Origin of the sequence: Aureibacillus halotolerans, assembly GCF_004363045.1 — a bacterium.
GTDB classification, from domain to species: domain Bacteria; phylum Bacillota; class Bacilli; order Bacillales; family DSM-28697; genus Aureibacillus; species Aureibacillus halotolerans.
In genome coordinates this window covers 1-115,343 of the sequence record NZ_SNYJ01000010.1, presented here as the reverse complement: position 1 = coordinate 115,343, position 115,343 = coordinate 1, and the positions used below count along the sequence as shown (strand labels likewise).

The 115,343-nt window shown below is 46.2% G+C and carries 102 protein-coding genes, 2 tRNA genes, 1 other RNA gene, 2 riboswitches and 1 other annotated feature (1 of these 108 running past the window's edge); of the genes, 66 read left to right on the top strand and 39 right to left on the bottom strand.

Annotation, left to right across the window (positions count from 1 at the left end; genetic code table 11):
* From rplI to EV213_RS12750, 9 genes are all read right to left on the bottom strand, one after another.
* Nucleotides 1-70, bottom strand: partial view of a 50S ribosomal protein L9 gene (rplI, locus tag EV213_RS12790; protein WP_133580935.1) — the start only. Its footprint begins 377 nt before the window's first position; 70 of the gene's 447 nt are visible here — the first part of the coding sequence; the start codon lies at nucleotides 68-70; its stop codon lies beyond the left edge, outside the window.
* A complete protein-coding gene (locus EV213_RS12785; RefSeq protein ID WP_133580934.1) occupies nucleotides 67-2,040 on the bottom strand; it encodes a DHH family phosphoesterase in 1,974 nt (657 codons plus the stop codon). The genes rplI and EV213_RS12785 overlap by 4 nt, the downstream gene beginning before the upstream one ends.
* 21 nt (nucleotides 2,041-2,061) lie before the next feature.
* The gene (locus EV213_RS12780) at nucleotides 2,062-2,997 is read right to left on the bottom strand and encodes a DUF2232 domain-containing protein (RefSeq protein WP_133580933.1); all 936 of its coding nucleotides are present in this window, start codon (nucleotides 2,995-2,997) and stop codon (nucleotides 2,062-2,064) included.
* Nucleotides 2,998-3,182: 185 nt separating this feature from the next.
* Nucleotides 3,183-3,410, bottom strand: coding sequence for a 30S ribosomal protein S18 (rpsR, locus tag EV213_RS12775; protein ID WP_133580932.1), 228 nt, complete (start codon nucleotides 3,408-3,410; stop codon nucleotides 3,183-3,185).
* A 26-nt stretch (nucleotides 3,411-3,436) separates the two neighbouring features.
* Complete coding sequence (gene ssb / locus EV213_RS12770; protein ID WP_133580931.1) at nucleotides 3,437-3,973, bottom strand: single-stranded DNA-binding protein; 537 nt, start codon at nucleotides 3,971-3,973, stop codon at nucleotides 3,437-3,439.
* A gap of 18 nt (nucleotides 3,974-3,991) precedes the next feature.
* Nucleotides 3,992-4,279, bottom strand: a complete 288-nt coding sequence (rpsF, locus tag EV213_RS12765) for a 30S ribosomal protein S6 (RefSeq protein WP_133580930.1) — start codon at nucleotides 4,277-4,279, stop codon at nucleotides 3,992-3,994.
* Between the two features lie 121 nt (nucleotides 4,280-4,400).
* A complete protein-coding gene (gene ychF / locus EV213_RS12760; protein WP_133580929.1) occupies nucleotides 4,401-5,501 on the bottom strand; it encodes a redox-regulated ATPase YchF in 1,101 nt (366 codons plus the stop codon).
* Between the two features lie 82 nt (nucleotides 5,502-5,583).
* Nucleotides 5,584-5,793: a DUF951 domain-containing protein gene (locus EV213_RS12755; protein ID WP_133580928.1), complete on the bottom strand. Its 210-nt coding sequence runs from the start codon at nucleotides 5,791-5,793 to the stop codon at nucleotides 5,584-5,586.
* Nucleotides 5,794-5,916: 123 nt separating this feature from the next.
* On the bottom strand, nucleotides 5,917-6,933 hold the full coding sequence (locus EV213_RS12750; RefSeq protein ID WP_133580927.1) for a YkvI family membrane protein: 1,017 nt from the start codon (nucleotides 6,931-6,933) through the stop codon (nucleotides 5,917-5,919).
* 102 nt (nucleotides 6,934-7,035) lie between these two features.
* On the opposite strand from EV213_RS12750, the gene yyaC reads away from it, so the two are divergent.
* Nucleotides 7,036-7,725, top strand: coding sequence for a spore protease YyaC (gene yyaC / locus EV213_RS12745; RefSeq protein ID WP_133580926.1), 690 nt, complete (start codon nucleotides 7,036-7,038; stop codon nucleotides 7,723-7,725).
* Here yyaC and EV213_RS12740 read toward each other — a convergent pair.
* The 11 genes from EV213_RS12740 to rpmH form a co-directional block, all read right to left on the bottom strand.
* Nucleotides 7,713-8,933, bottom strand: a complete 1,221-nt coding sequence (locus EV213_RS12740; RefSeq protein ID WP_166639301.1) for an aminotransferase class V-fold PLP-dependent enzyme — start codon at nucleotides 8,931-8,933, stop codon at nucleotides 7,713-7,715. The two genes, yyaC and EV213_RS12740, sit on opposite strands and share 13 nt — an antisense overlap.
* A 142-nt stretch (nucleotides 8,934-9,075) precedes the next feature.
* A complete protein-coding gene (locus EV213_RS12735) occupies nucleotides 9,076-9,921 on the bottom strand; it encodes a ParB/RepB/Spo0J family partition protein (protein WP_133580924.1) in 846 nt (281 codons plus the stop codon).
* Nucleotides 9,914-10,675: a ParA family protein gene (locus EV213_RS12730; RefSeq protein WP_133580923.1), complete on the bottom strand. Its 762-nt coding sequence runs from the start codon at nucleotides 10,673-10,675 to the stop codon at nucleotides 9,914-9,916. Before EV213_RS12730 ends, EV213_RS12735 begins: the two co-directional genes overlap by 8 nt.
* Before the next feature lie 195 nt (nucleotides 10,676-10,870).
* Nucleotides 10,871-11,728 carry a nucleoid occlusion protein gene (gene noc / locus EV213_RS12725; protein WP_133580922.1) on the bottom strand — a complete coding sequence of 286 codons (858 nt, stop codon included), beginning with the start codon at nucleotides 11,726-11,728 and terminating at the stop codon, nucleotides 10,871-10,873.
* A 63-nt stretch (nucleotides 11,729-11,791) separates the two neighbouring features.
* Nucleotides 11,792-12,508, bottom strand: coding sequence for a 16S rRNA (guanine(527)-N(7))-methyltransferase RsmG (rsmG, locus tag EV213_RS12720; RefSeq protein ID WP_133580921.1), 717 nt, complete (start codon nucleotides 12,506-12,508; stop codon nucleotides 11,792-11,794).
* Nucleotides 12,509-12,526: 18 nt separating this feature from the next.
* On the bottom strand, nucleotides 12,527-14,416 hold the full coding sequence (gene mnmG / locus EV213_RS12715; RefSeq protein ID WP_133580920.1) for a tRNA uridine-5-carboxymethylaminomethyl(34) synthesis enzyme MnmG: 1,890 nt from the start codon (nucleotides 14,414-14,416) through the stop codon (nucleotides 12,527-12,529).
* A 35-nt stretch (nucleotides 14,417-14,451) separates the two neighbouring features.
* Complete coding sequence (gene mnmE / locus EV213_RS12710; RefSeq protein ID WP_133580919.1) at nucleotides 14,452-15,831, bottom strand: tRNA uridine-5-carboxymethylaminomethyl(34) synthesis GTPase MnmE; 1,380 nt, start codon at nucleotides 15,829-15,831, stop codon at nucleotides 14,452-14,454.
* 188 nt (nucleotides 15,832-16,019) lie between these two features.
* Complete coding sequence (gene jag, locus EV213_RS12705) at nucleotides 16,020-16,739, bottom strand: RNA-binding cell elongation regulator Jag/EloR (protein ID WP_133580918.1); 720 nt, start codon at nucleotides 16,737-16,739, stop codon at nucleotides 16,020-16,022.
* Nucleotides 16,736-17,476, bottom strand: a complete 741-nt coding sequence (gene spoIIIJ, locus EV213_RS12700) for a YidC family membrane integrase SpoIIIJ (protein ID WP_133580972.1) — start codon at nucleotides 17,474-17,476, stop codon at nucleotides 16,736-16,738. Before spoIIIJ ends, jag begins: the two co-directional genes overlap by 4 nt.
* A 375-nt stretch (nucleotides 17,477-17,851) precedes the next feature.
* Nucleotides 17,852-18,196, bottom strand: coding sequence for a ribonuclease P protein component (gene rnpA / locus EV213_RS12695; protein ID WP_133580917.1), 345 nt, complete (start codon nucleotides 18,194-18,196; stop codon nucleotides 17,852-17,854).
* An 86-nt stretch (nucleotides 18,197-18,282) separates the two neighbouring features.
* Nucleotides 18,283-18,417 carry a 50S ribosomal protein L34 gene (rpmH, locus tag EV213_RS12690; protein WP_133580916.1) on the bottom strand — a complete coding sequence of 45 codons (135 nt, stop codon included), beginning with the start codon at nucleotides 18,415-18,417 and terminating at the stop codon, nucleotides 18,283-18,285.
* Between the two features lie 1,312 nt (nucleotides 18,418-19,729).
* Between rpmH and dnaA the strand changes: the two genes are divergently transcribed.
* The 9 genes from dnaA (at nucleotide 19,730) to EV213_RS12650 (ending at nucleotide 31,082) form a co-directional block, all read left to right on the top strand.
* On the top strand, nucleotides 19,730-21,076 hold the full coding sequence (gene dnaA, locus EV213_RS12685) for a chromosomal replication initiator protein DnaA (protein WP_133580915.1): 1,347 nt from the start codon (nucleotides 19,730-19,732) through the stop codon (nucleotides 21,074-21,076).
* 299 nt (nucleotides 21,077-21,375) lie between these two features.
* Nucleotides 21,376-22,515 carry a DNA polymerase III subunit beta gene (gene dnaN, locus EV213_RS12680; protein ID WP_133580914.1) on the top strand — a complete coding sequence of 380 codons (1,140 nt, stop codon included), beginning with the start codon at nucleotides 21,376-21,378 and terminating at the stop codon, nucleotides 22,513-22,515.
* Nucleotides 22,516-22,638: 123 nt separating this feature from the next.
* On the top strand, nucleotides 22,639-22,860 hold the full coding sequence (locus EV213_RS12675) for an RNA-binding S4 domain-containing protein (RefSeq protein WP_133580913.1): 222 nt from the start codon (nucleotides 22,639-22,641) through the stop codon (nucleotides 22,858-22,860).
* Between the two features lie 13 nt (nucleotides 22,861-22,873).
* Nucleotides 22,874-23,989: a DNA replication/repair protein RecF gene (gene recF, locus EV213_RS12670; RefSeq protein ID WP_133580912.1), complete on the top strand. Its 1,116-nt coding sequence runs from the start codon at nucleotides 22,874-22,876 to the stop codon at nucleotides 23,987-23,989.
* A 9-nt stretch (nucleotides 23,990-23,998) separates the two neighbouring features.
* A complete protein-coding gene (remB, locus tag EV213_RS12665) occupies nucleotides 23,999-24,280 on the top strand; it encodes an extracellular matrix regulator RemB (RefSeq protein ID WP_133580911.1) in 282 nt (93 codons plus the stop codon).
* Between the two features lie 59 nt (nucleotides 24,281-24,339).
* The gene (gene gyrB / locus EV213_RS12660; protein ID WP_133580910.1) at nucleotides 24,340-26,268 is read left to right on the top strand and encodes a DNA topoisomerase (ATP-hydrolyzing) subunit B; all 1,929 of its coding nucleotides are present in this window, start codon (nucleotides 24,340-24,342) and stop codon (nucleotides 26,266-26,268) included.
* A 56-nt stretch (nucleotides 26,269-26,324) separates the two neighbouring features.
* Nucleotides 26,325-28,925, top strand: coding sequence for a DNA gyrase subunit A (gyrA, locus tag EV213_RS12655; protein ID WP_133580909.1), 2,601 nt, complete (start codon nucleotides 26,325-26,327; stop codon nucleotides 28,923-28,925).
* Between the two features lie 77 nt (nucleotides 28,926-29,002).
* The gene (locus EV213_RS20790) at nucleotides 29,003-29,155 is read left to right on the top strand and encodes a hypothetical protein (RefSeq protein ID WP_166639300.1); all 153 of its coding nucleotides are present in this window, start codon (nucleotides 29,003-29,005) and stop codon (nucleotides 29,153-29,155) included.
* Nucleotides 29,156-30,011: 856 nt separating this feature from the next.
* Nucleotides 30,012-31,082: an HD-GYP domain-containing protein gene (locus EV213_RS12650; protein ID WP_133580908.1), complete on the top strand. Its 1,071-nt coding sequence runs from the start codon at nucleotides 30,012-30,014 to the stop codon at nucleotides 31,080-31,082.
* On the opposite strand, the gene EV213_RS12645 is transcribed toward EV213_RS12650, so the two are convergent.
* Nucleotides 31,071-32,045, bottom strand: coding sequence for a YaaC family protein (locus EV213_RS12645; protein WP_133580907.1), 975 nt, complete (start codon nucleotides 32,043-32,045; stop codon nucleotides 31,071-31,073). The genes EV213_RS12650 and EV213_RS12645 overlap by 12 nt on opposite strands.
* Nucleotides 32,046-32,186: 141 nt before the next feature.
* Between EV213_RS12645 and guaB the strand changes: the two genes are divergently transcribed.
* The 7 genes from guaB (at nucleotide 32,187) to EV213_RS12610 (ending at nucleotide 40,856) form a co-directional block, all read left to right on the top strand.
* Nucleotides 32,187-33,650, top strand: a complete 1,464-nt coding sequence (gene guaB / locus EV213_RS12640) for an IMP dehydrogenase (protein ID WP_133580906.1) — start codon at nucleotides 32,187-32,189, stop codon at nucleotides 33,648-33,650.
* Between the two features lie 1,154 nt (nucleotides 33,651-34,804).
* On the top strand, nucleotides 34,805-36,139 hold the full coding sequence (locus EV213_RS12635) for a serine hydrolase (RefSeq protein ID WP_133580905.1): 1,335 nt from the start codon (nucleotides 34,805-34,807) through the stop codon (nucleotides 36,137-36,139).
* 87 nt (nucleotides 36,140-36,226) lie between these two features.
* Nucleotides 36,227-37,111 carry a pyridoxal 5'-phosphate synthase lyase subunit PdxS gene (gene pdxS / locus EV213_RS12630; protein ID WP_208112754.1) on the top strand — a complete coding sequence of 295 codons (885 nt, stop codon included), beginning with the start codon at nucleotides 36,227-36,229 and terminating at the stop codon, nucleotides 37,109-37,111.
* A gap of 18 nt (nucleotides 37,112-37,129) precedes the next feature.
* The gene (pdxT, locus tag EV213_RS12625; protein ID WP_133580903.1) at nucleotides 37,130-37,705 is read left to right on the top strand and encodes a pyridoxal 5'-phosphate synthase glutaminase subunit PdxT; all 576 of its coding nucleotides are present in this window, start codon (nucleotides 37,130-37,132) and stop codon (nucleotides 37,703-37,705) included.
* 34 nt (nucleotides 37,706-37,739) lie between these two features.
* Nucleotides 37,740-37,958 (top strand) — a binding site (T-box leader).
* Nucleotides 37,959-38,038: 80 nt separating this feature from the next.
* Entirely contained in the window at nucleotides 38,039-39,316 is a 1,278-nt protein-coding gene (serS, locus tag EV213_RS12620) for a serine--tRNA ligase (protein ID WP_133580902.1), read from the top strand.
* 50 nt (nucleotides 39,317-39,366) lie between these two features.
* A tRNA-Ser gene (locus EV213_RS12615) sits at nucleotides 39,367-39,459 on the top strand.
* A gap of 164 nt (nucleotides 39,460-39,623) precedes the next feature.
* Nucleotides 39,624-40,856 (top strand): MFS transporter, encoded by a 1,233-nt coding sequence (locus EV213_RS12610; RefSeq protein WP_133580901.1) that lies wholly within the window; start codon nucleotides 39,624-39,626, stop codon nucleotides 40,854-40,856.
* 30 nt (nucleotides 40,857-40,886) lie between these two features.
* On the opposite strand, the gene EV213_RS12605 is transcribed toward EV213_RS12610, so the two are convergent.
* The gene (locus tag EV213_RS12605; protein WP_133580900.1) at nucleotides 40,887-41,273 is read right to left on the bottom strand and encodes a hypothetical protein; all 387 of its coding nucleotides are present in this window, start codon (nucleotides 41,271-41,273) and stop codon (nucleotides 40,887-40,889) included.
* Nucleotides 41,274-41,874: 601 nt separating this feature from the next.
* Between EV213_RS12605 and EV213_RS12600 the strand changes: the two genes are divergently transcribed.
* The 8 genes from EV213_RS12600 (at nucleotide 41,875) to EV213_RS12565 (ending at nucleotide 56,120) form a co-directional block, all read left to right on the top strand.
* Nucleotides 41,875-42,807, top strand: coding sequence for an ABC transporter permease (locus EV213_RS12600; RefSeq protein ID WP_133580971.1), 933 nt, complete (start codon nucleotides 41,875-41,877; stop codon nucleotides 42,805-42,807).
* Nucleotides 42,807-43,676, top strand: a complete 870-nt coding sequence (locus tag EV213_RS12595) for a carbohydrate ABC transporter permease (protein WP_133580899.1) — start codon at nucleotides 42,807-42,809, stop codon at nucleotides 43,674-43,676. Before EV213_RS12600 ends, EV213_RS12595 begins: the two co-directional genes overlap by 1 nt.
* Before the next feature lie 15 nt (nucleotides 43,677-43,691).
* Nucleotides 43,692-45,218: a type 2 periplasmic-binding domain-containing protein gene (locus EV213_RS12590; protein ID WP_424923050.1), complete on the top strand. Its 1,527-nt coding sequence runs from the start codon at nucleotides 43,692-43,694 to the stop codon at nucleotides 45,216-45,218.
* A 263-nt stretch (nucleotides 45,219-45,481) separates the two neighbouring features.
* Nucleotides 45,482-47,785 (top strand): AraC family transcriptional regulator, encoded by a 2,304-nt coding sequence (locus EV213_RS12585; RefSeq protein ID WP_133580898.1) that lies wholly within the window; start codon nucleotides 45,482-45,484, stop codon nucleotides 47,783-47,785.
* Nucleotides 47,761-49,800: a glycoside hydrolase family 65 gene (locus EV213_RS12580; RefSeq protein WP_133580897.1), complete on the top strand. Its 2,040-nt coding sequence runs from the start codon at nucleotides 47,761-47,763 to the stop codon at nucleotides 49,798-49,800. Before EV213_RS12585 ends, EV213_RS12580 begins: the two co-directional genes overlap by 25 nt.
* 36 nt (nucleotides 49,801-49,836) lie before the next feature.
* On the top strand, nucleotides 49,837-52,221 hold the full coding sequence (locus EV213_RS12575) for a glycosyl hydrolase family 95 catalytic domain-containing protein (protein WP_243740088.1): 2,385 nt from the start codon (nucleotides 49,837-49,839) through the stop codon (nucleotides 52,219-52,221).
* Between the two features lie 32 nt (nucleotides 52,222-52,253).
* Nucleotides 52,254-53,534 carry a Gfo/Idh/MocA family oxidoreductase gene (locus EV213_RS12570; RefSeq protein WP_133580896.1) on the top strand — a complete coding sequence of 427 codons (1,281 nt, stop codon included), beginning with the start codon at nucleotides 52,254-52,256 and terminating at the stop codon, nucleotides 53,532-53,534.
* A gap of 105 nt (nucleotides 53,535-53,639) precedes the next feature.
* Nucleotides 53,640-56,120, top strand: coding sequence for a glycosyl hydrolase (locus EV213_RS12565; RefSeq protein WP_133580895.1), 2,481 nt, complete (start codon nucleotides 53,640-53,642; stop codon nucleotides 56,118-56,120).
* A 103-nt stretch (nucleotides 56,121-56,223) separates the two neighbouring features.
* On the opposite strand, the gene EV213_RS12560 is transcribed toward EV213_RS12565, so the two are convergent.
* A complete protein-coding gene (locus tag EV213_RS12560; RefSeq protein ID WP_133580894.1) occupies nucleotides 56,224-57,408 on the bottom strand; it encodes a Gfo/Idh/MocA family protein in 1,185 nt (394 codons plus the stop codon).
* Between the two features lie 179 nt (nucleotides 57,409-57,587).
* On the opposite strand from EV213_RS12560, the gene EV213_RS12555 reads away from it, so the two are divergent.
* The 6 genes from EV213_RS12555 to EV213_RS12530 all read left to right on the top strand — a co-directional run bounded on the left by EV213_RS12555 (nucleotide 57,588) and on the right by EV213_RS12530 (nucleotide 63,840).
* The gene (locus tag EV213_RS12555; protein ID WP_243740087.1) at nucleotides 57,588-58,400 is read left to right on the top strand and encodes a helix-turn-helix transcriptional regulator; all 813 of its coding nucleotides are present in this window, start codon (nucleotides 57,588-57,590) and stop codon (nucleotides 58,398-58,400) included.
* Nucleotides 58,401-58,501: 101 nt separating this feature from the next.
* Nucleotides 58,502-59,650 carry a Gfo/Idh/MocA family protein gene (locus EV213_RS12550; protein WP_133580892.1) on the top strand — a complete coding sequence of 383 codons (1,149 nt, stop codon included), beginning with the start codon at nucleotides 58,502-58,504 and terminating at the stop codon, nucleotides 59,648-59,650.
* 19 nt (nucleotides 59,651-59,669) lie between these two features.
* Entirely contained in the window at nucleotides 59,670-60,836 is a 1,167-nt protein-coding gene (locus EV213_RS12545) for a dihydrodipicolinate synthase family protein (RefSeq protein WP_133580891.1), read from the top strand.
* A 12-nt stretch (nucleotides 60,837-60,848) separates the two neighbouring features.
* Complete coding sequence (locus EV213_RS12540; protein WP_133580890.1) at nucleotides 60,849-61,670, top strand: sugar phosphate isomerase/epimerase family protein; 822 nt, start codon at nucleotides 60,849-60,851, stop codon at nucleotides 61,668-61,670.
* Nucleotides 61,671-61,726: 56 nt separating this feature from the next.
* Complete coding sequence (locus EV213_RS12535) at nucleotides 61,727-62,803, top strand: Gfo/Idh/MocA family protein (protein ID WP_133580889.1); 1,077 nt, start codon at nucleotides 61,727-61,729, stop codon at nucleotides 62,801-62,803.
* A 263-nt stretch (nucleotides 62,804-63,066) separates the two neighbouring features.
* Entirely contained in the window at nucleotides 63,067-63,840 is a 774-nt protein-coding gene (locus EV213_RS12530) for a hypothetical protein (protein ID WP_133580888.1), read from the top strand.
* A 561-nt stretch (nucleotides 63,841-64,401) separates the two neighbouring features.
* Here EV213_RS12530 and EV213_RS12525 read toward each other — a convergent pair.
* Entirely contained in the window at nucleotides 64,402-66,468 is a 2,067-nt protein-coding gene (locus EV213_RS12525; protein ID WP_166639299.1) for a bifunctional metallophosphatase/5'-nucleotidase, read from the bottom strand.
* Between the two features lie 668 nt (nucleotides 66,469-67,136).
* Here EV213_RS12525 and EV213_RS12520 point away from each other — a divergent pair.
* The 3 genes from EV213_RS12520 (at nucleotide 67,137) to EV213_RS12510 (ending at nucleotide 67,885) form a co-directional block, all read left to right on the top strand.
* Nucleotides 67,137-67,412 carry a type II toxin-antitoxin system RelB/DinJ family antitoxin gene (locus EV213_RS12520; RefSeq protein WP_133580886.1) on the top strand — a complete coding sequence of 92 codons (276 nt, stop codon included), beginning with the start codon at nucleotides 67,137-67,139 and terminating at the stop codon, nucleotides 67,410-67,412.
* Complete coding sequence (locus EV213_RS12515) at nucleotides 67,405-67,671, top strand: Txe/YoeB family addiction module toxin (protein ID WP_133580968.1); 267 nt, start codon at nucleotides 67,405-67,407, stop codon at nucleotides 67,669-67,671. The genes EV213_RS12520 and EV213_RS12515 overlap by 8 nt, the downstream gene beginning before the upstream one ends.
* A gap of 141 nt (nucleotides 67,672-67,812) precedes the next feature.
* Nucleotides 67,813-67,885 (top strand) — tRNA-Arg (locus EV213_RS12510).
* A 503-nt stretch (nucleotides 67,886-68,388) separates the two neighbouring features.
* Here the strand turns inward: EV213_RS12510 and EV213_RS12505 are convergent.
* Together EV213_RS12505 and EV213_RS12500 are read right to left on the bottom strand one after the other, a co-directional pair.
* On the bottom strand, nucleotides 68,389-68,511 hold the full coding sequence (locus EV213_RS12505; protein WP_166639297.1) for a TraB/GumN family protein: 123 nt from the start codon (nucleotides 68,509-68,511) through the stop codon (nucleotides 68,389-68,391).
* A 120-nt stretch (nucleotides 68,512-68,631) separates the two neighbouring features.
* Complete coding sequence (locus EV213_RS12500) at nucleotides 68,632-68,928, bottom strand: TM2 domain-containing protein (protein WP_133580884.1); 297 nt, start codon at nucleotides 68,926-68,928, stop codon at nucleotides 68,632-68,634.
* A 218-nt stretch (nucleotides 68,929-69,146) separates the two neighbouring features.
* Between EV213_RS12500 and EV213_RS20785 the strand changes: the two genes are divergently transcribed.
* The 4 genes from EV213_RS20785 (at nucleotide 69,147) to EV213_RS21345 (ending at nucleotide 71,136) form a co-directional block, all read left to right on the top strand.
* The gene (locus EV213_RS20785) at nucleotides 69,147-69,290 is read left to right on the top strand and encodes a hypothetical protein (RefSeq protein WP_208112753.1); all 144 of its coding nucleotides are present in this window, start codon (nucleotides 69,147-69,149) and stop codon (nucleotides 69,288-69,290) included.
* Between the two features lie 257 nt (nucleotides 69,291-69,547).
* Nucleotides 69,548-70,087 (top strand): sigma-70 family RNA polymerase sigma factor, encoded by a 540-nt coding sequence (locus EV213_RS12495; RefSeq protein ID WP_133580883.1) that lies wholly within the window; start codon nucleotides 69,548-69,550, stop codon nucleotides 70,085-70,087.
* A gap of 1 nt (nucleotide 70,088) precedes the next feature.
* Complete coding sequence (locus tag EV213_RS12490; RefSeq protein ID WP_166639296.1) at nucleotides 70,089-71,069, top strand: DUF4179 domain-containing protein; 981 nt, start codon at nucleotides 70,089-70,091, stop codon at nucleotides 71,067-71,069.
* Nucleotides 71,047-71,136, top strand: coding sequence for a winged helix-turn-helix transcriptional regulator (locus tag EV213_RS21345; protein WP_166639295.1), 90 nt, complete (start codon nucleotides 71,047-71,049; stop codon nucleotides 71,134-71,136). Before EV213_RS12490 ends, EV213_RS21345 begins: the two co-directional genes overlap by 23 nt.
* A 341-nt stretch (nucleotides 71,137-71,477) precedes the next feature.
* Here EV213_RS21345 and EV213_RS12480 read toward each other — a convergent pair whose 3' ends face one another.
* The 8 genes from EV213_RS12480 to EV213_RS12445 all read right to left on the bottom strand — a co-directional run bounded on the left by EV213_RS12480 (nucleotide 71,478) and on the right by EV213_RS12445 (nucleotide 79,830).
* A complete protein-coding gene (locus tag EV213_RS12480) occupies nucleotides 71,478-72,326 on the bottom strand; it encodes an alpha/beta fold hydrolase (protein ID WP_133580880.1) in 849 nt (282 codons plus the stop codon).
* 46 nt (nucleotides 72,327-72,372) lie between these two features.
* Nucleotides 72,373-73,263, bottom strand: a complete 891-nt coding sequence (locus EV213_RS12475; RefSeq protein ID WP_133580879.1) for an ABC transporter permease — start codon at nucleotides 73,261-73,263, stop codon at nucleotides 72,373-72,375.
* A 16-nt stretch (nucleotides 73,264-73,279) separates the two neighbouring features.
* Entirely contained in the window at nucleotides 73,280-74,221 is a 942-nt protein-coding gene (locus tag EV213_RS12470; protein ID WP_133580878.1) for an ABC transporter permease, read from the bottom strand.
* Nucleotides 74,222-74,337: 116 nt separating this feature from the next.
* Nucleotides 74,338-75,972, bottom strand: a complete 1,635-nt coding sequence (locus EV213_RS12465) for an ABC transporter substrate-binding protein (protein WP_243740086.1) — start codon at nucleotides 75,970-75,972, stop codon at nucleotides 74,338-74,340.
* Between the two features lie 26 nt (nucleotides 75,973-75,998).
* Nucleotides 75,999-77,201: a dipeptidase gene (locus EV213_RS12460; protein ID WP_133580877.1), complete on the bottom strand. Its 1,203-nt coding sequence runs from the start codon at nucleotides 77,199-77,201 to the stop codon at nucleotides 75,999-76,001.
* Between the two features lie 16 nt (nucleotides 77,202-77,217).
* Nucleotides 77,218-78,201: an ABC transporter ATP-binding protein gene (locus EV213_RS12455; RefSeq protein ID WP_133580876.1), complete on the bottom strand. Its 984-nt coding sequence runs from the start codon at nucleotides 78,199-78,201 to the stop codon at nucleotides 77,218-77,220.
* On the bottom strand, nucleotides 78,194-79,222 hold the full coding sequence (locus EV213_RS12450; RefSeq protein ID WP_133580875.1) for an ABC transporter ATP-binding protein: 1,029 nt from the start codon (nucleotides 79,220-79,222) through the stop codon (nucleotides 78,194-78,196). The genes EV213_RS12455 and EV213_RS12450 overlap by 8 nt, the downstream gene beginning before the upstream one ends.
* A gap of 65 nt (nucleotides 79,223-79,287) precedes the next feature.
* Entirely contained in the window at nucleotides 79,288-79,830 is a 543-nt protein-coding gene (locus tag EV213_RS12445) for a helix-turn-helix domain-containing protein (protein WP_133580874.1), read from the bottom strand.
* Nucleotides 79,831-80,076: 246 nt separating this feature from the next.
* Between EV213_RS12445 and psiE the strand changes: the two genes are divergently transcribed.
* A complete protein-coding gene (gene psiE, locus EV213_RS12440; protein ID WP_279512764.1) occupies nucleotides 80,077-80,484 on the top strand; it encodes a phosphate-starvation-inducible protein PsiE in 408 nt (135 codons plus the stop codon).
* Nucleotides 80,485-80,694: 210 nt separating this feature from the next.
* On the opposite strand, the gene EV213_RS12435 is transcribed toward psiE, so the two are convergent.
* Complete coding sequence (locus EV213_RS12435; protein WP_133580873.1) at nucleotides 80,695-86,769, bottom strand: S-layer homology domain-containing protein; 6,075 nt, start codon at nucleotides 86,767-86,769, stop codon at nucleotides 80,695-80,697.
* Nucleotides 86,770-86,966: 197 nt separating this feature from the next.
* Between EV213_RS12435 and EV213_RS12430 the strand changes: the two genes are divergently transcribed.
* From EV213_RS12430 to EV213_RS12420, 3 genes are all read left to right on the top strand, one after another.
* The gene (locus tag EV213_RS12430) at nucleotides 86,967-87,188 is read left to right on the top strand and encodes a hypothetical protein (RefSeq protein WP_133580872.1); all 222 of its coding nucleotides are present in this window, start codon (nucleotides 86,967-86,969) and stop codon (nucleotides 87,186-87,188) included.
* Between the two features lie 65 nt (nucleotides 87,189-87,253).
* Complete coding sequence (locus tag EV213_RS12425) at nucleotides 87,254-88,087, top strand: undecaprenyl-diphosphate phosphatase (RefSeq protein ID WP_133580871.1); 834 nt, start codon at nucleotides 87,254-87,256, stop codon at nucleotides 88,085-88,087.
* Nucleotides 88,088-88,136: 49 nt separating this feature from the next.
* On the top strand, nucleotides 88,137-88,952 hold the full coding sequence (locus tag EV213_RS12420; protein ID WP_133580870.1) for a sugar phosphate isomerase/epimerase family protein: 816 nt from the start codon (nucleotides 88,137-88,139) through the stop codon (nucleotides 88,950-88,952).
* 54 nt (nucleotides 88,953-89,006) lie between these two features.
* Here EV213_RS12420 and EV213_RS12415 read toward each other — a convergent pair whose 3' ends face one another.
* The 3 genes from EV213_RS12415 to EV213_RS12405 are packed head-to-tail and all read right to left on the bottom strand — an operon-like array spanning nucleotide 89,007 to nucleotide 91,642.
* Nucleotides 89,007-90,800 carry a prepilin-type N-terminal cleavage/methylation domain-containing protein gene (locus EV213_RS12415; RefSeq protein WP_133580869.1) on the bottom strand — a complete coding sequence of 598 codons (1,794 nt, stop codon included), beginning with the start codon at nucleotides 90,798-90,800 and terminating at the stop codon, nucleotides 89,007-89,009.
* Entirely contained in the window at nucleotides 90,793-91,212 is a 420-nt protein-coding gene (locus EV213_RS12410; RefSeq protein WP_133580868.1) for a hypothetical protein, read from the bottom strand. Before EV213_RS12410 ends, EV213_RS12415 begins: the two co-directional genes overlap by 8 nt.
* On the bottom strand, nucleotides 91,202-91,642 hold the full coding sequence (locus EV213_RS12405) for a type IV pilus modification PilV family protein (RefSeq protein WP_133580867.1): 441 nt from the start codon (nucleotides 91,640-91,642) through the stop codon (nucleotides 91,202-91,204). Before EV213_RS12405 ends, EV213_RS12410 begins: the two co-directional genes overlap by 11 nt.
* Nucleotides 91,643-91,810: 168 nt before the next feature.
* Here EV213_RS12405 and EV213_RS12400 point away from each other — a divergent pair, with 168 nt between their 5' ends.
* The 9 genes from EV213_RS12400 (at nucleotide 91,811) to tenA (ending at nucleotide 100,067) form a co-directional block, all read left to right on the top strand.
* A complete protein-coding gene (locus tag EV213_RS12400; RefSeq protein WP_133580866.1) occupies nucleotides 91,811-93,466 on the top strand; it encodes a GspE/PulE family protein in 1,656 nt (551 codons plus the stop codon).
* 14 nt (nucleotides 93,467-93,480) lie between these two features.
* Nucleotides 93,481-94,521, top strand: a complete 1,041-nt coding sequence (locus EV213_RS12395; protein WP_133580865.1) for a type IV pilus twitching motility protein PilT — start codon at nucleotides 93,481-93,483, stop codon at nucleotides 94,519-94,521.
* Complete coding sequence (locus EV213_RS12390) at nucleotides 94,521-95,726, top strand: type II secretion system F family protein (protein ID WP_133580864.1); 1,206 nt, start codon at nucleotides 94,521-94,523, stop codon at nucleotides 95,724-95,726. Before EV213_RS12395 ends, EV213_RS12390 begins: the two co-directional genes overlap by 1 nt.
* A gap of 90 nt (nucleotides 95,727-95,816) precedes the next feature.
* Nucleotides 95,817-95,899: riboswitch (cyclic di-GMP riboswitch) on the top strand.
* Between the two features lie 87 nt (nucleotides 95,900-95,986).
* Nucleotides 95,987-96,511: a pilus assembly FimT family protein gene (locus tag EV213_RS12385; RefSeq protein ID WP_133580863.1), complete on the top strand. Its 525-nt coding sequence runs from the start codon at nucleotides 95,987-95,989 to the stop codon at nucleotides 96,509-96,511.
* Nucleotides 96,512-96,538: 27 nt separating this feature from the next.
* Complete coding sequence (pilM, locus tag EV213_RS12380; RefSeq protein WP_133580862.1) at nucleotides 96,539-97,447, top strand: type IV pilus biogenesis protein PilM; 909 nt, start codon at nucleotides 96,539-96,541, stop codon at nucleotides 97,445-97,447.
* Nucleotides 97,444-97,986 (top strand): hypothetical protein, encoded by a 543-nt coding sequence (locus EV213_RS12375; protein WP_133580861.1) that lies wholly within the window; start codon nucleotides 97,444-97,446, stop codon nucleotides 97,984-97,986. Before pilM ends, EV213_RS12375 begins: the two co-directional genes overlap by 4 nt.
* On the top strand, nucleotides 97,983-98,618 hold the full coding sequence (locus EV213_RS12370) for a hypothetical protein (protein WP_133580860.1): 636 nt from the start codon (nucleotides 97,983-97,985) through the stop codon (nucleotides 98,616-98,618). The genes EV213_RS12375 and EV213_RS12370 overlap by 4 nt, the downstream gene beginning before the upstream one ends.
* An 80-nt stretch (nucleotides 98,619-98,698) precedes the next feature.
* The gene (locus tag EV213_RS12365; RefSeq protein ID WP_133580859.1) at nucleotides 98,699-98,998 is read left to right on the top strand and encodes a hypothetical protein; all 300 of its coding nucleotides are present in this window, start codon (nucleotides 98,699-98,701) and stop codon (nucleotides 98,996-98,998) included.
* Nucleotides 98,999-99,142: 144 nt separating this feature from the next.
* Nucleotides 99,143-99,249, top strand: a riboswitch (TPP riboswitch).
* 125 nt (nucleotides 99,250-99,374) lie between these two features.
* Complete coding sequence (tenA, locus tag EV213_RS12360; protein ID WP_133580858.1) at nucleotides 99,375-100,067, top strand: thiaminase II; 693 nt, start codon at nucleotides 99,375-99,377, stop codon at nucleotides 100,065-100,067.
* 72 nt (nucleotides 100,068-100,139) lie between these two features.
* On the opposite strand, the gene EV213_RS12355 is transcribed toward tenA, so the two are convergent.
* Nucleotides 100,140-101,033, bottom strand: a complete 894-nt coding sequence (locus EV213_RS12355) for a LysR family transcriptional regulator (RefSeq protein ID WP_166639294.1) — start codon at nucleotides 101,031-101,033, stop codon at nucleotides 100,140-100,142.
* Between the two features lie 367 nt (nucleotides 101,034-101,400).
* Here EV213_RS12355 and EV213_RS20780 point away from each other — a divergent pair, with 367 nt between their 5' ends.
* From EV213_RS20780 to EV213_RS12295, 15 genes are all read left to right on the top strand, one after another.
* Nucleotides 101,401-101,568: a hypothetical protein gene (locus EV213_RS20780; RefSeq protein WP_166639293.1), complete on the top strand. Its 168-nt coding sequence runs from the start codon at nucleotides 101,401-101,403 to the stop codon at nucleotides 101,566-101,568.
* A 16-nt stretch (nucleotides 101,569-101,584) separates the two neighbouring features.
* On the top strand, nucleotides 101,585-101,710 hold the full coding sequence (locus tag EV213_RS21215; protein WP_279512763.1) for a hypothetical protein: 126 nt from the start codon (nucleotides 101,585-101,587) through the stop codon (nucleotides 101,708-101,710).
* Between the two features lie 79 nt (nucleotides 101,711-101,789).
* Nucleotides 101,790-102,047, top strand: coding sequence for a general stress protein (locus EV213_RS12350; RefSeq protein WP_133580856.1), 258 nt, complete (start codon nucleotides 101,790-101,792; stop codon nucleotides 102,045-102,047).
* 223 nt (nucleotides 102,048-102,270) lie between these two features.
* A complete protein-coding gene (locus tag EV213_RS12345) occupies nucleotides 102,271-104,334 on the top strand; it encodes a bifunctional aldolase/short-chain dehydrogenase (protein ID WP_133580855.1) in 2,064 nt (687 codons plus the stop codon).
* A gap of 87 nt (nucleotides 104,335-104,421) precedes the next feature.
* Nucleotides 104,422-105,660, top strand: a complete 1,239-nt coding sequence (gene rhaI, locus EV213_RS12340; RefSeq protein ID WP_133580854.1) for an L-rhamnose isomerase — start codon at nucleotides 104,422-104,424, stop codon at nucleotides 105,658-105,660.
* On the top strand, nucleotides 105,657-107,123 hold the full coding sequence (locus EV213_RS12335; RefSeq protein ID WP_133580853.1) for a rhamnulokinase: 1,467 nt from the start codon (nucleotides 105,657-105,659) through the stop codon (nucleotides 107,121-107,123). Before rhaI ends, EV213_RS12335 begins: the two co-directional genes overlap by 4 nt.
* A 13-nt stretch (nucleotides 107,124-107,136) precedes the next feature.
* Entirely contained in the window at nucleotides 107,137-107,898 is a 762-nt protein-coding gene (locus tag EV213_RS12330; protein WP_243740085.1) for a DeoR/GlpR family DNA-binding transcription regulator, read from the top strand.
* Between the two features lie 796 nt (nucleotides 107,899-108,694).
* Nucleotides 108,695-110,338, top strand: a complete 1,644-nt coding sequence (locus tag EV213_RS12325; RefSeq protein ID WP_133580852.1) for a LysM peptidoglycan-binding domain-containing protein — start codon at nucleotides 108,695-108,697, stop codon at nucleotides 110,336-110,338.
* Between the two features lie 72 nt (nucleotides 110,339-110,410).
* Nucleotides 110,411-110,878, top strand: a complete 468-nt coding sequence (gene tadA / locus EV213_RS12320; RefSeq protein ID WP_133580964.1) for a tRNA adenosine(34) deaminase TadA — start codon at nucleotides 110,411-110,413, stop codon at nucleotides 110,876-110,878.
* Between the two features lie 76 nt (nucleotides 110,879-110,954).
* An RNA gene (gene ffs / locus EV213_RS12315) (signal recognition particle sRNA large type) lies at nucleotides 110,955-111,219 on the top strand.
* Nucleotides 111,220-111,347: 128 nt separating this feature from the next.
* Nucleotides 111,348-113,069, top strand: a complete 1,722-nt coding sequence (gene dnaX / locus EV213_RS12310) for a DNA polymerase III subunit gamma/tau (RefSeq protein ID WP_208112752.1) — start codon at nucleotides 111,348-111,350, stop codon at nucleotides 113,067-113,069.
* 12 nt (nucleotides 113,070-113,081) lie between these two features.
* Nucleotides 113,082-113,405, top strand: coding sequence for a YbaB/EbfC family nucleoid-associated protein (locus tag EV213_RS20980; protein WP_208112751.1), 324 nt, complete (start codon nucleotides 113,082-113,084; stop codon nucleotides 113,403-113,405).
* A gap of 27 nt (nucleotides 113,406-113,432) precedes the next feature.
* Nucleotides 113,433-114,029 carry a recombination mediator RecR gene (recR, locus tag EV213_RS12305; protein WP_133580851.1) on the top strand — a complete coding sequence of 199 codons (597 nt, stop codon included), beginning with the start codon at nucleotides 113,433-113,435 and terminating at the stop codon, nucleotides 114,027-114,029.
* Nucleotides 114,026-114,241 (top strand): YaaL family protein, encoded by a 216-nt coding sequence (locus tag EV213_RS12300; protein ID WP_166639292.1) that lies wholly within the window; start codon nucleotides 114,026-114,028, stop codon nucleotides 114,239-114,241. Before recR ends, EV213_RS12300 begins: the two co-directional genes overlap by 4 nt.
* 339 nt (nucleotides 114,242-114,580) lie before the next feature.
* Nucleotides 114,581-114,844: a pro-sigmaK processing inhibitor BofA family protein gene (locus EV213_RS12295; protein ID WP_133580849.1), complete on the top strand. Its 264-nt coding sequence runs from the start codon at nucleotides 114,581-114,583 to the stop codon at nucleotides 114,842-114,844.
* The last annotated feature ends 499 nt before the right edge of the window (nucleotides 114,845-115,343 follow it).

Here is a 115,343-nt window from a genome sequence, read left to right as displayed (position 1 = left end):
CATCAGAAACGTTTTTTGTCTCGCCTTTCGTTCCTTTTCCTTTCACGTCCTGTGTAAAGATAACCTTCATTCTTCGTCTCCCCCTTCAAGATATTCATCAATGACCTTTCGGAGTCGGGCAATGGCTTCATCCACCGTGCCCCCCTCAAATTGAGCGGCTGCATTCGATAAATGACCGCCTCCCCCGAGCGATTCCATGATCAACTGCACATTGATGTCTCCGAGAGATCTTGCACTAACGCTTATTTTACCATCTTCTCGTCGGCAAATCACAAACGACGCCGTCACTTCATTCATCGCCAGCAATGTGTCTGCTGCTTGAGCGATGAGCACTTGATCAACGCCCTCTTCCATGTCGCCTCGCGCAATGGCGATGCCGTCACGGTAAATGTCCGCATTAGAGATCAGCTGTGCCCGTTGCACAAAGTGATCAATGTCTTCCTTGAGAAACTTTTGAACGAGCACAGTATCTGCCCCTTTGGAACGCAGGTAGGATGCCGCATCAAACGTCCGCGCACCGGTTCGTAGCGTAAAGCTTTTTGTATCTACGATAATGCCTGCAAGCAATGCCGTCGCCTCAAGCATACTGACCTCAAGTCCTTTTGGCTGATACTCAAGCAATTCGGTGACCAACTCTGCCGTCGAGGAGGCATAAGGCTCCATATACACGAGCACAGCATCATTAATAAAATCCTCACCGCGACGATGGTGATCAATAACAACCACATGATCGGTTTTGCTGATGAGCCTTTCATCAATGACCATGGACGGCTTATTTGTATCAACAATCACAAGCAACGTGTTACGTGTCACAGCTTCCATCGCCTGCTCCGGCGTGATGAAGTGCTGCCAAAGGCGATCATTTTCCTTCACCTCTGCCATGAGGCGGCGGACGCCGGTGTCCAATTCATTTGGATTTAGCACGATGCGCCCTTTTTTATCATTCGCTTGAGCGATTTTCAGCACACCGAGAGACGCGCCGACTGCATCCATATCGGGGTATCGATGCCCCATAATAAACACTTGGTCACTGGATAACACAAGCTCCCGTAACGCATGCGAAATGACGCGCGCACGTACCCTTGTACGTTTTTCGATCGGGTTGGTTTTGCCTCCGTAAAAACGTACTTTTCCGTTGGTTTGCTTAATAGCGACTTGATCGCCGCCACGCCCGAGTGCAAGATCAAGGCTCGATTGGGCCAGAAACCCAAGCTCAGGGTATGGGGCTTCACCACTCCCAACGGCAATCGATAGCGTGAGAGGGATGTTTTGCTTAGACGTCAAATGGCGTATGTCGTCGAGAATTGTAAACTTTTCTTTTTCCAAAGTTCTCAAGATGCGGCGATTCAAAACGGCAAAGAAACGATCAGCGGCCACCTTCTTCAAGTAAATGCCGTGATCAATGGCCCATTGATTCATCGCTGAGGTTACCTGGCTATTAATGTTGCTTTTTAATTGATCGTCCATGCCCTGAGTGACTTCCTCATAGTTGTCGAGGTAAATTAGCCCAAACGCAATTTGTTCATCCTTGAACTGCTTTTCTAGCTCGTGCTGCTCTGTAATATCAAAGAAATACAGGAGTCGTTCATCCGATTTAAAGTAGATGCGAAACGTACGACCGTGTAACGTGACCGTCTCAATCGACGCCTCCTCTTTAAGTAACGGAATCAACGCAGGAGAAATGTCATTTAAGGACAGGCCTGGCAAGCTTTCCTTTTTCAGAAACGAAGCCAGGTGCTGGTTTGCCCAATCAATTTCATAACGCTCATTAAACAAGAGAATTCCGAGTGGAAGCTCTTGCAACACCTCGCCTCCCACCTTTTTCACACGGTGAGAGAGATTGGACACGTATGTGGTTAATTGTTTTTGCTGACGATTCTCTGCAATAAACGCAAACACCGCCGCTCCCGCCCAAAGGAGTAAACACACGATGCCTGTGACCGGCTCATGCCATACAAGCAGGAGACCAGCAATGAGCCCTAAGGCAAGTAGTACAAGCATCTGCGGTGGATATTTCTTTCGGGCGTCAAAGTTCGGCATGCAAGGTCCTCCTTTTTTTAATTACTTTCCTGATTTCAATCGGCTGCGAAGCTGAAAAATCAAATCAAAAACGCCAATAAAACGAATCAGGAAAAGTGTGATAAACGAGAACAACAGCGACACGATCGTCACGATAATAGGAATGGCTTTCGAGTACCCTTTCACGCGGCAGAAATAAAAAATAAACGAAAATCCCTGTATCGCCATCAATACGAGCAATACAGCAAATATATTCAACAACATGACGGAAAAGGCGCTGTCGTCGTTAATAAACATCGTTAGCAGCGACACGATAATATAAAAGATCGCGTACCCTTTAGGAAACTGCCAGTTACGAAAGGGCTCCCAAGCTCTAGGCTTTTCAGGCGATGTGGTCTTGAGCACAGACAGCGTAAGGATTGTCGTCAACCAACCGAGCATGGCACACGAGCCTGCCACTAAGGTGGGCATCAATTGTCTCATCTCTTCAAATCCGGCTCGCAAAACGTCCGCTTGCTCCTGAGCAAAATCATCTCCAAGCGATTGGAACGTTTGCTGAGACATGGCAAGGGTTTGTTCCATATTGGCTTCATAGAGCGCATTGACATCCATTTGAAAAACAAATGTTAAGGTCAATACCGTTGCTATAGACATAGCGACATAAATCAGAGCACTGTAAGCCCAGATGAAAAACGGGCTCTTTTTGCTCATGACCCAATGGCCAATGCCAACGCCAAGAACCACGGCAGGGATGGCAAACAATCCGACATACACATACACAAGACTACTTGCGACAATCGCAATGAGACCTAGGGCACCGCCAGCTTTTACACCGTGCCTTGATGCGTGAACAGCAAATGGCAAGGGGAGAAGCATCCAGATGAGAGCAAAGAACGGGCTGTTGACGCCAATCAACAGTAGGGCAAAGTAAAGCAAAAACAGAAGAAATCCTTCTTTAACAACGTTTGATATCGTCAATTTTTCACCTCAATACCATTAAACAGCTCTCTTTATTTTATGGGCAAACTCAACAGGTTTCAACCACCATTGCTTCTTAGCATCTAACGTTTTTCCACCGAAGCATAGCCAACAGACAAAACCGTCCTACCTTTTTGAAAAAAAGACACAGCGTCTGCTGTGTCTTTTTATAACTGTTCTATAAGTTACTCACTGACATATGGCAATAATGCCATTTGTCTAGCTCGTTTAATAGCAGCTGTTAATTTACGCTGATATTTTGCAGAAGTTCCCGTTACACGACGTGGAAGAATTTTTCCACGTTCTGACACGAACCGTTTAAGAAGGTCTACTTCTTTATAATCAATGTGTTTAATACCGTTCGCTGTAAAATAACACACCTTTTTACGCTTTGCGCGTCCACGTCTAGCCATGATGTTCCCCACCTTTCCATATTGGATTAAAACGGCAAGTCATCGTCTGAAATGTCAATCGGCTGACCTTCATCGGCAAATGGATCGTCCTGCCGCTGATTTTGGTTCGACCGTCCCTGATTGTTGCCGCCACCATAGGATGAACCTTGGTTTTGCGGAGGTGCAGAGGATGCATAAGGATCATCTCCATATCCGCCACCATACTGATTCCCTTGCCCTTGGTTTTCACCGCCAGTTTTGGCGCTTTTCGGCTCCAAAAATTGGACGCTTTCCGCGACAACTTCAGTAATGTAGACGCGTCGTCCTTCTTGGTTATCATAGCTTCTTGACTGGATCCGGCCATCTACACCAGCAAGACTGCCTTTTTTCAGGAAGTTTGCTACATTTTCTGCCTGACGTCGCCACACGACACAGTTTAAGAAATCAGCTTCACGCGTTCCTTGCTGATTCGTAAATGGTCGGTCGACGGCCAATGTAAAATTGGCGACAGCTTGACCATTTGGTGTGTATCTGAGCTCAGGATCACGAGTCAATCGACCAACGAGTACGACACGATTCAACATCCAGACCACTCCTTGTTTTTATTCTTCTTCGCGAATCGCCATATGACGAAGGATGTTGTCGTTGATTTTTGAAAGGCGGTCGAACTCATTGATCGCTACTGTTTCACAGTTTGCCTTTACAATCATATAAACACCTTCACGATAGTCATCAATCTCATAAGCAAGGCGGCGTTTTCCCCAAACCTTGGTTTCATTGATTGTCGCACCGTTGTTTGTCAACACCTCTTGAAAGTAAGTGTTCACGCTTTTTTGAGCTTCTTCATCCAAGTCTGGACGAAGGATGTACATGATTTCGTAGTTACGCATTATCAGTCACCTCCCTTTGGACTAAGCGGCTCCTAGAACGATGCCAGGAGCAAGGAGCAAGTATATTCATTACTCACAGCTTATAATTATATCAATGGTCTTACTCTTTTTCAAGTGTTTTCTACACATTAAAACGGAAATGAATCACATCGCCGTCCTGAACAATGTATTCTTTTCCTTCTAGACGAACCTTTCCACGCTCACGAGCCACACCCATCGATTCTGCATCGACAAGGTCCTCATATGAAACGGTTTCTGCCCGGATAAAGCCTCGCTCAAAATCCGTATGGATAATACCAGCTGCTTGAGGTGCTTTAATCCCGCTTCGGAATGTCCATGCACGCACTTCTTGCTCACCGGCAGTAAAATACGTACCGAGCCCAAGCAAACCATACGCCGCACGAATGAGCTGATCTAGTCCTGACTCCTCAATGCCAAGCTCGTCTAAGAACATCGCCTTTTCCTCACCATCAAGCTCAGCGATTTCCGACTCGACTTTTGCACAGACAACAATGACTTCAGCTTGTTCCTGACTAGCAAAATCCTGCACTTTTTTCACAAGGGCATTGTTTGACGCATCAGCGACTTCTTCCTCGCTCACATTAGCAACATAAAGCACTGGCTTGCTCGTTAATAGATGGAGGCCTTTAACAATTGGCGCCTCCTCCTTTGAAAATTCAAGGGACCTTGCAGGTTGCTCAGCTTCAAAAGCTTCTTTCAAGCGAACGAGCACATCATGCTCAATGACAGCTGTTTTATCCTTTTGCTTTGCCAGCTTCGCTACACGGGTCAGACGCTTTTCCACACTTTCAAGGTCTGCCAAAATAAGCTCAAGATTAATCGTTTCGATGTCGTCAATTGGATCGACTTGCCCAGACACATGCGTAATATTATCATCCTCAAAGCAACGGACGACATGCGAAATCGCATCCACTTGGCGAATATGAGACAAAAATTGATTGCCAAGTCCTTCGCCTTTGCTCGCGCCTTTTACAATACCAGCGATGTCTGTAAATTCAAATGCGGTTGGCACAGTCTTTTTCGGTTTGACGAGCTCGGTTAATTTGTTCAATCGATGATCGGGTACTTCCACAATCCCCACATTGGGATCAATCGTACAAAATGGATAGTTGGCCGATTCCGCTCCAGCTTGTGTAATTGCATTAAAAAGAGTCGATTTGCCGACGTTCGGCAGACCGACGATACCTGTCGTTAATGCCATGTACTTCACTCCTCAATTCATAAACGCACACGTTGTCCCTTCCAATTATAGAGAGACTCCGCAGGAATGACAAGACGAATCGCTAGTCTTCTTCTGTCGGTTCATGGCGTTCGAGCATTTTTTTCATTTTTTTGGAAAATTCTTTCCGTGGAAACAGCACACTTTGTCCACATCCTTGACACTTGCAGCGAATATCCATCCCCATTCGAATAATCTGCCAACGATTTTCCCCACATGGATGGGGCTTTTTCATTTCAACTACATCATAGAGACCAAACGTTTTTTGTTCCATGCCCAGCCCTCCAGCGTCCTTTTGCAACCTTTTGAAACTCCTATTCGTATCATATGGCATACAAAGCGTTGCACGCAAGGCGTGTCCATCAAAAAACATTGCTCTTTCAAACAGAGAAACGATTCATTGCGCGAATTTGCGGGTAATAGGGTATAGGAGTAAGGCAGAAAACAAATACAAATTGATTAACCCATAAATAGGATAAAGAACGTCGATTAACGGGCCAAAACCAAAGCCTGTAAATGGGAGCATCAGCAGAACAAATAAGAGTGCAAGTTGCCACATCGACAAACGAATTCGCTTTTTCAGTCTCGACACTAACCCGAATATGCAAGCTAAGGCGGTCGTATAAATGGCGAACCAGAGCAAAAGCGACATCATAACAATCATGACCCACGGATAGTTTTTCAAAATCGCAAACAATGGGATTTCATAAAAAACGAGTTCATGAGCAACTTTGGACAATGACGTATTGTACAGCAAAGTTAACCCACCAAGAACCGCTGCACTACCTACACTGGCGATGGCCAACTCGCCCCTTGTTTTCATCTGATGACCGACCGCTGACAGGACAGCCGTGAGCGACAAGAGATTTAACGCCGTAAAGGTTAATGACGCTGGCCAATTGCTTTGATTGAGCACATCCATTTGCAAAGGTCCTTCTTGTTGGTACAAGAAAAGAAATAAAATGACCACGAGGCTTGTCACTAAAATCGGCAAAATAAAGGTATTGGCGGAGAGCATGCCTTCCGTCCCCCAAAAAAAGAGAACGACAACGGCAATGCAGATGATCGCTACACCAATCACGTATGGGATATCAAAGGATTCAAGCGTCGCGCCACCACCCGCCAACATTATAAATGTCGTCATAAACAGGTAAATGACAATGACAACGTCGTAGACCTTTGCCAAACGAAGACCAACCACTTCTTGAAGAACAAGCAAATAATGCTCCGTTTTCAGACGCCTGCTGATCGACATAATGACGTAACAGCAAATGGCAAACAACACTGTGAACAGTGCAATGGCGAGTGAACTGCCTTCACCAAAAAATTGCCAAATTTCCCTTCCAGACGCATATCCTGCCCCGATAATGGTACCTAAAATTAAATATATCCACTTAAAGCCAGCCCGCCACATATATGGTTCCTCCTCGGCAATTAACTATGGCGGCATGTCCATGCGTATAGAACCAACGAATCCGCCGTATACTGTTACTATTATTTTGCAGGAGGAATTTCTATGAATCTACGGACGAAATTTTTCACAAAACGAGGCAAAAGCAATTATGTGCATTACGAAGACGAGGAAGGCCCACAAAAGCTAGCTATGCTGCTTCAACGCCTCGCTCAGCCTTTACCTTCTCAGGATATTGTTATCGTGTTTATCGGTACAGATCGCTCCACTGGGGATTCCTTAGGACCATTGTCAGGTTCGTTGCTTCTAGACAAGGCCCCCGAAGTGCTTCATGTGTATGGGACGCTTGGCGATCCTGTTCATGCCGTCAATCTCGAAGAAAGGCTTACACAGATTCATGAAACCCATCACAAGCCTTTTGTCGTGGCGGTCGATGCGTGTCTTGGAAAAATACAATCTGTAGGTTTTGCGGCGGTTGGAGAAGGGGCATTAAAGCCTGGGGCAGGCGTGCAGAAGCAGCTTCCAGAGGTTGGGGACGTGCACATCAATGGCATTGTGAATGTCAGTGGTTTTATGGAGTTTTTTGTCCTGCAAAACACACGCCTTCATACCGTGATGTCCCTCGCCCAATTAATTTCAGCGGGCATGGCCATGTGGGATCAATGGCTGCTTGAACAAGCGCCTTCTGAGAACAATTCAAAGCTTTTAAGGGAAAGTATGAAGGCGGCGTATCGAGTGTCAAGTGCTGCTACTCTTGAGTCGTCGCAAGCGAAGGACCCCTATCAAGCACCATGATACGCTTGAATTATGTCAGACACAGCCTTCAATAGCGCCTCAATATCGTCTTTTGACGTGGACCATCCAAAACTCGCCCGTAGGCCACCGCCTGCGGGCGTCTTTGCCCACTTATGCGCATCTGGTGCACAATGGAGCCCTGCTCGAACAGCAATCTCATACGATTGGTCAAGAATCATTGCGGCTTCTTGCGCGTCAACATCAGCAATCGAAAACAAAACGACTGGTAAAGCGATTTGTTCTGATCGATGCCCGTACACCGTGACATGGTTCATCGCTCGTAAGCCTTCAACACATTGGGTCGTCAACGTTTGCTTCTCCCGTTGAAGTTCATCCAATCCGTGCTCTTGAAGCACCTTCAATCCCGCGTATAGCCCGGCAATACCTGCGACATTCATTGTCCCACTCTCAAAACGCCCCGGCCATTCCTGAGGTAATCCCATTGATTCAGAGGAATCCCCAGTTCCTCCATGCTGCTGGGGCAGAAGGTCATACGCATCACTTTTGGCGAGCAGAATACCTGTCCCCTGCGGACCGAGCAGTCCTTTGTGTCCTGGGGCGACAAGAAAATCCATCCCCGCCGTTTCCATGTTAATTGATAGAAACCCCGCCGTTTGTGAAGCATCGACGACAAAGCAGATGCCGTGTGCCTCCGCAAGCTCACCAAGGGCTTGAATCGGCCAAATATCCCCCGTCACATTGGAGCCGTGCGTAACGATGAGCATTTTTGTGTGCAAGCGCAATGCGTCTTCCACCTTTTCCAAAATAGCATCCGTTGTTTCCTGCCATGGCACTTTCGATACCGAAATCATGCCGTCTGCTTCCAGAAAACCAAGCGGTCGCCGCACCGCATTGTGTTCAAGAGACGTCGTAATGACATGGTCCCCTGGTTCGAAGGGGAAGCCTTTAATGACTTGGTTCAAAGCGCCGGTCGCATGCGGAAAAAAGAGCACATGCCCACTCGGCGGCATGGAAAAAAAGGTTTTCACGGCTTGGCGCGTGCGATCAACCACCGTATCCGCTTGACGCGCAAGTGCATAGCTCCCTCTGCCAGGATTGGCTGCCGTATTGGTCAATGCATCCGTCACAGCTTCAATGACAGCTGGGGGCTTCGGAAATGATGTTGCTGCGTGATCAAGATAAATCATAAAATCGACCTCTTTTCTTTCTAATGACTTTTCGGGCACTTGGTCCCTTATTTCGGACACTTTCGCCTCTTTTTCGGACACTTCTTCCCTTATTTCGGGCACTTCCACTTCATTTTCGGACACTTTTGTTATTTGCCCCGTACATAATGACGTCTTTCAGATGAAAAAAATCTCCCTGCTGTGGCTCCGGGAGATAAATAGATTAAGACTCTTCGTGTAACATCTCTAGAATACGCTGCAGATCCTCATTCGAGTAAAACTCAATTTCGATTTTGCCTTTTTTCTGATTTTGTGAGATGTGTACCGCCGTGCCAAACCTCTCGCGCAAATACCCTTCACGTTCCTTGATATACGCAGTTTGTGGCGCTGGTTTTTTTGCATCACGCTGTCCTTGCTGATTCATTTTTTGAATAAGCTGCTCTAGCTGACGCACATTGATCTGATCCTTTTCCACCTTTGTAATCAAAGGCTTTAGCTTTCGCTTGTTTTTCAAACCAAGCAACGCTCGACCGTGACCCATGCTTAGCTTTTTCTGTTCAATCAGCTCTCTTGCATAAGTTGGTAGCGTCAATAAGCGCAAGTGGTTCGCAATATGGGGCCTACTTTTGCCTAAACGGGCAGCTAGCTGCTCCTGAGTGAGCGACAGCTCCTCCATCAATTTTTGGTAGGCGCTTGCTTCCTCAATGGGCGAAAGGTCTTCCCGTTGCAAGTTCTCAAGCAATGCCAGCTCCATCATCTGCTGATCGGTCATCTCTCTGACGATCGCTGGAATGTCCGAAACGCCTGCCTCTTGGCTTGCTCTAAATCGACGCTCTCCCGCCACAATATCGTAGCCCTTGATGCTTTTACGAACAATGATGGGTTGTAGGACGCCGTGTGTTTTAATCGACTCAGCCAATTCGTGTAGTGCCTGTTTATCAAAATGCTTGCGGGGCTGGTAAGGATTAGGGCGTAAAGCTGTCATAGCTAGCTGTTGCACCGAATCCTCTTCACCAGGCTGTGCCTCTGGAAAAAAAGCACCGATTCCTTTGCCTAAACCTCTAGCCATTGGCCATCACTTCCTTCGCAAAATCTAAGTATACATCGGCTCCTCTTGATTTCGGATCATAAATAATGATGGGTTTCCCATGACTGGGCGCCTCGCCCAGGCGTACATTGCGTGGAATAATCGTTTGGTACACTTTTTCCTGAAAATATTTTTTGACTTCATCAATGACTTGAATACCTAAGTTCGTCCGAGCATCGAGCATTGTCAGCAATACGCCTTCAATCATTAAGGACTTATTCAGATGCTTTTGCACAAGTCGCACTGTATTGAGCAATTGGCTCAGCCCTTCAAGCGCGTAATATTCACATTGAACAGGAATAATGACGGACTCTGAAGCCGTCAAGGCATTAATAGTAAGAAGCCCTAATGAAGGTGGACAATCAATAATAATGTAATCATAACGGCTACTAATTTGATCCAATGCACGCTTCAAACGTACTTCTCGTGAAATCGTTGGAACAAGTTCAATTTCTGCACCAGCCAACTGAATCGTGGCAGGAATGACATCAAGATTTTCTACACTTGAGGACTGTATTACAAGATGCGTTTCAACGTCATCCGCTAATACATCGTAAATGCACTGATCAACATCCGCCTTGTCCACACCTGCGCCGCTCGTCGCATTGCCTTGTGGATCGATATCAACAAGAAGCACCTTTTTGCCAGCATAGGCTAAACAGGCACTCAAGTTAACAGAGGTGGTTGTCTTGCCAACGCCGCCTTTTTGATTGGCGACAGCCATAATTTTTGCCACAGCGTGTGGTCACCTACCTTCACTTGCTACAATCCTCGACAGCATCCGGCCTGTGTGTCTGTTTCGAGGCGTTTTTCAATCTCTTTCTTCTATTCTATCATGTTCTTACCCGAATCTAATATAACTTTCTCATGTCAATTTACGAAAGACGAGCACAAAACAAAAAACCCATCCGTAGAAATGGATGGGCACTAGTTACTTCTTTGGAATCTTGATAATAAACTGATAGTATTCCTCAAATTCTTCTTCGTCTGTATCAATGTCAAGCCCATTTTCAGTGACCATGTCCAATGATTGACGAATGGTGTTCATCGCCAAGCGCATATCACGGCTATAGGCTTTTCTTTTCGGCTTTGGCGCGGCTTTTTTCTCTGTCTGTTCGCGTAATCGTTGAATCCACTCTTCAGTCTGCTTGACGTTTAACTGCTTTTCGATGATCTCTTGGAGCAGCTTGAGCTGATTCTCTTCATTTTTCAAGCCAATCATTGCACGGGCGTGACGTTCTGTAATTTCTTTCGCCAATAGCGCCTCTTGAATGGATGAAGGCAACTTTAAAAGCCTTAACTTATTCGCAATGGTTGACTGCCCTTTTCCAAGGCGCTGAGCCAGTGCTTCCTGTGTTAATTCATGAAGCTCAAGAAGACGTTGATAGGCTCGTGCTTCCTCGATGACCGTCAATTCCTCTCGTTGGAGGTTCTCAATTAATGCCACAGAAGCCGTCTGCTTGTCATCAAACGTTTTCACAATAGCCGGGACCTCTGTCCAGCCGAGCTTTGAGACAGCTCTCCAACGACGTTCACCTGCAATGATTTCAAAGCGGTCATCGGCCATTGGACGAACGACAATCGGCTGAATGATGCCATGGGTATGAATCGTTTGCGCTAGCTCAATAATTTTCTCATCAATAAACACCGTTCGAGGCTGAAATTGATTAGGAACTATACTTTCGACAGGGATCTGCCTGACTTCTTCATTTGCCTGCTCTTCTTCCTGCGCTTCCTCATGGGGCGGCTTGTCCCCAATTCCAAACAAACGAGAAAACGGATGCTTCATTTCCTCACCACCTCGTAAAAACTCCCCCATCTTACTTCCTGTCCCATGTTTCACGTGAAACGCTTACGATAACGGAGATCTGTTGGGAAGGCCAGCTTTTCTGGGATATTTTTTTGGCGTCAGACGCTTTTTCTTGACGGTCACAATGGTTCGAACACTTTTCTCTATTGGCAGTTCAAGCGTGTGGATGTCCTCTAACTCACCACCAAGAAGGTGAATAGCCGCCTGGCCTTCAGTGAGCTCATCGTTCGCTCGAGATCCTTTTAAAGCCATAAACGTGCCTCCTTTTTTCACAAGAGGAAGACAAAACTCGGAAAGCACCGACATGCGAGCGACAGCTCGTGATGTGACGACATCAAACGACTCTCGAATGCCTTCTTTTCGTCCGAAAAACTCAGCTCTATCATGATAGAGCGCCACATTGTTCAACCCAAGCTGTACCGATAGATGGTTTAGAAATCCAATGCGTTTTTGCAATGAATCTACAATCGTTAATTGCAGATGCGGGAAACATATTTTTAATGGGATGCCAGGAAAACCTGCGCCTGAGCCGACATCACAAATGGAAGTCACCTTGGAGAAATCAATGAATTGAGTTGGCGTTAACGAATCATAGAAATGCTTCTCGTACACCTCACCCTCTTCAGTGATGGATGTCAAGTTCATGACCTCATTCCATTCAACAAGAATGGCATAATAGTGTTGGAATTGCTGCAGCTGTTCGGAGGTAAGGCGGATGCCCATCTCTCCGACCAGCCGTTCAAAAGTTTCGCCTGTCATGTGATGACCCTTTCTTTACTACTGATTGGACACCTTTGCGATACGACCTTGCTCGAGATAGACGAGCAAAATCGATACGTCTGCTGGGTTAACGCCTGAAATGCGGGATGCCTGACCAACAGACAACGGTCGTACCTCTTGGAGCTTTTGCTTTGCTTCATTCGCTAGCCCTTTAATGGCCGCATAGTCAATATCCAAAGGAACCTTTTTCAGGTCCATCTTTTTCATTTTTTCAACTTGTTGCATTGATTTCTCAATATAACCTTCATATTTAATTTGAATCTCAACCTGTTCCGCGACATCGGCTAGTACAGGCTCTTCAGCGGGTGCTACTGCTTCGATATGCGCGTAGTGAACTTCCGGACGCTTTAGAAAATCTGACGCCCGAACGCCATCCTTCAAAGGGCTGCCGCCCAATGTTTGAACGAGCTCCTGAAGCTCTTCGGTAGGCTTAAGGATACGTTGATACAATCGTTTTTTCTCGCGTTCGACCGCTTCTCTTTTTTGCGTAAATCCTTCATACCGCTCGTCAGAAATCATGCCGAGCTCATACCCTAACTCCGTTAAACGCAAATCGGCATTGTCATGACGAAGCAGCAAGCGATATTCAGCTCTTGATGTCAGCAAACGGTAAGGCTCATTCGTTCCTTTTGTGACAAGATCGTCAATCAAAACGCCAATGTAGGCCTGTGCACGATCGAGAATAACAGGGTCACGTCCTAAAGCCTTCCGACCCGCGTTAATTCCTGCCATAATGCCTTGTCCAGCGGCTTCCTCATAGCCTGATGTGCCATTGATTTGACCAGCTGTAAACAAACAGGCAATTTTTTTCGTTTCAAGCGTCGGCCACAATTGAGTAGGCACAATCGCATCGTACTCAATGGCATATCCTGGGCGCATCATTTCCACGTTTTCCAACCCGCCAATTGTCTTCAGCATGTCACGTTGGACATGCTCTGGCAAGCTTGTAGAAAGCCCCTGTACATAAACCTCGTTTGTATTACGTCCTTCAGGCTCAAGGAAAATTTGATGCCGTGGCTTGTCGTTAAACCGAACAATTTTGTCTTCAATTGACGGACAATACCTCGGACCTGTCCCTTTAATCATACCAGAATACATTGGCGAAAGATGTAAGTTTTCGTCAATGATTTGATGCGTTCTTTCCGACGTGTAGGTGAGCCAGCATGGAATCTGATTGGTAATGAAGTCTACCGTATCGTAAGAAAATGCTCGTAACTCTTCGTCCCCCGGCTGTTCTTCCGTTTTGGAATAATCAATGGTGTGCCCATTGACTCTTGGTGGCGTCCCTGTTTTAAATCTGACGAGATCAAACCCAAGACGCTCCAGATGCTCAGACAGCTTGATGGACGGTTGCTGATTGTTTGGTCCACTCGAATATTTTAGTGACCCAAGAATAATTTCACCGCGCAAAAACGTTCCAGTCGTAATCACGGTGGACGAAGCGGTGTAGGTGGCACCCGTTTGTGTCAGAACCCCTTTGCATTCCCCGTCCTCAATCAACAGCTCCTCAACCATGCCTTGCCGCAACGTTAAGTTTGGCTCATTTTCGAGTGTTTTTTTCATTTCATGCTGATAGCTAAACTTATCTGCTTGTGCACGCAACGCCCTTACAGCAGGTCCTTTACGTGTGTTGAGCATTCGCATTTGAATATACGTTTTATCAATCGTTTTCGCCATTTCTCCGCCAAGGGCATCAATTTCCCGAACAACAATCCCCTTTGCCGGTCCACCAATCGAAGGATTGCACGGCATAAATGCGACCATATCGAGATTTAAGGTTAGCATCAGTGTTTTGGCGCCCATTCTTGCAGCGGCTAGCCCTGCTTCCACGCCTGCGTGGCCAGCGCCTATCACAATGACATCATAATGTCCGCCTTCATATGACATGTCAACGTCCTCCTTTATTTATCGTCATTTCTCGTTTATTTTCCAAGGCAAAATTGAGAAAACAACTGATCAATAAGCGATTCACCGACTGTATCGCCTGTGATTTCTCCCAGTAGCTCCCATGCCTTTTGCATATCAATTTGCACGATGTCCACGGGCATTCCACTCTCTACGCCTTGAATGACATCCTCAACTGCTTGCCGAGCCTCATGAAGCAGTGCGATATGACGGGAATTCGACACATAAGTCGAATCACCGCTCTCTACCCCACTCTCAAAAAAGAGAGAGGCGATCGCCTGCTCCAATGCTTCCAAACCTTCCTCGTTTAAAAGTGAGGTTGCGACAATCGGGCGTCCTTTAGCCAGTAGCTCGATTCTCTCACGGTCCGCATTTATGGGCAAGTCCGTTTTATTTAAAATCACGATCACATTGAACTCTTTGGTTGCTTCAAACAATCGTTCTTCTTCATCAGTAAGCGGTTCGTTTTGATTAATCACAAGCAAAATGAGCTCTGCTTCCTGCAAAACCTTTCGAGACCGTTCGACACCAATACGTTCAACAATGTCCTCCGTTTCACGAATTCCCGCTGTATCAATGAGCTTGAGTGGAACCCCGCGTACATTGACATATTCCTCGATGACGTCACGTGTGGTGCCTGGAACTTCCGTGACAATGGCACGAGTATCATGGGCAAGGCTATTCAATAGCGAGGACTTGCCCACATTTGGACGACCAATGATTGCGGTGTGCAAACCTTCTCTTAAAATTTTGCCTTGTGAGGCTGTCGTTAACAGGGCATCAATGGACGTACGCACTTGAGACGCATAGGTCACAAGCGTTTGCTGTGTCATTTCCTCGACATCATCATACTCCGGATAGTCGATGTTCACCTCGACCTGCGCCAACGCTTCAAGCACTTGCTGACGCAATGTCTCAATCGCGTTGGCTAGTCGCCCTTCCACTTGATGCATCGCACTTGTCATCGCCTGATCGGTTTTCGCACGTATCAGATCCATGACCGCTTCAGCCTGAGATAAGTCGATTCGACCATTAAGAAAAGCTCGTTTTGTAAACTCACCAGGCTCTGCAAGTCGTGCTCCTTGTCTCAATAATAGCTGCAGGATTCGTTGAATGGAAACAACGCCACCATGGCAATTAACCTCGACAACATCCTCTTTCGTAAACGTTTTTGGTGCCTTCATTACGGACACCATGACTTCTTCCAGTCGCTGTTCTGTTTTGGCGTCAATGATTTTGCCGTAATGAATTGTATGACTAGCAACCGACGCTAGAGGGGTTGCACCTCGATACACAGTATCTGCAATCGAAATTGCTTTCGGTCCACTAAGTCTGACAATGCCAATGGCCCCTTCGCCCATTGGTGTGGATATGGCTGCAATTGTCTCATTCTCCACGTCTCCCACCTCCTTATACCGTTCAGAGTTATCCACTGTGGATAACGCACAATTTACAAGTATACCGTTAGTTTAACTTATCCACAAGCCCCATCGCAAGTGAAGGGCACGCAAAACGCTAGCTGCCCGTTGGCGGAAAACCACACAAAAAAACCGCCCATACGGTGGACGGTTTTGCATTTTATACGTTACTTGTTTGGCACGGATGCATTCGTTCTCGGTGTAATTCGAACATGACGGTGAGGTTCATTGCCACGCGACTCTGTATTAACACCCTTATAGCGCTGCAGGATATGATGGATGATTTTTCGTTCGAAGGACGGCATCGGTTCAAGCTGCACAGGCGTACCACTCGTTTTCGCTTTATACGCCATGCGAATGGCAAGTTGCTCCAATGTTTCCTTCCGCCTGCCTCGATAGCCTTCTGCATCAACCATGACGACGTAATATTTCTTTGTCACTTGATTAATGACAAGCTGTGCAAGCTGCTGGAGCGCATTTAGCGTTTGACCGCGCTTCCCAATCACCATCGCCAACTGCTCACCGTGGATATCAAACCATACATCACGATCTTTCTTGGATTCAACCCCTACCGTAGCTTCAATTCCCATCTCATCGATGATCGTTTGCAAGTATTCTTGCGTTGCCATAATAGGATCCACATGCTCGTCCTTATCGACTTCAAACTCGTTCGCTGGCTCTGCCTCTTGGATGAGATCCTCGGATGGCTGCTCGTCCTTAAGTGAAACGGCAACAATGGCCTGGCGTGAGAAAAAGCCTAGAAAACCTTTACGTTCTTCCTGAATGACGTCGATGTGCACTTGGTCTCGGGTGGCTTCAAGCTGTTTTAATGCAGATGCGACTGCAACATCAACGGTTTGATCTTTCACCGTGACCTTTTTGCTCACTTTTTCGCGCCTCCTGCCTTCGCAGGCTCTTCATCTTTATTCTTTTTGCTTGGTCCTTTAACGAAATACGTTTGGATGATCATGAAGATGTTCCCTGTTACCCAGTACAAAGCAAGTGCGGCCGGGAAATAAATAGCGAACACAACGATCATAATCGGCATAATCCACATGAGCATAACCATTTGCGGGTTTTGCTGTGCGGCGCCTGCCATCATTAGCTTCTGCTGAAGGAATGTGGTCACACCTGCGATAATCGGCAATATAAAATATGGATCAGAAGCGCCGAGATCAAACCAAAGGAAATTATGATTTTCAATCTCGCCTGTCCGCATAATCGCGTGATAAAACGCGAGCAAAATTGGCATCTGAATGACGACTGGTAAACACCCAGCTAACGGATTTACTTTCCGTTCTTGGAACAACTTCATCGTTTCCTGTTGAAGCTGCTGCTGTGTTTTTTGATCCTTTGATTTGTATTTCTCTCTCAATTCCTTCAGCTCAGGCTGAATCTCCTGCATTGCTTTGGAGCTTCTCGTTTGCTTAATAAACAATGGCAACAAAACAAGTCGAATCAGTAGTGTGACGAGGATAATCGCTAATCCATAGTTCTCACTAAAGAATACTGCTATTTCCGTGATAAGCCAGGATAGTGGATAAACGAAATACTCATTCCAAATTCCCTGACTATCAGCGTTTATGGGCTGGTTAATTTCGGTACAACCCGAAAGTACGAGCATGACGCCGATCAGAAGCGCTGATACGCCCCAGCGGTTGTGTTTCTTCAAAAATGCATCCTCCTAACCATTCATAGGTTGTCAAATCAGGCTTATGAGAAACGCTCGCTTTCTTCGTTGCTTTGCCTTGTCCGGTGCTCATTGCCCTTGTGGCAACTCCGCGCCTCCCAAGGCTGTGCGCCTCGAAAGACAAGCGTTTTCATTGCGCCTACGGCTTATGAGAAACGCTCGCTTTTTTCGTTGCTTTGCCTTGTCCGGTGCTCGTTAATTGATAATAGTAGACAAGTTCTTTTAAGAACCGATGATAACAATATTCTGAAGTTGTTTTTGTGGCTTTGTCTATTTTAGGCTCTTTATTCATATGATTGTAGGGATAGTTTAGCTTTTCTCCCGTGAAAATCCTGCTTTTTTTAGAACATGACGTAAACTCTTGTCAATTTCGGCACAATCCATGCTACAAACAGGCTTCCGTGCAATCACGATAAGGTCCTTTTCGCCGAGATCCTTATCGAGATGACGAATGGCTTCTTTTAAGCAGCGTTTAATGTAGTTCCGTTTGACAGCGGTTCCGATTTTTTTAGAAACGGAAAAGCCTACACGAAAATCGGCTTGTCCGGGTTTATCCTTCACATAGACGACGAGCTGGCGATTGGCGGTGGATCGACCATCCTTAAACACGCTCTGAAAATCTTTGTTTTTCTTTAATCGGTGTTTATTCTCCAACTTACATTCACCAACCCGTCCAATACTTGCTTCTGTGTTTTCCTATAGAAAACGTTGAAAAAAAGACCACTGACACCTTCAGTGGTCTAGGCAGACAAGACTTTTCTTCCTTTACGGCGACGTCTTGCCAAAATTTTACGACCATTGCTAGAGCTCATACGGCTACGAAAACCGTGTACTTTACTCCGCTTACGACGGTTTGGTTGATACGTGCGTTTCACTTGCTACACCTCCTGCTAAATACATAACTGTTCACAGACAGTCTTACCAATTATAAAGAATCACTGGACAGCAGTCAACAGAAGGTTTATTTAGGAGCACATGAAGACTTCATTTATAAAAGAAGGTTTAAAATGAGGACAGATCTAGCTTATGTAAGCAGCACTACACCCATTGGCAACAATTGTTCAAACGACTCGATGGTTTCACTTCATTTGTTTTTAGCATTCTCTCCCTTTGCAAAGACTCTTTATATTAACTTTCGCACCTTTTATTTGGCTGGAAAGCTTAAATATCACTGGGTAAAGCTACAATCCAATGTTGTCGTTGCTTTTGATACTAGCTGCCATACGCTCGCTTTTATCCTAAAGGGTATAAGGGCAACATCGATTCGAAAATACCTCATCCTATTTTCTTTACCGCTGGAGTATCACTAGTGGCAGCTTTTAATGATGGTCACATTTTATGTTGTGGCATGTATAAAAACGCAGAAACATACATCAGCGTAGTCAAAATACGTAGACTCCAGCGGGAACAGCGAGCTGAAGATCCCGGAGGAAAGCTTGCTTTCCGAGGAAGCTGAAGCCGTGCCCGCGGAAAGCGAAGTATTTTGACGAAGCGGCCCCTGTACCCTAAAGGGCACACGTGCAACATCGATTCGATAAGACCTCGTCGTGTTTTCTTTGTCGCTAGTGTTATTTAGAGTGTAGAAATCCGCTCATTGCAAATTGCTTTTATTTCTCAAAGGACAGCTTCGCTCACTTCAAAGTAGACAACCCTCGTCCACCCAGTTGACTGCCCATCCCAACAAGAATGAATGAAAAAAACAACTTTCTTTCACCTGCAAATGAACAGGAGTTATTCACAGCCCATTTCAATTCGGCTGTGGAAGCTTTTTTCGCCTCGAGATTTTCCATCCACAACATACCCACACACCATCCACAACATATAGACCTGTGGATAAAAGAAGTCCACAACCTGTAGTGCCTGTGGATAAGATTCGACAATCCATTGCAAACATCGCTTCTTTTTGTTATCATATTTGTGTTTTAACTCTATTTTTAAATGGCGTTGCGATTTTATCTTCCACACCCTGTGGATAGATCGTCGTTACTTATCCCGAACCTGTGTTTTCGGTTATCCACATCCTGCAATTCTTTGGGGATGTTTGTTTTTCTAGTATACTATATTGAAATCGTCGTTTTTTGACGAATGTATTTTTATGCAACTTCATAGAGACGGATTGCGTATGTTGTACAATTTTTGTACAACATACATTGCTTTATACATATAGACGATGAAGGAGGGGTATGGGTGCAAAACATTACAGAGCTTTGGGATAAAACCCTCGAAGAAATAAAAAAGAAAGTAAGCAAGCCAAGTTATGAAACGTGGCTCAAGCAAACGAAAGCGTATGAATTGGAACAATCTACGCTCATCGTAACCGTGCCGAATGACTTTGCGCGAGATTGGCTTGAAGACAAATACACAAGCCTTGTGTCACAAACCGTAGAAGACATTACTGGAGATGCGTTAGATGTGCGCTTTATTATTCCGAAGGTGCAGGTGGACGAGGCACATGAACAAAAAACCGCTCCAGCCGTTAAAGCATCGGTCAATGCAGACGAAACACCACAAAGTATGTTGAATACAAAGTACACATTTGATACGTTTGTCATCGGCTCAGGTAACCGTTTTGCCCATGCCGCATCCTTAGCCGTCGCTGAAGCACCTGCCAATGCATACAATCCTCTTTTTGTTTATGGAGGGGTAGGTCTTGGCAAAACACATTTAATGCATGCGATTGGTCATTATGTTCAAGATCATAATCCCCAGGCAAAGGTCGTATACCTTTCAACCGAAAAATTCACAAATGAGTTTATCAATGCCATTCGTGACAACCGTGGTGTTGATTTCCGCAATAAATACCGCAGTGTTGACGTGCTCCTCATTGATGATATTCAGTTTTTGGCAGGCAAAGAACAGACTCAGGAAGAATTCTTTCACACCTTTAATGCGCTTCATGAAGAAAGCAAGCAAATTGTCATTTCGAGCGATCGGCCGCCAAAGGAGATCCCAACATTAGAGGATCGCCTGCGTTCCCGATTTGAATGGGGCTTGATTACCGACATTACACCACCCGATTTGGAAACGAGAATTGCCATTCTCCGTAAAAAAGCCAAAGCAGAAGGCCTTGACATTCCAAATGAAGTCATGCTGTATATTGCCAATCAGATCGATACCAATATTCGAGAGCTGGAAGGCGCCTTAATTCGAGTCGTTGCTTACTCCTCACTGATTAACTCAGACATTAATGCCAATTTAGCTGCCGAAGCGTTAAAAAGCATTATTCCTAATCAAAAGGCAAAGGTGGTCACCATTCACGATATACAAAGCACCATTGGTCGTGAGTACAACATTAAACTCGAGGATTTTAAAGCAAAGAAGCGTACAAAGTCCATCGCTTTCCCTCGACAAATCGCTATGTTTTTGTCTCGTGAACTAACCGATTTTTCATTGCCTAAGATTGGCGAGGAATTTGGCGGAAGAGATCATACAACCGTTATTCATGCCCATGAAAAAATCTCCACGCTGCTGCAAACTGACAAAGAATTGCAAGCAAAGCTCGACAGCATTCGTGAGCAACTGAAACTTTCATAGTCTATTAACCTGTGGGTAAATGTGGACAAGCTGCACGCAGTTATACACACGCTATCCACATGTGAACAACTAGAACGCCAACAAGTTTTTGGTCTTATCCACAATTCCACAAGCCCTACTACGAGTACTACTACTTTTTTTATTCTTATAATCAATATATAGTCGCGCAGAAAATGATTCTTTTAAAACTCATTACAGCAAAATGAAAAGGCGATTTTAAAAGAGTAAAAGGCATTCAGAAGAGCAGAGCATTCGTTCTGGCAACCAAACTTTAGCGCTTTATAACAGGGGGAACAATCATGCATTTTTCCATTCAAAGAGATAAGCTGATCGAAGCTGTACAAGATGTACTTAAAGCCGTCTCTCCAAGAACAACAATTCCTGTATTAACCGGGATTAAAGTGACCGTGACGGACGAAGGCGCCTCGTTTATTGGCAGCGATTCGGATGTAACCATTGAAGCCTCGGTGCCTCTGACTGAAGAGGATCAGCAATTCGTTGAGGTAATTGAAGAGGGAAGTATCGTGTTGCAGGCGCGCTTTTTTGGAGAGATTGTTAAAAAACTGCCAAATTCAACAGTAACGATTCAAGTGCTCGATCATTTAAACACACAAATTACATCTGGCAATGCCAAATTCAATCTGAATGGTATGGACCCTGAAGAATATCCTCAACTGCCGTCGATTGAAGAAGAAAATGTGTATCAAATGCCTATCGATTTATTAAAAACGATGATCAAACAAACTGCATTCTCCATTTCAACGTCAGAGACCCGTCCGATCTTGACAGGTGTAAACTGGACGATCGAAGCGGGTGAACTCATCTGTACTGCAACAGATAGCCATCGGCTTGCATTGCGCGAGGTGAACATTGAAGGTGGCGACGGAGAGAAGCGGAGTATCGTTATACCAGGAAAGAGTTTAAGTGAATTGAGTAAAATTTTGGATGATACAAATAGTAGCGTTGATGTTGTATTAACTGAGCGACAGGTGTTGTTCAGAACGCCAAGATTGTTGTTCTTTTCGAGACTGCTAGAAGGAGCATATCCCGATACGTCCAAGCTGATTGCTGATTCAAGCAAAACAAGCTTTGAAGTCAAAACAAAAGAGTTCTTACAGGCGATTGATAGAGCATCATTGCTTGCGAAAGAGGACCGTAATAACGTCGTCAAACTATCGGTCAATGAGGGAGAGGCTGATGTCGAGATTTCATCCAATTCCCCTGAAATTGGTAAGGTCTACGAAAATGTGGCTGTAAAAGGAATTGAAGGGGAGTCTTTAAAAATCTCCTTTTCTGCGAAATTTATGATGGATGCACTCCGAGCCATTGAAAGTCCTGACATTCGAATTAGCTTTACTGGGGCGATGAGACCATTCATAATCAAAGGCATCGATGACGCACGGATTTTGTATTTGATTGTTCCTGTGCGAACACACTAAGTGCAAAACAAAACACCAACACCGTTCAGGCAAGGAGCCCTGTCCGGTGTTCTTTTCTATTGGACGTTTTTTTAGTACAATAGGGAGACGATGTCTTACTCTGACAGAAAGTGAGCGGAACGAATGAAAAATGAGGAAATTGTGATTGACACGCCTTATATCACGTTGCAACAAGCACTTCAGTTGACTGGTGAAATTAGCACCGGTGGCATGGCAAAGATGTATTTGAGCGAATATACGGTATTGGTCAATGGAGAAGTGGATGAGCGCCGTGGACGAAAATTATATCCAGGGGATCAGTTGACCTTGCCAGAAGGCGGCACCTACTTGATCAGCTCTCGTTGAGGGAGGGCGACATGTGCACATTCAACATTTAAAGCTGACGAACTATCGCAATATAGCCCGTGCAGACATTGAATTTAGTCCTGAGGTAAACGTTTTGCTTGGACAAAATGCACAGGGCAAAACGAATGTGATGGAAGCCGCTTATGTTCTTGGGATGGCAAAATCACACCGGACACCAAGAGATAAAGAATTAATTAAATGGGACGAGACTTATGCTAAAATAGAAGGGGATATTGTAAAAAAGAATTCTTCCCTTTCGATGCGGCTTGTTATTTCAGAGCAGGGGAAGAAGGCTCGCCTGAACCAGCTTGAACAAAAAAAGCTGAGCATGTATCTTGGCGCATTGAATGTCGTCATGTTTGCACCAGAGGATTTGCATCTTGTGAAAGGGAGTCCTCAAGTTCGCCGACGATTTTTAGATATGGAAATTGGTCAGGTCAGCCCTATGTATATGCATCACCTGTCTACTTACGTCAAGGTGCTAAAGCAACGAAATCAGCTATTAAAAAACATGCAGCGGAAAAAGCAGGATCCTGTGATGCTTGATGTGTTGACGGAGCAGCTTGCAGATACAGCCGCGACACTGACATCCAAACGTTTTTCCTTCTTAGCGCTGCTTCAGCAATGGGCGGCGCCAATCCATGCCGGCATTACGGAGCAGCATGAAGCATTGCGAGTGGCATATAAACCATCACTTGACGTATCAGCAAACGAAGATTTGTCGACACTGGTAAAAAAATACTTAGAAAAATTTCAAGCCATTAGAGAGAAGGAAATCGAGCGGGGCTCAACATTGATTGGACCGCACCGAGACGATTTGCTTTTTTATGTGAATGAAAAAGAAGTGCAAACCTATGGATCGCAAGGGCAGCAGCGAACGACCGCTTTATCACTCAAACTTGCTGAGTTGGAGCTCATTCGGCACGAGGTCGGGGAATACCCAGTTTTGCTGTTGGATGATGTGCTGTCCGAATTAGACAATTCTCGACAAACACATTTGCTGAACACGATCCAGGGAAAAGTACAAACCTTTGTGACCACGACGAACGTGGATGGCATAGAGCACGATACGATTCAGAAGGCAGCGATGTTTTCTGTTCGCCATGGCGACATTACGAAAACGAGGTGATCAGAGAGGGTGTTTATCCATATTGGAGAAGATGTGGTCGTCCGATCTGAAGATGTGGTCGCTATCCTTGATCGCGTCCTGCTTGATTCATCACTAATTACACAGGAATTTATCAACGAAACACAAAAGGATCGTCTTGTGTTTGACCTTGCAGAAGGGATGACGAAATCCATTGTGGTGATGAAAGAGGCTGTTTATTTCTCACCGTTATCCTCGGTGACATTAAAAAAACGTGCCGATATGATTCAAGACCTTGACTCTCAGCTAATCGCTGACGATCAAGGCGAGTAAGCGATTAGCTTTAGACGCTGTTTTCGCAGCGAAATGCAAAAGAAAATGTGGTGATTGAATTGACGAGTGAACAGAATCCAGTTGAACAGGCCTATGATGAAAGTCAAATTCAGGTCCTGGAAGGGCTTGAAGCCGTTCGGAAAAGGCCAGGCATGTACATCGGCGCAACCAATGAGCGCGGTCTCCATCACTTGGTGTGGGAAATTGTCGATAACAGTATCGATGAAGCCCTCGCTGGCTATTGTGACAAAATTGATGTTGTGATTGAAAAAGACAACAGCATCACTGTGACAGACAATGGCCGTGGTATTCCTGTTGGAATTCAGGAAAAGATGGGGCGACCGGCTGTGGAGGTTATCATGACAGTCTTACACGCTGGCGGTAAATTTGGTGGCGGTGGCTATAAGGTCTCCGGCGGTTTGCACGGCGTAGGGGCTTCTGTTGTTAACGCACTAAGTACAGCACTTGAAGTATACGTTCATCGTGACGGTCATGTGTATTTCCAATCGTATCAGCAAGGTGTGCCAGATGAAGATTTAAAAATGATTGGTGATTCAGATACGACAGGTACACGTATCCATTTCAAGCCAGATCCCACAATTTTCACAGAAGTACTAGAATACAACTTTGATACCTTGAAAAATCGGACACGGGAGCTCGCCTTCCTAAACCGCGGTCTCACGCTTGCGATTACCGATAAGCGTGGTGAAGAGGATCTCATAAAGGAGTACCACTATGAGGGAGGAATCGCCTCCTATGTGGAGCATTTAAACCGTTCAAAAACCGTCATTCACGAAGAACCTGTTTTCGTTGAAGGTGAAGAGAACGGCATTTCTGTTGAAGTTGCTCTTCAATACAATGATGATTACACGAGCAATCTCTATTCATTTGCCAACAACATCCATACATTCGAAGGCGGCACGCACGAATTCGGCTTTAAAACGGCACTCACACGTGTGATCAATGATTATGCGCGTAAGAAGAACATGTTCAAGGAGAAGGATCCGAACCTCACAGGCGATGATGTTCGTGAAGGACTGACCGCGATTATTTCCGTGAAACACCCGGATCCGCAGTTTGAAGGCCAAACGAAAACCAAGCTTGGCAACAGTGAGGTACGGACGATTACCGATCATGTCTTTTCAGCCACATTCGAAGCGTTTTTGTATGAGAACCCTTCTGTAGGAAAATTAATCGTTGAAAAAGGTTTGCTTGCGTCAAGAGCAAGGATTGCCGCCAAAAATGCGCGTGACCTCGCTCATCGCAAAAACGCGCTTGAGATCTCAAACTTACCAGGGAAACTAGCCGACTGTGCATCCAAGGATCCTTCGATTTCTGAACTGTATGTCGTAGAGGGAGACTCTGCCGGTGGCTCTGCGAAGCAAGGGCGTGATCGACACTTCCAAGCGATTCTTCCATTGCGAGGAAAAATTTTAAATGTGGAGAAGGCGCGCCTTGATAAAATCCTCTCCAACAATGAAGTCCGAACGATTATCACAGCGATTGGAACAGGCATAGGGGAAGATTTCACGATTGAAAAGGCACGTTATCACAAGATCGTAATTATGACGGATGCCGATGTTGACGGTGCTCATATTCGAACTTTACTGCTGACGTTTTTCTATCGCTACATGCGCCCGATTTTAGAGCATGGCTACATTTACATTGCTCAGCCGCCCCTTTATAAAATTACGCAAGGGAAGCACGTCTCCTATGCGTATAATGACAGAGAGATGGAAGCGCAGGTTGCACAATTAAATGCGACGCCTAAGCCTGGTCTACAACGTTACAAAGGGCTTGGCGAGATGAATCCTACTCAGCTTTGGGAAACGACAATGGATCCGTCCACTCGAACGTTGCTACAGGTGAATTTACAGGACGCAATTGAAGCGGACGAGATTTTCGATATTTTGATGGGAGATAAGGTCGAACCAAGGCGAAACTTTATCCAGGAGAACGCTCAATACGTAAAAAATCTTGACGTTTAGACTAGTCGCTTGCACTCACCGCTAGAGTCTGGCGTTCCAAAGAAGGAGTTATTCTCATGGCCGATCAAGAACGATCCAATGTAAAAGAAATTAACATAAGCAAGGAAATGCGCGAATCCTTTATGGATTATGCGATGAGCGTTATCGTCTCCCGCGCATTACCTGACGTACGGGATGGGATGAAGCCGGTACACCGCCGGATTTTGTATGCGATGAATGATATGGGGATGACAGCTGACAAGGCCTACAAGAAATCAGCGCGTATTGTCGGCGATGTCATCGGGAAGTATCATCCTCATGGCGATTCAGCTGTCTATGAAACGATGGTTCGGATGGCACAGGACTTTAACTTTCGTTATATGCTCGTTGATGGCCACGGCAACTTTGGTTCAGTCGATGGCGATAGCGCTGCGGCAATGCGTTATACAGAGTCAAGAATGTCAAAGATTGCGATGGAAATGGTCCGTGACATCAACAAGGACACCATCGATTATCAGGACAACTACGATGGCTCTGAACGCGAACCAGTCGTGCTACCGTCACGTATCCCAGGACTGCTCCTAAATGGGGCTGCTGGAATTGCTGTCGGCATGGCGACAAATATTCCGCCACACCATTTAGGAGAGCTCGTGGATGGCGTGCTTGCGTTAAGCAAAGATCCTGATATTACAATCGCTGAACTGATGGAGATTATCCCAGGACCAGACTTCCCAACAGCAGGGATCATTTTGGGACGTACAGGCATTCGGAAGGCGTATGAAACAGGACGAGGTTCTATTTTAATTCGAGCAAAGGCCGAAATTGAAGAAAGCTCGAACGGGAAAGCGACGATCATTGTCACAGAGCTTCCTTACCAGGTGAACAAGGCCCGTCTTATCGAAAAGATGGCCGAACTTGTTCGTGAAAAACGAATCGATGGCATTTCTGATTTGCGTGATGAATCCGACCGTGAAGGCATGCGTATTGTCATTGAGGTGCGTCGTGATGCGAATGCCAACGTGCTCTTGAACAACCTTTACAAGCACACGGCACTACAATCAAGCTTTGGGATTAATATGCTAGCGCTTGTGGATGGCTACCCTAAGGTGTTGACTTTAAAACAGTGCTTGTATCATTATCTTGAGCACCAAAAAGTCGTGATCCGCAGGCGTACGGCTTATGAGCTTCGTAAAGCAGAGGCACGGGCTCATATCCTCGAGGGGTTGCGTATTGCACTTGATCATCTTGATGAAGTCATTGCCTTAATCCGTGGGTCTCAGACGACGGATATCGCTCGCAATGGGTTGATCGAACGGTTTGGGCTTTCAGAAAAGCAGGCACAGGCCATTTTGGACATGCGTTTGCAACGATTGACTGGATTAGAGCGTGAAAAAATTGAGCAGGAGTATAACGAACTCCTTACTTTAATCGCTGAATTGAAGGCTATTTTGGCAGATGAAGAAAAAGTGCTCGAAATTATCCGTGAAGAGCTGTTAGAGATCAAAGAACGGTTCTATGATGAACGTCGCACTGAAATTGCGGCTGCCGGCTTTGACATGATTGAGGACGAGGACTTAATTCCACGCAGCCAGATCATTGTGTCACTTACACATAACGGCTATATTAAACGACTGCCATTGTCGACGTATAAGAACCAAAGACGTGGCGGGCGCGGTATTCAAGGAATGAATACGAATGAAAATGACTTTATAAAGCATCTCATAACGACGTCTTCGCATTCGACGATCTTATTCTTTACAAACAAGGGCAAAGTGTATCGTGCGAAAGGCTATGAAATTCCTGAATATAGCCGGACAGCGAAAGGGTTGCCACTCATTAATCTCTTAGATATTGAAAAAGATGAATGGGTGAATGCCATTATTCCCGTCGACGAATTTGTGGATGACTGGTTCCTGTTCTTTACAACAAAGAGTGGGATTGCCAAACGTTCGCCATTATCGGCGTTCGCAAATATTCGCAAAGGCGGCTTAATCGCTCTTTCTCTACGTGAGGAGGATGAGTTGATTGACGTCCGCATGACGGATGGCGAGCAAAACATTGTCATTGGGACGAAGCAGGGCATGATGATTCGTTTTCATGAAACCGATGTGCGTTCCATGGGTCGTACGGCCACTGGTGTAAGAGCGATCACACTCTCGAAACAAGATGGCGTCGTCGGAATGGAAATTCTCGATGAAGGATCCGATGTGTTGATTGTCACCGAAAAAGGGTATGGCAAACGGACACCAGCAGAGGAGTATCGGACACAAAGCAGAGGCGGAAAAGGTCTGCGAACGTGTAACATCACCGACAAAAATGGGACAGTCATGGCCATAAAAACCGTTGATGGCGAAGAAGACCTTCTGTTAATGACCGCAGCAGGTGTACTGATCCGAATGGCCGTCGATGGCATCTCAACAATGGGACGAAACACTCAAGGTGTACGTCTGATTCGCTTGTCTGAGGATGAAAAAGTAGCTACTGTGGCAAAAGTGAAAGAAGACACAGATGGCTCTGAAGAAGAGAACGAGATTCCTGACGAAGAGCGCGACGCAGAAGTAGCAGAGAACACTGAGACGGATGTGGTTGAGGATGCGCCAGATGCAGATAAAGATTCAGATACAGACACAATAGAAACTGAAACAGATACAAATGAAGATCCAGAGACAGACGAATAATACGCAAGAGCTGCCCTTAGGTCGTAAAGACTTGAGGGTAGCTTTTTGTGTATATAAACAACTGTAGAGGCAGAGACATGATTAATTCGACCGCTTCGTCAAAATACTTCGCTTTCCGCGGGCACGGCTTCAGCTTCCTCGGAAAGCAAGCTTTCCTGCGGGATCTTCAGCTCGCGCTGTTCCCGCTGGAGTCTACGTATTTGACTACGCTGATGTTTGTTTCTGCGTAAATTGTTTTTATTTTTATTGGTCTCGTATAATTTAGAAAAACGAAAAGTGAGTTGTCACCTGTTGCTATAGCAAACAAGATAAGTAAGCGCATCGTTTTATGCAGAATCATATCACCTGGTGCCGAGAATCATCTGCTTCGCAGGATTGATGTAGCGTTAGATTTTGCTGTTTTTGCAATTTCCTGTTCGACCTGTCGGATGAGAGAATCAGGTTCAAAAAAACGAATGAAGCGCAGGTCGACCATGAAACACAAGAACGCATAGACAACATGCTTATTTAAGCGTTTGAGGTAAACACCTAACGGATGATAAAGCTAATAGAGAAAAACACCAGACTTGTTTAGTAAAGTGAAGATACCAACAATCACTGACTTACACCTCCAAAAGAAATGAAGCTTCATTTCAAAGGCTAAATACTTGAAATTAGCTGGGATGAGTATGAGTGAATTTCATAATTTTTTATAAGCCATGCCTGAGCAAAAAAAAAGAATCAAAAGCAGCCACTAGCGAGACTCCAGCGGCAAAGAAAACACGATGAGGTCCTTTCGAATCGATGTTGCACTTGTGCCCTTTAGGGTGAAAGCGAAGTATTTTGCCGGAGCGGTCGAAGAACATTAGACATTAATTGGAACGTTTGTGACCGAACGTATGACCTAATGTCAATATCAGTATGGTTAGTTTAGCTTTTAACCCTATTCCGCGAACATAGGACGAAATTACTTATGAAAAATTTATATTTTTTGCAAAAAATGAGTCTTAAGGTTTATTTATTTGTAATTTAAGCGTGATAACGCTTTTATTCTTCCTGAATTTATCATAAGATATAAGTAAAAAGTCATGTGTGGGGTGCGAACTGATGAAGGTTTCTATTTCTCAGCTGCAAGAAGGGTGTGTGTCTTCAGGCGATGTGCGATCGGTCACACCTCATTTGCTCGTAAAAAATGGGACAGTGCTAACTTCAAGAGATATTGAGATGCTTGAAGTTTTTCTAATACAGGAAATTGACGTGTCACAATACAAAGAGGATGGCACGGTGTTTACGCCAATGGAACAAAAGAAGAAAAAGAGTCGGGTAAAGCAAACCTTATTTGAAAAGCTCTATTATGACTCTGTACGGAAATTTCAGCAGCTTTTTTACGGATTTCAAAATGGCAAAACACTAAATATTCAAAGCGTGCGGCCATGGCTAACAAAATGCTTAAATGAAGGAGTTCGTCAACCTAAGGAGCTTTTGTTTAGCAGTCGTTTTTTAGACAAGCCGACGCTTTATTTACCGAATCATGCGGTGTCTGTCGCTATGCTCTCGGCCTATTTGGCGTTCAAGATGGGGTATAAAAAACAAGATTACGAAGACATCGGCATGGCAGGGCTGCTTGCGGATATTGGGATGGCTAAAATGCCACCATCCTTGCTAGAGAAAACCAGTGGTCTACTCGCTCAAGAAAGAGACGCCATTCACAATCATCCTATCATTAGCTATCACTTGTTGCGGCAGGATGAATCGATGAATGAGGGGATACGACTAGGGGCGTTTCAGCATCATGAACGTATAGATGGCTCGGGGTATCCCCTACAGTTGGAGACCACCCAGCTGCATCCGTATGGAAAAATTGTCGCTGTAGCGGATGTTTATCATGCGCTTACGTGTGATCGAAGCTACAGAAAAGGTCTCACGCCATTTCATGTGATTAAAGGCATGATGGACCAAACGTATGGCGCGCTCGATCCCCAGCCAGTGAGGTTACTCCTGCAACTGCTAATGGATTTTTCGATTGGTACGAAAGTGCATCTGTCGAATGGCGCTGTGGCGGAAATTATCTACGTTGATGAACATACGTTGCTTACGCCACTTGTCAGAATGGTTGAAACAGACGAGATTATTCCATTGCAGCAAAAGGAGAACCTTAGCATCCAATCACTCTGCTGATCCTCCCTCCCTTTCTTTTAGAAAGGTCAGCAAATACATAGGCATTTTGATGGATGTGATGTAAAGAAATTCACTAATATAGGGAAAATCTTCGCCTGCATGGGAATGCAGCACATCCATCCACCAGCTTGTTTCATACCGAGCGATCATGCTCAAATTATACAGAAGCATGTAGTGAACGACGACTTCAGGCAAGCGTGTGAATTGTGGCCGAAGACAAGGAAGGCTCCAGCGTTCATGACGCATATCAAATTGAAGCGGTGCAGAGGTCATCGGATGCTGATTTGGAACACCTGAAAGATGGAGGAGACGTTCTCTGGCATATTCCTTTACGCGTATGTCTTGGCCGAAAAACGACTGAAGAAAGCTTTCATACCGCCGTGCGGTCATATGCAAGAGGTCTAGCATGGAAGAAGAATGATAAAAAACGCCGCCGTCGTTTCCTTCAGGATCTAAGTGAAGCTGCGCGCCTCGTCCTCTCATCGTAGAAAAAAGCGCATGTAGCTCTGGAATACGTTGGAGAAGGTATAGCATCGGGTATTTATCCCCTTCGTTTTGTTTAAAGCCAAATAAATGAGATGAAAAATGTGGAAGCAAACCGTTTTTCTGAACTTTAACTTCATCATCTAAAAATTCGTATTGCTGCTTTTTGCGTTTTCGTGTTGTAAGCCCATGGGCCATCACGGCGGTCGTTCCGGGAAAGGCTGGGTCCACTGTCAACAAACAAGCCTTTAGAATTTGAACCATTCCGTAAAAGAGCAGATTAGGCTGAATGGCCATTGGGGCGGTGGCGGCTTGCTCATAATACGTTCTTCCATGCTCAAGGTAGTGCATAAATGGATAACAATTTGTGTAGCTGAGCTTATGTGGCTCTTGAAATCCTTTTTCCACATAGTGCTTAAATAAATATTTTTGTGCGTGTGCCGCTGATTGAAATCGGACAGCATCTTGCCAAGGTGCCATGAAAAATTGGATAAGAACCCCTCCTAAACCGCGTGGTTGACAGAATAATTAAACTTGAGACAGCTTCTTGACAGTAGTTTAACCAATTGTTAAGCTACTAATAATCTTGGGACGTAAGAGCAGGGAGGATGGGGTGAAACCATGTGGGAAACTAAATTTGCCAAAGAAGGACTCACGTTTGATGATGTGTTGCTTATGCCCGCTAAATCGGAAATATTGCCAAATCAGGTGGATGTTTCAACGAAGCTTTCGGACAAGCTACGTTTAAACATCCCTATTTTGAGTGCAGGAATGGACACGGTGACTGAATCACCGATGGCGATTTCTCTTGCCCGTCAAGGTGGTATGGGCATTATTCACAAAAACATGTCTGCTGAGCAGCAGGCGGAAGAAGTGGACAAGGTAAAACGATCTGAAAGTGGCGTTATTACCAACCCCTTTTTCCTCACTCCTGATCATCAGGTAGCTGATGCCGAGCACCTTATGGGAAAATACCGCATTTCAGGTGTACCGATTGTCAATAATGTCGAGGAGCAAAAACTCGTTGGCATTTTGACGAATCGTGACCTGCGGTTTATTCAAGACTTTTCTATGGGCATCCATGAAGTGATGACGAAGGAAAATCTTGTGACAGCACCCGTAGGAACAACGCTTGAGGAAGCTGAAAAAATACTTCAGCAGCACAAGATTGAAAAACTTCCATTAGTGAACGACAACGGGATTCTCAAAGGTCTTATTACAATTAAGGATATTGAAAAGGTCATTCAGTTTCCGAATTCTGCTAAAGACGCTCATGGACGTTTGCTTGTTGGCGCAGCTGTTGGTGTTACAAAGGATGCAGAAGCACGCATTGAGAAGCTCGTTGCCGCGGGCGTTGATGCGATTGTGATTGATACAGCACACGGGCACTCCAAAGGAGTCCTTGAAAAGGTCAAGAAGATTCGCGAGTTGTATCCAGACTTAGATATTATCGCTGGAAATGTAGCGACACCAGAAGGCACACGGGCACTAATTGAAGCAGGGGCGACTGTGGTGAAAGTCGGTATTGGTCCAGGTTCAATTTGTACGACGCGCGTTGTCGCAGGTGTCGGTGTTCCACAAATTACGGCGATTTATGATTGTGCAACGGAAGCTCGGAAGCTCGGGGCTACTATTATTGCAGATGGCGGTGTGAAGTTCTCTGGTGATATCGTAAAAGCCATTGCTGCTGGCGGTTATGCTGTCATGCTTGGAAGTTTGTTTGCAGGCACAGCAGAGAGCCCAGGGGATACGGAAATTTTCCAAGGTAGACAGTTTAAAGTGTATCGTGGAATGGGTTCTGTAGGTGCGATGGAACAAGGCAGTAAAGATCGTTATTTCCAAGAGGACAACCGCAAATTTGTTCCTGAAGGCATTGAAGGCCGGGTACCATTTAAGGGACCATTGGCAGATACGGTGTACCAACTTATTGGCGGTCTTCGTTCTGGGATGGGGTACTGCGGTACGCCAGATATAGAGGCGCTTCGTGAAAATGCCCAGTTCATCCGGATGACAGGCGCTGGCTTGAGAGAAAGCCATCCTCACGATGTGCAAATTACAAAAGAGTCTCCGAATTACTCTTTGTAAATAGTTCGTACTGAACAGGCTGTCTCGAAGTCATGCAAAGGCTTCTGGGACAGCTTTTTCGTTTTGTGAGAAAAACCTTACTGTACCATCAGAAAGCGTAAAAAATATGGTACACTAAAAGGTGAAAATTGATTACTCGTTGTACGCAAGCCATTAAAGGGCATCACGTGATGAAGAGCGTTATAGTCAAGCGGTTAAACGCGTGCGATTCTCATCGTATACTATGCACCACGTGTTCTCGCTCAGTTCGTTCAGGACTCAGGCTACTCGCTAGTGCCCCATCAGGTAACGTAGATCTTATTTTACTCAGGATGAGTTATGGTTCTTGGTTTCGCACAAGTTAATTTCTGAAAATATTTTCTATAGGCAAACGGCTATACGTTCGCTTTCACCCTAAAGGGTACAAGTGCAACATCGATTGGAAAGGACCTCATCGTGTTTTCTTTTCACCCTGCGGGTACAAGTGCAACATCGATTCGAAAGGACCTCATCGTGTTTTCTTTGCCGTTGGAGTCTCACTAGTAGCCATTTTTGGTTTATTATAAAGAACGAATGAAATGAGAAAGATCTTTTTTGGTTTCAATTTCAACCTTTACCAAACGACATTCGTGTAAAAGGCACCAGGTGATCTACCTTGAAACATTGCAACTACTTGCCTTATTTAGTTGCAACACAGCTTTTTACCCTCTATACGATAACCAGCCACAATAAAACAATGTACGCAGAAACAAACATCAGCGTAGCCAACATACGTAGACTCTAGTGGGATCAGCGCGAGCTGAAGATCCCCTCGGAAAGCCTGCTTTCCGAGGAAGCTGAAGCCGTGCCCCACAGAAAGCGAAGTATGTTGACGGAGCGGTCGTCATTCTCGTGCACCTTAGCGCATCTTCAACTCGAAAAGACCTCGTCGTGTTTTCTTTGCTGCTGGAGTCTCACTAGTTACCGCTTTTGGTTATTGTAAAGAACGAATGATATGAGATAGACCATGTTGGTTCAATTTCGACCATGACCAACTAATTTAGTGGAAAGGGCACTAGTCCGAAGCAGTTTCAGCTATGGAAAAAAGATCTCTCTCAGATGAAGGTCATAAACTCACAGCATCAAGAGAAAGACTAAATGCATACATATTTAACGAATTATTGGGGGAAAAAGTAATGAGACGAGTGAAACGATGGGGTGTTTTGCAGCTTACGGTACTCGTGCTGCTGACATCACTTTTTCAAGTGGGGAATTTAAATGTTGCTCAAGCACAGACGGGGCCTGATGTAGAGGCAGAAGCAGCTATTTTGCTGGATTTTGAAACAGGTCGGATTTTGTACGAGAAAAATGCAGATCTCACATTGCCGCCAGCATCAATGACAAAAATGATGACAGAATACATTATTTTGAGTGCCATTGAAGAAGGCAAACTGAGCTGGGACCAAGAAACGTCCATCTCGGATTATGTGTATCAAATTTCACAAAATCGAAGCTTGTCGAATGTGCCATTACGCGAAGACGGCACCTATACGATCAAAGAGCTTTATCAAGCGATGGCTATTTATTCGGCCAATGGAGCCTCAATTGCCCTTGCTGAAGCTTTTGCTGGATCCGAAACGAAGTTTGTTGAAATGATGAATCAGAAGGCAGCCGAAATAGGGCTTCCTGATTATCAATTTGTGAACGTCACAGGCTTGAACAATTCGAGTTTGATTGGGATGCATCCAGAGGGCACGGGTCCGAACGATGCCAATATGCTCTCGGCACGAAGCACAGCGATGCTGGCTTATCGTTTAATTAGTGATTTCCCTGAAGTGCTCGACACGGCAAGCATTCCGACGATGACTTTCCGCGAAGGGACAAGCGATGCCATTGATATGATCAATTGGAACAAGATGCTTCCAGGATTAGGTCATGAGTATGAAGGCGTAGATGGGTTGAAAACTGGCTTTACCGATCTCGCTGGCGCATGCTTTACAGGAACAGCAGAACGTAATGGCACTCGTCTGATTTCCGTTGTCATGAAAACCGCTGACAATGATGCACGTTTTGAAGAAACGCGGAAGTTGCTTGATTATGGGTTTAACAGCTTTGAGCGCCAAGAGCTCTTTCCCGCTGGTTATGCACCTGATGAACAGCAAACCGTTGAAGTGAATAAAGGAAAAGAGGGCACTGTGCCTGTCGCAACAAACGCACCTTTGTCTGTGATTGTTGCTAAAAATGAAGAGGCGGAAGAGGTCTACACGCCTTCCTTTGACATTAGTGAGCAAATCGTCGAAGCGCCAGCCGAAAAAGATACCGTTGTCGGGAAAATGAATGTGTCCTATACAGGTGAAATTGATTATGGCTATATACAAGGACCTGATCAATCCTTTGGTTCTGTTGATATTGTAACCACTGCGCAAGTGGACAAGGCGAACTGGTTTGTTCTCGGTGCTCGTGCTGTCGGTGGATTTTTCGTTGATCTATGGAATGCAATTGTATCTGGAATTGGCGGACTATTTTCTTAGGAGACTTCGTCGTGGACTAGCATTTCTATAGGATGTAAGTTAAAATAAATCATCTTACTATTCATATCCGAAATGGAGGAAATCATCTTGAGTCAAACAGGGACTGATCGTGTAAAACGCGGAATGGCAGAAATGCAAAAGGGTGGCGTCATTATGGATGTCGTCAATGCTGAACAAGCAAAAATTGCTGAGGCCGCTGGTGCTGTAGCTGTCATGGCGTTGGAACGTGTGCCATCGGATATCCGTGCCGCTGGCGGTGTCGCGCGTATGGCGAATCCGACGATTGTAGAAGAGGTGCTGAACGCTGTCAGTGTACCTGTGATGGCAAAAGCGCGCATTGGGCATATCACCGAAGCGAGAGTACTTGAATCTATGGGTGTCGATTATATTGATGAAAGTGAAGTATTGACACCAGCAGATGATGAATTCCATATTGATAAACGTTCGTTTACAGTGCCATTTGTGTGCGGCTGTCGTGATTTAGGCGAAGCGACTCGTCGAATTGGTGAAGGGTCGTCGATGCTTCGTACAAAAGGAGAACCTGGAACGGGCAACATCGTTGAAGCGGTCCGTCACATGCGCAAGGTACAATCACAAATTCGCAAAATAACATCCATGTCACAGGATGAATTGATGACCGAAGCCAAACACCTTGGTGCGCCGTTCGAGCTTCTTTTAGAGATTCGTGAGCTTGGTCGTTTGCCCGTCGTTAATTTTGCGGCAGGCGGAGTAGCAACACCATCAGATGCTGCATTGATGATGGAGCTTGGTGCGGATGGTGTCTTTGTAGGCTCAGGCATTTTCAAATCGACCAATCCAGAAAAATTTGCCCGTGCGATTGTTGAGGCAACAACGCATTATCAGGATTATGAGCGGATTGCGGCATTGTCAAAGGAGCTTGGTGAAGCGATGCCTGGGATTGAAATGAGCACATTACGTGCTGAAGATCGTATGGCGGACCGTAGTCAGTAACGAAAGGGAGCACAAAGCATGGACATCACGATTGGAGTACTAGGTTTGCAAGGGGCCGTTCGCGAGCATGTTCAGGCTGTCGAAGCTTGTGGTGCGAACGCTCTTGTAATCAAGTCCCCATCACAGCTCAATGAAGTTGATGGGCTCATTATGCCTGGTGGGGAGAGCACGGCCATTCGAAAGTTGATTGATGCATATGCGTTCCTAGAGCCATTGCGTGCATTTGCTAAGGAGAAACCAGTATTTGGTACGTGCGCTGGCTTGATCCTCTTGGCTACACATATACGAAACAGTGATATGGTTCATTTGGGCTTGCTCGATATGACTGTCGAAAGGAATGCGTTTGGTCGGCAAAGGGAAAGCTTTGAAGAAACCATCCACATAAAAGGCATTGCGGAGGATTTTACGGCGGTGTTTATTCGTGCCCCTATCATTGTATCGGTAGGGGATGATGTTGATGTTCTTGCATCGATAGGCGATCGAATTGTGGCGGTTCAGCAAGGACATTTGCTCGCCACTGCGTTTCATCCGGAGCTTGCAGGCGATCATCGCATGACCGAGCATTTTATCAAGCTTGTCTCAAAACAAGCATAGGTTGCATTTTTAAAATTGACACGCTATACTGTTGGCAAACGTGATGACAGGAACTAGTAGCAGTTGCTTTTTTTCTAGAGAGCTGGTGGGGGTGCAAACCAGTAAAAAAGCGCTGTGAATCCACTCCTTGAACGGCCTTTCGCGGCATTCGCTTGCGACGTAGGATCGGCACCAGCCGTTATCTGGTTCGAGCGGAAAGCAGGCTGTAGGCTTTCAATCGGGGTGGCAACGCGGGTTCACACTCGTCCCTTACTTAGGGACGGGTGTTTTTTGTATTTCATCCGTTTTAAGAGCAATGTTGTAACGAAAACACCATACGAAGGAGGAACTTTTATGCTAGATAATAGACAGCTACGGAATCATTTTGATGATGTGCTTGCACGAGTGAAACGTCGTGGAGATACCTTTGGTTTAGAGAAATTTCCTGTTCTGGATGAAAAACGTCGGGAGTTAATTCAACGCACGGAGGATTTGAAGGGCCGACGAAATGAGGTTTCAAAGCAAATCCCTCAATTGAAAAAGGCTGGAGAGCCAGCGGATGAGCTTATTTTAGAGATGCGACAAGTGGGCGACCAAATCAAACAGCTTGATGACGACCTTCGTCAAGTAGAGGAAGAGCTTGAGGCGATCTTGTTGCGTGTGCCAAATCTGTTGCATGAGAGCGTTCCAAACGGGTTGTCAGAAGACGACAATGTCGAGGAGCGTCGTTGGGGGGATGTGCCGGCATTTTCGTTTGAAGCGAAACCCCATTGGGATTTGGCTAATGACCTCGAGCTTCTCGATTTTGAACGTGCAGCAAAGGTCACAGGAAGCCGCTTTGTCTTTTATAAAGGAGCCGGTGCCCGGTTAGAAAGAGCATTGATCAATTTTATGATCGATCTCCACGAAGATCAGCACGGCTATGAAGAGGTATTGCCACCGCATATCGTCAATCGCGACAGCCTGCAAGGCACAGGACAGTTTCCAAAGTTCGAAGAAGATGTGTTTGCGGTTAATGTGGAAGGATACTATTTGATTCCAACCGCTGAAGTGCCGGTGACGAACTTGTATCGGGATGAAATTCTTCCTGAGGATGCTCTGCCGAAGAGCTATGTCGCCTTTAGCACCAATTTTCGGTCCGAGGCAGGCTCGGCAGGACGTGATACACGTGGACTGATTCGCCAGCACCAATTTAATAAGGTAGAGCTTATCAAATTCGTTAAGCCAGAGGATTCTTATGCAGCGCTGGAAGAAATGACTCAGCATGCTGAAAACGTCCTGAAGGCACTCAAGCTGCCCTATCGAGTCATTACCTTATGTGCAGGGGATACGGGTTTTTCAGCTGCTAAAACGTATGATATTGAAGTATGGCTGCCGAGCTATAACGAGTACAAAGAGATTTCTTCTGCCAGCAACACAGAAGCCTTTCAGGCGCAGCGGGCGAGCATTCGTTATCGAGCAGAAAACGGCAAGCCTGAGCATCTTCATACGCTAAACGCTTCCGGATTGGCTATCGGTAGGACCGTCGCGGCAGTGATGGAAAATTATCAACAAGCAGATGGAAGCATCGCTATTCCTGAGGTTCTTCAGCCGTATATGGGCAATCGAAAAAAAATCGAAAAAAATGCTTAATCTAGTTTGACATTCTTCGCTGACAATGATATAGTAGTTTTTGTCGGCACGGAGGAATACCCAAGTCTGGCTGAAGGGATCGGTCTTGAAAACCGACAGGCGGGTCAAACCGCGCGGGGGTTCGAATCCCTCTTCCTCCTCCATACATAAACGACTCAAAGCACACTCGTAACGTTGAGGGTGCTTTTTTATTATTCTCACATGAAAGCGTTCTATTCCTTTGTTCATTTTTGCGATCGGTTGGTGTACGATGATTGTATTGGGAGTGAAGATCATCAGGAATTGAGCAGAAAGGAGTTGCCAGCGAATGCCTTCTATGAAGCAATGGATGACGATACGTCTTTGTACGATGATGTTTTTAGAGCTTTTTATTCGAGGCAGCTGGTATGTAACGGCAGGTCTTGTATTGTCTACACATGGGCTTGGCCAATATATAGGATTGGTTTATTCGTTTGGCGCATTAGCGGCTATGCTTTCGCCCATTATGATGGGCATGCTCGTCGATCGCTTTTTCCCATCTCAAAAGGTGCTGTCTTGCTTGCATTTATGTGGTGGTCTTTTGTTATTGGTTGTTCCAGGCTTGATTGAGGGTCAGGCAGGGACATGGTTTACAGTTGTTATTTTCGTTTACATGTTGCTTTCGATGCCTGGACAGGCGTTAACGAATTCGGTGTCATTTCAAAACATGAGCGATGCACGCCAGTTCCCGTTTGTCCGAAGCTTTGGTACGTTAGGCTGGGTAGTGGCGGGCCTTGTTGTTGGCCGCTTAGGTTTGTCCTTTGATACAACGATTTTTCTAATTGCGGGAATCGCTTCATTGGTTTACAGCGTGTACACACTAACGCTCCCGCACACACCACCGCCTGCGAAGGGAAAGCCTTTTTCCTTTCAGGACTTGTTGTTTAAAGACGCGTGGCGCCTGCTAGCCGACCGCCCCTTTCGCGTGTTTGTCATCGCTTCTGTGTTGATCTCTGTTCCAATGGGATTTTATTATTCCTTTTCCTCGCCCTTCCTTGGTGTGGCGGAGGTAAACGCGGTAAGCAGCGTGATGAGCATTGGACAAATGACAGAGTTTGTTTTTATGCTGCTTGTGCCCTTTTTTCTTCGTCGTCTCGGCTTTAAACGGATGTTTATCATTGGCATATTTGCTTGGTGTTTACGTTATCTGGTGTTTGCGCTTGGGGCGCTCGTGGGGATGGATGCGCTGCTAGTTGGTGGCGTCGCTTTGCATGGGGTGTGTTTTAATTTCTGCTTTGTCATCGGTTTTATGTATGCACAAGAAAAAGCACCGACGCATGCGAAAGGTCAGGCGCAAACCCTCGTCGTGTTTGCGACACAGGGCATTGGCGTTTTTCTTGGCGCGAGCCTCGGCGGTCTACTGTATGGAGCTTTTTCAAACGCAGACGGCATCTTGTCCATAAGCCAATGGCCTTTGTTTTGGATGATTCCTGCAGGCATTGCGTTGCTGTCTGCTATATATTTTATCGTGGGCTTTCGCGAGAAGGAAGCCGTTATGGAGAAACGGTCTTTACAAGGGTAGGAGGATCACAGTCACTCTCAGAAAGTGGTCTCAACTTAGGAAATGGTTATTTGGGCACTGTTCCCTCTTTGCCTGGCGAAAAAAATGCCCCCACCAGAGAAAAACAGAAGCAATCATGGCGATAAGCAAGTATGGGACGAAATCGCCAGCAGACAATCCATTTAAGAAATGCTGTACTTCCGACAGCTCTTTTGGTCGTCCAAGGCTGTAGAAAAAAGCAATGGGTGGAATACAGAGGCTGATAATGATCGCAACACCGGTAAGAAGTCGTGACACCTGTTGTTTCCGAAAACTCCTCAGTCCATAAGTGATGGTGGAGGCAAGAAAAGTCAGCAAGAGGATGCTTAATAAACCACCAGACGTCCATTGGATCGGTTGATCGGCAGGACCTATGACGTTAAGAATGAGAAAAAACACGAACACTCACGCTAAAATGAGTATGGCTGGTTGATACATACGAAGCGTTTTCATATTCATCATCTCCTTCTAAAGTGAATGAAAGATTTGAATGTATTCCCTACTGGTCGCGGGAAATTTCTTTTTGTGTAATGGACGACTGTATGATGAAAACATCTCCAATGTGCAATTGATTGCAGACCTACAGGTACACTTAAATATTTCCAATGTTTAGTGAATTATCATTTTGTTTCCACTCCTCTATTTCAATAATCCCTCAACCATTCCTACAAAACGTTCATTCATGCCCGTTCTCTTTCTTTGTATGTATCGTGGTGAATCCTTATATCAAAGGGCTTTGCGACGCCTGTAAGAATTGATGATTGAATGCGCAAATGATTGATTGAGTTCTTTCCTGACACCCTTGTATGATGACAACAAGCATTTAACGAAACGTGCATCAACGCTCTGTTTACATTCTATTTCTGGCGAATGTGTGCGGTGTGAGTTCTCCATTTATCTTTAAAAAGCGAATGGGTTGAGTGCGTTTTCCAACATGAAAAGAAAAGGGAAAGGGGGACAATTAAATATGAAAGCGCCATCATCTAAGCCAGCTTCAGAGATGAATCAACATACTGTGGTGGCTTCAAAGAAACCTGAAAGCTTGTGGGATAATATGAAACGGCATTGGATGCTTTACATTATGATCCTGCCTGGCGTTGCGTTTTTTATTATCTTTAAATTTATCCCTTTAATGGGAAGTGTCATCGCGTTTCAGGACTTTCAGATCTTTAAAGGCCTTTGGGAAAGTCCGTGGGTAGGAATCGATAATTTTATCTATCTATTTCAGTATCAGGATTTTTATGAAGTGCTACGAAATACGGCGATTATTGCCTCTTATGGTCTGATATTCAGCTTTCCAGCACCGATTATACTCGCGTTACTCTTTAATGAAGTTCGTCTACTCGCTTTTAAACGAACGTTTCAGAGTTTGTTTTATCTGCCTCACTTTCTCTCTTGGGTCATCGTAGGTGGGCTCGTTTTTGAGCTGTTGGCGATGGATGGAATTGTAAACGCTATCAGAGGACTGTTTGGACAGGAAGCGATTCTTTATATGCAGGAGGAGCAATGGTTCCGACCTATTGTCGTTCTGTCGGGTATTTGGAAAGAGGTCGGTTGGGGAACCATTATCTACTTAGCTGCCATTACCGGCGTTAACCCAGCCCTGTATGAAGCCGCAGTCATTGATGGAGCAAACCGGTTTCAACAAGTCATCTTTATCACTTTACCACTGTTGTTCCCGACGATTTTGGTGTTGTTCTTATTAAACATCGGCAACTTTTTAGAGCTTGGGTTTGACCAGATTTTCAACCTTCTCACCCCAATGACCTATTCTGTTGGTGACATTATTGAAACCTACGTGTATCGTGCAGGGGTCTTGCAAGGCCAATACAGTTTGACGACTGCCATTGGAATCTTCCAGTCTGTGATTGGGTTTGCACTTCTATGGATCTTTAATCGCATGGCGAGAAAATCAGAACAGGGGTTATGGTAATGAAGCTATCCTTAGGAGAAAAGACATTCCAAGCGTTTAATTACACCATCCTTACTGTGTTTTCGATAACAATGATTTTGCCGTTGCTACAAATGTTGGCTGTGTCGTTTAGCTCTCCAGTCGCAGCGGATTCCAAGCAAGTGTATTTATGGCCTATCGGGTTTACACTGGCCACTTGGGAGCAAATATTTTCAAACGAAGTGTTATGGCGCTCGTTTGGCATTACGATGTTTGTGACCGTTGTTGGCACACTGTTAAGTCTCTTTTTCACATGCGTTACAGCGTTTCCTTTGTCGCGCAAGGAATTTAGACTACGCCGCCCGATTATGTTTGTCATCGTGCTTTCGATGATTTTTAACGCGCCAATGATTCCTTACTTTTTAACGGTGCGGGAGCTTGGTCTGATGAACAGCATCTGGGCATTAATTATTCCAGGCTTGATTAGCACGTTTAATATGATTATCGTCAGAACGTTCTTTATGAACATCCCAAAGGAATTGGACGATGCCGCACGAATTGATGGATGTCATGATTTTCGATTGCTCTTCCAAATCTACTTACCGCTTTCCAAACCTGTATTGGCAACGATTGGTCTTTTTTACGCCGTAGGGTATTGGAATACATTTAAATCGGCAGTGTTGTTTTTGCAGGATCCAAATCTATGGCCATTGCAAATGCGGCTACGCTCGTATTTCACAAACCCAGAAGAAATTGCGGCCGTTGATCTTTTAATTGGGACGCAAGCGTTTAATATGACGACACTTAAGGCGGCAACGATTATTTTTGCCACTGTACCGATTCTCTTAGTGTATCCGTATTTGCAGAAATATTTTGTAAAAGGTGCTGTACTTGGTTCATTGAAAGAATAAAAGGGGGAAAAAGAGATGATGGAAAAACATTTGCGCAAAGGACTTTTAGCGCTGTCGATGAGTTTTACATTGCTTGTCGCAGGTTGTGGGGAACAAGCTGGGAGTGATCAAGAGCAAACAGAAGATGGCGTTGTTGTGGTGGATGTGTTCAAAAGCCATAACGGCAAAGGACGGATTCCTACACCGGAGGATGAGCATGTGCAAATCATTCAAGAGGCCACAGGCGTCCAATACAACTTGATTTCCACGCCTCCGGGCTCTGATCCATCGGAGTACTTGAATTTGAAAATTGCATCTGAGGATTTGCCAGACATTCTCCGCCCGATTGGTGGGGTTGAGCAAACATTGATCACTCAGGGAGGTGCATTGCCACTCGATGACCTTCTTCCAAAGTATGCGCCGAACGTTTGGGAGAGCATTCCTGAGGAGGCATGGAACATTGTGCGCTCCGCGTCTGATGATGGAAAAATTTATTACGTACCAAAAGTTTTCCTTGTACCAGAGCGCGCACCGTTAATTCGTCAGGATTGGATTGAAGCGGTAGGCGGGGAGATGCCTGAAACCGTTGAGGATTATAAAGAGTTGCTCATTAAATTCCGTGACGGTGACCCGAATGGCAACGGCAAAGCCGATGAGCTGCCAACGTCAGGACGTGAATTTGGCCGTTGGATGGACCATTTGTTTGCGATGTATGGTGTGGCAATGTGGGAAGGCTACCCAGAATGGGACATCTACAATGGAGAAATTAACTACGCAGGCACGACCGAAAATATGAAGGAAGCGATTGTGTTTATTCGTGACCTTTATGAGGAAAAGCTTCTTGATAATGAAACCTTCTTAAACAAAGGGGACGTATGGACGGCAAAAATCAACAACAACCTCGTCGGAAGCTGGTATCACCTCCCTGCGCGGCTTCATGACAAAGTGGTCGCTATGAGGGCTCAGGGCAATCCTGAGGCTTATGTCGCTGGTATGCCATTGCCGAAGGTTGAAGGCTTTGAAGGATTTGTGACACAAAAAAGCATGGGCGAACCTGAATGGATGATTCCTACATCGGCAGAAGAAAATGCACCAGCAGCGCTTAAATTGCTTGATTTCTTCTACGATCCTGCCAATGAAGAATTTGTAAGGTATGGCATTGAAGGGCTGCAGCATGAAGTCGTTGATGGGGAAAAGGTTCTCTTGCCTGCATCAGACGATACACCGATTGCTCTTGGGATGAAAAATCTTACAACTGAAGAGGACATGAAAAACCGTATTGAGGAAACTTTCCCAGAAGAAGAGCAGCAGATGATTAAGGACATCTTTGCGGTTAGTAAGGCAGATGCACGTCGGATCGCGGGTGACGGCTTGCCATCAACAATCTATGAGGGCTATCCAGACATTCAATCGCATAAGTTATTTCAGGAGTACATGACAAAAATCGTTGTTGGCGACTGGCCAATTGAAAAATTTGATGAGTTCGTGGAGAAATGGAAAGCTAGCGGTGGCGATGAAGTCACGGAAAGAGTTCAGGAATGGTACGCAAAAACACAGCAGTAGGCCTGTAAAAATCGCTTCATACAAAACGCATTCTAGTGAACAAAATGTTGATATAATGAACAGAATTGGACGATTATTTGTAAAAGTCGGTCGAAGTTGCGGTATAATGAGCTCACGACGATGGTATCTTGTCACATGAATGAGAAGTGACCATGAATGAACGGTGACAGACGTCCTGCTTCAATAAAGTAGGGCGTCTGTTCATATCTATGAAAACGCTTCCTTGTGAGTGAGATCCTGTTGTAGTAAAGGGGGCATTGCGCATGCTTCGGTATGGCCGTAGGTGGATAAAGGATTTGTTGTTGAATACGCAAACACGGCTTGTGATTTTTTTAAGCCTTTCGGTGTTTTTACTCATCATTGCGGTCGGTTTTACGTCGTATTCGACGTCAAAAGATGTCCTTCAAGACGCTTTAAATGAACCGCAGCAACAAATGCTGAAGATTAGCATGGATTACATTGATGAGTACATTGAAGAATCGGATCAAGTGGCGACGAAGCTTGCTTTAAACAGTTACATTTATCAATTCTTATCGGAACGCGAGCAAGTCTCTTATGACAATATTAGGGAAATATATGAAATGCTGTCGACGTTAATTCGCAATACCTCCTATATAGAGAGTATCTATGTTTATGACACAAAAAAAGAAAGCTTTGTTTCGATGCCACAAGGGTATAGCTCCAATCCGATCACATTTCCCGATGCCGATTGGACGGGCGTAGCAGATGAATTTGGGGACCGAATGATGCTTGTGAAAAAGCGTCAAGTGCAAAATGGATTGACGTCAAGGTTGACTCTTTTTCGCAAAGTTTTGCTGCAAGGTGAACTTCGAGGGATCATCGCCATTAACATCAAGCAAGAAGAATTGTTTAGCAAGCTTACTTTGGCAAACAATGAATCAACGAATAGCGTTCGTTTCATCCTGGATGGCAATCAAACGATGCTTTATATTACGCCGAACCCAACATTAAATGACGAAACGCTCACCCAGGCTATAGCTCAAGTAAAGCAAGGCGAATTTAAAGATGTACAAGCGCAGGACAGTGTTTTTCTAGCAAAGCAGATGACATCTGACGTCACCGACTGGCATTATGTGTCTCTCGTTTCACAAGAAAGTATATTGGCTAAATCAACGCGTATTCGAAATGTCGTTTTTTCAGTATCTGTCCTTGCACTACTGCTTGGTGGAGGAGCGATTGTGTACATTCATTCCGTGGAGCTACGTCCTATTAAGAGGATGAAGCAGATGTTTCACGTGAAAAACAAGGAAGTTCTTCGCCGCGATCTGTTGCATCTTGAAACCTTGACGATGGATCTCATGAGTGATCATACGCAGCTGTCGCGTGTTATTCAACAGGTGAGGAGCGAGGCATCGGTAAAGTTTTTGCATGACGTTTATGAAGGGACGATTGCTCGCGAGCATGAGTTGTTTCAAAAATGGGAGACGTATTTTCCGGAATGGACCGAGGACTCCTTTGTGCTGGCGATGCTGTCGATCGATAATTACTCAGAATGGTGTGAGCGGTTTCCAGAAACGTATCATTCGTCTTTAAAATTTGCCCTCGCTAACATTGTGAAGGAAGTTCTCAGCTCTAATGGACGCGTGGAATGTGCTGATTTTGGTCGCGATCAGATGGCGGTGATGTTTCAGAACAATTCATCAACGCCAGTTCAGCAATTGTTATTGCCTGCGTTGACGACTATACAGGAGTTGCTCGGTTATAGTGTGTCTGCGGGGGTAGGGCTTGAAAAACAACAGATTCAGCTTCTTCGTGATGGCTGGCTTGAAGCGAACGAGGCATTGGGCAAGCGTCTTTTGTATGGCTATGGAGGTTTGTATTTGTACGATAAACAAGCCATCGCTGGTGATCTTCCAGAGGATATAGACATTGAGTCGTTTATGGATGTGGTGGAATCAGGTGAGGAAGGACGCGCCCTTGAAAGTCTTCATCAGATGATTGAAAGCTTTCGAATGCTGCCCGTTTCATCGGTCCATCTGCTGCCTTTTTTAGAGCAACTGGTCGATGCGCTCTCTCAGTTGCAAAACAACCTTAGTGAGCAAGGTGCACGCCCATCGTTAAAAACGATGTCTTTAGAGGATATTGAGCAATTACTTAAACAAATAATTCACCAAATTGCGGAGGCGCAGGAAAAGGCCTCGCAAACGAAACAATATGCACTTTGCTGTCAGATGGTCGACTATATGGAGGCGCATCTTGGGGACCCCATTGGCATTCCAGAGGTTGTTCAATCGGTTGGCATTAGTGTCAGCCTTGGCAGTCAGCTGTTCAAAAAAGAAATGGGCGACACGATCTATGGTCATTTAACGCAGCTACGAATGAAACAGGCAGAGGAACAGCTACGGTTAACCGAAGCGAAGATTTCCGAAATTGCTAGCAGTGTAGGGTACCAGCACGAAAACAGCTTTATTCGAGTATTCCGGAAGTATAAGCAAATGACGCCAGGAAAATACAGAGAAATGCTACGACGCAATGAGCGTCTGCATTCACATAATGAACGCATCTCAAAGGAGGCGGCACAATGGAAAGACAACGCATCGTCATGAAGCATTCCCCTGTCATTACAACCTTGGAACCACTCTCACCACTAAGCCTAGGGAATGGCGAATTTGGATTTAGTGTAGATATTACAGGGCTGCAAACGTTCCCTGACTTGTACGACACCCCGCTTGGGACACAATCAAATTGGGGCTGGCATTGGACCAATGGGCGGGAGCTATTTTCCGAAGACGAAGCCCCTCTTCAGCCATTTGACTCTCATGGGCGATCGGTTGGATACCCTATGAAACCAGAGGACAAAGAAGAGGCCTACCACTGGCTGCGACAAAATCCACATCGTCTTCAGTTGGGCAGACTTGCCTTTCGCCTGTTGAATGATGACGGGAGTGAGGCGTCGTTTGAAGACATCTCGTCGTTTACACAAAAGCAAAACCTATGGAATGGGAGTATAGAGAGCTATTTTGAAGTGGATGGCATTGGTGTGCAGGTAAAGACGGCTGTTCATCCCGAGCAAGATCGTATTGGTGTCCACGTCACTTCATCTCTCTTGCAGCAAGGGCGTCTCCAAGTGTTTCTGCGTTTTCCTGCCCCTGATATGACTCATAGGAGCTGGGACAAAGCTGTTGCGCTTGATTGGGACAACGATGAGAGACATCGCACCACGTGTCAGACCCTTTCTACGCAATCTGCTCTCTTGGAGCGGCACATGGACGACGATCATTACACGGTTCGTTTGGATTGGTCGACGGGAGAGCTTCAGCAAACAAAAACGCATGAATGGACGCTCGTTTCTAACGAAAAGGAGCTCACGTTGACGGCCACATTTGCTGAAAAACCTCCTGAGCCATGTCACGCAGAAGACGTATTTGCAGACAGTGAAACCTATTGGAACACCTTTTGGAAAGACGGCGCGTTTGTCAGCTTTGAAGGAAGCGCAGACCCACGCGCACATGAGCTAGAGCGTCGCGTTGTCCTTTCGCAATATTTAACGGCGATTCATAGCAGTGGTTCCGTGCCTCCGCAGGAAACGGGTTATATGTACAACAGCTGGTTCGGCAAAAGCCATCTCGAAATGCATTGGTGGCATGCCATTCATTTCCCACTCTGGGGACGAGCAGAGAAGCTACGTAACAGCATGGATTGGTACAACAAAATTTTACCCGAGGCACGAAAGCTGGCAGGATCACAGGGGTATTTAGGCGTGCGCTGGCCTAAAATGGTCGGTCCAGATGGAAAACAAACGCCGTCTCAAGTCGCGCCAGGATTGATTTGGCAACAGCCGCATCCACTCGCGATGGTGGAGCTCCTCTACAAGCAGGACTCGACTGAAGCCACCTTGCATGAATACAAAGAGCTAGTGTTTGAATCTGCTAATTTTATGGCTGATTTTGCGGAATGGAAAAAGGAACGAGGCGCCTATGTGTTGGGTCCGCCGTTAATTCCTGCCCAAGAATGCCATCGCATGGAGGACAGCATTAACCCGCCTTATGAGCTGGAGTACTGGGCGTATGGGCTGCGAATCGCGGTTCAATGGGCGGAGCGGTTAGGAGAAGAACCAAACCCTTTGTGGGAAGAAGTCGCGTCGAAGCTTGCTCCTTTGCCGCATCAAGACGGGGTTTATCTTGCTCATGAGCAATGCCCCACATCTTTCACTGAAAAAAACCATGACCATCCGTCCATGGTTGGGGCCCTTGGTCTCTTGCCAGGCACGATGGTGGATGCGGAAACGATGCGACGAACGCTCATTAAGGTTCGAGACGAATGGCAATGGGAGACGGCATGGGGCTGGGATTTCCCGATGTGTGCGATGACAGCAGCGCGCCTTGGCGAAAAACAGCTTGCTGTTGATTTTCTCCTGATGGAAGCGACGAAAAACACGTACCTGCCTAACGGTCACAATTACCAACGCCCTGGTCTTTATGCGTATTTACCAGGCAATGGCGGCCTTCTGACGGCTGTTGCGATGATGTCAGTCGGTTGGGAGCATGGACCGGGGAATTGCCCAGGGTTTCCAAGTGAACAGTGGAACGTAGAGTCGGAAGGGCTGAAACCGTGGCTGTAAGCTGTTAGAGCGAGATTATTGGAAAGGGCGATGCGGATGAGTGGGCGACATACGATAACCATGAACTACCCGGCTTCGTGGTGGAGAAACCTTTGGCGTGAAGGGGCGCCTTCTGGAAATGGGAAAATAGGGGCATCGGTGTACGGCAGCGTGCAGGATGAAACCATTCTTATGAATCATGAGGATCTCTGGCACCTAGGCGTGAAGGATGAGCTTCCCGATGTGGCGCATACGTTGGAGGAAACGAGAGCACTCATGACGTCGAAAGCGTATAAACAAGCAAGCTGGCATTTGACCAACGCATTAAAAGCGGAAGGGTATGCAACCAAACTTGCCTCCGTGCTTCCGCTAGGCGACCTAAAGGTAACGATGCCAAGCGGAACGCCCTTTTCAACGTATCATCGCCAGGTGCATATGGACACTGGTGAGGTAGAGGTCGCTTGGAATGAAGGGGACGTTCGCTACTCGCGTTCCCTCTTTGTTTCGCGAGCGCACGATACGATCGTGTACCGAATTGCGTCCAGTGCCGACACTCTTTCTGCCTCGATCTCATTCGCATTTCATGACACCGATATGCCGCAAATGGCAGCGCTTTGTGAAAAAATGAAAGCGTCTGTATGTAAGAAAGTAGACGAGGATACGATCCTATATGCAGTACCTCACGAGGATGGCAGTGATTATGGGGCTGTTGTTCGCGTGATTCCAACAGGAGGTAAGCTGAGAACTGACGACACTATATTACGAGTGGAAAGTGCGTCAGAAGTGCTTGTTCTTGTGAAGGTGTTTGTTGGCGAGGCGAAAGAAGTCGCTTGGTCAAGGCTGGTGGGAGAGCTAAGACGCGAAGAGAGGTCCTATGACGATTTGTTGGATGAGCATCTCCCTCTCCATCAAAGGCTTTACCATTCAGCGTCCCTTCGTTTAGGTGAAGATAGAGCTGAGGAGACCTCCCACTCTACAGAAGAGTTGTTGCTAAAGGCATATCAAGGCGAGGCCCCCCTAGAGCTTATTGAAAAAATGTGGTCGTTTGGTCGTTATTTGTTTATCTCTGGGACGTATACGGCAGGTCAGCCGTTTGGCATGTACGGGTTGTGGGGTGGCGATTACCGCTTGATGTGGTGTCATTCAATGGCGAATGAGAATATTCAAATGATGTATTGGCACACAACAGTCGGCGGGCTTGTCGAATTGCTGCCGTCCATGTTTGGTAGATATGAAGATTTATTGGAAGATTTTCGTGGGAATGCAAGGAAACTGTATGGATGCCGTGGAATATATACTCCAGCAGGAACAACCCCTGGGATTGGAGTGCCTAATCAAATCGTTCCTGTCATTATGAATTGGACGGGGGCTGCAGGGTGGTTGGCTCAGCATTTTTATGAGTATGCTTTGTTCACTGGCGATGAGGTCTTCCTGAAAGAGAGAGCGCTTCCATTTATGCGTGAGGCGGCTTTGTTTTATGAAGATTTCTTGCTAGAGAAGGATGGAGAGCTTATCGTGATGCCCTCGGTTTCGCCAGAGAACACACCGAGCAATTATATGCCGACAGGAGGGGAATCACTCGCACATCCAATGCCAACGACAGTGAATGCCACGATGGATGTGGCAATCATTAAAGAACTGTTGTCGCATTTGATCGAGGCCTACGAGCGGACAGGAGAGGAAGGTGACGACTCGACAAGATGGCGGCAGATGCTGGCCAGATTGCCTGCCTACACAACAAACAAGGACGGCCCTTTGAAGGAATGGCTGCATAATGATTTTGAGGATCGTTACGCACATCGACATCTTTCCCACTTGTACCCGTTATTTCCCGGGAAAGAATGCACGAAAAAGGAGACACCGGACTTATTTGACGCCATTCAAACAGCTGTCGAAAAACGAGAGCTAGGCGCACAAACCGGTTGGTCGCTTGTGCATATGGCCAGTGTGTATGCGAGGTTATTTGATGGAGAGAAAGCCTTGCAATCACTGGATTTGCTGCTGCGCTCCTGTGTGCTAGGAAATTTATTTACACTTCATAACGATTGGCGTCGAATGGGCGTGTCGATGGATATTTCCACAGCGCCTGTGCAAATGGATGCGAATGCCGGGTTTGTGAATGCCGTGCAGGAAATGTTGCTTTACGTATCTCAAACGCTCGTTCACATTCTCCCAGCTTTGCCTGAGAAATGGGCACAGGGTGAGGTGAAGGACTTTCGGTACAGTGAAGGAAGGGTATCCTTTTCTTGGAATCGTTTGAGAAAAACGTTTGCGGCTGACATTGTCGCCGATAGAGAAACGCACGTCACACTTCAGCTTCCTGAATGGGTCTCAGATGTTCAGTTGGAGGGAAGCTCCACAGCACTGACCATCCTAGACGAAGCGGGAACGTATTCGCTGCAATTGAAGGTAGGAGAAAGCCTTCGCATTCAAGCAAAATAACCTACACAACAGAGAAGGAGTCGAAAAAAACGATGAAAACATATGCATTGATTGGTACAGGTGGTCGAGCAGAGTTTTATTATGGGGCGATTGCCCGTGACTTTAAAGACACATGCAAACTCGTTGCCTTTTGTGATTCAAACCAGACGAGAATGGATTATTCGAACACGTTGTTAGAGGAAAAGTACGACCATGCCGTGGTCAATACGTACAAAGCACATGAGTTTGAAGAGATGATTGCGAAGGAGAAGCCAGACGTCATTGTCGTCACAACGATGGATCGAACGCATCATACATATATTGTAAAAGCTCTTCATCTTGGCTGTGATGTTGTTACAGAAAAACCAATGACAGTAGACGCTGAGAAATGCCAGGAAATCATTGACGCTATTAATGAAACGGGTCGCGAAGTAAAGGTCACATTCAACTATCGGTATGCCCCGCACAACACAAAAATTCGTGAGCTCATCCTAGACGGCGCCATTGGTGATGTGTTTTCCGTGAATTTTGAGTGGGCACTCAATACGCAGCATGGAGCTGATTATTTCCGGCGCTGGCACCGTGACAAACGAAACAGTGGTGGTTTGCTTGTACACAAATCAACCCATCATTTTGATCTCGTCAATTTTTGGCTCGGTACCTCACCTGAAATGGTGTATGCCCAAGGCGGCCTGCGTTATTACGGCAAGGAAAATGCGGAGGCACGTGGTGTCACCGATTTTTATCAGCGCTCGCATGGCAGTGAAGCGGCTAAGGATGACCCTTTTGCCATTCAGATGGCAGACAACCCACACTTAAAAGCGATGTATTTGGATGCGGAGAAAGAAGATGGGTACCAACGCGATCAGAGCGTTTTTGGTGATGGCATCAACATTGAGGACACGCTTGGCGTAATGGTGACGTACAAAAACAAAGCGATTTTGAATTATTCCCTTAACGCTTACTTGCCTTGGGAAGGTTATATTGTGTCCTTTAACGGCAGCAAGGGCCGCATTGAAGTCAACGTGCGCGAGCAGTCTTACATTAATTCGGGTGGCAACAAAGAGGACGAGGGTCGCTTGAAGGAGCGTTCCATTAAGGTTCTGCCAATGTTCGGTAAGGCTTATGAAGTAGAGGTGGAAGAAGGCAAAGGTGGCCATGGTGGTGGCGACCCGTTGTTGCTTCAAGATCTTTTTGGAACGCCAGTAGAGGATCGATTTAATCGCGCAGCGTCTCATGTGGATGGGGCACGATCGATTTTAACAGGCATTGCAGGCAACCGTTCCTTGCAAACAGGGCAAGCAGTGCGTGTTGATGATTTGGTGAGGTTTTAGTCGATAGAGATAGAGGAATGACAGCTTCAAAGTGAGGCAAGGCGCAGTTTTTTATCGTCTTGCCTAAAAATGACACAGCTACGTAGTGGAAGGAAGTGAAACCAAGTGACGGACACATTACGTCAGGCTTTTCTCACCCCTGCTGATGAATTTACCCCTGTGCCTTTTTGGTTCTGGAATGATGACATTACGGAAGAGGGGATCTCTGAGCAGCTCCAAGATTTTGCTGACAAAGGAGTCATGGGGGTTGTGCTTCATCCCCGCATAGGAATCCCTGAACAACTCACCTACATGTCGCTCTCTTTTATGGAGCTACTGAAGGTAGCTGTGAATGAAGCAAGTCGGCTTGGCATGTCTGTGATTTTGTATGACGAGGCAATGTACCCGTCAGGTTCTGCCAATGGCCAGGTCGTTGCTTCAAACCCAGCATTTGCAAGTCGTGGTCTTGAGCTGCGCGAGCATTCATTATCAGCTGGAGAAAACAATATTGCGATTGAGCTTTCTAAAGGGGAGACATTGGTTTCTGTTCAAGCGGTACAGAAGCTTACAGCGGCCTCTGTAGACCTTGCGACTGTGGAGTGTCTTGAAGCGAAGGACGGGCACGTGACTTTTACAGCCCCAGCTGCTGGGGAATGGTCGATCCTTTTGTTTGTAGAGACATTTACGCACGGCTCAATTCGTGGCATTCATTTCGGTCAGGACGACGGGGAGCCCAATGCACCAGCGGCGGCCGATCTATTGAATCCTGACGCTGTTCAACAGTTTATTAAGCTGACACATGATGTATATTACAAGACGTTGGAGGCGTTCTTCGGCAACACGGTGATTGCTATGTTTACGGATGAGCCTGATATGCTCGGGCGTGGACACAAAAAAGGGCTGAAGCCGTGGACGAATGATTTTTTAGGCGAGTATGTGCGGCATGGCAATGAGGAGTCGTGGTTGTCGGCTCTTTGGTTTGAAGTGGGGGACCGTACTACGAGCATACGTCATGACTATAAAAAGACATTGAACCGCCGTTTACGAGAGACCTATTATCGCCCCATTAGCGAATGGTGTATGGCCCATGGCATTGCCTTAACGGGTCATCCAGCAGGCAGCAGTGACATTGGTCTTCTTGATGATTTTCATATTCCTGGGCAGGATGTCGTTTGGCGATGGGTGGGGCCAGAAGAGGAAAAAGGCCTTGAAGGTGTTCACTCCACAGCTGGAAAATGCTCTGCTGATGCGGCACGGCACCGTGGTTTGCGCAAAAATTTGAATGAATTTTTAGGTGTTTGTGGCAAGGAAACGGACTGGGCGTTATCGCCTGGAGACATGAAATGGTATATCGATTGGCTTGCTGTTCGTGGAGTGAATTTGTTTTGCCCTCATGCGTTTTATTATTCCGTTGATGGCAAGCGGCGCAGTCATGAGCGACCGCCTGATGTCGGACCAAACAATAGCTGGTGGCCGTATTATCGCACGTACGCGACTTACATGAAGCGCCTGAGCTGGCTGTTGACAGATAGTCCAAACACAGCAAAGGTGGCTGTGCTCTGTGATGAAGACGAGCTGCCATGGGTGTCACCGCGAACGCTATTTGAGCATCAGATTGATTTCAACTACCTTGAAACATCGTTGCTGGAAGACAAGGTGACGGTCACAGGGGGACGTTTGCTTATTGAAGAGCAGCGGTATACGACCTTGCTGATTGAAACGGTGCAAGACCTTTCAGACACAGTTGTTGAAAAAATTAGAGCGTTTGCCGACCAAGGCGGCCATATTATTGTGTCTGAACGGGGGCCAAATGTTCCGGGAGCTGTTCGCTATGCCAACGAGGACGAGCTGCTTGTCCAGCTAAGTCAATGGGATGTTGCCACCGTAACGTTGACGCCCGCTTCCCCTGGCATTCGGGTCAGTCGAGTGAAAAAGGAAGGCGCCTTTCTGTACCTTTTGACGAATGAGGGAGACGAGGCATACGAAGGCGCTGTGGCATTGCCTGACAACGGAAAGGTTGAACAGTGGAATTCTTGGACAGGAACGATGATTGAGGTGGGCGTAAAGAACGGAGCAGTGTCGCTCAATTTGCCTGTTCGTGAATCGTTGATCATTGTGGTGGACCCTGACAATGAAAGCATAAGGAGACATGAACAAACCGTGAGCATCGCTGAGCCTGTTGTTCAACATTTAAACGCAGGCTGGTCTGTGGCTACGCCAATGTTTGATAAAGGCGAAATAGCGCTAACCTCATGGACAACATGGGAAGGCATGGAACGCTTCTCAGGCACGGTGGCGTATGAATGCGATTTTTCGCTAGACAGCGTAGACGACGTGCCGCAGCTGGAGCTTGATCTCGGGCAAGTGCACGACATTGCCCAAGTGTTTATCAACGGCTATGAGGTGGGTGTGAAAATGTGGGCACCCTACCGCTTTGGCATTGATGGTGCTCTGCTTCGGGAAGGATCAAATACGTTGGCGATCCACGTCACCAACACGATGGCCAATCAAATGGATGACGCGATGCTGCCTTCGGGTTTGCTTGGTCCTGTGCGATTGGTTGTGGGTGGAGAACCTGAAACAAATCTTGAGGCGATCAAGCTGTAAATAAAATGAAAAGACCTTTTTCCTTTTAGGGGGAGAAGGTCTTTTCGTGTGAAATTTTTTCTGGATCACTAAGCCGTAAACGAACATTTAAGGGTATATCGTGTTACCCGAGAGTTTTACACACCCCGACCTTTGCCCAACTCACACCTAATTCATGTGGTAGTACTCCTTTGGTATAGCACTCTTTCAGTGTCTCCTCTAAACCGGGCACCCAATTTAATTTCTTTTCCTCGTCAAATGCCGTCACATCTTCTGGGAAATTGGGAATGACGGGTACGGATTCATGCATGGCACGAATGCAGTTGACGTGACTTGAGGCAGCTTCAATGCCGCAAATCTCGTCGCTGCGTTTTCCATTGACCAAATCAATCAGCAATGCAATTTTTGGGGAGTGGTCGTTTTCAGGGTCCACGTATTGGGTCGTTTGACCATCGTTCCAGTGCACTTGAATAAAGTGTTTGCCTTCCTCATCTGCTTCACGAGTGAGCGTGGCGTTTTCGAACTCAATTTCAAAATAAGGATTGTGTTGGTTTTTCACCGCATGCGAAGCGATATACAACAGCTCAATGTCATCTTTCGTCTGGATGCGCACCGCACATGTATCAAACGTCTCAATCGGATTGGCACGATACAGCTCTGCGGTCACGTCGTTCAATACCGCGCTAGTGTTTGTTTCTGCTCCGAGCAGGTAAAACAAATGGTGCAAAAAATGCGAAGTGGCATTGTTGGCGACACTGTCGAAAATCATTTCTCCGTTTGGACCATACGCTTTGCCTGCCCACGAAGAACGACCATAATAGTCGAGGTTCCGTGGCCAAAGCACGAGCGCTTTTCCTCGCTTTGGTTTTCCAAACAGCCCATTCTGAATGTCGTTTTTAAGCTTTTGCACATCTGGCGAAAATGACCAGTTAAACCCAATCAGCAAGTGTTTGCCTGTGCGATCACGGGCTTCGGCCATAGCGGCGAGATCCTCTGGGTTCCCCGTGGCTGGCTTCTCACAGAGCACATGACTGCCATGCTCCAAGGCGTATATGGATTGCTGGCGGTGGAACTGAATCGGGCTAGAAATAATCGCTGCATCCGCCTCTGATTCTTTGTAAAAAGCCTCAAGAGATGAATAGATCGGCGTGTTCGTGTCGATAAAATGCTGATAATAAGCCGATTTTTCCGGTGCCACATCAACGACGGCTTTTATGTATGCGCTTTCGAAGTGTTTGATGAGTTGGGTGGCATAAAACGCCCCGTAGCCACTGCTGCCAACAAGCACAATCGATACCTTTTCATCCATCTGGTTGTCTCTCCTTTTTGGTCAGGCAGTTCTACCTGACATGTCTATGTTTTTTATTTATACGAATCGACGCTCGTTTAAGTCATGATACACTAGATGCATAGTTCATTGTATTGCAAAATTTTGATCTCTTCAAGCGCAGCATGACCATTATGTATTTACTTAGGGAGGCAGTCCCATTGCCATATCAATCAATCGAATTGCGTCAGCACGGCATTCGTCTCTATGAAAGCAAGCATAATCAAGGTGAGCGTATTCATGAGCATTATCATGAAATCTATCAAATTTTGTATGCGGTCGAGGGGGAAGGCACGTTTGCGCTCAATGGCACGCCACATGCGTGCAAACAAGACTATGTGGCTGTGATTCCTCCGTATGCCAAACACGCCATCTACTCCAATGAAAAGTTTACACTGCTTGTGTTGGCGTTTGATGCCTCTGTGCTTGATGAAGTGCTGCGCGAGACGTTGCTTAAAACGTATTTTTCCGAAACGCGTTTGCGGGAGCTGAGCATCATTGATGGCAACGACGTTCGTCAAATTTTGCGAAAAATGTTGTATGAGCAGTCGACGCAAGCGGAACTAAACACGACAGCTCTTACGATTCATTTGTCCGAGCTGTTGCTCAAGCTGGCACGGGCGCAAGAAAAAACGACGGATGCGGACGCCAACACGGTCCGCGCTGAACGATTGCGCCAATACATCCATACCAACTACTTTGACGTGAGCGGCTCCAATGACTTGGCAGCAAAGCTCGGCATGAGCACGCGTCATATGAATACGATTTTCAAAGACCACTATGATGTGACGCCTGTGCAATATTTAACTGACGTCCGACTTCGCCTAGCTGAAACAATGCTTCGCACGACAGAGAAGGACATTGCTTCGATTTGTTTTGAAGTGGGCTTTGAATCGTTATCGACGTTTTATCGTCTGTTTAAAGCTTCAGCGAACATGTCGCCAAACAAATACCGTCGTATGCATTCCATCTGATTTCATTTCCGAAATTGAGAATTCTTTTCTGAGAATAGTAAGACCTTTCCGTGTTTTGTTGTTAGGATAAAGGCAATACAACACGGAGAGGGGAAAGACAAATGACAAAACGCATTGGCATTATCATGAATGGTGTAACAGGACGTATGGGGACAAACCAGCATTTGATTCGCTCCATTAAAGCAATTCGCGAAGAGGGCGGGGTTCTTTTATCGAGTGGAGAGCGCTTGCTGCCAGACCCAATTCTTGTTGGGAGAAATGAAACAAAACTGAAAGCGCTTGCGGAAGCTCATGGAATCGAACGCTGGAGCACAAATCTTGAAGCGGCTTTGGCTGATGACTACAACGAAATTTACTTCGATGCGCAAACGACGGTTCGTCGTGCGGCCAGCATTCGCCAGGCGATTGAAGCGAAAAAAGCGATTTATTGTGAAAAACCAACAGCGACAAGCTTTGAGGAATCACTTGAGCTGGCCAACCTTGTGAAAGAAGCCGGTCTAAAAAATGGGGTTGTGCAAGACAAATTGTTCCTTCCAGGCTTGCTAAAATTGAAGCGCCTTGTCGATGCTGGCTTCTTCGGAAAGTTGCTAAGCGTTCGGATGGAGTTCGGTTACTGGGTGTTTGAAGGCGATTGGCAGCCAGGTCAACGCCCGTCTTGGAACTATCGCAAAGAAGACGGCGGCGGCATCATCGTCGACATGTTCGCTCACTGGCGTTACGTGATTGACAATATATTTGGTGAGGTTCGTTCCGTTTCCTGTCTCGGTGTGACTCATATCGACGAGCGTATTGATGAGCAAGGCAATCCTTACAAAGCGACGGCAGATGACGCAGCGTATGCGACGTTTGAGCTTGATAACGGCGCAGTTGTGCAGGCGAACTCTTCTTGGACCGTTCGTGTCAATCGTGACGATCTTCTCACGATTCAAGTGGATGGCACAGAGGGCAGTGCAGTGGCAGGTCTTCGTGATTGCAAAACGCAACACCGCGTAAACACACCAAAAGCAACTTGGAATCCAGATATTGAAAACCCACATCGCTTCCTAGACCAGTGGGATGAGGTTCCAGGCAACCAGGACTTTGACAATGGCTTTAAAGTGCAGTGGGAGCTGTTCTTGAAACATATCGCAGAGGACGCGCCATTCCCTTGGGATCTCTTTGAAGGCGCTAAGGGCACACAGTTGTCTGAGCTTGGCCTCCAGTCTTGGGAAGAACGCCGTTGGATCGAAGTTCCTGAGATTAAGGCGTAACGAGAGGAGCGGATCGAGAATGACACAAAGTGTAAAGCTCGTTAGTAAAGACCGTCAGTTATACGACTATACGCCAAAAAACCGTCAATCCATTGAGGTCCCTAAAGGCAAACCGTTTAAATCGCGCATCGCGTATTCGGCGGCTCATGTCGTTTGTGATCCATTGGCAAGCAATGACCCGTTGTCAGATGGCCAAATTGATTGGGAAACAACAATGGCTTACCGCCATTACCTTTGGTCGCTTGGGCTTTCCGTGGCAGAAGCGATGGACACGGCCCAACGAGGCATGGGCTTGAACTGGCAAACGGCCAAGGAGCTCATTCGCCGGTCAATTACGGAAGCACGAACGGTTGGCGGTCAGGTCGCCAGTGGTGTAGGAACCGATCAATTGCAGCCAGGACCAAGTGTAACGCTTGATGACGTTGAAAAAGCCTATCTTGAGCAAGCCAACTTTGTCGAGGGAGAAGGCGGCCGCATCATCTTGATGGCGAGCCGCGCCTTAGCGGTATGTGCAAAGGGGCCTGAGGATTACGAGCGTGTGTACCGAACTGTACTAAGCAATGTCTCAGAGCCGGTCATACTGCATTGGCTCGGTGACATGTTTGATCCAGCGCTAAAAGGCTATTGGGGCAGTGAAGGTGTCGAACGAGCAATGGACGCTTGCCTGCGTATTATTGAAGATAATGAAGCGAAGGTCGATGGCATTAAAATCTCGCTGCTTGATGACCAGAAGGAAATCGAGATGCGTCGCCGTTTGCCTGCCTCCGTCAAAATGTATACGGGGGACGACTTTAACTACCCAAGCCTGATCAAAGGCGATGAGCAAGGCTATAGCCACGCGCTTCTTGGCATTTTTGACGCCATTGCACCAGCAGCCGCAGCCGCGATGCATGCGCTCGACGCAGGTGATATGAAGCAATACGATGCCTTGCTTGAAAAGACGGTTCCGTTGTCACGACATATTTTCCAAAAGCCGACGTTTTCTTATAAAACAGGGGTCGTTTTCTTGGCTTACTTGAATGGCCATCAGTCGCATTTCCGAATGATTGGTGGGTCAGAGAGTGCCCGTTCCATTCAGCATTTGTCGGACCTGTTTGTGATGGCAGATGAAGCCAGTCTGCTTGCGGACCCTGATCTTGCCGTTGAACGTATGAAAACGACACTGGCGCAGGCTGGTATTCGATAGGAGGAAAAACGGATGACACAGAGCCCATCTATTGATCGATTAAGTTTAAATCAAATTACGACCGATCGCTGGAGCCTGCGTGAGGCAGCTGAAGGCTGTGTTCGCGCTGGTGTTCCATGGATTTCAGTGTGGCGTCATAAAATTGCGGAGATCGGCTTGAGCGAAAGCAAAAAAATCATCCAAGACAGTGGGTTGCATGTATCCAGTGTGTGCCGAGGGGGAATGTTTCCCGCGGCTACTGCGGCCGAACGTCAGGAACGCATTGATGACAACAAGCGTGCGATTGAGGAAGCGGCAGAGCTCGGTACGAACGTGCTTGTGCTTGTGTGTGGTCCATCGCCTGACAAAGACATTGCTGCGGCGCGTGGGATGGTGAATGACGGCATTGAGCAGCTCGTTCCTTTCGCAGAGTCCCATGGCGTGACGCTTGGCATTGAGCCATTGCATCCGATGTATGCAGCTGATCGCTCGGTTGTAAACACGCTTGGGCAAGCCAATCGGATGGCGGAGAACTACACGCCGAACCAAGTCGGTGTAGTGGTCGACGTCTTTCACGTCTGGTGGGACCCGAATGTCTATCAAGACATCCAGCGTGCACGCGGACGCATCGTTGGCTTCCACGTATCAGACTGGGTCGTGCCGATGCCAGATATGTTCAAAGGGCGTGGCATGATGGGCGATGGTGTCATAGAACTACGCAAGCTTCGTACGGCCGTAGAAGAGGCTGGCTATTACGGACCGATTGAGGTCGAAATCATTAACCAGGCGATCTGGGATACCCAAGGCGACGAAGTTCTTGCGACGATGAAAGACCGTTATATCGAGCACGTGTAAAGGAGCTGGGTGGCCTTGCCACCTAGCTTTTTGCAATGAAATGGAGGGATAGGCAGATGGGCATCAAGGAAGGAAAGGTTTTGCCGAAAAAACAAGCGAAGCGAGTCGTTGAACAGGGAGAGTTCGTGTTTGCTGCGGTTGGCTTGGCGCATGGGCATATCCAAGGGATGTGCAATGGGCTTATTGCTGCAGGGGCTGAATTAAAATATGTGTACGACGAAGACGAGCAAAAGGTTGCCGCTTTTTGCGAGAAGTTTCCTAATGTACGTGTTGCTGAAACGCTTGAACAGATTTTGAGCGACGAGGACATAAAGCTTGTCGCTGGAGCCGCCATTCCATCGGAGCGTTGTGCTTTAGGGGTGGAAGTGATGGAGGCCGGCAAAGATTATTTTACGGCCAAAACCCCGTTCACAACGCTTGAGCAGTTGGAGATCGCGCGAGCCAAGGTGAAGGAAACCGGACAAAAATACATCGTTCATTATAGCGAGCGGACGACGAATGAAAGTGCCATTTATGCCGGTCAGCTCATTGAAGAAGGCGCCATTGGTCGCGTGCTTCAAGTAATCGGCTTTGGTCCGCACCGCCTGTCTCCTTCCGCCCGTGATGATTGGTTTTTTCAGAAAGAGAAGTACGGCGGCATTCTTTGCGACATCGGCAGTCATCAGGCGGATCAATTTCTTCATTATACAGGAGCTACTGACGCGACCGTAACGACAAGCCGCGTCGCCAATTACAATCACCCACAATACCCAGAGCTTGAAGACTTTGGTGAGGCATCGTTGCTCGGAAATAACGGCGCCACTAATTATTATCGCATCGATTGGTTTACGCCAGACGGCTTGTCCAGCTGGGGAGACAGCCGTATCTTTTTGCTAGGTACCGAAGGATCGATGGAGCTGCGCAAAAACATCGACATCGGCCGCGCGACGCACGGAAGCCATCTTTATCTGGCTAATCACGAAGGCGAAACGTATTACGATTGCTTCGGAAAAGTCGGGCGTCCCTTTTTCGGTGAACTGATTCTTGATTGCTTAAATCGAACCGAAAATGCTATGACCCAAGAGCATGCGTTTAAGGCGACCGAGCTTAGCTTGAAGGCGCAGAGTCAGGCTGTGGTGGTTGAAGGGCTTTAGGTGTTGGGCTTGGTAGACCTGAGCTCCTAGGGTGGCATTTTTAGTTTATAGTGTTCTTATATTTAAATTCTGTGAAAGGGACCGTTGTTAACTGATAAAAAGAGTGAAAGATTTACTTTTTTGTTTATTCAACAAAATTCAACAACATTTGCTAAAATCATGTGTTAGTCTAATATAGAAATCGTTTAAGGAGGTGTATTGGATTTTTAGCTGATTAGAACTAGCTTGCTTTGGAATAAAAAAATATGAGGAGTGAAAAGAAGATGAAAAAAATGTTAACAGTAACTTCGTTCACGTTATGTCTATTTATTCTAACAGGTTTTGTAAGCGTTTCAGCATCTGATGGTAACTACTCAATCGATGAAAATGAAATGGATGAATTTCTAATAGGTTTGGGAGTACCTGAAGATGTAATTTCAAACTTAACATATTTAGGAAAACTAGAAATCTTCAATTCTGTCGAACCCGATGCTGAATTTGATGGGTTTACAGAAAAAGAAGTATCTTTACCAGCAACTGAAGGCGACAGTTCAATAGCGAATATACCTAGATCTTCATTAGATTTAAGAGTTACAGGATTTAGTAATAGTGATGGAACATACTCTATCTATCCTAGCTTTATCTGGAAAGAAAGAGCTAGATTACAGAATGATTCATTTGGATTTGCTCTAAATAGTAATAACTGGACGACTGTAGCCGGAGATGTCGGGTTAAATATTCATATGGTGGATGCCAGCCCAGGTTATACCGATAGATACTATTATGATAGACCATCTACATCAAACTTCGCAGGTCATGCCTTTAAAATCCCATCTGGTGATGGTGAATTGAACCATGATCATTATGAGGGTCACGCTCACTTTACAGCTGAACCTAATGGTTCTAATGTAGATAGACAAATAATATTGAGATATGGTGATGATACACACGGTGCGATAGGTACAGCATCATATAGTATTAATGTAGGACCGTTTAGTGTTAGCTTTCCAAGCTCTGATTCAAATTTTAGAGAAGGAGCAGAAACTTTATCTTGGTAGGCGAGGAGTGCATTAAAGATTTTAACACCGATAATAATTATTTGCACAATAATAACCATATTGAACTTTATTGTAGTGCCACACCTTGTAGACACATTAACATTCTCAGGTAGTATCCTACTTTGTATAACAGTTAGTCTTATAATTTGTACAATTATTACTCTGCTTTACTTAATCCTACTCGAATTAAAAAACAAAAAATAGTCACTGTTGTATAATGATTTCCATAAGAAAACCGGGATTCTACGGTTTTTCTTATGAGATGAGTATGTTCTAAAAATTTTTTTATGATGTTGTAAAACCTAATACCTAATAGCATTTACCTGTTAGAGGAGTGGGCATGTAGAGATTTTTAATCTTAGGGCTTGGCGCAGTGTGGTTTTAAGAATTGATGCCAACACAACTTTGATAATAATGAAATTCCACTTTACTAAGGCTCAACTTATTTTCTTGACAGATGCAAACAAGGGACTGCCCCGCCGCCATAAATCATGGCAAGCGGGCAGTCCCTTTTAATGTTTGGCTGTTCTGTTTGTTCATTTCAGGAGAGAAATTGTTCCTTTACTGTCCGCTCTCTACTGGATTCAACACGGTAATACGTCCTTCTAGCTCCGGGTTGATCGTTTCATGCTGTTTTAAATAATCATAAAAGGCATCGCGCAGAAAGCTCTTCGTTTGCGAAATCACTGTCGCGTCTTCCTTCAGCATCGTAAACTTGTCTCCGCCGCCAGTGAGGAAGTCGTTTGTCGCAACAGTATAGGTCTTCTCAAGATCGATAGGTTGGCCGCCCACATTCACTTCCGTCATTCGTGAGCCCAGTTCATTGGCCGCATCAAAGGTGTAACTCATGCCGGATACTTGCATGAACCCTCCGGCCGCAGCGGGATAGGACGACACGCTGTGTTCGAGGGTATCCCAGATGGTCTGCCCGCTCGCTTCTGCGGTCACCACCGCATTATCAAATGGCAGTACCGCATAAATTTCTTGAAGCGTGATTTCTCCCGGAGTAATGCTCGTGCGGATGCCGCCACCGTTTTGCAAGGCGATGTCCGCGCCAGTCATGTGGCGAAGGCTATCAGCAATCGTATTGCCGAGGTTGGATTCTTTTAAACGTACTGTTTGACGCTCGCCATCAAGCAACACAGATGTTGATCCGACAACTTCTTGCATTTTTCCATCAAGCTGTGACCGGTAGTCTGCAATGATGGATGCGACCGCAGGATCTTCCTCAAGATTGCTCGTCATAAAAATATGAGCGAAGTTGAGTCCAAGCATATCGTCGCCCATCATATTCAAGTTGATCTGGTTAAGAACCTCTGAATGCTTGCCTGGGGAAATTAGCCACGTATCTTGAATGATTTGCGGAAAAGCCACGAGGTCTTCACCACCGCCGATTTCAACATCAATGCCGTCCACGACTGTGGGAAGCACCTTATTATCTCCGTGCAAATGGGACAGCGCGATAACGACATCACTTTCGTCTTTCACCGCATCGACCGTCGCCTGGGCGGATTCAAATTCATCCACGAAGCTGACGCCTTCAACGTTTTTCGGATGGGTATAAAAGTGGCTTTCATCATCGGTCACGCCAATGACGGCAATGTCCACACCATCCACTTCCGTCAGATAATACGGGTCAAGATGATCAGGTCGCTCTCCGTGATACAACGTATTGGCCGACAGAAAAGGAAAATCAGCTCGTTCGGCATTTGCCTGCATCACATTCATAGGGTAATCAAAATCATGGTTTCCTAGGACCATCGCGTCATAGTCTAAGGCATTCATCACGTCAATGGTGGATCGCCCTTCAAACAAATTGGCGATATTTGTATTGTAGGGGGCGTCACCGGCGTCGACAAGCAGCGTATTCGGCTGAACGTCCCGCATATCGTTAATGACCGTGCTCATGCGTGCCAACCCGCCAATTTCGCTGGCTTCCTCGGTTGGGGCGTAAGGTTCAAGATGGCCATGGATATCAGAGGTGGCGAACACAGTGATCACTTTGAAATCCGGGTTCTCTATCAGTTTGGCCAGAATAACGGCCGCATCTTCCCGCGACACTGGCGCTGTGTCTGTAGCTTCTTCTGCTGTGGCAATGCCGATCTCAACCGCTTTCTCGACCGCATTAACAGATTGGTCCACACCATAGACAGTGTCTATCACCATCTCAACCCACCGCGCTTTGGATACTGGTGAATCCGGAAGATACTGCTCACCTTCCACTTGTTGGACGCGTACTTCAAGAGCACCTTCGATGTAATGGTATCCCCAATGATCTGTAATATCATCAGCGGATGGAACCGTAAACGATTCATCAATGACAGCCAACGGGTCTTCATATGTATGTTTTTTGACGACATTCGGGTCGTCCGATGGCGTCGGTTCAATCTCCGGTAGCTTAAATGCGCGGACGAGCAATGTCGCTGCTTCCGCTTTTGTTAATGAGCGGTCTGGGTAAAAATTCTGCGCATCGCTAACGATGCCTTTTTCATTGAGCGCCAGAATCGTCTCCTGCATAGGTGATCGTTGTACATCCTGAAACTTCGTGTTTGCTGTCGCCTGCTCCCCAGTAACAAAGCCGACCGCAAGCAACATACCGAGGGTACTGCCAATCGCCAGTTTTTTCATGTGAACACTCTCCTTGATGTTTTCATGTTTGTTCACCTTCATTATCGCAACCGTCTATTCGTGGAATATTAACGGGATGTGAAGTTATGGTGAAAGCTACGTTTCAGTCACATGAAGTGAAAATAAGAGGACGAGATCGAGTACCATGAAATAGAAATTGCAATTCTGGTGACCGCAGTAAAAGAAAATGGTGTCACGAACCGATTAACGAACATCCATGTGGAGCTACAGCTTCCAGCATGTCCCCATTGCCAAGAGGATAGAGCAACAGTTTAGGAAACTGCAGGTCGGAGGTTCGAATCTACCCATGGCGTTGATAGTAATGAAGGTTGCTTAAGAGGAAAGGGCGTACGGGTCTTTGGGTAACTTCACAGTTTTTTAGAATTCACTTATCTCTTTCTTCTTTTTTGATCCTTGGTAAAGGGTGGTGGATCGTATACGTAAGCTGATAAGTTGCAGAATAGACGCCACTACGAAATATAGCGGCGTTTTTATTCTTATTTCTAAAAGGGTTTAGTTGGCGCGGGACCAGGAATTCATTAATTCATCCCTTCTCCCCCCATAAATGAAAAAACCTTCAAATATAGAATGGATTTATCACGTTGTATATACATTGTGCGTATAATATAATACATGTATTAGATGCTGTAATTGAAGGAGGAGTTAAAGTGGCTCAAAAAAATGTTAACATTCGCATGGATGAAGACCTTAAAAAAGAAGCAGAGGCCCTTTTCTCGGAATTGGGATTAAACATGTCAACTGCCGTAAATATCTTTATCCGTCAGGCTCTTCGGCAAGGAGGGATTCCTTTTGAGGTGAGTACACATACGGATCCATTTTATCAACCTGAAAATCTGAAGCGGTTAAAAGAATCGATTGAACAACTGAAAAAACACGATACCGTGACAAAAACGTCAAGCGAGTTAGGCCTAGATGATGCGTGATTTCATATTCACAAAACATGCGTGGGAGGACTATGTGTATTGGCAAACCGAAAACAGAAAAACACTAAAGCGAATTAATCAACTCATTAAAGACATCGAACGCAACGGGTATAAAGGTATTGGAAAGCCTGAACCATTAAGGGGGGACTTATCAGGATTTTGGAGCAGAAGAATTGATGAAGAACATCGGTTGGTTTATAGGCTTCGGGAGGGCATGGTCGAATTTATAGCCTTCAGAACTCATTACGGTGACAAATAATAAATGTTCAATTTGTTGCGGGATAGGCTGCTGAACGGTACGGCTTTAGGCAACTTTTTGAGGTGATGAAAGGACTTTATGGTTAAGTCTTGGCAGTAGACCATAAAACTTGTATAATGAAACCCTGTGTAAATCCTATTTGGCCCCGTAGCTCAGGGGATAGAGCAACAGTTTCCTAAACTGCAGGTCGGAGGTTCAATTCCTCTCGGGGCCGTGAAGATGATGACTTAGAGCGACAAGGGTTTCAGCGAAATCCTTGAGCTCTTTTTTTTACTCAAAATCAAATTCCGGCACGAAAATGGCACGAACGGATTTGTAAAGAATAATGTTCATTTTTTAATCCCCAAATAAGCTCTCTCCAAATTTAAAACGTCAAGCTAAAGAGGGCGATACATCCATACCCGAAAATCCCCCTGAAAGGCTAGAAAAGACGAGAAAACGAAAGAAACCGCCTGTTGGGTCCAGTAGTCTGGTGGAAATGTTAAATAGATTATCAAAACCATAACAGCGAAGGGATTTAAGATAGTGATAAAACTAATAAGATTATTAGCCGCATTTTTGATTATGTTTGGTTTTTCTTATTATTTATTGGAATTCACGTTCCAAAAGTCAACCTTTTTTGCCCTGTTTATTTTGCTGTTAATCTTTATTGCGAAGGTTGTCGATAAGAAAACCGAAGAAAAAGATAGACATTAATTACTGAATATTTGGAGTTTTTTAACCGCGCTCTTGTAGCAACGTCGCAACCCCTTCCGAACCGAGTATGTGACCCAAACCGACAATGATAAAATTCGTATTTCTGTGTTCATCCTCCAGATAGACCTCAATTTTGTCGGTCATACCAAGCCCATGCCCCATACCGCCGAAATGAGATCGTTTCATATGGAGTAGGGATATACTCTGCTTCGCTCAACAAGAAACCGTACACGTCATCGTGTACGGCAAATGGTGCAACAAGCGTTATGATCTTACTTGGTAGATACTCTGCTTCTCTAGCTCTTCATTGTCTCTTTGGAGCTTTTGGTAGGCGAAATAAATATCGATAAGATTCCAGATGAATAATGTCGCCCAGCCTAACAGCAGCATTGCCACGGCTCTGCCTATGGACCCCACATAAAACCGATGGCCCGCAAATGAGAATAGAAAAAACCATAGGATGAATAAAACAATGACATTTTTCTGTTTTCGTTCAAATTCACTTTGCACGATGGACTGTTCTTCTGCGGACAGTCCTTTTTTTAATGCCACATTGCTCATTTTTCCTGCCCCTTCCCCAACCTATAACAGTGCTTTCCGCCAACCTTTGACGAAAGCTTTATCTATAAGAAAGCTCTAAAAGCTTCTACAGGTAATGTCGGGTAAGAGGGAGAAAACGTCAGTGTTTTCGTGCGACAAATTACGACAGGTTTTGCTGCTATTCGTTCTACAATAAATGATAGAATTTATTCATATGGTGAACATGAAAGGAGAAAAAAATGGTGTTATTTGCGCTGATCGCGATTTTGCTCGTGGTTTTCTTTTCTTCAAGTATGATTGAGAAAAGAGTAAGGAGAATAGAAGAGCTCAATGCCCAGGCTGTTGAACTCTTAAAAGAAATAAAAGACAAAGATTTAAAGTAGTTAGGGGAGCCCTTCCCCTAACTTGATATTTTTGCTTCTTCAACTACTACGTCTCCCTCATTATCATTAGAAACTTCTCCTCAAAAAGTATAACGATTTCTTCCTAGTGAGTTGTAATTTTGCAAAATCCTCTATAGGTAAAATGATTAAATTAGCGCTATTACTATTTTGCGAGCTATGAAAAAAACAACTAATGTGATAGGAACTGGCATCATCGTGCGTACTACATAGAAACAGCACAGAAAGGAGTGGTGCCCATGCATGTGTCTGAAGTTAATCTTGTCGAACAGATCAAACGGAAAAATGAAGATAGCCTATCGTTTATTCTTCAGCAGTATGGCGCCCTAATCCACGGCATATTGCGAAAGTACCTTCATGGGAACCCGCAGGATATTGAAGAGTGCGTCAGTGACGTTCTCGTAGCCGTTTGGTTCCATATTGATTCGTACGATGCGGAGAAAAACGAGTTCCGGCAATGGGTGGCCGCGATTGCTAAATACCGTGCCATTGATCGTTTGCGAACATCAGAGAAAGAGAAAAGGCGGATTCAGGCTGTCAGCTCCCAAAAGAAAACAGAACAACATACAGCCTTTGTGCCAGAGCCTCCATTCGATATCCAACATATGCTGGATTCTTTATCTGACGTCGAGCGTGGAATTTTTCAAAAGTATTATGTGGAGGGCGTTCCCTCTGACGAAATTGCTTTTGACTATCAGGCGAAGCCGTCCTGGGTACACAACAAACTTTCACGAGGCAGGAAAAAACTGAAAACGATATTGCAAAGGAATGAGGGATAACATGTCGTTTTATAAGGATCTGAATGAGGTGAAGATGGATCTCCATGATTTAGAGGAGGCGCCTCTGACAAAAAAGGAGCACAAACGTATTCTCAAGCGGGCAACAGCATCGATCGGCTCTGGTCAACACCGTAAGCACTGGCTAGGCATTGGCGTCGCGGCGGCTGTTCTCGTCATCTCCCTTCCCCTTGCATCTACTGGCGTGTTGGCCAATATACCCATCATTGGTGATTTTGTTAAAACGTTTTACAGCTCTACAGAAGAGCACAACTTTTCCGCTTACAAAACAGCCATTGGGGAAACGGCCGAAAACGAGGCAGGTAAGGTGACGCTCCACGAAGTCTTGATGGACCACCGGGAATTATTCCTCAGTGCAACATTTGAGCCGGCTGATGGTTTTGATTACCGAAATCCAGGCATCCCGTCAGTCACCATCAATGGCAAGGATTACACCAATGCCGCAAGTATGCAGACCATCGAGCGCAATGCAGACATGTTTGCCACCATAGCTGTCCTTGGGTTTAACCAAGACATCATCGCTGATCCGTTGAATATAAACATTAGCTACAATCGTGATGGCCCAGGAGAAGTCGAGCAGCCATGGACCTTTGACATTACCGTCTCCCAGGACAATCTTGTCGCAGAAAAAACGGTGATCGATATCAACAAGACGGTCCCTCTGGAAAGCGGCGGCGAGGTGAACATTCAGAAAGTGGTGGCCACCCCGATCTCAACGAACGTGTATTTTGATCTGTCAGACGAAGCCACAGAGTCGCTCTGGATAGCTGTTCAGCTTGAAGATGGAACAGAGAAACGCGTATCAACTGCACGGACGAGCAACACCACTGGCGATATATCCAATGCACGATTCCACGGTGTTCCGGTGGACGAGGGGAACTTGAAACTTATTTTTTATGATCATAACAGGGACGTTATCGGATCGACGACCTTGGTGGAAAGTGGAGTACAGTCTGACGGATAAGGGGCAAACGTTCAATTCTCTCTTTGAGGAGATCTGTGAATGGGGAGATGGAAACAGAGAAGTTTAGATACAGAATAACAGACAAAAAATCGCCAGCACGGATTAAATCTGTGTGGCGATTTTGAGTAAGCGGTTAACTTGCTTCTTCTGTTATCGCGCTTACTCCTGCATCTGAATTCAAATAATGACGTCACAGACACCATGCCAGTGTCGAGTAAAGCGTCTACTTTTTCTATGTTTTCAAAAGGCCAGCAAATACTGGCTTATAGGCAGATGACAAAGGCTCGTGTTCTTCATTGCATTACCTTATCCGATTCTCATTGCTCAAAAGGGAAAAGCCTCGAAAGACAAACGATTTCATAGAGCTAACCTTTCAATTCTTCCCCTTCACAAACAAAAACGACCTTTTTAAGAATGAATTGTTTGCTTTGCGTCCTGCAAGAACTGACGCACCACTTGAATGTACTTCTCATTTTCTTCTGCCTGTGGGGAGTGGCCGCTGTTTTCAAATATGAAAAGCGTCCCATTCGGCACATGGGAGGCAATTTCTTCAGAACAGACAACGGGTGTAATCCAGTCGTGTCGACCTACCGTAATGAGCATTGGTTGCTGGATGTTCGGCAATTGACTCACGAGATTATAGTCTTTCTTGTTTACATGAAATGCATAGTTGTGGGTTTCATAATGATAGTAAATGCTGTTCACTCTTTGTTCTGCGATCGTCTCGTCAAAATTCACTGTATACAAAGGAAGAATGGCACGAAACATTTCCTTAAATTCTTCATTTGACGCGACTCTCCCGTCGAAAAGTCGATCTAGCATTTCCTCATTGATGCCAGGCAAGTTGCTATCGAGCGCTTTTTGAATGCTTAAGTCATTGTAGTCGTTGCTAGGCGCTGTGTCTCGCAAAAGAACCGTTCGTACTCTGTCTGGATAGCGTGTGACATATTCAAGTGTTAAAAACCCTCCATAAGAGCCTCCGAGCATATGAATCGTTTCATAGCCGAGGAAAGCTCTCATTGCATCAATATCAGCTGTCCATTGTTCATGTGTAAATGGGGGTACGTCTGCCGAGCGACCTGAGCCACGCATGTCCATAAACACAAGGCGGTACTCATCGCCTAACGCAGAAAAACTTGCTACATCGCCTCGGCAATCACCCATGCCTGGCCCACCGTGAATAAAGAAAATTGGTTCGCCGTCCTCTTGGCCATGAATCTCGTAATAAATTTCACACCCATTCAATGTTGTAAACATTATCGTTCCTCCTAGGTTGTAATCGCTTGAGAAGTTACACGTGTCCTTATTTTTGAATATGTCGTGGATCAAGGGCATCCCTCAGTCCATCTCCTAAAAAGTTGTACGCCAAGACCACCACAGTAATGGCAATGCCAGGCAAGACACCTAAAATAGGGGCTGTCCAAATATAGGCTTGTGCATCCTGCAGCATGTTGCCCCATGTCGCCGTCGGTGGCTGAATACCAAGACCTAAATAGCTGATGGCGCTCTCGGTTAGGATGGCCCAAGCAATTCCCAATGTGCTTGCAACAATAATGGAAGGAATAATTTGCGGAATGACATGCTTAACTAACGTCCACAGCGGTTTAGCGCCTAACGCAATCGACGCTTCAACAAATTCCTGTTGCTTCCATTTCAGTGTTTCACCGTATACGACACGCGCAATCTCCATCCAGGAACAAAGCGCGATAACGAGCACGACCATCCATGGGGTTTTTCCGAGAACTGTCAATGCGACGAGCGCGAAAAAGAAATTTGGAATCGACATCATGGCTTCTGTAAAGCGCATGAGGATGGCCTCAATCCATTTACCAAAAAAACCTGCACAAGCGCCAACAATCCCTCCAATGAGCACGGTGAAAACCATTGCTCCAGCACCAACAAGAAGTGTAATGCGCCCACCGTGCAGCATGCGACTGAACACATCACGCCCTAAGTCATCTGTGCCAAACGGGTGTGAGACAGACCATGAGGCCAGTGTGTTGGCAGGATTCGTCGCTTCAGGACTCATGGTCCATACAAACGGTCCGATAAAAACGACAACATGTATGAGAATTAAAAACCAGAGGGAGGCGTGGGCGGCTTTGTTCTTTCTAAGTCGCGTCCAGGCTCTGCGGTCTGGCTTTTTTTCGACAGTCGTCAGCATGACAGATGGTTCATTTGCCGTTTTTTGCATCTTCCTCCCGCCTTTCTTAAAAATTCTTGACGCGTGGATCAATTTTTGAATACACGATGTCGACGATAAAGTTTGTCAAAACGACAAGTAGGGTCACTACGATGGTCACGCCCATGACTAAGGTATAATCGCGACTGTTTGCCGCTTCCACAATTAAGCGTCCCATCCCTGGCCAGCCGAATACGGATTCTACAATCACAGCGCCCCCCAGCAGGCGAGGCACAAGGACACCTACAATGGAAACCACTGGAATTAGTGCGTTTCTCATGGCGTGCCAATAAATGACCACTGATTCTTTCACGCCTTTGGCACGGGCTGTACGAACGTAATTCTGTGAAATGACTTCAAGCATAGACGATCTCATAAAACGCACGATAGTCGGGAGAGTGGACGTAGATAGAATAATAACGGGCAAAATGAGATATTTAATTTGCTCCCATAAAGACACGCCTTCAGGTGGGACTCCAGAAGAGGGGAGCCATTGTAACGTGACAGAAAAAAGCAGAATAAGCATGATGGCTAACCAAAAGGAAGGGACAGAGAGACCAATGACAGCGATAAAATTGATCATATAATCACTCGCTCGATTCCGTTTCATCGCGGCAATAATCCCTAGGATCATTCCAATTACTACAGACACAATCAATGTTAGGATGGTCAGCTGTAAGGTGTGTGGAAAGCGCTCAGCAATCCGTTGTATCACAGGTTGTCCGGAGGATAAAGAATCTCCCAAATCGCCACGTACGGCATTGCCCAACCATTCACCATACCTGACAATGACAGGCTTATCGAGCCCAAGCTGTGCCGAAATCGCTTGTCGTTCCTCCTCGGTGGCGTCCATTCGCATCATCGACGACGGCCCGCCTGGTGCAAGATTAATAAGGAAAAAGGTGAGGATGGAAACGATGAAGACGAGAAGAATGCTCTGCCAAAAGCGCTGAAGCAAAAATGAAGCCATGTGGATGGATTCCTCCCTTCAAAAATATCTGATATACGGTAAATTTAGTAATATAGAAGGGCCTGACAAGGCCCTTCTATAAGCCGTAGTTTTTAAAAATTTGTCCTTCTGCAGGATTATTGTTTAATGCTCCACTCGTTAATATAATGCAATGTGCCGCCATAGTTGAGTTCTGGTACATTTTCAAGCTTATTGTTTATAACGACTAACTCTTGTGGGTACCAAAGATACTGGTAAGGCAATTGCTCTGCCATATAGGCCTGTAGTTCTTTGTAGACTTCGGCCCGCTTAGCTGGATCGCTCGTTTCTTGACCAAGTGTAAGCAAGCGGTCCATTTCCTCGTCCTTATAATTAGGAATGTTATTTCCTGTGTCTGCGTTCGAGGAATGGTATTGGGCATAGACATCAGGGTCGTCTGGGTACGTCCACCAGTTCATCATCATGTCATAATTACGTTCAACAACGTCCTTTTGAATCATTGAATTCCAATCCAATGTGACAAGTTCAACGTCCATCCCAACGGCTTTTAAATCCTGTTGAATAAGCTGTGCAATGGTTACTAAATCTCCTTGGACCGCGACGTCAAATTGAAAGGAGAGGGGTTCGCCATCTTTTTCAAAGACGCCATCGCTGTTCATGATGTATCCAATCTCTTCAAGCAACGCTTTTGCTTTTTCAGGATTATAGTCGTATTTGGCGACATCGTTTGTATAGTAGGTTTCAAGATTTGGTGTAATGGCGGCATCAGCAATCGTAGCGTATCCTTTTAGGATATTGTCAATAATGGCCTGGCGATTAATGGCATGCATGATCGCTTGGCGAAACTTCACGTCTTGGAACGTAGGGTTGTTTTGATTGACCGCCACCCAGTAATATTTCGTTACGTTCCGTGGTTCAACAGACAAATGAGCGACGTTTTGAAGACGTTCAAGTGAAGATGTGTCCTCGAGTGAGAAAATATCCAGCTCCTGCGTCATCGCTTGGGCAATGTGGGTATTTACATCCGCTAGAATTTTGTACGTGACCTTGTCAATATTTGGGCGACCTAGGAAGTAATCATCATTTGCGGTGAGTACAACGCTTTGGCCGGATGTATACGTTTCAACCTTGTAAGGACCTGTGCCAATTGGTGTTTCTTTGTTAAAGGCCGTATTGTTCCATACGTCGGTGCCTTCAAGCACATGCTGTGGCAAGATTTCTGCATTAAAGCCAAGGTAGGCAGGTAAGGAGGCCCATGGGCGGTTTAAATGAAACTCAACCGTTGCATCATCGACCTTCGTGACCTCATCAAGAGCACGGAAGTTTGAAGCTCCGTTTGCTCCTTTGCTTTCGTCTAGCACTAGTGTGTTAAACGTAAATACGACATCATCGGCAGTAAAGGCTTCTCCGTCATGCCACTTCACGTCGTCGCGCAGCTTGAACGTCCACGTTAAACCGTCTTCAGAAGCGCTCCATTCTGTCGCGAGGCTTGGTGCAGGGGCAGTGTCTTTTCCTGGCTTGGTGAGGCCAGAGAAAAGAATCCGGTTTACCACATTTGATTCTGCATACGCATTAGGGTGCCATGGGTTGAAAATTGGATCGCCAACAATAGGAATTGCAATTTCCCCGCCTTGTGAGGGCGACGAAGACGTCTCCTCAGAGGACGCATCATCCGTTGGTGCGTCGCTCTGAGAACTGTTGTTGCCTCCACATGCAGCTAACAGCAGAAGCAGCATTGTAAAGAGTACTGATAGAATGGTAGATTTTTTCATTGATTATTCCCCTTTTTTGAGTTGTTTTATTTAACCCAAGTATCTTTTAAGACCCTAAGAATATTTTGCCCCATGACTTTGCGAATATCTTCACGAGTGTATTCATGGTCAACCAACCAACGAACAACGTTAATGTAAGCTTCAGAGGGGTTTTCTACGCCTTCCACATAGGCAACTTCATCAAATGCTTGTCCTTTGTGTGAGTCTCCAATCGAAAGCTGGTTTGCGAACGCGTGATGAAGCCCAACATGGTCGCCGTAGAGTGTATCTAGACCGAAGGAGACGTGATCAATGCCACAAAGCTTGACGCAATGCTCAAAATGCTCCATCACCGATTCCAGATTATGTTCAATGTGCTTTTCCGTCAGTGTCGTGTGCGGGGCTGCCTCGATGCCGATGACGCCACCACGTTCTGCGCATGCTTTTAGAATGTTGTCTGGCTTCATGCGGTTGGTGTTCCAAAGGGCTCTCGCTCCAACGTGGGTAATGAAGATCGGTTTACTGCTCGCTTCAATGGTGTCTAAAGCGGTGCGGTCATTACAGTGCGATACATCAATTGTCATGCCAAGCTTATTCATTCGTTCAACGACCTTGTGGCCAAACTTGGTGAGACCAAAGGTAGGGTCTTCCTTCAACCCACCACCTAATGAGTTTCCTTCAGAGTAGGCAATGCCCATTACGCGCACGCCTAACCCATAAAGGACATCGACGCGATCAATCTCGTTTTCAATTTGCGTTGCGGATTCTAGTGATGTGACAAAGGCAATTTTTCCTTCTTTCTTCGCTCGTTCAATATCTTCTAGCGTATGCGCTCGAACGACCATGTCCTGGTGGGCAAAGTCACTATAGCGGATGCCGAGGTCATGGATGACGTCGTTCCATTTCCACCCTGCCTGAGAAGTAATAAGAGCCGTACCATCCATAAAGTTTTCAAAAACGACATCAAGACCAGACACACTTAATCCTTCATAGCCCGTCCAATCTCTCCCTTGACGTCTAAATTCGAAAATCTGATTGACGTCCTCTGGGCAGACAAATGTATGCTCGTGAAGAGAAATGATGTATTCCTCTTCCAAAATGGCTTGAACCTCTTGTTCCTGTGAATCATTCACAGGGTAGTTGAAAGGTTCAACACGATTGATTTCCTTTGCGAGAGGATAAGGTTTGTAATCTTTTCCTGATTCTAAATATTGGAATGATTTGTATCCGTTGTACGCTTTTTTCTTCATTTTTTTCTCTCTCCTTTTAATGGTCTTGGATAGGATAATGACAGGCAACAAGACGATCTTGACCAAATGCTTTTAAGCTCGGCGCCTCCGTTTTGCAAGTGTCTGTCGCGATGGGGCAACGTGTGTGAAAGCGACAGCCTGACGGAGGGTTGGCTGGAGAAGGAATCTCTCCCTTAAGCAGAATTCGCTTTTTTCGTTTGTAGGGATTCGGGTTCGGGTTGGTGTCAATTAACGCCTTTGTGTAGGGGTGAGCGGGTGTCTCATACAATGCATCAGTAGGACCGACCTCCACCAGTTGCCCTAAATACATCACGCCGACCCTATCAGAGATATGTCTGACAACATTTAATCCGTGTGCGATAAATAAGTACGTCAAGCCTAAATCTTGTTGGAGATCCTTGAGCAGATTAATGACCTGTGCCTGCACAGAAACATCGAGAGCAGAGACTGCTTCGTCGGCGACAATAAAATCAGGCTGTAGAGCAATCGCTCGAGCAATGCCTACGCGCTGCCGCTGACCACCTGAAAACTCATGAGGGTAAGCGTGCTTACGCTGTGGGTCTAGTCCCACTCTCTGCAGAAGGTCGTCAATCTTGTTATCCAAGGCTTGTCCCTTGAGCATTTGGTGGATTTGAAACGGTTCTGCAATAATGTCACGAATGGTGAATCGTGGATCTAATGAAGCAAAAGGATCTTGAAAGATGATTTGCATATGCTTACGAATCGCTCGTAGTTGTTGAGCATTTGCGTTATGAATAGGCTGACCTTTGAACTGTACAGTGCCACTTGTCAATGCTTGGAGCTGTAACAGCACCCTGCCTAACGTTGATTTGCCTGAACCCGATTCACCGACTAAGCCAAAGGTTTCTCCTTTACGAATCGTCAATGATACATCATCCACGGCACGAACATGACCAACGGTTTTTTTGAGCACACCTTTTTTAATAGGAAAGTACTTTTTAATATTTGTAGCCTCAAGCAACACCGTTGATTCACTCATCCTGTACCACCTCCTTTTTGGTCTTCGTCAAAGAATTTTGATGATCAACGATGTCATGATGAAAACAGGCAACCTTGCGTCCTTCACTAAGTGTCACTAATGGCGGGGAAGAACGAACACACTGTTCCGTCGCATAAGGACAACGCGGGTGAAAACGGCAGCCCTCAGGCAGATTCGCTAACGATGGAATGGTCCCAGGGATAGATGGAAGCGACGGTTTTCTTTCGCCATCCACGACGGGTACAGATTCGAACAATCCAACGGTATAGGGATGCTTTGGTTGTTCAAAGATGTCAAACACATCACCTTCTTCAACGATTGTTCCGGCGTACATCACGACAATACGATCAGAGATCTCTGCAGCAACCCCAATGTCGTGTGTAATGAGGATCATCGACATACCTGTCGTTTCTTTTAATTCTGCCAATAGGTGCAAAATTTGCGATTGAATGGTAACGTCCAAGGCTGTCGTAGGCTCATCAGCGATCAGTAATTGCGGATTTGAAGCAAGTGCAATGGCAATCATGACACGCTGTCTCATCCCTCCTGAAAGTTCATGAGGAAATTGTTTCACACGGATATGAGGCTCAGAGATGCCGACCTGTTGAAGCAACTCCACCGCCTTAGCCCATGACTCAGATTTGGAAAGACGCTTGTTTTGTAAACGGAGTGACTCAACAATTTGTTTTCCGACAGAGAAGACAGGGTTTAGTGCGGTCATCGGCTCTTGAAAGATCATTGACATTTGATTTCCTCGAATTTTTCGCATGCTGTCTTGGCTTTTGGTTGAGAGTGACTCTCCATTAAACTCAATATCTCCACCCAATAGCACACCATTTTCATAGTCGATGAGGCGCATAATAGACATCGAAGTCACGCTTTTTCCACTACCAGACTCCCCAACAATACAGAGGGTTTGGCCTTTATGAACCTCGAACGATACATCTTCTATCGCTTTAACAACGCCTTGATCTGATTGAAAACCAACAGAGAGTTCGTGAACCTTTAAAAGTGGGTTCAATCTTTTTCCTCCTTTCAGTTGAATATTATGACTATTTAACTTTTGCTAAGAGACTCCAAGTCATCTTAGAAGATGACCGGAGTAATTACACATAATAATTTGGTTTCTTTGTCTAGAGGATTCTCCCCATAGTGAGGGATCGTCGAAGGGAAATGAATAGATTCTCCTTTTTTAAGGTAGTATTCCTTGTCGTCAAGCGTATAGATCATGGCTCCCTCAAGGACGTAATAAAATTCTTCTCCAGGATGTGTAAATGTGTTTGTCTTTTTTTGATGAGGCTTCATGATAATTTCAAAGGGTGCGAGGGATCGATTAGTAAATTCCCCGTTTAATCGAATGTACTCTGATTCAAAGCCTTTGATCTGAAATGGTTTCTTCTGAGATTGTCTCATTACGTAGTTGTACCGATCCTGTTCCTCAAAAAAGTAGCCTATGTTCACTTCAAAAGCTTCTGCTATTTTTTGTAGTGAATGAATTGCAAGGGAGGAGGACCCTCGTTCAATTTGAGAAAGAAAGCTGACAGACAAAGAGGTCCGATCACTTAAATCCTTTAACGTCATCTTGTTCCTTTGTCTGAGATCACGTATTTTTCTGTATATTTGGTCCATCTACTTCGCTCCCGTTTTGAGATAAATTACACTAATACTGTAATAATTTTATCTATACTGGATTATCGGTTATGTTAGCATAATTTTTGTGCAATGAACATAATTTTTTTAAAATATTTTTGATAAAGCATGATAAAAGGACTATTTAATTCCTTTACAAGAGATAAATAGATGTTTTCATACAAGCTGTTTTTCAAGAATAAAGTAGAAGGAGCTCTGAAGGTGAAATGAAAGGGGGACCTCGCCATTCGCAGCGCAAAACCGCATTTCGCGTCTGTTTTTTTACAGCGTATTTTAAATGTGATGTTGTTTATTTTAGGGTTAATCCTGTCGCTTTTTTTGATTCGAAAGACGTTGTTTCTCATCGACAGTCTGCTTGTACAAAATGAAATCGTCTCCTATTATTATTTGGTGGAAGGTATTGTTGTTTATTTTTTATTTTTTGAGTTTATTACGCTTATCGTGCAATATTTTAAGTCTGATTTTCATTTCCCATTGCGCTATTTTATCTATATTGGCATCACCGCCATTGTTCGTTTAATCATCATTAACCACGAGGAACCAGAGACAACGTTGCTTTATACGCTTTCCATCCTGACGCTTTCTTTGTCGCTGCTAGTGACCTCGATTGTGACGGAGAGGAAGAGTGATTGACTGAGACTTGTGTGAACGAGGACTGTTGACTCATACAGAAGTTCATTGAGATGGAGGGCTGTTTAACGTTTTGACTGTGCGGAATGGGGGACAAACTGTGCGGTTAAGATGAGCCTTATTTTAGGAACAATTATAGCGGGAGGCCATTGCACGGAACGAAAAACAAAGAACGTACCCTCGGGCACGTTCTTTGCGTATTTCATAGATTTATTATTGATTGCTGAGCCATGTCGAAAGCATTGTGGCCATTTCCGCTCGCGTTAGCGTTGCTCCTGGGGCGAAGGAACCGGCCCCTTTGCCTTGGATCAGACGGAGGGAGGAGGCCTGTGTGACAGCGTCCTTTGCCCACCCAGATACAGATGCGCTGTCTGTAAAGGAAGCAGGTGGTCCAGCGTCCCACGTGTCGCCTTGAAGCTCAAGGGCACGGACGATCATGACGACGGCTTCTTCGCGGGTAATGACGTCATCAGGGCGGAACTGCCCGTTATAGCCTTCCACAATTGAAGCATTGGCCATCGCCTGAATGGCGCCAGCTGCATAATGATCGTTCGGCACATCGGCAAACGAGATCGATGTGTCTGTGTCTGAGTTCACATCGAGCATTCGGCCGATGAAGAGGGCCATGTCCGCACGTGTTAGGTTATTTTCTGGCACAAAGGCATTGGCTTGGATGCCTTTTGCAATATGCTTGGCAGCGACATGACGGACGGCGTCTCTTGACCAATGCGACGTAATGTCTTCAAATGGGGCGTGATAAAGCGCCAACCCATACGTCCCATCTTGATCAACCGTTGCTGTAGCAGGTTGATCATTAATCTTTCCGTTCAGGTAGGTTTGTTCTGTGCCACTCATCCGATAGACACCAGCCAACTTTTGCTGCTGTGGCGTAAGGCTGTGTGAAAGCTCCAATGTCACCGGTGCGTTCCATGCATTGGGCTCGCCATCAATCTCTAGTCCAACAGTGACCGCTGATCCTATAGGTTCAACGATGGCTGTTCCTGCTGCGTTTTCCGTTTGAATCACAAGGGTTGCGGCTCCCTCTGCATTTCCCCAAGCCTCCTGTGGAATGGTCAATTGCACAGAACCGGTTGTCCAGGTGGAAGAGGGCAGGTTTTGCAAGTCTTGCAGAGCTTCTTGGTCAATGTCGACACGCTGCTCGCCGTCTGCTTGCGCTGAAAGAACGATGGTGACAGCTTCGTTCGCTTCGGCGAAAGCGTCAGACGGCAATTCAAGAGTTCCATCTGCATTCACGTTGAGGTGCAGTTCGTCACCGACCCATGAGCCTTCATTTTGCTCGTCTTCGGAATCGTTAGAGGACCCGGATTCTTGGTTCTCGTCGTCATTGTCTTGCTTGTCCTCATCCTTATCGTCGTCGTTTTCATCATTTTCGTTATCTTGCTGGTTGTCCTCGTCGTCTCCTTGGTCATCCTCGTCATCGTCCTCAGGAGGCGTTCCAGTTCCTGCGGTCGTGAAGGTCATGAGCTCAGAGCGCGTTGAACCTCCGAAGTCGTCCTGCAACGTGGCGTACCAGCTGTAGGTCGTTCCAGCTTTAGTGTCCCATGCTGCTTCCGCAGAGGTTCCACTTGCCACTTCTTGAACGTCGTCAATCGCCTCTGTGCTGTAAATGTTCACGGCAAAGCTATCCGTTGCAACGCGTTTATCCTGTGGCTGCAAATCCATTTCAATCTTAAATTCGTCTTTAGTGCCGTGTTCATCTGTGTCGTAAAAGTTGTAATCATCCATGTAAGGCGAGTACGTGTTGACATAAATTTGATTCGTTTCCTTATCGATATGAAGCAAACGCATGTAGCCTTGGCCACCTTCAGGACCGCCTTGATAATCGGCGAGCATTTGGTAGACGCGGCGATCAGGCTCTCCATCTCCATCATCATCAATCGCGTCAACAAGTGTTTCGCTGTCATGATAATGCCCTGATAAAACCGCAACGACATTCGGGTTTGGCTTGACGACCGCTTCGAAAATGTCATCGCCAATCCCACTGCGATTGCCAGACACAAGCAAGTACTCATGGAAATTCAAGATGGCGGTGCGGTTTGGATAACGTGCTAACACCTCGTTCATCCAGTCCATGCCTTCCTCATCAACACCCCAACCCATATACATCATGATGAAGTCATTGCCTTCTGCGGAAATCAAATCATAATGCCCACGGTTGTCTTTGTATGATCCCCCATAAGTGTGCTGATCCTCAAAGCGATCTTTGCCAAAATAGGAGCTATAGATCGTGTAATCATTGTTGCGCTGGCCAACGTCATGATTGCCGGCAAGCACGCCGTAAGGAATGTCTGCTTCTTCAAGAACGCTCATGCTTTTGTCAGCAACGTCCCATTGGTAGGGTTGGTCAACTTCATCGACGATATCGCCGGTGTGGAACACATAGCGGATGTCCATTGCTTCCTTGTTGTCTCGAATCCACTCTACCTGACTCTCATAGATGTATGGATATGACTCAGAGTAGTACTGTGTATCACTCATCCAAACGAAAGTATAGTCATAGTCAGCAGGGGTCGGAATTTCGTCCTGCACCATGAGTTGGATCGTATTGTTCGCAACAAACTCGCGGCCAACTTCAGCTTTTAATTGAAAAAGCTTAGTGCTGTCGGCCACATGCTCTTTCAGGTGAATCCATCGTTCTGTCGATGGGTTCCAGGCGTACATCGTTACTTTTCTGCCTTTTAACGTTGCCCCATCCCAGACCGCTTCCACCGTATCCGTTTGGGCAAGCGGTTTTTCAAGCGTAATATCAAACCGGTGATAAGGGAACGTACCAGTCGTATCAGAAACGAGCATTTTGCCGTCTACTTCAGACAATAAGGCAATGTCATCGCTGCTCATCGCCTCCTGTTCAGAAGGTGTCATTGTCGTTGGTGGCTCCGTGGCTGTGGCTCCTTTTGAAAACTGAATGGTGTCAGAGAACGCATCATGAGTGCGCCCTTCAAAAAACTGGACATCGAGTTCGTCCCCAGTCGGGTCAGTCACTGTGATGTTCAGTGGCGTGCCAGGCTGAACATTCGTTGCCCCATCCTCAGGTGAGAAGGACAAAGGCTGGTCTGGATGTTCAGCCACTGTCGTAAAGGTGGTTGTTTTTTCAGCAGTATTCCCGGCATGATCTGTGGCGGTAATCGCAAGCGTGTGTTCCCCTGGCGTCAGTACTGCCGAGGAGGTATCGTAAGGCAAATTGATCGTCTCGCCATCCAGTGTCACGGTTTTTTCAGCTACCTGTGAGCCGGAATCTTCAATCGTCGCATCGATAACAAAGCTGCCTTTATACGCCTCTGTTCCGAGAGTAGGGGTGATGGAAGGCGCTGTGTTATCGACGATCACTGTCACCTCAGACGCGTTCGTTCCATGTGAAACAGTGATTTTATGCTCGCCATCCGCGACGTTGGCTGTGTCCCACTTGTAGGCTTTTGCGGCAAAGTGTTCGGAAGGAATGTCGAAACTAAGATCGACAGACTGAATAGCCGTGGCCCCATCACCAACACTGATGTCTTCTTGTGGCTCGCCGTAGGTCGGATCTCTGAATGTCTCTCCACTGGACAGAATTAAACGAATGTTACGGACGAGAAAATCATCGCGGTTTTCTTCAACCACGTCCTCAAAAGGCGTTTCTTTGTTTCCGGCCTTAATCGATAGCTTGTCATTCATTCCACTTTGAAAAAGCGAAGGGTCAATGGGCACAAGCAGGTTTTCGTACGCATTAACGGAATCGGAAAACGTGTAAAGAATGTCTTTATTGTCAAAGGTGACCGCATTTTTAAAGTACATGTTCGTGTTTTTAATATCAAAAGACAAATAGGCTTCCTTTTCAAGTGCTGCGAACGTTTCTGTAGTGATTGGTGTCCCGTCGATTGCAAGGGTGACGTCATTTGCAGACGCGCCGTTGGCAGCTCCTTTGATTAAGGTTTCGCCCCGTACAAACGCATTGTTTTCCAAATTAAGGCGAACGTCTTGCGTTGGGGTTGTGCCTTCTACAGAAATGGTTTTCTCGTTTGTTCGAAAGGTGTTCGTCCCATCCGTTGCTTCAATCGAATACGTGAATTTTTCTGCGCCAATCATCACAGCGGCAGGGATTGTGTGTGTGTAAATGTTTGGCTCGCCACTATGGCGAAGTGTGATCGATTGTACATCCTCTGGCCCCGACGTTGAATAGACGAGGGTCACCTTTTCGACCATTTGGTTGTCCTCGACGGTGGCTTTGATGATAAGATCCGCTGGCTCGGTTAATGTCTCCTGACTCGTTTGGTCTTGAATGGTTGGCTCTTCGTTATCCTGTAGCCATGTCTTATTCGTCCCAGGCACTTGACCAGGAAGAACCTCTCCAGGCGAGGCGTCTTCCTCTCCTGCTGACATTTTTTGTTGCTGAATGCTATCACCAAATGGATACATGAAAAGTATGCCTTTGTTGGCAGCTGTATCGTCATGATCCGTATCATTATAAAAGGCTTGATTGAGCTCTAGCCCAGATTTGGTGGCGACGACAAGTCCTCGTGCACCACTGTTGGCCATACCGCCAGATTCAATGGTGAACAGATTTTCACCAAGTGTTAATGAGCTGCCGTAATTGCTGTTGAACTCGTCCGCTGTCGTTTCTTGGTTATGGCCATTTTTAATCCAAAACACGACTGCTTCGCCAGAGGGAATGATGATGTTTTCTTCCTCTGCATCCCACATCAAGTCTGAAGCGGGACCATTGTTTGGATATCGGTACTGCAGGCGATAGTTCGTAAAGGGAAGGTCGGTGTCTGTTGTATTGTATACCTCGATGTATTCATACCCATCGGCCCCGCTGACATTTGCTGAATCAGGCACCACCTCGGTAATAAGGAAGGGGGAGAGTGATTGCACATCAACGTCTGGCAGGCTTACGTCGACGGAAAAGTCTTCTGTTGATTCGGTCGTGTTTCTTTTTATGGCTTGGATTTTATAAGAGAGTTTCCCAGTCCAGAGCCATTCCATCGGCAATGTCGCCCCATAGTGGTTGGCTCCGTCTGTATTTTCCATCGCCATCGTGTGCGTGGAGTGTTCTGTTGTAACAACGATCTGTACACGATCTGCGCCTTGAACCATTGCTTCTAAAGTCGCCTGATCATAGGCGAGTGAGCTAGGAGCATTATGCTCAATGGTCATTGAAGCATTCTCGTTGTCAATTGGCGCCACACGTGTTGACGGGACTTGATTATTTTGGAGTACTCCAGGTGTAGAGTCACCAGGGCCCACTTTCGTCATTACAGTGCCTGAGTTCGGATAATGGTAGACGATACTTTTGCCTGCCTCATCAGCATCACCGTCAATGTAACTGGCCGATACGAGGACATCGCCCGCTGCGTTTTCAATCGAAAGCTCACGTTCGGCAGCGTTCGCCATACCGTCTGCTTCAATTTGGAACAACTGAGCGTCTGAAAGGTCTGTCCCATAATGCCCATTAAAATCAGCATTCGTTAAATCTTGATTTCCGCTGTTTTTAATCCATATGACGATGGTTTCTCCTGGCGCAATCATCGCATTTTGCGTTAATGACCAGTTCTGAGACGGCTTATCTTCTGGGTAGTTGTAGTGTAGAGTGAAGCCGGAAAAGTCGACGCTCTCTGACTGATTGTTGGCGATCTCAATAAATTCATATCCATCAGAACCATTCACATTTTCTGAATTTGGAAGTAGCTCTGTTATGTAAAAGGGAGGTTGAGACTCGAGATCCGCTTCATCTTCATTAAGCGCGTCTTCCACAGGTGTGCTGTTATCGGTATCTGGTTTCGGTTGCTCCGCAGTGTCTTCTTCTACTGGTGGTGCGGAACTTTCTTCCTCATTATTGGCTGGAGTGACAGGGACTTCATGCCAGCTATCAGCAGCTGTTGGAAACCGGTAGGCGCTCTCGGATGACATGGCTTCAATTGAATAGAACAGCGTATCGATGTCTTGGAGTTCTTCAGGTGTGAACGTCGTTTTGTACGTTCCATTCCCTTGGTCTTCCATCATCTTTTGATTGATTGTATTCGTTGCTGTTTTGTACAATAAGACGATGTTCTCAAGCTGTTCAGAAGAGATGGAAGCAGAAATCGTCGTCTCTTCATTCGCTAGAATAGTGGTGGGTGGCGTATGCTGGAATGGGCTCTGTTCCACCTCTGTTTGTACGCTGGTGTTGGTTTCAGTTGTGGTGTCGTTTGCATGAACTGTTGGCGAAAGTGGATAAGAAAGCGTTCCTGAAATGACAAGCATTCCGGCAAGGGCAGCAGAGGGCCATTTTCGATGATTAAATGTTGGCATGCATAATCTCCTTTTGTACTGTAATACGTTTATCTTATAAAGTAATTGTAAGCGGAGTATAAACGGTTTGTTACAAAATCATGAAGATAGAGTGGAATAGAGGGAATGGCTGGGGCTAATGAATCATACGATGAATAGAATCCTTGTTGCATCTCCTTTTTCGGTGCTCATCATAGCAGAAGGAAATCTCGTTTTCGATGACGACGCTGAATCCGCCTAAAGATGGAGAGACTTCTGCAGCGACTTTATATATGATGGAACGGACGTGCGTTGAAGGACGCTTACGAAGTGTTCAAGAGGACGATCTGACGAATGGAAGTCACCAAGTGCTTCACCGTCGTGGACGAGCCGTAAGCTGCGGACTTCCCTTCGCGGTCACATTTAATTTCTTCATAAGCCTCTTGATTGCGCAGAATTGATCGTATAAATTGAAGTAAACAAGCTGTACATAAGTAAGTGAACGATAGAGGAGGATATAAGACGCATGGACATGCTAACGCTGCTTAAGGCCATTATATTAGGGGTTGTAGAAGGGTTAACCGAGTTCGCTCCCGTTTCCTCCACAGGTCACATGATTATCGTGGACGACCTATGGTTGAAATCAAAAGTGTTTCTAACAGAGCCGGTGGCCAACACCTTTAAGGTTGTGATTCAATTAGGATCCATCCTGGCCGTTGTCATTATTTTTTGGCGGCGTTTTCTGGAGCTACTGCATATCGGGCATGTGAAACGGGACAACCCGAACCCGGCGAAACGACTGAAATTAACGCATGTGATTGTAGGCTTGATTCCAGCTGGTGTGCTCGGTCTCTTGTTCGAGGATTACATTGACGAGTATTTGTTTTCAACCGAGACGGTGCTTATTGGACTTGTGCTTGGGGCGATCCTGATGATTGCGGCAGACCGTTTTGGTCCGAAGCATCCGCCGATAGATTCTGTGGATGGCATTACGTATCGCCAAGCGCTAACCATTGGTTTAATTCAATGTATGGCACTTTGGCCTGGGTTTTCGCGATCAGGTTCAACGATATCTGGCGGGGTGCTTCTTGGTCTCAGTCATCGCGCGGCTGCGGATTTCACCTTTATTATGGCAGTCCCTATAATGTGTGGTGCAAGTTTGCTTTCATTGATTAAAAACTGGGAGTACTTTACCCCAGAAGTGATGCCGTTTTTTATTGTTGGGTTTATCGCGGCCTTTATTGTCGCGCTCGTCTCGATCAAATTTTTCTTGAAGCTAATTAATCGCATCAAACTAGTGCCATTTGCCATTTACCGAATCGTACTTGCGACAATCATATTCCTCGTCATCTATCTTTAATCCTTGGTAGTATAAGGGTAGTAATGGAAAAGAGAGGGGAATTGATCGCATGACGTTATTCGGCATCAGTACGTGGAGTCTCCATCGTTGCTTAGGACCTTTGCGATGGACGGTATGGAACGAAGAAAGTCAGTCCCATGACGTGAAGGTTGAGCCGCAGGAGGAAGAGGTGACACTGCTTGAGCTCCCGGCACACTTGGCGAGAGAAGGATACGGTGTTTTGGAAATATGTCACTTTCATATTCCTGATACGTCAGAGACCTATCTGTTAAAGCTAAAGTTGGCAATTGAAACAGCAGGATTGGACCTGCATACCATTCTTGTGGACTATGGCGATCTAGCCACTCCCGATGCCAAAAGGCGAGAGGCGGATATTGAGTTGATTGCGAGGTGGATTGATGTTGCCTCTATTGTAGGAGCGACAGCTGTTCGAGTTGTTGCGGGAGAGCAGCCTGCTACTGCGGAGACACAAGCGCGAAGTATCGCTGGCTTGCGTCAGTTGTCGGAGTATGGAGCTGAGCGAGGCGTAAAGGTTGTGACCGAAAACTTTAAGCAGCTTACCGACACCGTTGCTCATTGGGAGAGTATCGTGGAGAAGCTTGATGGTGAGCCTCGTACGATCGTTGACTTTGGCAACCTATCGGCAGAGGAGCGACTCGCAGGTGTATCCTATGGCTCTTCTCATGCCCATTCGTTCCACGTGAAACCTCCTTACCACGAGGATGGTACGATCAATGCGTCAGAACTGAAGGCCATGCTTCATGCCATAGAGAACGAGGCACCACTCATTGTGATCAACGCCGAGCCTGGAGATATGTGGGAAGGCTGTCGGTCCATTAAGCATGTCATAGAGAAATTACGATAATAAAAGCTTCCTCGTACGTAGAGCGTTCACGTACGAAGAAGCTTTTTTTTGTGCTTATTCCCCAAACATTGGCGTGACATCAAGGTCAGGTTGATGAACTACCTGGCTAGCTTGGATGCCGGTTGGTGGGGAAGGGATGGTGCCTTTATAGTACAGCGTGCCATGAACGACCATTGAAGGCTGATATTCTGAAGTAATCGAGCCTTGGATGTAAGCGTCCTTACCTATGACAGTTCGTCCTTCTTGTGGAAGGAGATAATTACTGCGAACAATGAACCGACCGCCAATATGCACGCGGGAGGCATATTTGTTTGTAAAGGTTCCTTCATTCAAAAGATCATGACCAACCGTTAAGTGCACTTGATTGCCTTTGAACGTCGTATGTCCCTTGATGTGCAGCGTTTCTTTCACATTGAGGTTGGCATTAAAATCAGCCGTTACATGACCGTCAAACATAGCCTTCTTTTCGACGGTCGTTACGGTGGAGTTGCCCAAATGCCCATCCTTCCTGACATGCAGCTCCTCGCCGACAGATAAAGTACTCTGGTGCAAAGTGACGAGATCGCCTTCAACAAGAAGGTTTCCTAGCACGGAAAGCTTTGCAGCCACAGGCAAGGTAAGCGTCCCTTCCACTTTCATTGATTTTGTCGCCTGAATGTTCCGGTCGTGCCCGACATTTGCATTGCCTCGCACTAACCAACAACCGCCTGTTTGGAACAATGCAGATTGTCCGTTTTCAGGAAGAACCACAGTGCCACTGGCAATACTGCCTTTTGCAATGAGGGAAGAGCCGGATTTCATCGTTAAAGATCCGTTGATGATCAAGGTTCCTTGAATGTTTGTTTTCGTGCTTTCATCCAGAACTGTTGCCCCTTCAACAATCAGAGGCCCGTTTACGGTCACTTTTGCAGCGAAGCGATGATGTAAGCCGCCACCTATTTTCCATGGTCCGGTGCTGACGATGTTTTCATTGCTAACGGTGACCGAACCCCCAGTATATACGCCACTGCTAGTTGTCAGCCTTGATCTGTAATTCGTATTCAAATCTTTTTCGACGAGCAGCTGCCCATTTACGATGTTTAGGTGAGCCTCTTGTCCAATGTTAAGTGCTTTGACACGCACATTTCCTGCCGAGACAGTGGTGGATTGCTGGTAACCAAGTGACAACGTTCCATCCCTGCTACATGACGCCCCTGATGGGATAATGCTTTGTTCACCTGGCAAGCAAACAACAAAAGCTTCCATGGCGTCAGGAGATGGGATGAGTGGGTCGTTTTGCTTCAATGCCTCATTTTCACAAAATGTGTCATTCTCTGGCGGTTCTGGTTCAATAGGAGGATTTGGTCCCCCTGGCTCTTCAGGCTCTCCAGGTGGGTCAGGCTCCACGGGCTCTTCAGGTTTTGGAGGAGCGCCTGTTTTCGCAGTAAACGTACGATCAGTGAGTAGGATAGGTAGATCTTGCCGAAGGAGGCGAATCTTCACTACCCCTGGCTCCTCAAAGGCCATTGCCTCGACACCGTCCATCACAACGCTCTCAGATCCAGCCGTTGAGGCGATGATGACTGTTCCGTCGAGGGTGTACGTCCGTGTTTTTCCATTTGCGAAGGAAAGGCGAAGCACATCCTTTTGAAACGAAAGGGACGATGCTCCTTGCACATCCTGCCGCAGCTGCTCCAATCCAGATTCTTGATTCAATCGCAAACTTGAACCAGCTTTTTCATTTTCAGAGAAGACAAGACTCGTAGATAAAAGGTTGTACGCGATGAGAGAAACCACGCCGGCGATGGCCATGCCAACGAGCACCTCCAATAGTGTCATCCCACGGCTAGATGCCAGCCGATTAATCATGTCGTTCCCACCTTTGCAGCGTTAATTCTGTGATGATGTCGTCCTCCGACACCGTTGCTAGTAAAACAGCTTCAACCTCATAGTTTAGCTCGTCGCTCACCGCATTGGACAAGATGGTTACCGTGTCGGCGTCACGCGTGCAGCGTACGTTTAATTGGAAATCTTTCGGAGCGTAAACGTCCTCAGGCAAGGCACAATTTGGCTCATTCGCAAGCGCCGGTTCAAAAAACAATAGGGCCAATGTCTGTTCAATTCCTGCCTCAGCAGCATACTGGCCTTGTAGCTGCTCCTGCACCGTGGTATGACCTCTGTATTCATTCACTACAAAAAAAGAAAACAACCCAATGGCCATAGTTGCAAGCATAATGGTCAGCAATACCGTGATGAGCGCAAACCCTTCCTCACGATGCATCTTGAAGCCCTCCTTCTTCTGGCAGCGCGGTGAGTAGCACTGTTTCAAACTCAACCACGCGCTGTGATAGGGAGGTTTTTATATCATGTGGTTCGATAGACACGCGTACCTTCGTAAGTCGCTCATTTAGCTGTGAGGTACAGATGCGAATGACGTATTCCTTGTCGACGCTCGATTTCGGTGTCTGACAGGCCTCTATCGTTTCAGCTGGAAAGTCACGTTGCTCTCCGTACAACACAAGGTCTCTTTTTGCACGAATGGCTTCCAATTCACTTTGGGCAAGGTGGACTGCCTCCATCCGGTCCTCATTTTTTTTCACAAGTGAGACGCCATTGCCTAGGAGCGAAAACAAGAGAAACCCTGTCCCTACAAGCAATGCCGTCGCTAACAAAACCTCAATTAGTGTAAAGCCTTCTTCGCTTTTGTGCATTCTACTGCATCCTCCACCAAGTTTTATATATTCAAGAGAGTAGATAGTAGTATACAATACGACCTAGGCAATATTATACAACTAAAGACGCAGAAATTTCCTGTTTTTTATGAATTATAGGGTAAAAAGTCCTTTTATATAAACAAATAAAGGAGAAGGTGACACCGAATGTTGGCGAAAAAAAGAATTGGGGATGTGCTTATTGAGGCCGGTTTGATTACGGAAACACAATTGTCACAGGCATTAGAAGGAAAACGCGAAGAGCAAAAGTTAGGGGATGCGTTTGTTGAGCGGCGTTGGATTACAGAGGAACAGTTGCTTGATGCGCTAGAAGTGCAGATGAAGATACCGCGTGTTGACTTGTTTTCACATTACATCGCGCCTCACGTCATCCGGATGGTCCCCAAAGGATTTGCCCAGAAGAATCTAGTCATTCCCGTTGAGCAAAACGGTGCGGTATTGCGTGTAGCGATGCATGATCCGCTTGATTATTTTGTCATCGAGGATCTGAGAATGCTGACAGGCTTTCAAATTCAACCGGCGTTAGCAAAATCGAATGAGCTTCGCCAAGCTCTTGCCAGACACTATCATTTTGACGAGTCAGCAGAGTCTACTGATGGGGTCCATATAGAGGACGTCCAAACGAACACAAGTGTTCCAGAGGAAGATGCCCCGATTATCCGCTTGGTGAATCAGATGATCCAGCTCGCCATTGACGAAGAAGCCAGTGACATCCACCTCGACCCGGGACCTCACCATGTGGTCATGCGCTACCGAGTTGACGGGCTGTTAAAAACGATTCGCACCGTCCCTGGACAGATGCAAAACGCCCTAACGGCCAGACTCAAAATTATGGCGCAGCTTGATATTACCGAGACAAGGCTACCCCAGGATGGACGTATTCAAAACTATTCAATGTTTCCAGGAACTGATTTTCGCTTATCGGTGCTGCCAACTGTCAACGGCGAAAAAATCGTGATCCGTATCCTTCACCGTCACAACGACATTGCCCATCTTGACAAGCTTAGCTTAAGCCCGAGTCATCTAGATAAATTCAAGACATTGCTCGAACAGCCAAATGGCTTTGTGCTAGTGACAGGGCCAACTGGCGCTGGGAAATCGTCAACGCTGTATGCCAGCCTTCAGCACCTGCTGTCGGACGAGGTGAATGTCGTAACGATTGAAGATCCTGTCGAGTATCAGCTGCAAGGGGTGAATCAGGTGCAGGTGAATGCCGCCGTTGGCTTAACGTTTGCCAGAGGGTTGCGGACGGTGCTGCGTCAGGACCCAAACATCGTGATGGTCGGGGAAATTCGTGATCAAGAAACAGCTGAGATTGCAACAAGAGCAGCGTTGACGGGACATCTCGTGCTGAGCACTCTGCATACAAATAGTGCTGTTGCGGCGATTCCGAGATTAATTGATATGGGCATTGAGCCTTATCTCGTCGTCTCATCTTTATCAGGTGTGATGGCCCAACGTCTCGTTCGACGAATTTGTACGCATTGCAAGGAATCGTATGAAGGCTCCAGCATGGACAATGAGCTGATGCAAACGCATGGCATCACATGCACCACCTTCTCTCGAGGACGTGGTTGCACGTACTGTGGCGGAACGGGTTATAAAGGGCGTATTGCGGTGCACGAGCTGCTCGTCATTGATGATAGAGCAAGAGAAATGATGATGAATCATGCGTCGGTGCCTGACATTCGTGCCTATGCAAGGTCCCAGGGCATGTGTTCCTTGCTTGAGGATGGTTTAGACAAAGTCCGGCAAGGCGTAACAACGGTAAGTGAAATTCTACGAGTAACAAGTACGATCTAAGGAAGGTGATAGGGTTGAAGACATATATTGAGGAGTTGCTCGTTGAAGCCTTTGAGAAAGGGGCGTCTGATTTACATTTGACTGTCGGTGTGCCGCCTATGTTTCGAATTAACGGGGAGCTAGTGCCCTCTCAAAAAGATGGTATGCAGGCACGAGAAACGGAAGACATGTGTGACGCATTGCTTGATGATGGGCAACGGGACACATTAAAGCGGCAAGGCGAGCTGGATTTTTCGTATAGTGTGTTCGGTGTGTCACGGTTTCGGATGAATGTATACAAGCAGCGCTCCTGTTATTGTTTAGCGGCTCGTGTCATTCCTTCCCATATTCCATCAATTGAAGAGCTCGGGCTGCCTTCTGTCTTAAAACGCATTATTCGTCAGCCACAAGGTCTTGTGCTTGTGACGGGACCGACGGGAAGTGGGAAATCAACAACGCTCGCAGCGATGATCCATGAAATCAATCAGCATGAGGCCCGCCACATCATCACCTTGGAAGATCCGATTGAGTATTTGCATAAACATCAACGTTCAATCATCCATCAGCGTGAGGTTGGCTTTGACACAACCAATTTTAAAGCTGGCTTAAGGAGTTGCCTACGGCAGGATCCAGATATTATTTTGGTCGGCGAGCTGCGTGATTTAGAGACCATTTCGACGGCCATTACAGCGGCAGAGACAGGTCACCTCGTGTTAGGTACGCTGCATACGACGGATGCTGCCTCCACGATCGACCGCATCATTGATGTCTTTTCGTCAGATCAGCAACGACAAATTCGCATTCAGCTCGCTTCGGTACTCACAGCGGTTGCCTCCCAGCGCCTGTTTAAAACGAAGGATGGAAAAGGGCGAAGAGCGGCTGTTGAAATGCTCATCAACACACCAGCCATTGCCAACCTGATACGCAATGAAAAGATCCACCAAATTCAAAATGTGTTGCAGACAAGCAAGGCGCAAGGTATGCAAACATTGGATATGGCTGTGAACGAACTCATGCAGCAAGGACTGATTCAACACGATGATATGCGCATGGCGTCGAGAGAGCGTGCCTTCTGATGAAACAGTTTCGATATGAGGGGCACGATCGCTATGGCCGCAAAGCTGCCGGGAGGGTAAAGGCGGAAAATAAGCAGGAAGCCATTCGTCTGCTGCGTGAGCAACGGGTCGCTCCGGTAAAAACAGAGGAGCTCACCGGGATTCTATATAAGGACATCTCCTTGCCTGAACGCCTACCTTTAAAGGAATTTGTCGCTTATGTGCGCCAGTTTGCGACTTTACTTAAGGCGGGGACCACCTTAGTAGATGCGACACAAATCCTCAGGGTACAAACAAAACACAAGAAGCTAAAGGCTGCTTTGGCGTCGATTGAAGAAAGCATGCGCGAAGGAAAGCCGTATACCGAAGCGGCTGAACCGTTTTCCTCCTTGTTTCCAACGCTATATCTCAACATGATGAAGGCGGGTGAAGCAGGAGGCAGGATGGACGACATTCTTGAGCGAATGGCCGATCATTATGAGAAGGTTCAGAAAACACGAAATCGAATTGTGTCTGCGCTGGCGTATCCTCTCGCTGTAATGGCGGTCATCGTCGCCATTATTTTCTTCCTATTGCTTTTTGTTGTTCCGGCCTTTTCAGATTTACTGCCGTCTGAGGATCAGCTGCCGACAATCACCCAATTTGTCATGGTGGCAGGCAGGCTTGTTGGTTCTTATTGGTGGGCTGGAGCTGCAATTGTGATCGCTCTGGTAGTGACCATTAGCTTGTTTGTCCGCCACAAGCAAAGCCGTTTTGTGATGGAAAAAATCCTGTTGAAAACACCTATTATAGGCTCTGTGCTGCAAAAAAACATTCTCGCAACGATTTCTAGAACATTAAGCACGTTGTTTGAAAGCTCTGTTCCGATTCTGGAGGCAGTGGAGGTCATGGCAGAGATCAGCGGCAGTGAAGTGGCTAGACGCGTATTGCAAGATGCCCATCGTTCCCTGGAACGAGGCGAATCACTTTCATCCCCAATGAAAACCCATTGGTTGTTTCCCCATATGTTTACACAAATGGTTGTCATCGGGGAGACATCCGGGACTTTAGACCATATGCTCGACAAAATCGCTCTTTTTTATGAGGACGAGATTGATCGTCAAACAGAATTAATGAAAGCCTTGCTTGAACCCGTGATGATACTGATTCTAGCCATCTCTGTTGGAACAATCGTGAGTGCGATTACACTACCGATGTTTGAAATCTTTAAAAGCGTCCAATCATAAGTCCCTCGATTTTTTTAAAAAACTATGAAAAAAGAACTAGACAAGTGAATGTTGGCAAATTATAATACGAATAGAATGATTTAACAGTTAATAAATCTTGGAAGCGATGAGCGATGATCTGTATTTGGGCACTTGGATCATCAGGAGCGAGTAGTGCAACCGGCCGATTTTGCGTATTAGCAAAGTTGGCTATTTTTATGGGCAAATTTAAAGCAAGTCTTACTGTATCAAACAAATAAACGATTGTAGGAGGCTTCACAATGAGAAAATTTTGGAAAAATGAAAAAGGGTTAACGTTGATTGAGCTTTTGGCTGTTGTTGTTATTTTAGGAATTTTTGCAGCGATTGCGATCCCAAGCATTGGTTCCCTGATTGATAACAGTAAAAAAGACGCTCATGTTGCAAATGCCCAGCAGTTAATTAACTCGACACGTATTGCTGTTCTCGATGATGCAGAGCTTAGAAATCTAGATGCCGACGACACCGCCTATATTCCTGTGCAATATTTTATCGCAAACGGCTACATAAGTGAATTGACTGATCCAGATGGAGATGATTATCGAGGTGTTGGAGGAGGGACTAGTATTAATATTTCACCAGATACAAGGTACTCGTCCTTTGTTAAAGTTACTCGGGGGAAAAACAATTCCTATGAAGTAGCTGTTAAGCTTGTAAATGAAGAGCGTGGTTTGGTGACTAGAAAAGGTGAAGCCATTTCCGAACAAAACCTTCGCGAAAGAGGGCGTAAAGCTGTCTTAGTCACTGCGTCTAATACAACGCCATAACCAACCAACAAGACAGAGGTGAGTGCCATGAGGTGGCGAAAAAAGAACCCGCAGGAGCGTCATGCGCTCATTTTCAAAGATCATGTCATACGGTACGTTCGAAGTCAGGGACCGGCGCTAAAAGCGGCGGTCTTTGCTGATGAATATAGGTTGCCAGAAGGGCTTATCCAGCAAGGAAGCATCGTGGATGTCGAGCAGCTTGGTCAAGTGTTGCACACATGTGCAAAGCAATGGGGTTTGCAGCGGAAACAAGTCCAGTTTTGTATCCCGGATGCCCATGTGTTGGTACGCACGATCGAAGTTCCTGCAACGGTTCCTGAGGAGGAGCTGAAAGGGCATTGTTATTATGAGCTCGGCCAATCCATTCATTTGCCGTTAGAGGTGCCAGTGCTGGATTGCTGGCGTGTGAAAAAGACAGCTGAGACGCAGGAAGTTGTCATGTATGCGGCTGAAGAGAACGTTGTTCAGAGCTTTGTTAAGCTTCTAGGCGATGCGAAAATGCAGGCGACGGTGGCAGATGTTTCAACGCTATGTGCGTATCGATCATTCATCTCACTCGCAAGCATTGACCCACAGGCTCACTATGTATTGCTCCAAGTCGATGAATCTGCCGTGACGATGACGATTTATTATGATCATGTTCCGATGTTTTATCGGCATTCCCCACGCGCTCCTGACGCACCGTTTGGATTCGTTGAGGAGCTCGGACGGCTCATGCATTTTTATGAGTTTACGATGAATCAGGGCGCAGCCGCCGTAGAGGCGGTTGGGCTCACGGGCGATGATCCGAACTTGAGCATTGTTGAGGAGACGTTGCGAGCTGAGCTGGTCGTTCCAATTGAAACCTTAGGCAACGCCGTTTGGCCGCCAATAATGGGAGAAACGTTTTATGACGCCTTGGGCTTGACGCTACGAAAAACGGTGATTTTTTCATGAGAAAAGACATAAATTTGCTGCCAGAGCAGCCAAATGTACGCCCGTTTCGCTGGAAAATGATCTTCGGGCTTGTCGGCGTGTTCTTGTTTTGTATCGCTATCTTTTTGGGATACCCGATGTATTTGCAAAAACAAACGGCGGCTCTGCGGGACCAAGTGGATGACTTGTCCATGCAGCTTGCAGCACAATCGACCCCTGAGGAGACTCCAATTACACCTGAAGGTGCATTGCAGCAACTGCAGACGGAGTATTTGCCATTATCAGTGCTTCTAACAAAGCTTCATGCGCTTTTGCCTGAAAAGGCGGTCGTTGTAGGCGTTCACTATTCCTCAGCTGGCGTCGTGGAATGGTCAGCGCAATTTTCCACGCTTGAAGCGGTAGCCACCTATATGGCAGCTGTTCAAGCGGAAAAATCCGTGGAAAATGTTTCGATTGTGCAGGTCGAACAGGACCCGCTTGTGAAAAACAAGCCATATGTCGCCGTGCTGATGGTTGAAGGAATTTCTTCGGCACTTCAAGAGGAGGAGCGGAAGGAATGAAAAAACTCAAACGAACACGAAACTCGTTTCTTCTCATCGGTTTAAGTAGTTTGTTCCTCCTTACGTGTCTGCTGTTTGTCTTGCAGTTCATTTTGCCAATGCTGCAGGAAAAGACACTGCTCCAACAATCTTTAGCAGGGATGACGCAGGCCATTTCCGCGACTGCACATACAACCGTTAATGATACAGACGAGTCGTTAGAACTTACAGACAAGAAAGTACCTGCATCACCTCAAGAGGAAGCACTGCTACGCGCCCTTTCTTCTGCATCTAAAAAAGCGAAGGTCACCGTTACAGCGATCTCCTTTCAGTCAGCTGTCCAACTTGTGCAAGAGGTGGAAGAAGAGGTCTTGGAGCTCGATACCGATTGGTCCGACGATGATGCTGAGGTGGAGCCACCGATGGAGCCATCAGACCAAGTCTCTCAAGGAATAGAAGGCGTGTACCCTGTTCGCATGATGGTCACGGTTGAAGTCTCTTCTTACACTGAGCTACAGGCATTTTTGCAAGAGGTTGATCTGTTGGAACGGTTTGTTGGCGTAGAGTCGGTTTCGGCACCAGCGTTTACAACGGACAGAAATTCTGTTGACATGGTGCTCGCTGCGTATTACATTCCCCGTCCATCATCGTAAGAGCAACGATTGTTTATCCTTCCTCTTTTTGTGGAATGGTAAGATGACACATTCAAGATAAACAGAAATGAGGAACGAACATGTCATTGTCTACGATATTAAAATGGTTAACGGGTCTAGCGGAAGGGTTTTTAGGTATTCCTATAATTGGTGGTGCATTTATTCTTGCCAATGGCTGGGCGCCGTTAGGTTTTATGCTAGTCGTCCATATCGTCGTCTTACTCATCAGCAAATCGCAGAAAAAAAGCTATATGGGCTCAGTGCTAGGGATCATAACAAGCATTATCGGTCTTATCCCGATCGTTGGGATGATTTTTCATATCATTACAGCTCTTGTGTTGCTCGTTGATGCCTGGTCCTCAACAGCTAAAGAAAAATGATAATAAAACGCGATCTCTTCGGAGGTCGCGTTTTCATTTCTTACGCTGTTTTTCAGTTTAATTGTCTAGGCCTTCGTTTTGTATGAATGACACACTTGACAGATTTGTCCAAATTCTCTATTGTGATAGAGAATACACAAATAAATCGTCCACTGGGGGCGCCTATTGTTGGCTGAGATAAGGACATTGTCCTTGGTCCCTTTGAACCTGATCTAGATCATTCTAGCGTAGGGAAGTGGAGACGGTCGCGATGCGTCTATTTTTGTTATGCGCTATGCTCAACCGCTCCTTTTCCGGGAGCGGTTTTTACTATCTCTTGCCGCTCTCGCGTGGGAAGTTGGAATAGGCCCTAGGTGAACGAAGAGGAGGAAACGAATTGACGTTTACAGAACGACTTCGTGAAGAAAATGACGCGACCTATCAGGCTATTTTTGATCACCCTTATGTACAGGGGCTGAAAACGGGTCATGTCCCTAAGAACGCCCTTGTGCATTATGTGAAGCAGGATTTCGAGTATTTGAACGCCTTTATGCGCGTGTATGGGTTGGCAATATCAAAATGTGAGACAAGAGAAGAAATGAGCTTATTTAATGAACAAATTGGCTTCGTTCTTCATAGTGAAATTCATCCACATAACAATCTTTGTGAAGTGGCTGGCGTGCCCTATGAGGAGCTGCAAGGGTATCCACTTGCCCCAGGTGCCAGCCATTATATTTCACATATGATGACCACCGCCCAGCAGGGAACGTTAGGCGAAATTGTCGCTGTGCTGTTGCCCTGCCCATGGACATATTTAGACATTGGCGAGCGCCTCATGAAAGAAGCAGCACCCCAGCCAGGTCTGCATCCGTTTTATGAATGGATTAATTTTTACGGAACAAAAAGCATGGAGGGTGTGACAGGGAAGCTGCGGTCATGGCTCGACCGATATGCAGAAACGGCGTCTGAGCGGGAAAAGGAAAAAATGCGCGTGGCGTTTGCGAAAAGCTGTCAGCTGGAGCTAGGCTTTTGGGAAATGGCCTATACGGTCGAAGAATGGCCAGTTAGAGACGCCGTATTGCGTCGTTAAAAGAGTCACAAAAACCACGAGATTTCATACCTCGTGGTTTTTGTGCGTTGTAAATTGGAACAGCGACTTGTGTCACTTATCCCCTGAATAATGCTCCAGAAGATAGCGAATAAATGTGTCGGCTGCGTTCGTTCGTTCAGTGGTGGCTTCTACTAAGCAAAAATCCCGCTTAAGTGCTGGCCAACCAATCATAGGAACGATGTACAATTCTTTTTGTTTTAACGATTTGCTGACGACCCATTTTGAAAGGATGGAAACGCCTAGCCCGTTAACGACCGCTTCCTTGACGCCGTAATTGCTTGAGATGGTCGTCACCCTTTTGCTATGAAGCTTATGCGTATCAAAAAAACGATTCATTACTTCACGAGTTCCCGATCCAGGTTCACGCGACACCCAAGGCCATTCTGCAAGTTGTTTTGGTGAAACGGGCGCAGTTAGCTGGTGACTGTAGGAGGCAGGCGCAACAAGCACCATCTCATCCTCTAAAATGGGGGTGACATGAAGCTGCGGCAAAGTCACTTTGCCTTCAACGAAACCGAGAGTCAGAGTTCGATCGTGCACCTTCTCGGCAATGCTGGACGTATTTTCAATGAAAACCCTCAGCTCGACTCCTGGAAAGGCTTGTTGAAAGGGCGCCAATAACGAGGGAAGTAAATACTCGCCAATGGTATAGCTCGCGCCAATGGCTAATGTCCCTTCCACCCGCTGGTGCAGACCATCGATCTCCTGAATCGTCTGGTCGTAGAGAGCCACCAACTCTTGCGCTCGCTGATAAAAAAATTCACCTGTCGCCGTTAGCTTGACAAACTTCTGCGAGCGATCAATTAATGTTGTCTGAAACTCTTCCTCAAGCTGCTTAATATGCAGAGACACACTAGGCTGAGACAACAGCAATTTTTGCGCAGCTTTCGTGAAGCTTTTTTCATCAGCTACAGCAATAAAGGTACGTATAGGTTCAAGCGCCATAAGGTTTCCCTCGCTTATTCGAGTTTCCAAGTAAAATGACGATAAGGGGCGAACTCTTCGTCTGCTTTGCTCGCCTAGCTCCTCATGTACAAGTGCACACTGCAGGTCAGCATCCTTGACCTTCATGCATCTCCCCATTTTACAGGTCCGTTTTTGTTTATTCACAGTTCATTATCGGGCACCTCTCGTTCGTTCACAAGCTTCAAAGGTGCTCTTCTTATAAAGAGCATACCACAAGACAGCAGAAAAGGAGTTGGCACCAAGCCCTCTTGCAATGCTTAGCAGCGCCGGATTCCATAATTTGCGTAGTATACGTTGTAGCCTAAACGCCAAGCTAGTAAACAAATGAAGCAAAGTAGGTGAGGGCATGAATCTACAACGACCGAAGGATCCGATGACAAGAGATGATGTGCTGAGGCCCGTGAACGTGAGGCGGTCGCCAACAGATGACTTTAGCGAGATGCAGGCGATACAGGAAACGGCGGATGCCCCGTCCACAACCTCGGACGTCAAAGAACGCCCATACTGCAAATAGACAGGAGATGATGATCGTGAATAAGGAAAACCAGCAGAAGGAAACTTTGCAGCCAACGGAACAATCAAAAGAGATTGAGCATACGACCCCACACCCAAACATCGAACGTGAAGACGAAACGATTAAAAATACGTCTAGCTGAGCGCACATTGACAGGTTTATCCTCTGTTAACAAGTGGAAAAGTGTTAGCAATCACTGTTCTTTACAGAGGAGGGCTGGCATGGCTAATCATAAAAAGATGACACGGGAAGAAGCCGGGCGCAAAGGCGGACAAGCAACAGCAAAAAAACACGGCAGAGAGTTTTTTCAGGAGATTGGTGGGAAGGGCGGAGAAACAACGTCACAACGCCATGACCGCGAGTTTTTTCAAGAAATCGGTGGCAAAGGTGGCGGCAGTACTTCAAAGCGCTACAAGCGTCCTTTTTTTGAAGAAATTGGTCGCAAGGGTGGAAAAAATAAACCAAAAGCATCAGAGTGAGCAGGCCGCATAGGGTCTGTTTTTTTTATGTTATCCATTTAAAGGCTTTCCTTTACCCTCTCTTAAAGCTACTACGGGTCTTCACTGGCTTGGAGAAAAGTAACATCATGCCCTTTTTCTCGGAAAACCACACGAAAAATGTTGATTTGCTTTTGTTTTGATTTATAATTGTCTTTAAACAAAAACAAACGTAACAAAAAGAAACGAATGGAGGAGACAACAAATGGTACAGCATGCTTGGGAAGCTAAACAAGCGCCAGTAACAGTTGGACTGAAAGAGCTCGTTTATCGCTCAAATATCCTTGGGCAAGATCGATCGGTCGCGAACTGGGGTGGTGGAAACACATCGATGAAAATGGTGGAAAAGGATTTTCGAGGTAGAGATGTCAATGTGATGTACGTGAAAGGCAGTGGTTCAGACCTTGCGACCATGGGGGAAAGCCATTTTACAGGTCTTCGAATCGATGATATTGCGCCTTTAAAAGATAGAGATGAGATGACGGACGAGGATATGGTCGCGTATCTTTCGCATTGTATGGTCAATTCAGCGCATCCGCGGGCATCGATCGAGACGTTGCTGCATGCTTTTTTGCCCTACCCACACGTCGACCATACGCACCCTGATGCCATTATTAGCATCTGTTGTGCGGAAAATGGCCAGGAGCTAGCGGAAAAGATTTACGGAAACCGCTTTGTATGGGTGCCATACATTCGCCCTGGATTTACATTGTCTAAGCTTATCGCGGAAGCTGTTGAAGGAAACCCGAATGCGGAGTGCGTGCTTATGGAAAAGCATGGCCTTGTGACGTGGGGAGAAACGAGCAGCGAGTGCTACGATAAAACCATCGCGATTATCCAAGAAGCCGAAGCGTTCTTAAACGAACGGGCGCAAGCATCTCCGTTTGGTGGCGAAAAGCATCATGCCCTTTCTGTTGAGCGTCGCCGTGACGTTGTGGCGGAGGTATTACCCGCAATCCGCAGAGAAGTGAGTGAGCGACAACAAATGCTGCTTACGTTTGATGACAGCGAGGATGTTTTAACGTTCGTTAACAGTCATGAAGGTCCTACGCTGTCTCAGGTTGGTGCAGCTTGCCCCGATCACCTCGTGCATACGAAACGGACGCCATTATGGGTTCCTTGGGATCCGCAATCAGGCACAATTGAAGAGTTGAAAAACCTGCTCGTGGCAGGAATTCAGGAATATAAAGCAGAGTATCAATCGTATTTTGAACGTAATCGGACGGAGGGCGACATGTTGGTTGATGATGCGCCGCGCGTCGTGCTCATCCCGGGGGTTGGTATGGTCAATACAGGGAAAAGCACACAGCATGCCAACATTAGCGCATCTCTCTATCATCGAGCGATTGCGGTGATGGAAAAAACAACGACGGTCAGCTCGTTTGTCTCCTTAAATGAAAACGAATCCTACCGTGTGGAGTATTGGCCGCTTGAGCTTTATAAACTATCGTTAGCACCACCAGAAGCGGAATTCTCACGGAAAATTGCGTTTGTAACAGGCGGCGCTGGAGGCATTGGAAGCGCGACGTGTCAGGCTCTCCTTGAACAAGGGGCTCATGTGATATTGGCTGACTTAAATGAAGACGGAGCAAAAGAAAAAGCGGCAGAATTTAATGAAACGTATGGGGAGCACCGTGCCCTAGCGGTGAAAATGGATGTGACAAGCGAGGAGCAGGTTAAGGCGGCGCTTAAAGAAACCGTGCTCACATATGGTGGTGTCGATCTTTTAGTCAACAACGCTGGCCTCGCAACGTCTAGCCCATTTGAAGAAACGGAGCTCTCTGAATGGAACATTAATGTAAACGTGCTCACAACAGGCTACTTTTTAGTGGCGCGAGAGAGCTATAAGCTGATGAAGGAGCAAGCGTTGCAAGGAAGCATCGTGTTTGTCGGGTCAAAAAACTCGGTATACGCGGGCAAAAACGTCACAGCCTATTCGACAGCCAAAGCCGCTGAAATTCATTTGGCACGATGTATTGCTGCTGAGGGCGGAGAACATGGCATTCGCGTGAACTCTGTACTGCCTGATGCCGTGCTTCAAGGATCGGCCATTTGGGGATCTAAATGGCGCGAGGAGCGTGCGCAAAGCTATGGAATTGCCCCTGATGAGCTGGAGGAGCATTACCGCAATCGAACGATCTTAAAGGTGAATATCTATCCTAGCGACATCGCGAATGCGATTGCATTTCTTGCTTCATCTAAAGCCGCGAAAACGACAGGATGTATGCTGACTGTTGACGGTGGGGTTCCTGCTGCCTTTACGCGTTAGTTTTCACACGGATTAAAGCGATCTAAAATATGAAAGCGAGGTGAGCGCTGTTTACAGGGGGGACGCCTCCTGTAAACAGCATCGTATATGACAAATCAATTTACTCGTTCGGATAAAGCGTACCAAGTGTTTGAAGAGGAGCAAATAAGCCGCGGAATTGATATTGATCAAGCTGTAGAGCAGATTAAGGCATTGCAAATTGAAACCCCGTCTTGGGGATACGGAGATTCTGGCACACGGTTCAAAGTGTTCCAACAAGAAGGTGTGCCACGGTCCCCCTTTGAAAAAATTGATGATGCGGCGTTTGTCCATGAGCTAACAGGGGCTTGTTCATCAGTTGCGATTCATATTCCTTGGGACCACGTGGACAATTTTGCAGAGTTGAAAGACCATGCGCAGGCAAAGGGCATCGGGCTAGGAGCTGTGAATCCGAATCTCTTTCAGGAGGACATCTACAAATTTGGCAGTGTGACAAACACTGATCCAGACGTGAGGAAACGAGCTGTTGATCATTTATTAGAGTGCGCAGACATAGCGAAAACCATTGGCTCAAGAGATGTCTCCCTTTGGTTCGCTGATGGAAGCAACTACCCTGGTCAAGTCGATTTTAGACAACGTAAGCATTGGATGTACGAAGGTTTGAAAGCGCTCTATGAAGCACTTGATGAGAATCAACGCATGTTAATTGAATACAAGTTCTTTGAACCTGCCTTTTACCATACCGACCTGGCCGACTGGGGAATGGCCTTCAACATGGCGAACAAACTCGGTGGGAAAGCACAGGTGTTGGTGGACACAGGTCATCACGCTCAAGGAACGAATATTGAACATATTGTGGCGTATCTCATTGACGAAGAGAAGCTCGGCGGCTTCCACTTTAATAGCCGTAAATATGCCGATGATGATTTGATCGCGGCTAGCCTAGATCCATACGAGCTCTTCCTTATTTTCAACCAAATTCAGCTCGCGTCAGCGGACACGAACCCTGATGTCCAAAAAACGGCTAAGGACATTGCGTTTATGCTAGACCAAAGCCACAATGTTGAAAAGAAGATTCCAGCCGTTCTTCGCTCCATCATGAATGTGCAAACGCAATTTGCAAAGTCATTGCTAGTGAACCATCAGGCATTGGCAGAAAAGCAAGTACAGCAAGATGTTCTTGGCGCTGAACAAGTCGTGAGAGAGGCGTATGAATTTGATGTTCGACCGTTGCTCCATCGCGTTCGTGAAGAGCTTGGGCGTCCAATTGATCCTTACAAGGCTTACGAGCAAAGTGGGTATGAAGCGAATATTTCAAGTCGAGGCAAGGGCGGGATGAGCTGGTGACCGTTCTCGCCTTCGATCTTGGGGCAAGCAGTGGCCGCCTTCTCGTGGGTGCGCTGACAGATGGTTGCCTTGTCGTCAAGGAAGTGCACCGCTTTGACAACACCCCTGTAAGGGTTCATGATGCGCTTCATTGGGATGTGTTGAAGCTATGGCATGAGATGAAAGTCGGCTTGAAAAAGGCGGTTGATGGAGGATGGAAGCCAGAAAGCATTGGCATTGATACGTGGGCTGTTGATTACGGCCTTCTTGACCGTCAAGGCCAACTGTTAGGTCATCCATTCCATTATCGAGATCAACGCACAAAAGCGGTTATGGACAACGCTTTTCAGACGGTCTCTCGTGAGGATATTTTTATGGAAACAGGCATTCAGTTTCTTGAATTCAATACGTTGTACCAGTTGATCTCTCAGCAGCAATCCGATCCAGAACGGCTAGAACAGGCCAAAACGCTGCTCATGATGCCTGACTTACTACGTTATTTCCTAACAGGGGAGACGTTTGCTGAACGGACCAATGCATCCACGACGCAATGTTGGTCGCCGAAAACGGAAACGTGGAGCAAGTCGTTGTTTGACGCCTTTGATTTGCCGATTCGACTCATGCCGCCATTGTTAGCGCCTGGCGACAAAGCTGGGACGTTGACAGCTGCCGTAACAGAGGAGACAGGAATGGACCCTATTCCTGTCATTGCTGTAGGCGAACATGATACAGCTTCTGCTGTTGCAGCCGTCCCGGCAAAAGATACCCCGTTTGCTTATTTAAGCTGCGGCACATGGTCGCTTTTAGGCACGGAAGTAGAGACCCCTGTAATCACTGAGCAATCCGCCACTTGGAACTTCACAAATGAGGCTGGAGTGTATGGCAGTTACCGTCTGTTAAAAAACATTATGGGCTTGTGGCTCCTGCAGGAAAGCATGCGTGTTTGGGAGCGAGAAGGGAAGCCGTTTTCCTTTGAAAAGATGAATAACGAAGTCGCGGTAGTGGCTCCGTTTCGTAGCTTGATTGATCCAGATGATCCTCGCTTTTTGAAGCCGGCGAACATGGTGCAAGCCATTCAACAGTATTGCGCTGACACGAATCAGCCTGTGCCAGCGACGCAAGGTGAGATTGTACGTACCATTCTTGAGAGTTTGGCCCTCGCCTACCGTCGAACGCTTGAGCGCACTGAGCAACTTGTTGGAAACACCTTTCAAGGGCTTCATATGGTTGGCGGTGGTATTCAAAATAAGGTATTATGTCAGATGACAGCCAACGCCATCGGGAGGCCTGTTTGGGCAGGACCCATTGAAGGAACCGGCATTGGCAACATGCTCGTGCAGCTCATTGCATTAGGACGGATTGAGGATTTGCAGGAAGCTAGAAGAATTGTTGCTCGCTCTGAGACGGTGACAACATATGAGCCGTCAAAGGAAGCCGACGCTTGGACGATAGCGTACAAACGATTTTTGCAGCTTGTGGACTAAGGGGGAGAAACGGATGTTGTTAGTCGCAGAAAGGCAACAGAACATTCTCGAAAAGGTGAATGAACAAGGCAGTGTCCGTGTAAACGAGCTTAGTGCCTTTTATCAAGTTACGGAGGAAACGATCCGTAGAGATCTTTTTAAGCTTGAGAAGGACGGGAAGTTAAAGCGGACACATGGTGGGGCTGTGCGCATCACGGAGTCCTTAGAAACCCCTTATTTGGAAAGAGAAGTTCTGCAGGCAAAGGAAAAAATCGCGATCTCTAAAGCCGCTGTTCAATGGGTGAAGGAAGGCGATTCCATTGCGCTAGATGCCAGTACAACATCTTGGTACGTTGCGCAGCATCTTCCAGACATGCGCTTGACCGTTTTAACCAACGCCATTCAAGTGGTAACCGCCCTAAGTGGAAAGGAACAAATTGAAGTGATTTCAACAGGTGGCTCACTACGTCCTTCCTCACTTTCGTTTGTCGGACGTCTGGCAGAAGAGGCCCTATCTTCCTATCATGTTAATAAAGTGTTTATGTCTTGTAGAGGCTTGCATCTGCCTTCAGGAATTGTGAGTGAACCAAGCGAGATGCAGTGTATGATCAAACGGAAAATGCGAGGCATTGCAGACCAAGCCTTTTTGTTGGCGGACCATAGCAAGTTTGGTCAACAATCCTTTTCAGCGCTAGGCACTCTTTCCGATTATGATCGGATCATTACAGACTGGCCAGAGGACGATGTGCCAACCGATATTCTTGAGGGGGTTGTATGGCAAACCGTTCGTATCTAAATCAGGCTGATGAGAAACGCTCGCTTTCGTCGTTGCGTTGGCTTGTCCGGTGCTAAATGTATAAAGAAAAAATCCGTACGACTACGAAATCAGTTGGAATTTCATAGTCCGTTTCGGATTTTTTTGTTTGGCAGCTGTATAAAACAGTTAAATCACTTTTACTTAGTATCTCAACTTTCGCAGCGTTTATAATCGAGAAAATATGAGATAGGTCTATTGAAATAAAGAGAGACACCTACTAGGTGAAGATATTATGTTTACTACCCTACACTTCCAAAAGGAAAAGAATCTTTCAAGCTGGGATGAGTTAATTTCATAACAAATTTTTTGTGAGCCATGCCTTAGCTTAAAACATGCGTAGAAAAATCAAAAGCAGCCACTAGTGAGACTCCAGCGGCAAAGAAAACACGATGAGGTCCTTTCGAATCGATGTTGCACTTGTACCCGTAGGGTGTAAAAGCGAGCTAAGCGAGACCCCACAGAGCGCGCAAGCGATCGAGGAGGCGCAGCAGAAGCCCGGCGGCAAAGAAATCACGACGAAGTCTTTTTGAGTCGATGATGCACTTGTACCCTTTAGGGTGAAAGCGAGCGTATGGCAGCTTGTGTAATAGCGGTCCTAACAATAAATTGCAGGTTTACCCATCTATATCTAAAAGTGTCCCCGAAATTAAGGTGCGAAAGTTGACCTAGTATTCTCCAAAATTATCTCAAGCCTTTATTTTTTCAACGCTTGTCTACGCGTAAACCTCGTTTGCTTTGAATACACATTGTAAAAAAGTGTACAGGAGGCGAAGGTATGTCTTCAATGATCTGGCATCAAGTCAGAGAGGGAGAGAGTGTTTATGATATTGCTCGTCAGCATATTGTTCCGATTAAAGCTTTAATGGAAGCGAACGAAGGCATTGGTCAACTTTTCGTAGGCCAATGGCTGCAAATTCCGCAGTCGGTTCAGGGGTATGTTGTTCAAGAAGGGGATACGCTTGAAGAACTTTCACGGCAATGGAACATCTCTAAGGCCACTCTCGTCAATCAAAACACCCTTCGAACGGAGGAGCTGTTGGTTGGACAAATTCTATTGCGTCAAGTCACCTATACCGTTCAGGCTGGCGATACGTTGTTTAGTTTAGCGGATAAATTTCAAACAACCGTTGCCAGCTTTGAAGCGTTAAACAATGTGAATGTTGGCGAGCTTCAGGTAGGGCAAGTCCTCCAAATTCCTGGGTATACTGCAGCGATGACCATCGGCCAGGCGCAAATTTACGATCGACCGTCTACTAAAGGTCGCGTGCTGCTCCGGCCAGTGACGGGGGCACGCTTTACCGTGACGGGCTCTGGTGATGGTTGGCTAAAGGTACGTCTTTTTGATGGAAGAGAAGGGTGGTTAACCGAGGGGCAATCGCGACTTGAAGTGAGTACAAGGGACGACAAACCGCTCGCACTGTTAGGGTACTTTACAGAGGATGAGGGTCCGGGGCTTCCAGGATCTGAAGCCTCCTTTTTGGCGCATGCAAACGATTTACAAGACGTCAGCTTATTTTATTATCAAATTCGCTTTGAAAATCCAACGACGCTCGGTAAGTTTGGGGAATTTACAGATGAAGCTCTTCGAACCTTAGTGGCTCAAGCGCACGCGCGAAACGTTCGCGTGTTAGCGGTTGTGCATAACTTGCTCTATATGGAAGGCCCGGCGACCATTTCAAAGGATGTTGTCAAAGAGCTCGTTTCCTCTAGCGCAAACCGACAGGCATTGATTGCGAACATTTTAAATCTCATCCGTCAGTTTAATTTCGATGGCATTGATTTAGATGTCGAAGAGGTTTACGAGGAGGATCGCGAGGGCTTGTCGCAGTTTATTATTGAGCTAGGCAATGCACTCCATCAAGAAGGCTACTTTTTTTCAGTGGCTGTGCCGTCGAAAACGAGTGCTGAGGACCCAAGCGCTTTTGCCAAGCCCTTTGATTATGCGGTGATTGGTGGAGCAGCTGATCAAGTGATTATTATGCTGTACAACGAGCACGGATGGCCGGGAAGTGGTCCAGGACCAGTGGTGTCCATTGGCCGGATGGAGCAGGCATTAACCTATGCAGCATCACTAATTCCCGCCAATAAAATACTAGGTGCAGTGTCGGTCTTTGGGTTTGACTTTAATTTAGAAACGGGCAAAGCTCGCTATTTAACATATGCTGGAGCCATTGAGACAGCCAACCAATTTGGGGCGACGATTCAATTTGATGAAGAAAGCCAAACCCCGTTCTACACATACACGGCAGAAAATGGGCAAGATCATGAGGTTTGGTTTGAAAACGAGCGCAGTATTATTGCAAAAGCCCGCCTTGCACAAACGTTAGGGGTGAATGGACTTGCGCTTTGGCGTCTTGGCATGGAGGACCCCGCCATATGGCCAGGACTAGAGGAGCAATTTACGTTGCGCAAGCCCTAGCTTCTTTTCTCCTGCCATCGATTTTGATACACTATAGAAACGAATTGGTAGGAAAGCGGTGTGAAATTGGAGATGGACCGGACACAGGATGAAGCTTATATGCGTCTGGCGATTGCGCAAGCAAAACAGGCAGAGGCTATTCGAGAAGTGCCGATTGGTGCCGTTATCGTACAGAACGGTGAAGTCATTGCTCAAGCCCACAATTTACGTGAAACAGAGCAGCGTGCTGTGGCTCATGCGGAGCTTTTAGCGATTGATTTGGCTTGTCTACGCACCGGTTTTTGGCGGTTAAATGACGCTGTTCTCTACGTCACTTTAGAGCCATGTGCCATGTGTAGCGGAGCTATCGTACTGTCGCGTATTGGCCGAGTCGTTTTTGGAGCAAGTGACCCTAAAGGCGGTTGTGCAGGAACATTGATGAATTTGCTGCAGGATGACCGTATGAATCACCAGGCCGAGGTAACAAGTGGCGTGCTGGCAGATGAATGTGGAGCGATGCTGTCCAGCTTTTTCAGGGACTTGCGAAAAAAAAGGGTCTGACTTGCAGTTTTGCTCTATAGCCTTTATAATAAATCTTGCACACTTTTGGTGTGCCTAACTTTTGGTATCAAATTTGCCGTGCTAAGTGGGGAGGTAGCGGTGCCCTGTACCCACAATCCGCTATAGTGGGACCGAATCCCTTCTCGAGGTCGTTCGTCGTATGGTCTGCCGCAAGTAAGTGGTGTTGACATCTGGGTCCTGCGCAACAGAAACCCGTAAATCCTGTCAGGTCCGGAAGGAAGCAGCAGTAAGCGGACCCTTTTGTGTGCCGCGGGGTTGCCTGGATCGAGCAAACTGCTTGCGTAACGCACGGGACGAATTGATCGACAGAAGGTGCACGGCTTTACCTTTACATAGTAACGTCCATGCTGTTAACTAACGCATGGACGTTTTTTGCGTTCGGGTTTTTTGAAAAAGGAAGCTGTACTCGCTATAATAGAAGAAGATAAGATGGAAAGGAGGCTCGCGTATGAGTTATCAGGCGCTTTATCGAACCTTTCGCCCACAAGCCTTTGCCGATGTCGTCGGACAGGAGCATTTGACGACCACGCTGCAAAATGCCATTGAAAAAAACAAATTCTCTCATGCCTATTTGTTCTCCGGTCCTCGTGGCACGGGGAAGACAAGTGCCGCGAAAGTAATGGCCAAAGCCATAAATTGTGAGCAAGCCCCTGCTCGCGAGCCTTGCAATACATGCAATGCATGTCGAGGTATTATGGACGGCTCTATTGCTGACGTGATTGAGATTGATGCGGCATCGAACAATGGTGTGGACGAAATTCGAGACATTCGTGATAAGGTGAAATACGCCCCTAGCTCGGTGAAGTATAAGGTGTACATTATTGATGAAGTGCATATGCTTTCTACAGGCGCTTTTAATGCACTGCTTAAAACATTGGAAGAGCCACCGCAACATGTTGTGTTTATATTGGCAACAACGGAGCCGCATAAGATTCCAGCCACGATTCTTTCACGCTGTCAGCGATTCGAGTTCAAACGACACACGATAGATGGCATGGTTGCTCGGATGGCTTTTGTCCTTCAGGAGCAACAGGTTACCGCAGATGACGTTGCCTTAAAACGAATTGCACGAGCTGCTGATGGCGGTATGAGGGATGCGCTAAGCATGCTGGATCAAGCCATTTCATTCAGTGACGGTCATGTCTCCATAGAAGACGTAATGAGCATGACAGGAATGGCGACCGCAGAATCTCTTTTCGGGCTATCGCGAGCCCTATACGAAGAAAATACAGCCACAACGCTCACCCTGCTGGAGCAGCTGATTTCTGAGGGAAAGGAACCTCAGCGGTTACTAGAAGACTTAATTTATTTTTTACGCGATCTCCTTTTGTATCAAAAAGCGCCGAGCATGGAGGAGCTGCTCCAGGTGGCCGATCTTGATGAGGGGTTTAAATCATTCGCCTCAGAAGCAAACGCCTCGTGGTTGCACGCGACACTGAAGCTTTTAAATGAAAGTCAGCAAGAGTTGAAATGGTCTGGTAACGCGAGAGTGATGCTTGAAGTCGCTCTCTTGAGACTCCCGGGCTCAGATGAAAACGTGATGCAGGAGCAAGCGACGCCTGTCCAAGCGTCCACATCGAGTTCAGGGAGTGAGGAGCTCCTTAAACGTATCGCTGCTTTAGAGCAAGAGCTGTCCAAGCTAGCGAGACAACAACCAACTGGAGCGGTTGCCTCTGATGCTTCGCCACAACAAACCGCGAGGAAGCGACCGCGCGGGCAGCAAATAAAGGTGCCCGTTGCCGAGATTCATCGAATGCTCTCTCAGGCTGAAAAAAAGGAGCTTCAAACACTCAAAAAAGCATGGCCTGATGTGATGGAACAAATAAAAAATGAAAAAATATCTGCCCATGCAACCCTCATTAGTAGCGAACCTGTAGCTGCCTCAGAAAACACTTTTTTACTCGCTTTTAAATATGACATTCATTGTCAAATGGTTTCTGATAACAAGCATCAGGTTTGTGATATTATAGAAGAGGTTCTAGCGAAGACGACGGGCAAACCGTACAGAGTGCTTACGGTCCCACAGACACAATGGCAAGACATTAGGGAATCGTTTATTCAAACACAACGTGAGCAAACTCCTGAATCAGCAGAGCCTGAGGAAGAAGATCCATTGATTGCTGAGGCAAAAAAGCTTGTCCCTGAGGAATGGTTAGATATTAAATCATGAGGAGGTCATGCAATGCGTGGCGGAATGGGAAATATGAACAATATGATGAAGCAAATGCAAAAAATGCAAAAAAAGATGGCGGAAGCTCAAGAAGAGCTTGCTGAAAAGACCGTTGAAGCAACAGCAGGTGGCGGCATGGTGAAGGTCGTTGCAAATGGCAGTAAGCAGATTGTAGAGATTATTATTGATCAGGAAGCGGTCGATCCTGATGATGTTGAAATGCTTCAAGATTTAGTAATAGCGGCAACGAACGAAGCATTGAAAAAAGTAGAAGAGATGACAAACGAAACAATGGGTCAGTTTACTAAAGGCATGAACATCCCAGGTCTCTTTTAAAGCGTAATGACTTAAGGAGGGACACACGTGCATTATCCGGAGCCTATATCTAAATTGATTGACAGCTTCACTAAACTGCCGGGAATTGGACCGAAAACTGCGGTGCGCCTGGCTTTTTTTGTCTTAAACATGAAAGAAGACGATGTGCTTGATTTCGGTAGAAACTTAGTCAATGCGAAGCGAAAGCTAACGCATTGCAGTGTGTGCGGTCATATTACGGACAAGGACCCATGCTCGATCTGTTCAGATGGCCACCGCGATCAGTCCGTCATTTGTGTCGTTCAGGACCCAAAAGATGTGATTGCAATGGAGAGGATGAGAGAGTTCTCAGGCTTGTATCATGTGCTGCATGGTGCGATTTCACCAGTGGATGGCATCGGACCTGAAGACATCTCAGTAGCGGATTTGCTCAAGCGATTGCAGGACGAAACGGTTCAAGAGCTCATTCTCGCAACCAATCCGAACATTGAAGGGGAAGCGACATCAATGTACATTTCGCGTCTCGTCAAGCCAACAGGAATAAAGATTACTCGTATTGCCCATGGGCTGCCTGTCGGAGGAGACCTCGAATATGCGGATGAGATTACGTTGTCTAAAGCAATGGAAGGGCGGCGTGAATTGTGAGGGGAATTAAAAAAAAGCGTCTTAAGCGGCAATACGACCAAACATTACTTGACACGCTGGATCGTGTGAAGGCCAAATGGGAAGCACAGGAGCGCATTGCTCGTGACAGCGTTGATTTGCCGAGGCATTTTGACGCTGAAAGACAGCTTGAAAAAGCAGTGTATTTCTTTTTATTGAAGGAAGCCAGGTATCGTAGCATAAAGCGCGCATAATTCACAATGAAGCAGTTTTGCTCTAGAGCATGGAATCCCCTATGCTCATGCAGCAGCTGTTTTTTTATGTGAAGAGTGAGTCCTATTGAATGAAGAAAGGATAAGAGTGTTTCAATAAACGATTACGTCTATGCGCAATACCTTACTATAGGCTCGCGAAATGAAGACGTAGCTGTTTGCCTATAGTGGTAGTCGTTCGGCATTTGATCACATCATCTTACTTAGTAATAAGAAAACTTAAAAGCATTAAGAAACTAATTCTACTGAATGAATGGTCTCATTCTCATCGTCACTACATATATATAGAACACATTTGGACGGGCCTGGAGGTGAGGCAAGGTGGATCCGATTTGGTTTCTTGTGTTGGTGCCCATCGTCATTGTGTTCTTGTTTTGGCAGCGAGGTGCAGCGCTGGTTATTGGTTTCGCAGGAAAGAGTATTGTGAAGGTTTTAATTGGTGCCCTATTCTTGTTTTTCTTGAATACGTTTTTTGGCCACTTAGGGATTAATGTACCAATTAATCTCGCCACAGCGGCTCTGTCGGGGTTTTTAGGGTTGCCTGGTGTGGCGGCATTGGCAGCGGTCAGCTACTTCCTTATCTAAACTGTTTCAGCTATAGATCTCTATTCCATCGCTTTATAGCGATGCGATAGAGGTCTTTTATTTGTTCGAGATCTAATTGTGGAAAAATAGCCTTCGCTTGAATGATGCGTAACGACATCAACAATATAAAATTATGAAATCGGTACTCTATAAATCTACGGAAATTAGTTGCATTCGTTTTTTCCTTATGGTATATTAAACGTCCAGCCAAAAACAAAGCACATTATGTTGAAATTTGTTTTTAATAAAATGTTGACTAAATGTTTTCTGGTGTGGTATTATATGAAAGTTGCTGAAAAACAGCGACGAACGTTTGTCCTTTGAAAACTGAACAGAAGTCAAATGCAAAAAACGTGCCATGTTGAAAGACATGTAAAATAAATCCCGTTGATTTTACTTAAATCAACAACGCAGGAATGGAACATCAGTGAGAACTGATGAACGCCAGACCATACTATTATGGAGAGTTTGATCCTGGCTCAGGACGAACGCTGGCGGC

Excerpts from the sequence above, each read along its gene's own strand:
- EV213_RS12500 (WP_133580884.1), bottom strand. The coding sequence starts at position 68,928 with ATGAGCAATGTGGCATTAAAAAAAGGACTGTCCGCAGAAGAACAGTCC.
- EV213_RS12645 (WP_133580907.1), bottom strand. The coding sequence starts at position 32,045 with ATGGCACCTTGGCAAGATGCTGTCCGATTTCAATCAGCGGCACACGCA.
- ssb (WP_133580931.1), bottom strand. The coding sequence starts at position 3,973 with ATGTTGAATCGTGTCGTACTCGTTGGTCGATTGACTCGTGATCCTGAG.
- EV213_RS20780 (WP_166639293.1), top strand. The coding sequence starts at position 101,401 with ATGAATCTACAACGACCGAAGGATCCGATGACAAGAGATGATGTGCTG.
- EV213_RS12650 (WP_133580908.1), top strand. The coding sequence starts at position 30,012 with ATGAAGGTTTCTATTTCTCAGCTGCAAGAAGGGTGTGTGTCTTCAGGC.
- guaB (WP_133580906.1), top strand. The coding sequence starts at position 32,187 with ATGTGGGAAACTAAATTTGCCAAAGAAGGACTCACGTTTGATGATGTG.
- EV213_RS12755 (WP_133580928.1), bottom strand. The coding sequence starts at position 5,793 with ATGGAACAAAAAACGTTTGGTCTCTATGATGTAGTTGAAATGAAAAAG.
- EV213_RS12375 (WP_133580861.1), top strand. The coding sequence starts at position 97,444 with ATGAGAAAAGACATAAATTTGCTGCCAGAGCAGCCAAATGTACGCCCG.
- EV213_RS12480 (WP_133580880.1), bottom strand. The coding sequence starts at position 72,326 with ATGTTTACAACATTGAATGGGTGTGAAATTTATTACGAGATTCATGGC.
- EV213_RS12355 (WP_166639294.1), bottom strand. The coding sequence starts at position 101,033 with ATGGCGCTTGAACCTATACGTACCTTTATTGCTGTAGCTGATGAAAAA.
- EV213_RS12410 (WP_133580868.1), bottom strand. The coding sequence starts at position 91,212 with ATGCATCGTGAGGAAGGGTTTGCGCTCATCACGGTATTGCTGACCATT.
- EV213_RS12425 (WP_133580871.1), top strand. The coding sequence starts at position 87,254 with ATGGACATGCTAACGCTGCTTAAGGCCATTATATTAGGGGTTGTAGAA.
- EV213_RS20785 (WP_208112753.1), top strand. The coding sequence starts at position 69,147 with ATGGTGTTATTTGCGCTGATCGCGATTTTGCTCGTGGTTTTCTTTTCT.
- EV213_RS12675 (WP_133580913.1), top strand. The coding sequence starts at position 22,639 with ATGAAAAATGAGGAAATTGTGATTGACACGCCTTATATCACGTTGCAA.
- tadA (WP_133580964.1), top strand. The coding sequence starts at position 110,411 with ATGGACCGGACACAGGATGAAGCTTATATGCGTCTGGCGATTGCGCAA.
- EV213_RS12455 (WP_133580876.1), bottom strand. The coding sequence starts at position 78,201 with ATGAGTGAATCAACGGTGTTGCTTGAGGCTACAAATATTAAAAAGTAC.
- EV213_RS12405 (WP_133580867.1), bottom strand. The coding sequence starts at position 91,642 with ATGCACAAAAGCGAAGAAGGCTTTACACTAATTGAGGTTTTGTTAGCG.
- EV213_RS12445 (WP_133580874.1), bottom strand. The coding sequence starts at position 79,830 with ATGGACCAAATATACAGAAAAATACGTGATCTCAGACAAAGGAACAAG.
- EV213_RS12475 (WP_133580879.1), bottom strand. The coding sequence starts at position 73,263 with ATGCAAAAAACGGCAAATGAACCATCTGTCATGCTGACGACTGTCGAA.
- rpsF (WP_133580930.1), bottom strand. The coding sequence starts at position 4,279 with ATGCGTAACTACGAAATCATGTACATCCTTCGTCCAGACTTGGATGAA.
- EV213_RS12550 (WP_133580892.1), top strand. The coding sequence starts at position 58,502 with ATGACAAAACGCATTGGCATTATCATGAATGGTGTAACAGGACGTATG.
- EV213_RS12575 (WP_243740088.1), top strand. The coding sequence starts at position 49,837 with ATGAGTGGGCGACATACGATAACCATGAACTACCCGGCTTCGTGGTGG.
- EV213_RS12535 (WP_133580889.1), top strand. The coding sequence starts at position 61,727 with ATGGGCATCAAGGAAGGAAAGGTTTTGCCGAAAAAACAAGCGAAGCGA.
- dnaX (WP_208112752.1), top strand. The coding sequence starts at position 111,348 with ATGAGTTATCAGGCGCTTTATCGAACCTTTCGCCCACAAGCCTTTGCC.
- spoIIIJ (WP_133580972.1), bottom strand. The coding sequence starts at position 17,476 with ATGCTCGTACTTTCGGGTTGTACCGAAATTAACCAGCCCATAAACGCT.
- EV213_RS12540 (WP_133580890.1), top strand. The coding sequence starts at position 60,849 with ATGACACAGAGCCCATCTATTGATCGATTAAGTTTAAATCAAATTACG.
- yyaC (WP_133580926.1), top strand. The coding sequence starts at position 7,036 with ATGAATCTACGGACGAAATTTTTCACAAAACGAGGCAAAAGCAATTAT.
- EV213_RS12370 (WP_133580860.1), top strand. The coding sequence starts at position 97,983 with ATGAAAAAACTCAAACGAACACGAAACTCGTTTCTTCTCATCGGTTTA.
- EV213_RS12515 (WP_133580968.1), top strand. The coding sequence starts at position 67,405 with ATGCGTGATTTCATATTCACAAAACATGCGTGGGAGGACTATGTGTAT.
- EV213_RS20790 (WP_166639300.1), top strand. The coding sequence starts at position 29,003 with ATGATTAATTCGACCGCTTCGTCAAAATACTTCGCTTTCCGCGGGCAC.
- EV213_RS12735 (WP_133580924.1), bottom strand. The coding sequence starts at position 9,921 with ATGGCTAGAGGTTTAGGCAAAGGAATCGGTGCTTTTTTTCCAGAGGCA.
- EV213_RS12545 (WP_133580891.1), top strand. The coding sequence starts at position 59,670 with ATGACACAAAGTGTAAAGCTCGTTAGTAAAGACCGTCAGTTATACGAC.
- EV213_RS12465 (WP_243740086.1), bottom strand. The coding sequence starts at position 75,972 with ATGAAAAAATCTACCATTCTATCAGTACTCTTTACAATGCTGCTTCTG.
- EV213_RS12560 (WP_133580894.1), bottom strand. The coding sequence starts at position 57,408 with ATGGATGAAAAGGTATCGATTGTGCTTGTTGGCAGCAGTGGCTACGGG.
- EV213_RS12390 (WP_133580864.1), top strand. The coding sequence starts at position 94,521 with ATGAAACAGTTTCGATATGAGGGGCACGATCGCTATGGCCGCAAAGCT.
- EV213_RS12350 (WP_133580856.1), top strand. The coding sequence starts at position 101,790 with ATGGCTAATCATAAAAAGATGACACGGGAAGAAGCCGGGCGCAAAGGC.
- EV213_RS12430 (WP_133580872.1), top strand. The coding sequence starts at position 86,967 with ATGACGACGCTGAATCCGCCTAAAGATGGAGAGACTTCTGCAGCGACT.
- EV213_RS12400 (WP_133580866.1), top strand. The coding sequence starts at position 91,811 with ATGTTGGCGAAAAAAAGAATTGGGGATGTGCTTATTGAGGCCGGTTTG.
- EV213_RS12470 (WP_133580878.1), bottom strand. The coding sequence starts at position 74,221 with ATGGCTTCATTTTTGCTTCAGCGCTTTTGGCAGAGCATTCTTCTCGTC.
- pdxT (WP_133580903.1), top strand. The coding sequence starts at position 37,130 with ATGGACATCACGATTGGAGTACTAGGTTTGCAAGGGGCCGTTCGCGAG.
- EV213_RS12530 (WP_133580888.1), top strand. The coding sequence starts at position 63,067 with ATGAAAAAAATGTTAACAGTAACTTCGTTCACGTTATGTCTATTTATT.
- EV213_RS12495 (WP_133580883.1), top strand. The coding sequence starts at position 69,548 with ATGCATGTGTCTGAAGTTAATCTTGTCGAACAGATCAAACGGAAAAAT.
- EV213_RS12420 (WP_133580870.1), top strand. The coding sequence starts at position 88,137 with ATGACGTTATTCGGCATCAGTACGTGGAGTCTCCATCGTTGCTTAGGA.
- ychF (WP_133580929.1), bottom strand. The coding sequence starts at position 5,501 with ATGGCATTAACGACAGGTATCGTCGGTCTGCCGAACGTCGGCAAATCG.
- EV213_RS12610 (WP_133580901.1), top strand. The coding sequence starts at position 39,624 with ATGCCTTCTATGAAGCAATGGATGACGATACGTCTTTGTACGATGATG.
- rpsR (WP_133580932.1), bottom strand. The coding sequence starts at position 3,410 with ATGGCTAGACGTGGACGCGCAAAGCGTAAAAAGGTGTGTTATTTTACA.
- EV213_RS12590 (WP_424923050.1), top strand. The coding sequence starts at position 43,692 with ATGATGGAAAAACATTTGCGCAAAGGACTTTTAGCGCTGTCGATGAGT.
- EV213_RS12635 (WP_133580905.1), top strand. The coding sequence starts at position 34,805 with ATGAGACGAGTGAAACGATGGGGTGTTTTGCAGCTTACGGTACTCGTG.
- EV213_RS12750 (WP_133580927.1), bottom strand. The coding sequence starts at position 6,933 with ATGTGGCGGGCTGGCTTTAAGTGGATATATTTAATTTTAGGTACCATT.
- EV213_RS12415 (WP_133580869.1), bottom strand. The coding sequence starts at position 90,800 with ATGATTAATCGGCTGGCATCTAGCCGTGGGATGACACTATTGGAGGTG.
- EV213_RS12600 (WP_133580971.1), top strand. The coding sequence starts at position 41,875 with ATGAATCAACATACTGTGGTGGCTTCAAAGAAACCTGAAAGCTTGTGG.
- EV213_RS12345 (WP_133580855.1), top strand. The coding sequence starts at position 102,271 with ATGGTACAGCATGCTTGGGAAGCTAAACAAGCGCCAGTAACAGTTGGA.
- EV213_RS12585 (WP_133580898.1), top strand. The coding sequence starts at position 45,482 with ATGCTTCGGTATGGCCGTAGGTGGATAAAGGATTTGTTGTTGAATACG.
- gyrA (WP_133580909.1), top strand. The coding sequence starts at position 26,325 with ATGGCCGATCAAGAACGATCCAATGTAAAAGAAATTAACATAAGCAAG.
- EV213_RS12785 (WP_133580934.1), bottom strand. The coding sequence starts at position 2,040 with ATGCCGAACTTTGACGCCCGAAAGAAATATCCACCGCAGATGCTTGTA.
- mnmG (WP_133580920.1), bottom strand. The coding sequence starts at position 14,416 with ATGTCATATGAAGGCGGACATTATGATGTCATTGTGATAGGCGCTGGC.
- noc (WP_133580922.1), bottom strand. The coding sequence starts at position 11,728 with ATGAAGCATCCGTTTTCTCGTTTGTTTGGAATTGGGGACAAGCCGCCC.
- serS (WP_133580902.1), top strand. The coding sequence starts at position 38,039 with ATGCTAGATAATAGACAGCTACGGAATCATTTTGATGATGTGCTTGCA.
- EV213_RS12385 (WP_133580863.1), top strand. The coding sequence starts at position 95,987 with ATGAGAAAATTTTGGAAAAATGAAAAAGGGTTAACGTTGATTGAGCTT.
- EV213_RS12505 (WP_166639297.1), bottom strand. The coding sequence starts at position 68,511 with ATGACCGACAAAATTGAGGTCTATCTGGAGGATGAACACAGAAATACG.
- EV213_RS12570 (WP_133580896.1), top strand. The coding sequence starts at position 52,254 with ATGAAAACATATGCATTGATTGGTACAGGTGGTCGAGCAGAGTTTTAT.
- EV213_RS12490 (WP_166639296.1), top strand. The coding sequence starts at position 70,089 with ATGTCGTTTTATAAGGATCTGAATGAGGTGAAGATGGATCTCCATGAT.
- EV213_RS12525 (WP_166639299.1), bottom strand. The coding sequence starts at position 66,468 with ATGAAAAAACTGGCGATTGGCAGTACCCTCGGTATGTTGCTTGCGGTC.
- rhaI (WP_133580854.1), top strand. The coding sequence starts at position 104,422 with ATGACAAATCAATTTACTCGTTCGGATAAAGCGTACCAAGTGTTTGAA.
- EV213_RS12595 (WP_133580899.1), top strand. The coding sequence starts at position 42,807 with ATGAAGCTATCCTTAGGAGAAAAGACATTCCAAGCGTTTAATTACACC.
- EV213_RS12580 (WP_133580897.1), top strand. The coding sequence starts at position 47,761 with ATGGAAAGACAACGCATCGTCATGAAGCATTCCCCTGTCATTACAACC.
- EV213_RS20980 (WP_208112751.1), top strand. The coding sequence starts at position 113,082 with ATGCGTGGCGGAATGGGAAATATGAACAATATGATGAAGCAAATGCAA.
- EV213_RS12460 (WP_133580877.1), bottom strand. The coding sequence starts at position 77,201 with ATGAAGAAAAAAGCGTACAACGGATACAAATCATTCCAATATTTAGAA.
- EV213_RS12325 (WP_133580852.1), top strand. The coding sequence starts at position 108,695 with ATGTCTTCAATGATCTGGCATCAAGTCAGAGAGGGAGAGAGTGTTTAT.
- rsmG (WP_133580921.1), bottom strand. The coding sequence starts at position 12,508 with ATGACAGGCGAAACTTTTGAACGGCTGGTCGGAGAGATGGGCATCCGC.
- EV213_RS12435 (WP_133580873.1), bottom strand. The coding sequence starts at position 86,769 with ATGCCAACATTTAATCATCGAAAATGGCCCTCTGCTGCCCTTGCCGGA.
- pilM (WP_133580862.1), top strand. The coding sequence starts at position 96,539 with ATGAGGTGGCGAAAAAAGAACCCGCAGGAGCGTCATGCGCTCATTTTC.
- EV213_RS12365 (WP_133580859.1), top strand. The coding sequence starts at position 98,699 with ATGTCATTGTCTACGATATTAAAATGGTTAACGGGTCTAGCGGAAGGG.
- EV213_RS12330 (WP_243740085.1), top strand. The coding sequence starts at position 107,137 with ATGTTGTTAGTCGCAGAAAGGCAACAGAACATTCTCGAAAAGGTGAAT.
- dnaN (WP_133580914.1), top strand. The coding sequence starts at position 21,376 with ATGCATTTTTCCATTCAAAGAGATAAGCTGATCGAAGCTGTACAAGAT.